An 89661-nucleotide genomic window follows, 5' to 3' on the forward strand; every position below is an offset into this window, starting at 1 on the left:
ATTTCGCCCCAGATGCCGGGGGCGCTCGGCACCTCGCCGTAAACCGGCGCGTCGAGCAGGCGCCAGAGCTGCTGCTTGTGGAAAGTGCTGAAGAAGCTCTGCGCGAGCAGCAAGACGATCGCGAGGACGAGTGCCGCCTTGACGCTCACGAGCGCGCCGACCACCACGCACAGAACAGCCAGCAGCACGACCGACACGATGGAGCGCGCCCAGATGATGTTCATGGTCTAGCGATCGAGAGGAAGGACGTATGCGCCGGGGCGGCGAGCTCAGGCGCTCTTCGCAAGCCGGTAGCCGCTGCCGCGCACCGTCTCGATCATAGCATCGCACCCGGCCGGCTTGAGCGCCGCGCGCAGGCGCTTGATGTGCACGTCCACCGTGCGTTCCTCGACGAATACATGATCGCCCCACACCTGATCGAGCAGTTGCGTGCGGCTATGCACGCGCTCCGGATGCGTCATGAAGAAGTGCAGCAGACGGAATTCGGTCGGACCGAGGTCGAGCTTGATCTCGCTGCCTTCCGCATGCGCGGCCACGCGATGCGTCGCCGGATCGAGCTTCAGGCCGTTGATCGCGACCACGTCCTCGGTAAGCTGCGGCGCGCGGCGGCGCAGCACCGCCTTGATGCGCGCCATCAGTTCCTTGGGCGAGAACGGCTTGGTGACGTAGTCGTCCGCGCCGATTTCGAGGCCGAGCACCTTGTCCTGCTCATCCCCACGCGCGGTCAGCATGATGATCGGAATGTGCCTGGTCCGCTCGTTGCTGCGTAGGTCGCGCGCGAACGCAATGCCGGACTTGCCCGGCAGCATCCAGTCGAGCAGGACGAGATCGGGCAACACGTCGCTGATCAGGTTTTGCGCCTGCTCCGCGTTGTACGCGCGAATCGGGCAGTGTCCGGCGTGTTGAAGATTCACCGAAATCAGTTCGGAAATGGCGGGCTCATCTTCAATGACGAGAATGCTGCTGGGCATCGGCACCTCTGGTCCTTATCTCTGGATTAACTGAGCGCTTCGCGTTCGAGCGCGTCGCGCGACTTGTGGCGCACGTCGGTGCCCTTCACGATGTAGATGATGAATTCGGCGATGTTCTTCGAGTGGTCGCCGATCCGTTCGATCGCCTTGGCGATGAACAGAAAATCGAGGCCCACCGAAATCGAACGCGGATCTTCGGTCATGTACGAAATCAGCTTGCGAACGAACGCGCGGAATTCCTCGTCGATCGCCTTGTCGTCGCGCACGATCTGCGCGGCGGCCACCGTGTCGAGACGCGCGAACGCGTCCAGCGCGCGGCGCAGAATCGACACCGCCATTTCGCCCGACAGTTTGATCTCGGCGATATTGATGGTGCGCGACGCGCCGTCTTCCATCAACCGCTTGGTGCGCTTGGCGATTTTTTCGGCTTCGTCGCCGGCGCGTTCGAGATTCGTGATGGTCTTGGAAATCGCGATCAACAGGCGCAGGTCGCGCGCGGCCGGCTGGCGGCGCGCGATGATGTTGCTGCACTCCTCGTCGATTTCAATTTCCATCGTGTTCAGGCGCTCTTCGGCGGCGATCACCTGTTCGGCGATGTCGAGATCGAATTCGTTGAGCGCCCGCATGGCGTTGACGATCTGCGATTCGACGAGGCCGCCCATTTCGAGCACCTTCGAGGAAACCAGATTCAGGTCGGCGTCGAACTGGCTGGACAGGTGTTTATCGGACATGTCGTACTCCGTTATTGTGCTCGGCGGCTTAGCCGAAGCGGCCAGTGATGTAATCCTCGGTTTCCTTGCGGACCGGCTTGATGAAGATCTTTTCGGTGTCGCCGAACTCGATCAGTTCGCCAAGGTACATATAGGCAGTGTAGTCCGAACAGCGGGCCGCCTGTTGCATGTTGTGCGTGACGATCACCACCGTGTAATCGCTCTTCAGTTCGGCGATCAATTCCTCGATACGGCCCGTCGAAATCGGGTCCAGCGCGGAGCACGGTTCGTCGAGCAACAGCACTTCGGGACGGATCGCGATACCGCGCGCGATGCACAAACGCTGCTGCTGACCGCCCGACAACCCATAGCCGCTCTGGCCGAGCTTGTCCTTCACTTCGTTCCACAGCGCGGCCTTGGTCAGCGCCCATTCCACGCGGTCGTCCATCTCCGAGCGCGGCAGCGTTTCGAACATCTTCACGCCGAACGCGATGTTGTCGTAGATCGACATCGGGAACGGCGTCGGCTTCTGGAACACCATGCCGATCCGCGCGCGCAGCAGCGAGATATCGCGCTTCGAGGTCAGCAGATTCTCGCCGTCCATCAGGATCTCGCCTTCGGCGCGTTGCTCCGGATAGAGCGCATACATCTTGTTGAAGGTGCGCAACAAGGTCGACTTGCCGCAACCCGACGGGCCGATGAACGCGGTCACCTTGCCTTCGGGAATCCGCAGGTTGATGTTCTTCAGCGCGTGATACTTGCCGTAGAAGAAGTTGAGGTCGTTGACCTCGATCTTCGGGCGCGACTGAGCTTGCGCCTGACCGCTCTGGGCGGGATCGAAACCGGCGGGCGCGGTCGGGCGCGAAATCGGATTGAGTTGAGTTTCTGCCATATTCATCGGATTACACTCCGCCCTTACTTGTTCGAGAAGATCGTGCGCGCGAGGATGTTCAATCCCAGCACCGCGAGCGTGATCAGGAAGACGCCGGCCCACGCGAGTGATTGCCACTGCGCGAACGGGCTCATCGCAAACTTGTAGATCGTGACCGGCAGATTCGCGACCGGCTGGCCCATGTCGAGCGAGAAGAACTGGTTCGACAGCGCCGTGAAAAGCAGCGGCGCGGTTTCGCCGGCGATGCGCGCGATCGCGAGCAGCACGCCGGTGACGATACCGGCGACCGACGCCTTCAGCGTGATCGACAGCACCATCTTCCATTTCGGCGTGCCGAGCGCGAAAGCGGCTTCACGCAGCGCGTTCGGCACCAGCTTCAGCATGTTTTCGGTCGTGCGGATCACGATCGGAATCTGCAGCAAGGCGAGCGCGAACACGCCGGCCCAGCCGCTGAAGTGGCCCATCTTCGCGACCACGAGTGCGTAGACGAACAGACCCACGACGATCGACGGCGCCGACAACAGAATGTCGTTGATGAAACGCGTGACGCTGGCGAGCCAGCCTTTCTGCCCGTATTCAGCGAGATAGACGCCCGCCAGGATGCCGATCGGCGTGCCGACGAAGGTCGCGAGGACAACCAGCATCACGCTGCCGACGATCGCATTGGCGAGCCCGCCGCCATCGGTGTTCGGCGGCGGCGTCGATTGCGTGAACAGTTCGACCGACAAACCGCCGATGCCGAGGCGCAACGTCGTATAGAGAATCCACACGAGCCACAACAAGCCGAACGCCATCGCCGCGAGCGACAGCGTCAGCGCGACCGCGTTCTTCATGCGGCGGCGGCCTTGCAGGCGCACGCGCATGGCTTCGAGCGCGACGGCGTCGTTCGAGCCGGGCATATTCAGACTGGACTGGCTCATTTCGCGCCCTCCCCTTTCTCGAGGCGAAGCAGCATCATTTTCGAAATCGCCAGCACGATGAAGGTGATCACGAACAGGATCAGGCCGAGCTCCATCAGCGCCGAGGTATGCAGGCCAGGATCGGCTTCGGCGAATTCATTGGCGAGCGCCGAGGTAATACTGTTGCCCGGCGAAAACAGCGAGACGTTGTCGAGCAGATTGGTGTTGCCGATCACGAAGGTGACCGCCATCGTCTCGCCGAGCGCGCGGCCGAGGCCGAGCATCACCCCGCCGATCACGCCGCTCTTGGTGAAAGGCAGCACGATCTTCCACATCACTTCCCACGTCGTGCAGCCGATGCCGTACGCCGATTCCTTCAGCAGCACCGGCGTGACTTCGAACACGTCGCGCATCACCGAGGCGATGTACGGAATGATCATGATCGCGAGAATCACGCCCGCGCACAGAATGCCGATGCCGATCGGCGCGCCCTGAAACAACGCGCCCACCACCGGAATACCGCCGAGCACCGCGCCGAGCGGCTTCTCGAACCACGTCGCGAAGATCGGCGCGAACACCAGCAGGCCCCACATGCCGTACACGATCGACGGAATCGCGGCGAGCAGTTCGATTGCGATGCCGAGCGGCCGGCGCAGCCACGCGGGCGCGAGTTCGGTGAGGAAAAGCGCGATGCCGAAGCTGACCGGCACCGCGATGATGAGTGCAATGAGCGAGGTCGCGACCGTGCCGTAGATGGGCACCAGTGCGCCGAATTGCTTGCTGGGTGGATCCCATTCGGCGGTCCACAGGAAGGCGAGGCCGAACTGCTTGATCGAGGGCAACGAGGCGACGATCAGCGAAACGATGATGCCGCCGAGCAGCAGCAACGTGACGATGGCCGCAAGGCGTGCGAGGCCGCCGAAAATGATATCGCCGGCGCGGCTGGGCGCTTTCTGCTGCGACGCGCTGCCGGGCGGGGTCGAACGCGACGAGCCGGACGCTAAATGGATATCGGACATGAGAGCCTGATGGATCTGTTTCCAGTTGCCGTACGACACTTGTCGCGCGGCGATGTTGCCGGTCAATGCCGTTGGCCGTCCTCGCGCGAGGACGGCCAACGTGTTACGCGATGCGACTGCCTACCGCTTTAATTACTCCGCGAGCGGCTTGCCCGCGGCGTCCTTCACCTTCGACTTCCACTGCGTGCGGATTTCCGATACCACCGACTCCGGCAGCGAGATGTAGTCCAGATCGTTGGCGGCTTGCGTGCCGTTCTTGAATGCCCAGTCGAAGAACTTCAGCGTTTCGGAGCCTTGCGGCGCCTTTTCCTGCGTCGTGTGAACCAGCACGAACGTCGCGCCGACGATCGGCCATGCGTTCTTGCCCGGCTCGTTCGTCAGGATCTGGTAGAACGACTTCGACCAGTCCGCGCCCGCTGCCGCTGCCTTGAAGGTTTCCGTCTTCGGCTCGACGACCGTGCCCGTCGAATTCTTCAGTGCGACATACGTCATGTGGTTCTGCTTGGCATACGCCCATTCCACATAGCCGATTGCGCCCGGCAGACGTTGCACGAAGGCGGCGACGCCGTCGTTGCCCTTGCCGCCCGTGCCCGTCGGCCAGTTGACCGTCGAACCTTCACCGACCTTCGACTTCCAGTCGGCGTTGACCTTCGACAGATAGTTCGTCCAGATGAAGCTGGTGCCCGAACCGTCGGCGCGGCGCACCACGGCGATGTCGGTATCCGGCAGCTTGACCTTCGGGTTCAGCGCGACGATCGCCGGGTCGTTCCACTTCTTGATCTTGCCCAGGTAGATGTCGCCGAGCACTTCGCCCGACAGCGTCAGTTCAGCCGGCTTCACGCCCGGCACGTTGACGACCGGCACCACGCCGCCCACCACCGTCGGGAACTGGAACAGGCCTTCCTTGGCGAGTTCTTCGTCCTTCAGCGGAGCGTCCGAACCGGCGAAGTCGACGGTCTTCGCGACGATCTGCTTCACGCCGCCCGACGAACCGATGCCCTGGTAGTTAACCTTACCGCCGCCGGACTTCTGGTAGGCGTCGGCCCATTTCGTGTAAATCGGTGCTGCGAAGGTGCTGCCCGCGCCGGTGATGTCTGCGGCTTGCGCTGCGATCGCGAAAAGCGCGCCAGCGACGCCAGCGAACACGGTTTGCATCAATTTCATGAGACCTCCAAGGTGTGAGCGGTGTGAGCGAGTAACACGAACACCGCGAAGCTTAGGGTCTCTTTGTGACAGTAACGTGACCGACCGTGAAACTCGCGTGACAGTCTGTTTACGGATGTGAAAGGCGTTTTGTTCGGTGAAAGCGCCGGTTTTGCGTCGCTCTACAGATTAGGCGAAAAAGATGGGGCGCGAACGTTTGCGTGTGCGCGGGAGGGGATTTTTAGGTGGCGGTGGGCGTTGGGACGATCCGAGCATCGTCCCAACGCCGTGCAGGAAACCGTGGTTCAGGCGGTCGCTTCCTTGACCGCGCCGGCGATCGATTCAGCATGCAGCAGCGCGTCGTCGACCTTTTCGGCTTCGACCATCACGCGCAGCACGGGCTCGGTGCCCGAGGCGCGGATCAGCACGCGCCCACGGCCATTCAGCGCGCCCTCGGCCGTGCTGATGGCGCGGCGGATCGCGTCGCTGCCCTTCCAGTCGGCGCCAGGCTTCATCCGCACGTTGATCAGCTTCTGCGGAAACAGCGTGACGCCGTCGAGCAGCTCGGCGAGCGTCTTGCCGCTGCGCTTCATGGCCGCCAGCACGAGGAGCGCCGAGACGATGCCGTCCCCGGTGGAATGGCGGTCGAGCGAGAGAATATGGCCGGAGCCTTCGGCTCCGAGTTGCCAGCCGTGTTCACGCAACTGCTCCAGCACGTAGCGGTCGCCCACCGCCGCGCGCACGAATTTCACGCCGGCTTTTTGCAGCGCGACTTCGACAGCCATGTTGGTCATCAAGGTGCCGACCGCGCCTTCCACGTTGCCGTCGGTGGCGATGCGGTCCTTGACCAGCACGTACAGCAGTTCGTCGCCGTTATACAGGCGGCCGGCGGCGTCCACGACCTGCAGACGGTCGGCGTCGCCGTCGAGCGCGATGCCGAGATCCGCGTGGTTGGCTCGCACCGCGCGCATCAGCGCGTCGGGCGCGGTCGCGCCGACGCCGTCGTTGATGTTGAAGCCATTCGGCGCGACGCCGATCGGGATCACGTCGGCGCCGAGTTCGTGGAAGACATGCGGCGCGACGTCATACGCGGCGCCGTGCGCGCAATCCACCACCAGCTTCAGGCCGCGCAGATCGAACGCAGCCGGAAACGTGCTCTTGCAAAACTCGATGTAGCGGCCGGCCGCGTCGTCGAGACGCCGTGCCTTGCCGAGCTGCTCGGAGGCTGCGCACGCGAGCGGCAGGTCCAGTTGCTCCTCGATTTGCGCTTCCACTTCGTCGGGCAGCTTGTTGCCGTCGGCGGAGAAGAATTTGATGCCGTTGTCGTAGTACGGATTGTGCGACGCGCTGATCACCACGCCCGCGGCGAGCCGCAGCGCACGCGTCAGATACGCAATGCCCGGAGTGGGCATTGGGCCGGCCAGCATCACATCGACACCGGCCGCGGAAAAACCCGCTTCAAGCGCGGCCTCGAGCATGTAACCCGACACGCGGGTGTCCTTGCCGATCAGCACCGTGGGCCTCGCGCCCGTTCTCGCCCAGCGGTCCGCGCCCGCCAGCACTTTGCCGGCGGCATAGCCGAGCCGCAAAACAAACTCCGGTGTAATGGGCCCTTCGCCGACCTTGCCCCGAATTCCGTCCGTGCCGAAAAAACGACGTGCCATATTTTATTTTCCTCCTTCCTTGCGTTCAGCCGCGCGTGCGGCCGTGATTCGCTGCGTCGCGCATGGCCGTCCATACTTTCAATGCATCCACTGTTTGCGCGACGTCATGCACGCGCACAATCGCGGCGCCCCGCCCGGCTGCGCATACCGCCGCGGCGACGCTGCCCGCGATGCGCTCGGGCGCCGGGCGCCCGACCACCGCACCGATCATCGACTTGCGCGACATGCCCGCGAGAATCGGATACGGCGGCTCTGCTCGGGGCGCCGTATCCGGCAGATGCGCGAGTAGCGCGTAATTATGCTCGAGCACCGCCTTGCCGAAACCGAAACCCGGATCGACGCTGATGCGCGCACGAGCGATGCCTGACTGCTTGAGAGCCGCGACCCGTTCCTCCAGAAACTGCCGGACCTCGCTGACCACATCGACATAAACAGGTTCGCCGCGTTGCATGGTCTGCGGTTCGCCGAGCATGTGCATCACGCACAAACCGCATTCGCTATCGCGCACCGCCTCGATCGCGCCGGGCATCCGGAAACCCCAGACGTCGTTGATGAGATCCGCGCCCGCGCTCAAAGCCTGGCGCATCACTTCCGGCTTATAGGTATCGACCGACAACGGCACATTCGCGCCGCGCAACTGTTCGACGAGTGGGATCACGCGCTCCAGTTCCTCGTCGAGCGATACCGGCGGCGCGCCGGGACGCGTGGACTCACCGCCGATGTCGATGATGTCCGCGCCGTCGAGCAGCATGCGCTCGGCCTGGCGCAGCGCATCGCCGCGCATCACGTATTGGCCGCCGTCGGAGAAGGAGTCGGGCGTGACGTTCAGGATGCCCATGACCAACGGGCGTTCAAAGGTCAGCTTGAAGCGGCCGCATTGAAGGGGCTCGGGAATGGGAAAAGAGAGAAAGTCGACTTTCGACACGTGGCAGCGCTTCATATAAAACGGATAAATGCAAAACGGGCCGGTGTGAAACACACCGGCCCGCACTTTCTACTGGTCGCCTATCAGGCCGGCGCGGTAGCGCTGCCCGGCTTGACCTCGGTGCCCGGGCTGCCGCCCGACGAGGCGTCGCTTGCCGGCGGCGGCGAACTCTTCGGCGAACGCGGCGGACGTCCGGCCATGATGTCGTTGATCTGATCGGCGTCGATCGTCTCCCACTCCATCAGGGCGGCGGTCATCGCTTCGACCTTGTCGCGGTTCTCTTCCAGCAGGCGCTTCGCAAGGTTGTACTGCTCGTCAAGCACGCGACGAATTTCCGCGTCGACCTTTTGTTGCGTCGCTTCTGAAATGGTACGCGTGAACCCGCGGCCAAACGGCGTTGCGTCGTTTTCGTCGTCGACGTAGACCATCGGTCCCAGCGCGTCCGTCATGCCGAAGCGAGCCACCATGGCGCGCGCGGTTTGCGTCGCCTTGTTGAAGTCGTCCGACGCGCCGGTGCTGATCAGGTTCAGGAACAATTCCTCGGCGACACGGCCACCGAACAGGATCGCGAGACGGTCGAGCAGGTAGTCCTTCGAATACGTTTCGTTGTCGTGCTCCGGCAATTGCCACGTCACACCGAGGGCGCGGCCGCGAGGGATGATCGTGACCTTGTGCACCGGATCAGCCTTCGGCAACAGCTTGGCGATCACCGCATGACCCGACTCGTGATACGCGGTGGCGCGCTTCGATTCCTCGCGGATCACGGCCGACTTGCGCTCCGGACCCATGAAGATCTTGTCCTTCGCGTCCTCGAAGTCCGTCATCTCCACGATGCGCTTGCCGCGGCGAGCCGCGAACAGCGCCGCCTCGTTCACGAGGTTCGCCAGATCGGCGCCCGAGAAGCCCGGCGTGCCGCGAGCGATGACCGCCGCGTCGACGTCGTTCGAGATCGGCACCTTGCGCAGGTGAACCTTCATGATGTGTTCGCGGCCGCGGATGTCCGGCAGACCGACATACACCTGACGATCGAAACGGCCCGGACGCAGCAGCGCCTTGTCGAGCACGTCCGAACGGTTCGTTGCGGCGATCACGATCACGCCCGAGTTCGCCTCGAAGCCGTCCATCTCGACCAGCATCTGGTTCAGCGTCTGCTCACGTTCGTCGTTACCGCCGCCCATGCCGGCGCCGCGATGACGGCCGACCGCGTCGATTTCGTCGATGAACACGATACACGGCGCGTGCTTCTTGGCCTGCTCGAACATGTCGCGCACGCGAGCCGCGCCGACGCCGACGAACATTTCAACGAAGTCCGAACCCGAGATGCTGAAAAACGGCACCTTCGCCTCGCCGGCGATGGCGCGCGCGAGCAGCGTCTTGCCGGTTCCCGGCGGGCCGACCAGCAGCACGCCGCGCGGAATGCGCCCACCCAGCTTCTGGAACTTCTGCGGGTCGCGCAGGAAGTCGACCAGTTCGGAGACTTCTTCCTTGGCTTCGTCGCAACCGGCGACGTCGGTGAAATTGATCGCGTTGTTATTTTCGTCGATCAGACGCGCACGGGATTTGCCGAACGAGAACGCACCGCCTTTCCCGCCCCCCTGCATCTGTCGCATCATGTAGAACCAGAAACCGATGATCAGAATCGTCGGCCCGAGGTAGTACAGCGCCGACACCAGCGCATTAGGTTCGTCGTCAGCCTTGCCGCTCACCTGAACGCCATACTTCATCAGATCGCCGACCATCCAGATGTCGCCCGGCGACACGATCTGGTACTTCTGGCCGTCTGCTGGAGTGACCGTGAGGTTCCGCCCCTGGACAATGACGTTCTTGACTTTGCCGTTCTTCGCGTCGTCCATGAACTGCGAATAGGAAACGCCTTCCTGGACACGGGGCTTGTCGAACTGCTTGAACACCGTAAACAGCACCAGTGCGATAACCAGCCACACTGCTGCCTTCGAAAACATATTGTTGTTCAAAGCACCACTCCTTCACTTAGACGGGCGCCTACACTTGCCTTGCGGCACCACGAAAGCATTCTAATCCAGTCCGCAGACCCCTGCCATAAGGTTTCACTACCACAGAAATAGCGTAACCGGCTGTTACAGCGCCAATTTCCGGCGCCGGCAGACTATTTATCGGCAGATGCGGATCCGTCCTGCAGCGCCCTACGCGGGCCGCTTGAGATGCTTACCCAAAATAAACGTTTCTGACGACTTGTCCCGCGACGCCTTCGGCTTGCGGGCCGCCACCACCTTGAACTGATGCTTGAACTTTTCGACAATCTGGCTGTAACCGCTGCCGTGAAAGCATTTGACTAAAAGGGCACCATCCGGCTTCAGGTGATTTTGCGAAAACTCCAGCGCGAGATCGCACAAATGCTCGATTCGCGCGGCATCCGCCACCGCCACCCCCGACAGGTTGGGCGCCATATCCGAAATTACAAGATCAACCTGGCGTTCTCCGACTAATTCTTCCAGTTGGCCGAGGACCGAGTCCTCGCGGAAGTCGCCCTGGATGAAGTGAACGTCGGCGATCGGCTCCATCGGCAGCATGTCCAGCGCGATGATCGTGCCGTCGATGCCGCCCTCGCGTTCGGCGTCGCGCTGCGCGCCCTTCGCGAGCTTGTTGCGTGCGTACTGGCTCCAGCTGCCCGGCACCGAGCCGAGGTCGACGATCACCTGCCCCGGACGGATCAGCTTGTCCTGTTCGTCGATTTCCTTGAGCTTGTAGGCGGCGCGGGCGCGATAGCCCTCCCGCTGCGCCATTTTCACGTACGGGTCGTTGATATGGTCATGCAGCCATGCCGTGTTGAACTTGTTTTTTGCCATTAAACGTTGAACTCTTGCTGCGCCATGTCGCGCTTTAGCGGATAATACGCGGTTAATTTCGCGCGGCCACCGCCAAAACTGGCGGCCATCCGCGATTCTGTTGTTCTGACGCGCCGTCCTGCTGATCGATCGAAAACCCAATCGCCGCTAATCGAACGAGTGGATCGGGAATGCAGGCGCCGCCATTTTAGTCGAGTCTCCCACTTTCCATGCCAGCCCTCAAAGTCTCTTCCGACCAACGCGCCGAATTGCGCTCCCAGGCACACGCGCTCAAACCGGTGGTGCTCGTCGGCGCCGAAGGCTTGACCGACGCTGTGCTCGCCGAGATCAAGGTCCACCTTGACGCCCATCAGCTGATCAAAATCCGCGTGTTCGGCGACGAACGCGAAGAACGCATCGCGATTTACGAACAAATCTGCGACAAGCTGAACGCTGCGCCGATCCAGCACATCGGCAAGCTGCTCGTGATCTGGAAGCCTGAAACCGCGCAACCGGCGGTGAAGACCAGGCGCGGCACCTTGCCGAGCGCCCGGGAAGCCGCCGCGGATGCCAAACCGGGCAAGGGCCGCGCACCGCGCGTGGTAACCGTGGTGAAGCCCAGCGAAATCCCGATGCGCAAGCCGAAGGCAAAAGCGGTCGTGGTGCGCGGCAATGAACGCGTCACGCAAGGCGGCAACATCAAGCGGGCCAAGAAGCGCCAGACCAGCGCGAAGCGCTCGCATCAGTCGTCGAAATAAGCGAATGAGGGTGGAGGTGCGGACCAGGTCCGCACTCTGGTTTGCTTTAACGCTGATTGCGCGAGGCGAATTCTTGAACCGCGGCTTGAACTGCGCGTTCGGGCTGATGCCTGGGCGGACCTGCCGGGCTGCTCGAACACGAAACTGCGCGGCGCGCGAACCGACAATCAGCGCGTTACGCGCCCGGCGGCACCGCCGCCATCTGCTTCAGCCATGACTGCGCCGGCGCCCGCCGGCAGCTTCCACACCAGCGCCACGCCCAACAGGCTTTCGACCAGATAGAACAGGCTCGACACGCCATGCAGGATGCCAAAGCGCGTCGCATAAGCCGAATGGCCGACATCGCTACCCGCTTCGAACGCGGCCACGCGCATTGCATTCATGAACGGCTGCAACGCGAAGTAACCCACCAGCACGCACACGAGCATGCCCGCGATCAGCCAGCGCAGACGACGATACGCGTCGCCGCCACGGCGAACCAATACGTTGGCGAGAACGAGCAGCAAAATGCCGCACACCGCACCCAGCACGCCCTCGATGCGAAACAACTGCGCGGCCACCGCGCCCGCCGTCGTGCGATCGAGCGACGTGAACAGCACCGGCGCGACAGCATAGCCGATAGTCAGCAGACTACCGACCCACACCACCGTCAGCAGACGGAAAAATCGATGCGGCATCAAGGACACCGGAGCCGCCCTCAAATGTAGCTAACCGCGATGATTTCGTATTCGCGCACGCCGCCCGGCGCCTGCACCGATGCCACGTCGCCTTCCGATTTGCCGATCAGCGCGCGGGCGATCGGCGAGCTGATCGAGATCAGGCCGTGGTCGATGTCCGCTTCGTCGTCGCCGACGATCTGATACTTGACCGGCGCACCCGAATCCAGGTCTTCCAGTTCCACCGTTGCGCCGAACACCACGCGGCCGTCCGCGTCCACCTTGGACGGGTCGATCACCTGCGCGCCGGCCAGCTTCGATTCGATTTCGGCGATACGGCCTTCGATGAAGCCCTGCTTTTCCTTCGCCGCGTCGTATTCCGCGTTTTCCGACAGATCGCCTTGGGCGCGTGCCTCCGCGATCGAGTTGATCACCGCGGGACGCTCAACCGATTTCAGGCGCTGCAATTCATCGCGCAGCATGTCTGCGCCGCGCTTCGTCAATGGAATAGTGCTCATAAACAACTCTAGAGGCTAAAAAACGGCCGTAAAAAAAATCACCGCGGTTAAGTGCATTTCGCGCGGACCAGAGCGCCGGGCGAGACCCGGGCCGAGGCACCTGCGAAACGCCGCTTAACCGCGGCACTTACGTCTTGGACAGGTATTCGAAGCCTTAGTTTAGGCGAGCGTGGAGTCCTTGTAAATCATAGACTTCCAGGTCCTTCAAATAGCGCAAGCCTTCCACCGCGGCCCGCGCGCCGGACATGGTCGTGTAGTACGTGACCTTGTTCGCCTGCGCGCTCATGCGGATCGAACGCGAATCGGCGATCGCCGCGCGGGTCTCGTCGACGGTCGTGAAGACCAGCGCGATCTCGCCGTTCTTGATCATGTCGACAATGTGCGGACGGCCGTCCTTCACCTTGTTGACGACCTTGACCGGCACGCCCGCCGCTTCGATCGCGGCAGCGGTGCCCTTGGTCGCGACGATCGGATAGCCGAGTTCGTGCAGCATGCGCGCGACTTCGACGGCCTTGGGCTTGTCGGCGTCCATCACGGTCAACAGCACCGTGCCCGACTCCGGCAGACGCGAACCCGCCGCGAGTTGCGACTTGAACAACGCTTCGCCGAACGTCTGGCCCACGCCCATCACTTCACCGGTCGAGCGCATTTCCGGTCCGAGCACCGGATCGACTGCCGGGAACTTGACGAACGGGAACACCGCTTCCTTCACGCTGAAGTACGGCGGATCGATTTCCTTCGTCACGCCTTGCTCGGCGAGCTTCTGGCCGACCATCGCGCGCGCCGCGATCTTCGCGAGCGGCAGGCTGGTTGCCTTCGACACGTACGGCACCGTGCGCGATGCACGCGGATTCACTTCGAGCACGTAGATCACGTCCTCTTTCGAACCATCCGCTTGCGGCACTTGCTGGATCGCGAACTGCACGTTCATCAGGCCGATCACGTTCAGCGCCTTGGCCATCGCGCCCGTCTGACGCTTCAGTTCGGCCACGGTTTCCTTCGACAGCGAGTACGGCGGCAGCGAACAAGCCGAGTCGCCCGAGTGCACGCCCGCCTGCTCGATGTGCTCCATCACGCCGCCGATGAACACAGCCTCGCCGTCGGAGATGCAATCGACGTCGCATTCGATCGCGTCGTTCAGGAAGCGGTCGAGCAGCACAGGCGAATCGTTCGACACCTTCACGGCCTCGCGCATGTAGCGCTCGAGATCACGCGGCTCGTGGACGATTTCCATCGCCCGGCCACCCAGCACGTACGACGGACGGACCACCAGCGGGTAGCCGATTTCGTCGGCGAGCTTGAGCGCTTCGTCTTCGGCGCGCGCCGTGCGATTCGGCGGCTGACGCAGGCCGAGATCCTGCAGCAGCTTCTGGAAACGCTCGCGGTCTTCCGCGGCATCGATCATGTCCGGCGAGGTGCCGATGATCGGCACGCCGTTCGCCTCGAGATCGAGCGCGAGCTTCAGCGGCGTTTGGCCGCCGTATTGCACGATCACGCCGACAGGCTTTTCCTTGTCGACGATTTCGAGCACGTCTTCGAGCGTCAGCGATTCGAAATAGAGACGATCGGAGGTGTCGTAGTCGGTCGAAACGGTTTCGGGGTTGCAGTTGACCATGATCGTTTCATAGCCGTCCTCGCGCATGGCGAGCGCCGCGTGCACGCAGCAGTAGTCGAACTCGATGCCCTGGCCGATCCGGTTCGGGCCGCCGCCCAGCACCATGATCTTCTTGTTGCTGGTCGGTTTCGCTTCGCACTCTTCCTCGTAGGTCGAGTACATGTAGGCGGTTTTCGTCGCGAACTCGGCGGCGCACGTGTCGACGCGCTTGTACACCGGACGCACGTTCAACTCGATCCGGCGTTGACGCACTTCGGCCGGCTTCGCGCCGAGCAGCTTCGCGAGACGTCGGTCCGAGAAGCCGCTCTGCTTCACATACTTGAGTTCTTCTTTCGACAGGCTCGCAAGCGTGCGGCCCGTCAGCGCCTTTTCCTTCAGGACGATCTGTTCGATCTGCGCGAGGAACCACGGATCGATCGAGGTCTCCTCGAAGATTTCCGCGGCGCTCATGCCGATGCGGAACGCGTCGCCGACGTACCAGATGCGATCCGGACCGGCTTCGCCGATCTCGCGGATGATCTCGTCGCGGTTGCCGGTCTTTTCGTCCAGGCCGTCGACGCCGACTTCGAGACCGCGCAGCGCCTTCTGGAACGATTCCTGGAAGGTGCGGCCGATCGCCATCACTTCGCCGACCGACTTCATCTGCGTGGTGAGGCGTGAATCGGCTTCGCGGAATTTCTCGAACGCAAAACGCGGGATCTTCGTGACGACGTAGTCGATCGTCGGTTCGAACGACGCCGGCGTCTGGCCGCCGGTGATTTCGTTCTTCAGTTCGTCGAGCGTGTAGCCGACCGCGAGCTTCGCCGCGACCTTCGCGATCGGGAAGCCGGTGGCCTTCGACGCCAACGCCGACGAACGCGACACACGCGGGTTCATTTCGATCACGATCATCCGGCCGTCTTTCGGATTGATCGAGAACTGCACGTTCGAGCCGCCGGTATCGACGCCGATTTCGCGCAGCACCGCGAGCGACGCGTTACGCAACACCTGATATTCCTTGTCGGTGAGCGTTTGCGCCGGCGCGACGGTGATCGAGTCGCCGGTGTGGATGCCCATCGGGTCCAGGTTTTCGATCGAGCAGACGATGATGCAGTTGTCCTTCTTGTCGCGGACCACCTCCATCTCGTACTCTTTCCAGCCGAGCAGCGACTCTTCGATCAGCAATTCGCGAGTGGGCGACAGATCGAGACCGCGCTTGCAGATCTCTTCGAATTCGTCGCGGTTGTAGGCGATGCCGCCGCCCGAACCGCCCAGCGTGAACGACGGGCGGATCACCACCGGATAGCCGCCGCTGCCGGTTTCCGCCGCGATTTTCGCCTGCACCTGCAGCGCTTCTTCCATCGAATGCGCGGTGCCCGATTTGGCCGAACCGAGGCCGATCTTCGTCATCGCGTCCTTGAACTTCTGACGGTCTTCCGCCTTGTCGATCGCTTCCGGCGACGCGCCGATCAACTCGACCGTGTATTTGTCCAGCACGCCGTGCGCATGCAGATCGAGCGCGCAGTTCAGCGCGGTCTGACCGCCCATGGTCGGCAGAATCGCGTCCGGGCGCTCCTTCGCGATGATGCGCTCGACCACTTCCCACGTGATCGGCTCGATGTAGGTCACGTCGGCCGTGTTCGGGTCGGTCATGATCGTCGCCGGATTGCTGTTGACGAGAATGACCTTGTAGCCTTCCTCACGCAACGCCTTGCATGCCTGCGCGCCCGAGTAGTCGAACTCGCACGCCTGGCCGATGATGATCGGACCCGCGCCGATGATGAGGATGCTCTTGATGTCTGTCCGCTTGGGCATAACGCTCTCGCTAATGTATTCCTGAATTCTTTCCGTCGGCGCGCGTCGTTGCTACGCTGCGCGCGCTCTGTTTGTGCGGCTCGCCCGACAGGCGCTGAGCACAGTGAGTGCGCCGAGTGCGTGGCGCGGCTCGGCCGCGCGCGCCGCAACGGCGCTTCACAGGCCCGCTTCTATCGCCTCTTACGCCGCCGCGGTCCTGCCTGCCTTCTTCGCGTCCATCAACCCGGTGAAGCGGTCGAACAGATAGGCGATGTCGTGCGGACCAGGCGATGCTTCCGGGTGCCCCTGGAAGCAGAACGCCGGCTTGTCGGTCAGCGCGAAGCCTTGCAGCGTGCCGTCGAACAACGAGACATGCGTGACCTTGGCGTTGGCCGGCAGCGTGTCGGCGTCGACCGCGAAGCCGTGGTTCTGCGACGTGATGACCACGCGGCCGTCGTCCAGATCCTTCACCGGATGGTTTGCGCCGTGGTGGCCGGTCTTCATCTTCAGGGTCTTCGCGCCGAGAGCGAGCCCCATGATCTGGTGACCGAGGCAGATGCCGAACGTCGGAATGCCGCGCTCGATCAGCTCCTTCGTGGCCGCGATTGCGTAGTCGCACGGTTCCGGATCGCCGGGGCCATTCGAGAGGAAAATGCCGTCCGGGTTGAGCGCGAGCGCGTCAGCCGCGCTGGCTTGCGCCGGCAGCACCGTGACGTGACAGCCACGCTCGGCCAGCATGCGCAGGATGTTGTACTTGACGCCGTAGTCGAACGCGACCACGCGGTACTTCGGCGCATTCTGCTTGCCGTAGCCCGTGCCAAGACGCCATTCGGTCTGGGTCCATTCGTAGGCTTCCTTCGTGGACACGACCTTTGCGAGGTCCATGCCCGAGAGGCCTGGGAACGAACGCGCGAGTTCGATGGCCTTGGCCTCGTCGTCCGAGCCGGCCAGAATCGCGCCGTTCTGTGCGCCCTTGTCGCGCAGAACGCGGGTCAGCTTGCGGGTGTCGAGGCCGGCGATGGCGACCACGCCTTCGTCCTGCAGATACTGCGAGAGCGTGCGCTCCATGCGGAAGTTCGACGCGAGAACCGGCAGATCGCGAATGATCAGGCCGGCGGCATGGACTTTCGTAGCTTCAATGTCTTCAGCATTCACACCGACGTTACCGATGTGCGGATACGTGAGGGTCACGATCTGGCGCGCATAGCTCGGATCAGTCAGGATTTCCTGATAGCCGGTGATAGCGGTGTTGAACACGACTTCGCCGATCGTATGCCCTGGGGCGCCGATGGAATAACCACGAAAGACCGTGCCGTCGGCGAGCGCGAGCAGAGCGGGAGAAAATGACGGCAACACGGGAGACTCCTTGGGGAACACCCTGTTGCCGACCTGTCTATCCGACTGCGAGCCGCAGCGAAAAGCATCCACGGGATGCGCGCGCAGACTCGCTCGCGTACTGCCGTCGACGTTGCAAGGGGCGCGATGAGCCCATTGTCTGGACGGATCGGCTGGGTGCGTGGCCCTTCTTGCTACGCAAACGGCGCGCGGCGGATGAACGGTATGGGAGAGGTAGGCGCTAGGGTGCGGGTTGATAAGCTCAAACCTTGTAATTATAGCCGGAAACTGCCCTTCTCTCCAAATCCGAGATGGGGAGCGAACCAGGGCGCGCGTCCGCAGAAATCGGCGAAACCCTTGCTGGGCGGAGCGCTGCCGCCGTCGGACAAGACCTGCGGCGAGCGGAATCGGGATAGCGTCGGCAAACGCGCTCGGACCGGCGCAGCGCCGCGCGACAGTCTCAGGCCTCGTGCTCCGCATGCAGCACGACCGGCCGAACAGGCGTGCGGCCAGGCAATACGTACCAGACCGCGCTCAACACCTGCAGCCCCACCAGAATGCCCCAGGCGGTCAGATGCGCGACCGCCGGATAGTGGCCGCCGCTCGCCGGCCAGCGCGACAGCACCGCACCCACGCCGATCTGAAAACCGAAGATCAGCAGAAAGATGATGAGCGTGAGCGTGGTGTTCACCCGGCCGGTCATCTGCGCAGGAAAATGCCGTGCCATCACCGCGTAGCTGAGAATGCCGGTGCCGCCGAAAATCCCATACGCCGCCCACAGCAGACCTGCGGGCAGCGGCGCGCGGAACATGATCAGCATTTGCGTCGCAACGTAAAGCGCCATGCCCACGCCGCAAAACGCATACAGCGAGACGCCGCGGCGTTCGAGGACGCGCGCCGCCGCGCCGAAACCCACGCAGCCCGCCATCATCGCAAAGCCCAGAATCGACACCAGCGCGGCCGCCTCGGGCGGCTCGAAGCCCTGAACGTCACGCAACCAGGCCCCCACCCACAGCGATTGCATCGCATAGAACACGCCTTGGGTGACGACCGAGAACGAAGCGATTTTCCAGAACGCGGCGCTGCCCAGGATATGCAAGGTGCCTTTGAATTGAGTGCCAAGACTCGCCTGTCGGCGCGTTTCGTGCGCGTCCGGCGCAAGCGTCCATTGCGCCAGCGCCACCAGCACCGTCAGCAGAACCAGTCCCACGCAGACCGTGCGCCAACTCGCGAAGCCGAGCACCCACGTGAGCGGCGAGCCCACCATCACGCCGCCTAAACCGCCGATCGCCATCACGAGTCCGTTCATCAGCGGCAGGCGCGCCAACGCGAAGTGCTGCGCCAACGCCTTGAAAGCCGCGCCGAGGCACACCGACACGCCGACGCCGATCAGGAGCCGCCCGACCATCATCACGCCGACGCTATGGGCGGCGCCGAACACCCCTATTCCGAGCGCGGCAAACAGCAGGGTCGCGGCGGTCACGCGCCGCGCGCCGAAGTGATCGAGCAACACGCCGGCCGGAATTTGCGCGCCCGCGAAGCCGAGGAAATACAGGCTGGTCAGCAAACCGAGATCGGTTGCCGACAAGCCTAGGTCATGCGTGATGAACGGAGCAAAGCCCAGGTTGACGCCGCGAAACACGTACGAAACGAAGTAACCGGCGGAAAACAGGAGAAAGACGCGCAGTTGGGTCGACGACATAAGCTTCGATCGGGGCGGCCGGTCGGCCAAAGCTCGAACGATAAAGGAAATCCGTCGAACTCGCCCGCGATGAACCGCACAACGAAAAACGCCGTCACACAGGTGACGGCGTTGGCAAGACTTCGGTGCGAGCGCATCGCTAGTACTGCGTGGCCTCACTACCGAGGCGGAGCGGCTTTTCGCGCTATTTGCTCTTCTTCGTGTCCGCCGCGGTTTTCGACACCTTGCTGGATGTGGAAGCCGACGCTTTCGTCACCTTGCCCTTGCTCGCGGATGCCGCCGGCTTGCCGGCTTTGCCCGCGGGCTCGGCCACCTTGACCACCGCTGAACGGCCACGGCCCTTCTTCGTGTCACCAACGCGCGTGCCGATTTTCTGGACGCCGCCGCCTTGCACGTTGGTGGCAATGCGTTCGGGGCCGGGTTCGCTCGGCACCGTCTTGCCCACCGGCACGTGCAGCACGATGACCTGGCCACGCGAAACCTCGTTACGATGCGTGCGATTCCACGACTTTAACTGGCCGAGCGAAACGCCGTAGCGTGCGGCAATCGCCGCCATGCTCTGATTGCGGCGCACGCGGATCAACATCTTGCGGGTATCGGGGACGTCCGGTTCCATCGCCAGAACCGCGCTTTCGGCAACATCGGCGCTGATGTCCTCGTCGTCGTCCGAACCGCGCGGCACCACGATCGTGGAGCCCGGCTTAAGACGCATGCCGGCCGGAATCTTGTTCACTTCCATCAGCGTGTCGGCGTCGACGCCGATTTTTTGCGCGATCGCCGCCGGCGCCGAACGCTCCGTGACGGTGTAGGTAGTCCACGAGGACAGCGAACCCGAATACGTCTTCAGATTGCGCTCGAAGGCGCTCGCGTTGTCGAACGGCAGCAGGATCTGCGGCTGCGTGGCGCCGAGAATCACCGGCTTCCTGAACGATGGATTCAGCGAACGGAATTCATCCAACGAAAGATTCGCCAGCTTGGCAGCCGTGTCCACATCGATATCGTGCGAGGTGGTGACCGTGACGAAATACGGGTGATTCGGAATCGACGGCAACGCGAGCCCGTACATTTGCGGGTTCGCCACGATGTTTTTCACCGCCTGCAGCTTCGGCACGTAGTTGCGCGTCTCGTTCGGCATGCGCAAGCTGAGGTAGTCGGTGGGCAAGCCCGCCGCTTCATTGCGCGCGATTGCGCGCTGCACGTTGCCCTCACCCCAGTTGTACGCGGCGAGCGCGAGCTGCCAGTCGCCGAACATGTCATGCAGACGCGACAGATAGTCGAGCGCGGCACTGGTCGAGGCCAGCACGTCGCGACGCTCGTCCTGCCACATGTTCTGCTTGAGGTTGTAGGTGCGGCCGGTGCCGGGCATGAACTGCCACATGCCGGCCGCCTTCGCCACGGACAAAGCCTGCGGGCTGTACGCCGATTCGATGAATGGCAGCAACGCGAGCTCGGTCGGCATATGGCGCGCCTCGAGTTCCTCCACGATGTGGTACAGGTACTTCTGCGAGCGCTCGGTCATGCGCTGCACGTAATCGGGACGCTGCGCGTACCAGTTGACCTGCATGTCGACGAGGTCGGTCTGCAAATCCGGCATTTGAAAACCGCGGCGAATACGGCCCCAAAGATCGGCATCCGCGCTGGTCAGTTGAGTGACTGAACCCTGATCGACGTTGATCGTCTCTTTGGCGGTGGCTGTCTTGCGAAGGGCGTCGGCTACGGCTTGCTGACTGGCGGGATTTGTTGCGGTGGTGGGGCTATTCGTTGTCGGTCCCTGGCTCGCGCAAGCGGCGAGTGTCAGGACCAGCAACGCACTTAAGATAAATCTCATGAACGTCTCGGTTTCCACAAGGGCTGGAATTTGAGCCGATAGTACGAAACGCCAACGTCCGCGTCAATCGGAAAATTACGAAAAAATCAAGTAAATCTAGGGCTTGGCGAATTTTTCGGATTATTCCCCTGAACAACACCCTCATGCGAATCCGGTTAACGGAAGCGGTTTTTCCATTCACGCATCAATGTGAACGCCGCCAACCGGTCAGAGACCTTCTCATGCAATTGCGCCTGCAAGCTCGCTTGAACGGCCGGATTGCCGGCGCGCAAAAACGGATTCACGGCGCGTTCGTGGGCGATGGTGGTGGGCAGTGTCGGCGTATTGCGCGCGCGGAGTTCGCTCGCCTTGTCGCGCCAGGCTTGCAGCTCGGCATTGTCCGGCTCGCAGGCGAGCGCGAAGCGGATGTTCGACAGCGTGTACTCGTGCGCGCAGTGGACCTCGGTCGCGCCGGGCAGCGCGGCGAGCGAATCCAGCGAGGCAAGCATCTGTTGCGGCGTGCCTTCGAACAGCCGGCCGCAACCGCAAGCGAACAGCGTGTCGCCACAGAACACGTGCGGCGTGCCGCGCGGGTCCGCCGCCTGGAAGTAGGCAATATGTCCGCTCGTGTGACCAGGCACCTCGAGCACGCTGAATTCGAGCGCGGGGGCCGCGATCGTCACGTGATCACCATTTCGGAGACGGTGTGTGAGATGCTCGATCGCTTCACCGGCGGGGCCGTACACGGGAACGGCCTGGCCATTCAGCAGATCGGCCACCCCGCCGACGTGGTCTTGATGATGGTGCGTGAGTAAAATAGCGCTCAGCCGCCAACCTCGTTTCGCCAGATAGGCGCGCACGGGTGCGGCTTCGCCCGGATCGACGACCACCGCCTGGTGTCCGTCGGAAACGACCCAGATGTAATTGTCTTCAAACGCCGGGACCGGTACGTACTCGAGCGCATTCATAGGCGACGCATTTTGATATGACTGACCGAGCGATTATAGACTGGCCCGCCTGGACCGATTCACCGCCTGGCCGCTACGTGCTCGAGTGGGAGCAGACCCAGCTCGACCGCGTGGTGTCGGACGTGTTCGGTTACCACGCGCTGCAACTTGGCCTGCCGCAGCTCGACGCCTTGCGCGAAAACCGCATGCCGTGCCGCGGGCTGGTGCTCGATGCCGCGAGCGGCGCGAGCGCGCCCTACACTTTTCCGCGTGGCCCGGCGCAGGCCGGCAACGGCTCCGCGGGTAACCGCGCCGCGCAAGCCGAGCCCACCGTCCTGACCGCGCCGTCCGGACGCAGCGCGGTATGGTGCGATCTGCTCGACTTGCCGTTCGAAGCGCAAAGCGTCGACCTGATCGTGATGCCGCACACGCTGGAATTCACCAGCGACCCGCACCGGCTGCTGCGCGAAGCCGAGCGCGTGCTGATGCCCGAAGGCCAGTTGATCATTCTCGGCTTCAACTCGCTGTCGTTATGGGGCGCGCGACAATCGGTCGGCAAAATGACCGGGCGGCCCTTTGTGCCCGCCGCGGTCGATCTGATCGCCTTCACGCGCCTGAAGGACTGGATCAAGCTACTGGGTTTCGACCTTGAACGCGGGCGCTTCGGCTGCTATCGTCCGCCCCTCGGCAGCGATCAGTGGCTGTCCCGCTACGGTTTCATGGAAGCCGCCGGCGACCGCTGGTGGCCGATTTTCGGCGCGACCTACATGATCAAGGCGATCAAGCGCGTGCGCGGCATGCGTCTCGTCGGCCCGCTGAAAGTGAAGAAACCCGTCCTCGCTCCGGGCCTCGCGCCCGCCGCCACACCGAACACACGCAACCACACTCAATGACTTCCGATCACATCGATATTTATACCGACGGCGCCTGCAAGGGCAACCCCGGCCCCGGCGGCTGGGGCGCGTTGCTGCGCTTCGGCGACCAGGAAAAAGAACTGTTCGGCGGCGAGGCGAATACCACCAACAATCGCATGGAACTGATGGGCGTGATTGCCGCGCTCGAAGCGCTGAAGCGCCCCTGCAAGGCGGTCGTGCATACCGACTCGCAGTACGTGCAGAAGGGCATCAGCGAATGGATTCACGGCTGGAAAAAGAAAGGCTGGATCACCGCCGCGAAGCAGCCGGTGAAGAACGCCGATTTGTGGAAGCGGCTCGACGCGCTCGTCGCGCAACACGAAATCGAATGGCGCTGGGTGCGCGGCCACAATGGCCACCCGGAAAACGAACGCGCCGATCAACTGGCCAATCGCGGCGTCGCGTCGCTCGCCGAACTGTGACGTCCGCCGCCGCGCCGGCACCCATGCGCGCACCGTCTTTTTTGCTGCAATTTTTTGAAGCAGGCTAATCCCCCATGCGCCAACTCATCCTCGATACCGAAACCACCGGCCTGAATGCACGCACCGGCGACCGGATTCTCGAACTCGGTTGCGTCGAACTCGTGAACCGCCGGCTAACCGGCAACAACCTGCACTTCTACATCAATCCGGAACGCGACAGCGATCCGGGCGCGCTGGCGGTGCACGGCTTGACCACCGAGTTCCTGAGCGACAAGCCGAAGTTCGGCGAGATCGCCGACCAGATCCGCGACTTCATCCAGGGTGCGGACCTGATCATTCACAACGCACCATTCGATATCGGCTTCCTCGACGCCGAGTTCGCCCTGCTGGGTCTGCCGCCCGTCAGCACCTATTGCGGGGAAATCATCGACACGCTCGCGCGCGCCAAGCAGATGTTCCCCGGCAAGCGCAATTCACTCGACGCGCTGTGCGATCGCTTCGGCATCAGCAACGCGCACCGTACGCTGCACGGCGCGCTGCTCGACTCGGAGTTGCTCGCCGAGGTCTATCTGGCGATGACGCGCGGCCAGGAAAGCCTCGTCATCGACATGCTCGGCGAGTCTCACGCGAATGGAAACGAGCATGCGCCGCGTGTGGCGATCGACTCGCTCGAACTGGTCGTGATCGCCGCCTGCGACGACGAAATCGTGGCGCATCAGGCCGTGCTGGACGGTCTCGACAAGGCGGTCAAGGGCACGAGCGTGTGGCGCCTCGAAACCGTGCCCGCAGCGGATGAGCAAGCCGCTTAAAAAATACTGGACGCGTAAAAAAAACCCTGACATAATTCGGCTCTCTTCGGGTGGTTAGCTCAGCGGTAGAGCACTGCCTTCACACGGCAGGGGTCACTGGTTCGATCCCAGTACTACCCACCAGAATTTTGGTGTGTCGATCACCGAAGACTAAAGGGCTTATGCAGAAATGCGTAGGCCCTTTTCTATTTGCCGCTCAAGCTTCAGCGTCTGATTGCATGCCGCAGTGCGCCAGCCTCGTCAGGCTTGCGCGTCAACACCGAAACTTCGTACGATTGCAGCCGCCAGGCACTTGCTGATATAGTCGGCACTCAGGCATTCGCCCCGTCCATCTTCTTCACCTCATTCGACGATAGGGAGGTGTCACATGTTTGCAGTGCACATCGCCATCCCTTACATGGTCTCGCGACCTTAATCCGTCGCTTACGCGGCTCCGCCTGAACCCGGCGTTCCGCGCAAAATCCCAGACAGTCCACAGTTTCATTGCCGGTGCTTTCCGGCACGCTTCGACTGTCTCGTCCTCTCGCTTCCGACTGGAACCTCGGTGCGCTCACGCGTCGCCGGGTCGTCGCAAATGAACAGAAAAAAACTCGACTTTCGCGGACAAGCCTTCAAGGACGTCCTCGGCTTCACCTTCCTGCATTGGGCGCGGCAGCCTTGGCGCATCGTCGCCATCACGGTGCTCGTGCTGCTCTCGGCCGTGGCGGACGTGCTCACGCCGATGTTCGCCGGGCATCTCGTCGACGCGATCGCGTCCGGCTCGGCCGGCAACGCCGTCGCCTGGCACGCCGCGCTCGCCTTCGGCCTGCTGAGCGCGCTTGGGCTCGGCGCCACCCTGCTTCGCCAGGGCGTGTTCTTTCATATCATCAAGCTCACGCTCAAGATGATGAGCGAGGTCGCCGCGAACGCGTTTCATCGCGTGCAGCGCTTTTCGACCGACTGGCACGCCAACAGCTTCGCCGGCTCGACCGTGCGGAAGATCACGCGCGGCATGTGGGCGCTCGACCTGCTCAACGATACGCTGCTGATCGCCCTGTTCCCGTCGCTGGTCATGCTGGTCGGCGCAACGGCCTTGCTCGGCTGGCGCTGGCCGATGATGGGCGCGGTCGTCGGCATCGGTTCGGTGTTGTATATCGCGGTGACCGTGGCCCTGTCGCTCGGCTTCGTGGCGCCCGCCGCGCGCCTTGCGAATGCGTGGGACACGCGCATGGGCGGCGCGCTCGCCGACTCCGTCAGTTGCAACGGCGTGGTAAAGGCGTTCGGTGCCGAGGAGCGCGAAGAAGCGCTGCTTGCGGGCGTGATCGGCAAGTGGCGTCATCGCACGCGCCGCACGTGGATGCGCGGCACCATCAATGGCGGCGTGCAGGGCGGCATGCTGGTGGCGATTCAGGCTGCGATTCTCGGCGCCGCGCTGCTGTTGTGGATGCGCGGCGAGGCGAGTGTCGGCGACATCACGTTCGCGCTCACCATGTTTTTCATGCTGCAAGGTTATCTGCGCGAGGTGGGCATGCACATCCGCAATCTGCAGCGTTCGGTCAACGACATGGAAGAACTGGTGTCGCTGGAACGTCAGCCGCTCGGCATCGAGGATCAGCCGGGCGCGGGTCCGATCGTGATCGGCAAGGGCGAGATTCGTTTCGAGCACGTCACCTTCCATTACGGTGCGAACGCCGCGCCGCTCTACGACAACTTCTCCGTGCGGATCGCGCCCGGAGAACGCGTCGGACTGGTCGGCCATTCGGGTTCGGGCAAGACGACCTTCATCAAGCTGATCCAACGCCTTTACGATCTGTCGGAAGGCCGCATCACGATCGACGGTCAGGACATCGCGCATGTGCGGCAAGCGTCGTTGCGCAGCCAGATCGCGATCGTTCAGCAGGAGCCGGTGCTGTTTCACCGCTCGCTCGCGGAGAACATTGCGTATGCGCGGCCCGGCGCGAGCCGCGCCGAGATCGAGCGCGCCGCGAGGCTCGCCAGCGCGCACGACTTCATCGCGGCGCTGCCCAACGGCTACGACACGCTGGTCGGCGAACGCGGGGTGAAGCTGTCGGGCGGCGAGCGTCAGCGCGTGGCGATCGCGCGCGCGTTCCTCGCCAACGCGCCGATCCTGATTCTGGACGAAGCCACCTCGAGCCTCGACAGTGAAAGCGAGATGCTGATCCAGCAGGCCATGGAACGGCTGATGATGGGCCGCACGACGCTAGTGGTGGCGCACCGCCTGTCCACCGTGCGGGCACTCGACCGGTTGCTGGTGCTGGACAAGGGCAAGGTCATCGAGGAAGGCAGTCACGATGCGCTGATCAAGCTCGAGAACGGGCTGTACCGGCGGTTGTTCGAACGTCAGGCGCTGGAACTCACCAAGGGCTTGAGCGAGCCGGATACCTTGCCCGAGACGGCGGCCGCCAAGGCAAACCGGACAGATGATTCCAGTCTGCTCGTGGGGAAGTAACTTGCAACGAATGTGTGGAACGTCGAGCGGAGACCGCCGGTAAGTACCGGTAGCAAACGGTTTGCGCTGGCGTTTCACACGCTTAGCGCGTTGGCCGTACAACGCGACGGCACGCCCCGCCCGGTTTTATCGTTGGGGCGCGCCAGCTACACCGCGCCCGCGGACAAGCCAATGCCGCGCGCCATTCCCGCGGCCGCGAACACCATCAAAACCAGCAGCACCGTTTGGATCACGCTGAGGTGGGCATACGAACGCGCCTTTCGAAGATCCGGCGCGGCGCCCTTCCTCACCGCGGCGCGCCAGCGCATCAGCGCCAGCATCGACGGTACTTCGAGGACGAGAATCACCACGAGCAGCGTCATCTTGACGTGAAAGAGCGGCTCATGCAGGTAGTAGTCCGCGCCTTTTTCGTAGGTGCCGAAGACGCGCATCAAGCCGGTAATGACGAGCACCAGTGCCGAGAGGCCCCAGCGGGTGTCGGCGCGGAACAGGGATCGCAAGGCCGCGGGCACAGTGGCTCGGCGTAGCGCCCAGGTACGCCGGAGAATCGACGCGAGCGCGAACCCATAAGCGAGCAGATGAATGGCGGCAAGCAACCAGCGAACCAGCATAGCGACTCCTGCAAACGACGCGATACGATCGGTGTACGTCTGACCCGCCGGCCTTGCAGCGCCGTGCGGCACTCACTTCATTATCGACCAGCGCTTACTTTACGACGCCCGCTTCGGCCACCGCGTGTGGCCGACTGCACAAAGCGTCGGATTCAGACTTGCTGCAAAGACGTGTCGAGCGCACGCGCGGCGACCCGATCGCCTTCGGTAGTCAGCGCGGTGCGGAATACGGTCTGTCGGTTATGGCCGGCAGCAGCCGGCGAGTCCCACAGCAATTCGATTTTCGGGCGGCGGCCGAAGGCGCCGCGCGCCAGCGACGGCGCAGCGGTCGAGCGAGGCGCCGCGTGCCCGTCCGGCTCGCCGGCCGTCGCGAACACCACCGTGCGAGCGGCCGCCGGCGTGCCGCGCACGCCTTGCGCGGCGGCCCAACGCACCGACAATTCGCGAGCGTCGTACTGCCCCACCTTGCGACGCTCGGCCCACACGCTCACTGTGCGCGTGACGGGATCGAGCGCAACCGCATAGCGGCCGATCGCAAAGCGGCGCGCGGCGACATTGGTTCGCCACAGCGCGCGCGGGCGGCAGATCCACAAGACCGCCGCGTATAGCGCCGGCGCGGCCAGCAGCCAGCCGTTGGTGGCCGCCACCGTTTGCACGGTGCGCCGCCAACCGGCGCTCGCCGCGAACGCGCCCACCGACCAGACCGCGAACAGGAATCCAAGGAAAGCAAACAGACGCAGCGCCTGGCGCAGCCATTGCGGCAGCGGATGAAACGGACGCTCGGCCACGGCGCGCGCGCCGGGCAGGAAGATCAGCAGGAACAGGAACACGAGGTTGATGCACGCCCACGGCGAGGACACCATCGCCGACAGCGCCGCGCCCAGGTCCATCTGCGCCATCGAAAACAGCCAGCGAGCCAGAAGCACGAGACCGATGGCGCGCAGCGCGAAAATCGTTCCGGCGCCGGGCGCCGCGTTCGCGCGCGTCTCTTTCGTTCTCGCCAAGGCATCCTCCTGTCGTCGGCGGCGCCGCAGCCAAATTTGCGGCACGGCCATTATAGGGATATTACGGAGGGTGACCCATTCTTGCAGACACGAAACCCTCCATTTCCGCCGCTCCTCGGGAAAAACGCGGCGCGCATGCAACAACGCCCCGCGGCGAGTGGCTCACGGGGCGTTATTCGCGGTTCAGTGAGCGCCCAAAAGCGCCTGGTGAACCGGCTTGACTGCTTTTACCTATGGCGCATTAGCTGGCGTTGACTTCGCGCAGCACCGTGCGATGCTTCTGACGCAGCAGTTCTTCGTAGGTGGCGACGTAGTTCTGCGCCATGACCTTCGACGAAAAGCGCGACTCGAACGCCTTGCGCACCGTTTCGCGCGGCAGCGTGTGCAGACGCTTGACCGCGGCGACCGCGCTGATTTCATCTTCGACGACAAAACCCGACACGCCGTTTTCGATCACTTCCGGCACCGAGCCGCGATTGAACGCGATCACCGGCGTGCCGCAAGCCATGGCTTCGATCATCACCAGACCGAAGGGCTCCGGCCAGTCGATCGGGAACAGCAGCGCGTGGGCGTTGCCGAGGAACTCGGTCTTTTCCGATTCGCTGATTTCGCCGATGTACTCGACGTGCGGCAGCGACATGAGCGGCTTGATCACTTCTTCGTAATAGGCGCGGTCGGCCTTGTCGAGCTTCGCGGCAACCTTGATCGGCATGCCGGCTTGCTGGGCGATGCGAATCGCGGTGTCCAGACGCTTTTCCGGCGAGATGCGGCCGAGGAACGCGAGGTAGCTCGGCTTCACGTCCTTGATCGGCGTGAGCAGGTTTTCCGGCAGGCCGTGATAGACGGTTTGCAGCCAGTTCGCCTGCGGCAGCGGAATACGCTGGTTGTCCGAAATCGACACCACCGGCACGTCGCTGAACGTGTTGAAGATCGGCTGCAATTCCGGCAGATCGAGACGGCCATGCAGCGTGGTCACGAACGGCACCGGCTGGCGGGCGAACAGCGAGAACGGGTAATAGTCGATATGGAAATGCAGCACGTCGAATTCGTCCGCGCGGCGGCGCACTTCCTCGAGCAACAGCATGTGCGGCGCCATCACGTCGCGAATGGTCGGATCGAGGCGCAGCGCCTGCGGCCAGAATGCTTCGAGTTTTGCCGAGGTTTGCGAATCGCCGCTCGCGAACAGCGTCACATCATGGCCCTGTTCGACCAGCGCTTCGGTCAGGTAGGACACGACGCGTTCCGTACCACCGTACAGCTTGGGAGGAACCGCCTCGTGCAACGGAGCGATTTGAGCGATTCGCATAATGAAGAACTCCTCGTAAAAAATCAGGCAAAGGTACTGCGTTTGATAAAAGCGACTCGCTTGCTCGCCCGGGCCGCCTGCCGGATATGCCGGCGCGGCCTGATTCTTCGAGAAATCTTGCGATGGGTCGCCTGGATAGTGGCCCAGACCAGTCGATCACCGTCTGCGCATGTGCCGGTAAACGCACTCGCGCGGCCTACGTTGACAAACTGTCAGAAATTTCAGGAGCCTACGGAGCACGCATTATCGATGCCCGAATCCTTGCCGCGCCACGACATTTCAAAGTCTTTACGTTGTTACACGAGGGAAACACTTTACAAACCCTTGTTTTATAAGGCGGTTCTACAGTGGCGGTTGGCCTTGGACAGGTCCGGTCGACCCGACATGTGCAAGCTCTTGCAAGCTTGCGCGTCAACTTTACCGGCAGCGTTGAAGCAATGACGCGCCTCGGTTGAAGGCAATTTGTAATTGTATCTCGAAACTTTTCGCAGCCGGCGTGAACCCCACGCCGTGCTGGGCGGTCGAGCAACTACAGGTTGTGCAGTTCTATCGCGAAATCACTCGCGTCATGGCCCGGATACCCAGGGCGTAATCGCTTTTGCATGTTTACAATGCGAAGCATCGGGTTCGCGGCGAACCCTTTTTTCCGTATGGCCCGCGCTTTGCATGCGCAAGCCGAAACCCATCGAACCCACGATCAATTTGGAACACTTAACCATCGCCCAGCGCAACGCCCAGAACGCAAAGCTCGCGAGCTATGCGCATCGGCCGCTTGCGTTTCTTTTCCGCTTTATTCGCCGCCACCCGCTCGCGCATGCGATCGTCGTGTGCAGCGTATTCGCGGCCGTGGGCTGTGCGCTCGCATCGCAATACGCGATCAAACACCTGATCGACGTGCTCGGCCAGGGCCGGCATCATCCCGGTCCGCTGTGGGGGGCGTTCGCCATCCTGGTCGGCCTGATCGCCGCCGACAACCTGCTGTGGCGGGTCGGCGGCTGGGTCGCCGCGCACACGTTCGTCGCCGTGACCGGCGACTTGCGGCGCGATCTGTTCCAGTATTTGAGCGGACACTCGCCGACCTATTACTCGGAGAAGCAGCCGGGCATGCTCGCGAGCCGGATCACGGCCACCTCGAACGCGGTGTACACCGCCGAGAACACCACCGCCTGGAACGTGCTGCCGCCGTGCATCGCGGTGCTGGGCGCGATCGTGATGATCACCGCGGTGAATCCGCTGATGGCCGGCGGCCTGATGCTGTGCTCGGCGATCCTGTCGGTCGTGCTGTACAAGCTCGCCGGCCGCGGCTCGGCGCGTCATCATCATTTCGCCACCCGGGCGGCCTCCGTGGACGGCGAACTGGTCGACGTGATCAGCAACATGGGCCTCGTGCGCGCGTTCGGCATGACGTTTCGCGAGCAGCAGCGTTTCGGCGCGACCGTCAAGGCGGAAATGGAGGCGCGCCAGCAGAGCCTGCTGTATCTGGAGAAGCTGCGCCTGCTGCACGCGGTGATCACCGCGTTGCTCTCGGCCGGTTTGCTCGGCTGGGCGCTGTGGCTGTGGGACCAGGGCCGGGCGACTTCCGGCGACATCGTGCTCGTCAGTTCGCTCGGCTTCACGATTCTGCACGGCACGCGCGATCTGGCCGTGGCGCTCGTCGACGTCACGCAGCACGTGGCGCGGCTCGCGGAGGCTGTGCGCACGCTGCTCGAACCGCACGGCATGCCGGATCGCGACGGCGCGACGGAACTCGTGCCGCAAGGCGGCCGGGTCGACTTCGAAGGCGTGACGTTCGCCTACCCGCGCCGCCGTCCGATTCTCGATCACTTCGATTTGCATATCGAGGCGGGCCAGCGGGTCGGCCTGATCGGCAAGTCGGGCGCGGGCAAGTCCACCGTGCTGGCGCTGCTGCAGCGTTTCTATGAGACCCAGGGCGGCGCGATCAGGATCGACGGCCAGGACATCGCCACCATCACTCAGGACAGCCTGCGCCATGCGATCGCGCTGGTGCCGCAGGATATCTCGCTGTTCCATCGCACCGTGTACGAGAACATCGCCTATGGCCGTCCCGAAGCGAGCCGCGAAGAAGTGCTCGCCGCCGCCCGCGAGGCGCGTTGCACGGACTTCATCGAGGCGATGCCGGAAGGCTTCGACACGATTGTCGGCGACCGCGGGGTGAAGCTTTCCGGCGGCCAGCGTCAACGCATCGCGATCGCTCGGGCGATCCTGAAGAACGCGCCGATCCTGCTGCTGGACGAAGCCACCTCGGCGCTCGACAGCGCGTCGGAAGAAGCGATCCAGAAAGCGCTCGACCGCCTGATGGTGGGCCGCACGGTGATCGCGATCGCGCACCGCCTGTCGACGCTGAACAACTTCGACCGGATCATCGTGATGAGCGCCGGCAAGGTGATCGACGACGGCAGCCCGGAAGAGCTGCGCCTGCGCCCCGGTCTGTACCGCGATCTGCTGTCGAAGCAGTACGGCAAGGGCGCGACGCTGCATGTCGGCGGCAAGAAAGTCGACGAACAGCACGTGGTCTGAGCCACGCGCGACGCGCTGTAACCCCGCGCTGCGACCCGTCAGCAAGCTACAAACAGAAAAGCCGCTCGAAAGCGGCTTTTCTGTTTTTCCGAACCTCGGGAGGCAGCCTTTTTAAAGCGCTATCCGGCCAGCGTTTCGCGCGCCGCCTTTTTCCCCGCCACGGCGCGCACCTTCCCGCTTCTGGTGCTCCGTGCACCATTCCCCGCGCCGTCGACACCTTGCAGATCGCGCATGAAGTTATCGCGCCACACCGACACATTGTTCTCCCGCAACTGCACCATCATGTCGCGATGACGCGCCTGGCGCTCCGCAAGCGGCATGTCCAATGCGCGAGCAAGCGCTTCGGCCATGCCGTCGATATCGACCGGATTCACGATCAGCGCGCCATCCAGTTCCTGCGCCGCGCCGGCAAAGCGTGACAGCACGAGCACACCCGGATTCTCCGGGTCTTGCGCCGACACATATTCCTTGGCGACGAGGTTCATGCCGTCGCGCAACGGCGTGACATAACCGACGTGCGCGGTGCGAAACAGCGCGGCCAGCACCGAGCGCTCGTATTGCTTGTGAATGTAGAGAATCGGCGTCCAGTCCAGTTCGGCGAAGCGGCCATTGATGCGTCCCGACTCCCCTTCGAGTTGCAGACGAATGTCCTGGTACGCGTGCAGGTCAGCGCGCGTGGGCGGCGCGATTTGCAGGAACGACACCTTGTTGCGTTGCGCCGTCGCATGTTCGAGCAGACGCTCGAAGGCACGGAAACGCTCGACCAGCCCCTTCGAATAATCGAGGCGGTCCACGCTCATGATCAGCTTGCGCGAATGCAGCGTCGCCTTCATCGTGCGCACCGGTTTGCCGCGCTCGCCGGCTTTCGCCAGTTCGGCGATCTCGTCCGGATAGACGCCGATCGGGTACGCCGACGCGCGCAACGTGCGGCCGAACGCGTGAACGGTGAGCGGACCGCTCGCCGATGCGTCGACCGTGCCGTTCGCCTCGTTGACGATGTAATCGCAGAACGCGCGCAAGTCCGGCCTGGTCTGGAAGCCCAGCAGATCGAACGAACACAGCGCCTCGACCAGTTCCCGATGCGGCGGCACCGCGAGCAGCACCTGCGAAGCCGGAAACGGAATATGCAGAAAGAAGCCGATGCGATTTTTCACACCGGCCGCGCGCAACGCCTGCGCGAACGGAATCAGGTGATAGTCGTGGACCCAGATCACGTCGTCGTCGCGCAGAAGCGGCACGAGTTGCTGCGCGAGCCATGCATTGACCCGCCCGTAGCCCTCGAAGTCGTGCCGGTCGTAGTGCAACAGATCGGCGCGGTAGTGGAACGCGGGCCAGAGCGTCGCATTCGAGAAGCCGCGATAGTACTGATCGTAGTCGCGGCGCATCAGCGCGATGGTCGCGAAGGTCACCGGCCCGCGCTCCTCGACCTTGATCCGCGGCTGACCCGAGCTCAGCACGTCGCCGCTCCAGCCGAACCACATGCCGCCGGTTTCCTTCAGCGCGTCGTACACGCCGACCGCCAGACCACCCGCCGCCGGGCCGCCCTCCGAGATCGGCGCAACCCGGTTCGATACGATGATCAGTCGGCTCATGAAGCGCGATTCCCGATACGGTGCGTTAGGTGCGTTGAGCGGCGCGGCGTGGCGATCATGCCCTGTGCGCCGCCGCGATAATCGATTCGACCCAGTCGAGCAGCGCGGAGACCGATTCGATGCGCGTATGCGCCATCGTCTCGCCCACGCCGACCTTGATCGACAGGCCGCCGCGCTCGTTGACGACGGCAAAGCCTTTCTCATCGGTCAGATCGTCGCCGGCGAACACCGCGAAGCGGCCGACGAACGGCGGCTCGTCCAGGAACGCGCGCATCGCGCGGCCCTTGTCGACGTCCTTCGGCTTGATTTCGTAGACCATCTTGCCGGGCTGCAGCACGTATGCGCCGGGGTAATCGGCCACCAGACGCTCGGTCGCCTCGCGCGCCACCGGCTCGCGGTCCGGCGCGTTGCGGTAGTGCAGCGCGAGCGCCGCGCCCTTGATTTCGAGCAGCATGCCGGGATGTTCGTTGACCACCTGCGCGAGCACCTGCTCCATTCGCAACAGCCGCTGATCGTGAAAGCCGATGCGCTGCGTGTCGCCGTTCGCGTCGCGCCGCTCGGCGCCATGCAGGCCGGCAATCGGCAGGTCGGGCATGCCGAGGAACGCGTCGATACTGTCGATGCCGCGGCCCGACACCACCGCGACCGCGCCGTTCGTCAAACGCCGCAGTTCGCTCAGCAGTTCGACCACGCGAGGTTCGACCTGCACGCCATCCGGCGTGGGTGCGAGCTCGACGAGCGTACCGTCGAAATCGAAGAAAAATGCCGTCTCGCTCGGAGACAGGACAGCCGGAAGTACTTGCATCGGTTGGTTTTGCCTTTCAGCCTTGTGCGGCCGGAAAAGTGTGCGCATCTTACCGCGCATCAGTCAATTTTTCGAGAAAGTAAGCGAGGACACAGGCTCGGCCTGACGGCGCGCGGCAAGACCGCTTCGGATTGCATTCAAAAAGAGAACGATCAGGCTGCAGCCGGCTTTCATCGGCGTGCGTCAAATTGCCTCGCAAACCGCGCGCCAGCGGGCGCTCGACGACGCCACCGGAGATTTTGCGATACAGTCGCTGCCACGCCGGACCGTTGCGGTCACGTTCATATTTGCACGATCTCGCGGCTTGGCGGCGATGGCGGCTGCCCTTCAAGCGCCGCTTTTTAATCGAGTCATTGATACCTGCTTTGTTCCCGACCATCTCATCACGACGCCGGCAAGCCGATCGCGCACCGTCAGACCGGCCGCGCCTGGTGCAACGGTTCGCGCTGCGCGCGGTCGTCGCGATCGCCGCGCTGGCAGCGCTCGCCGGCTGCACGCAACGCGCCGAGCCCTGGCACCTGACCAATGTGACCGGGCACTTGCCGGACCTCGACTTCACGCTGACCGCCGACGACGGCCGCGCCGTCGACGGCGATTCGTTCAAGGGCCGCACCGCGCTGGTCTACTTCGGCTACACGCATTGCCCGGATGTCTGCCCGGAAACGATGGGCCGGCTAATGCAAGTGCTCGGCAAGCTCGGCCCCGACGCGCGAAAAGTGCGCATCCTGTTCATCACCGTCGATCCCGCGCGCGATACGCCGCAGGCCCTGCACGATTACGTCGGCGCCTTCGACTCGCAACACGCCGAAGGGTTGACCGGCACCGACCGGCAAATCGAGTCGCTCGCCAAGCGCTACCGCGTCGCCTATCAGATGGAAAAGCGCGACCCGAATGGCAGCTACGAAGTGACCCATAGCTCCGCCGTCTACGTGTTCGATCCGCAAGGCCGCGCGCGTCTGCTGGCCACCGACCACGACACCCCCGATGCGATCGCGCAGGACCTGCGCCGTATCATCGATGACCGCTCCTGACCTTTCCGATTCCACTATGTCGATCAAGAAAAAACCGTTCGCCGCCCTCGCCTGCACCCTCGCCCTTTCGTTCGGTTTCGCTCCGCCCGCGCAAGCCGCCGGCGCGCAGGCGATCAGCGTCAAGGACGCCTGGGTCCGCTGGCTGCCCAACAACTTGCCCGCCGCCGGCTACGCGACGCTCGTGAATGCCAGCGATAAGCCGGTCGATCTCGTCGATATTTCGAGCAGCGATTATGGCGACGCGATGCTGCATCAGACCGTGTCGAACGGTTCGTCGCAGAAGATGGTGATGGTCGACAGGCTCACGGTGCCCGCGCACGGCCAGGTGGCGATTGCGCCGGGCGGCTATCACGTCATGCTCGAAGATGCGAAGCGCAAGATCGCACCGGGCGACACGGTGCGTCTCAAGCTGAAGTTCTCCGACGGCGAAACGCTCGACGCGCCGTTCGCCGTCAAATCGCCGGCCCAGATCAAGTAACCCGCCGCGATGAACCTGCTCTACTGGCTCGATCCCTGGGAGTTTTCGCCGACCGTCGTGATCGCCCTGCTGGTGCCGGCGATCCTCTTCGTGCGCGGCGCGCGCAAAGCGAGGCTGTCGGCCGCCCGGCGCGTTTCCTTCTGGTTCGGGCTGGTGGCGTTATACGTCGCCCTGCATACGCGGCTCGATTATTTCTTCGAGCATGAGTTCTTCATGCATCGCGCGCAGCATCTGGTGCTGCATCACCTCGGGCCGTTCTTCATTGCGCTGTCGTATCCGGGCACCGCATTGCGCGCGGGGATTCCGTTCGACTGGCGGCAGCGCTTCGTGCGGCCCGCGCTCGAAACCCCGGCGGTGCGCAAACTGCTCGATATCGTGATGCATCCGGTGGTCGCGGTCACGTTGTTCGTCGGCCTGATTTACTTCTGGCTGATGTCGCCGGTGCATTTCGTCGCGATGCTCGACTGGCGGCTTTATCGCGTGATGAACTGGAGCATGGTGATCGACGGCCTGCTGTTCTGGTGGCTCGTGCTCGATCCGCGGCCGGCGCCGCCGGCGCGTTTGTCGCCCGGCAAGCGCGTGCTGGTGGTGATCGCCGCGATACCGCCGCAAATCATCCTCGGCGCGTTCATCTTCTTCACGCCGCGCGAGTTGTATCCGATCTATTCGATCTGCGGCCGTGCCTTCACGTGGCTGAGTCCGATGCGCGATCAGCAGATCGGCGGGCTATTGCTGTGGATTCCGGGCTCGATGATGAGCGTGATCGGCGCGCTGGTGGCGCTGCGTCACTGGATGCGGCTCTCCGCTCGCGGACGCCTGCGCGGCGAACGGCGCGCGCTGGCGGCGCAAGCGTTGGCGCGCGGCCAACGCTGAGCCAGGCGTCCGGCACAGGAGCCGGCCGTTCGGCGCACACGCGCCGGGCTTCGTGACGACGCTCAGGCCGAGCGCATCCAGACGTGCGGAATGCCGTCCTCTTCGTGGATTTCCGATACCGGCGCGAAGCCGAACGCCCCATAGAAGCCTTGAAGATGCGCCTGCGCATGCAAACGAACCGGCGTCCGCGGCCACTGCGCGCGGATGTGTTCGAGCGCACGTTCGAGCATCGCGTTGCCGAGACCGATGCCGCGAAAATCCGCGGTGGTCAGCACGCGACCGATACGGATATCGGCATCATCGGCGTCGGGCAACAGCACGCGCAGATAGCCGGCCAGCGGCGGACGCGTTGCGCCGGGCCCGTAGGCCAACAGATGCCAGGCGTCGGTATCGAGCCCGTCGATATCGCCATACAGGCAATTCTGTTCGATGACGAATACCGCGCTGCGCGCGGCCAGCATGGCATAGACTTCGGCGCTCGTGAGTTCGTCGAAGGCTTTCCAGCGCCATTCGATTTCAGCGAGCCGCGCGGCGGCGGTGTGCTTCGGTTCGTTCATGGAAAGGTTCAAAAGAAGTGGGCCGGACCTGGTGGCGGCGATCCGCAATTATGCCGGGCGCGCTGCGCTTAAGCCATGTGGCAGCGCGCGCATCGTTACCCGCACGCATCGTGACGATGCATGCGCAAAAAGCAGCGTGAGACGCTCGCGGCGCACGAAGCACGTCCGGTCCCGCTGACGCCCCGAGCCGCGTTCAGCGGCTATGAACGGTGCGCGCTTTCGACGCCTGCTTGTGGCTGTACATCGCGGCATCGGCCGCCGCCAGCAGTTCGCCGATCGCGCCATGCCGCACCGGATCGTATTGCTTCTGGCCAACGCTATAGCGGATCTGATAACCGCGCTGAGCCTGGGCGTTGCGCGCGTCGAGCAGGTGCGGGCGAATACAGGCGTTCACGCTCAACTCGTGATGCCGCGAGGCATGCGAGACGCGAATCCGCTACGTGCTCGCAAAAACCGGCTCGACGGGATGCGCGAGACAGTCGATCAGGTTGCCGGGACCGCACAGATGCAGCGCGCCCACCACGACCAACGTCCGTTCGGGACGCGTTGGCCAGTCCTTCAAACGCGCCGCCCAGGCGCGATTGCGTGCATCGAGAATCGCCTCGCGGATGCCCGGCAAATTGAACATCGGCGATTCGGCGGCGATGCGCTGCACCTCGGCCAGATCGCCGTCCAGCCAGGCTGCGTGCATCCGCTCGAGCGTGCGCTGCGGTTCCGCCAGATCGGACATCAGCAAGCCGAGCGCGGCGCCGATCGCATCGAGCGGAATCGATTCGAGCGACGCGGCCACTTCCTGCGCGGTCTCCAGATACCGATACGGTTTGCCTTGCGTGATCGCCGAGCGCAGCATGCGCGGCTCGACACCTTCGACCACCTGCTGGAACAACGTCGGCGCGACGATCAACGCCGCCCACGGACGCAGATCGGCGAGCGGCGCCAACGCTCCCTCGAGGGGCCACGCCGCCTCGAGACGGTGCCAGGCATCGGCGGATAGCAGCGACCGCAGCCGGTTTGCGCCGTCGTGCGGATGCGCCTTCAGAAACGGCAGGATCGTCGGCGGATCGGACTCGAAGACCAGCGCTTCGGCCCAGTCGTACGCTTCGGCGATCCACGGCGGCATCTTGCGGCTCGCTGCGGGGAACAGATGCATCGAGCCCAGCAGACGGACCTGGGTGCCGGTGAGTTGTAGATACATGCAGCCTCGGTGCGGACGGGAAAATGATGCGAAGAAGCGAGCGATTCACGTAGTGACGCCGAGCGCAATCCCAACAGCGGAAAAACGCAGCGGTGTTCGAGATGCCGGCTTTGGCCGTGCGTGATTACCCGCACGCGAAGCCGCCATTATCCGCATCTGCGGCACAGCGCACACAGTTGGCGGAATGGTCGTATGCCAACCGACGTTTCCCACGCATGCCCCCCTGTAAAACGACAACACAGATTGGCGACGCGCAAATCGGGTACCGGCCCGGTATGCGTCCCGATAAGAAAAACGTCGAAACGAAAACGTAGAAACAAAAGGGGGAGTAAAACATGTCAACGAAATGGCGACACGGCATCTGGCTTGCCACGATGCTAACCGTAAGCGCTGCGGCGCATGCGGACATAGACTGCAACGGGGGACGCGGTGGGTATCGCATGCAAACATCGGATAGCTGGTTTCACAGCGACAAGCTGAAGCACTTTGCAGTCTCGGCGCCTTTCGGCGCACTGGGCGCCTACCTGACGCGCGACACCGAGCATCCCGTGATTTACGGCACGCTGATCGGTACGATACCTGGCTTGATCAAGGAAGGCATCGACGGCACGTGCCGTGGCGGCGGGTTTTCGTACAAGGATCTGGTCGCCGACGTAGCGGGCGCGCTGACCGGAGCATTGCTGACCAACTGGGCCATCAGCTATAGCCGGGATGGCCGCAGCCGCACCGTCGCGATTTCCTATAGCCGACGCTTCTGAATACCGTATCGACCTGGCGCCGATAGTTGGAAAGCGCCTCGCATCACACTGCGCGCACCGCATTGACATGCATGAGAAGACGCTGAAAAAGAAAAGCCCCGACGAGTCGGGGCTTTTCCTTACATCAACTACTGGAGGCGCGAGCCGGAGTCGAACCGGCCTAAACGGCTTTGCAGGCCGCTGCATAACCGCTTTGCTATCGCGCCGCAAGCGGACTGGAATCTAGCTGCAGATTCGCAGGTTTATCTGGCTGCCAACCTCTGGGACCGGCCTACCAAACAAAAAGGGAAGCGTTGCTTCCCCTTGGTATGGAGCGGGAGACGAGGCTCGAACTCGCGACCTCAACCTTGGCAAGGTTGCGCTCTACCAACTGAGCTACTCCCGCATTGCACTGCTTCACAACGCCTTGCACTTTTACTTCGCCAAACAACTCGTTGCTTTGAAAACTGGAGCGGGAGACGAGGCTCGAACTCGCGACCTCAACCTTGGCAAGGTTGCGCTCTACCAACTGAGCTACTCCCGCGTATTACTGCTTTTGTGCTGCTTACTGCTGCGTTCTTGCTGCTACTGCCTGCCTACTGCTTCCGACGTTTCGAACTGCTCACATCGGAGAAACGAGATTATGGAGAAACGGCTGAAACGTGTCAACCCCTTTTGCGAATGTCTTTAACCGAAAAGATTTCACTCACCGTCTCGTCGCAACGCGCGGTCTTCACGCCCGTCCTTCTTGCCATTACCGGAACGAAATGCACGACGCAGCACACGCGAGAGCCCGCGACAAACCGCGCCGTGAACGAGCCCTCAAACAGCACCGCCGCGCTCGCGGATCTGCGGCCACGCGAGCTTCATGTAGTAGAGCATCGACCAGATGGTCAGGAACGCGGCCAGATAGATGAGCCACAGGCCCCACACGCGCGTATCGACCACGATGCCGCCGCCGAACGGCAACGGCCCGTAGTACAACAGCATTGGAATCGCGACCATCTGGCAAGCGGTTTTGAACTTGCCGAGCGAATTCACCGCCACGCTCTTCGACGCGCCGATCTGCGCCATCCACTCGCGCAGCGCCGAAATCGCGATCTCCCGCCCGACGATCACGAGCGCGATCGCCGAATCGATCCGCGCGAGCTGCACCAGCACGAGCAACGCCGCGGTCACCATCAGCTTGTCGGCGACGGGGTCGAGAAAGGCGCCGAACGCCGAGGTCTGATTCCACTTGCGGGCGAGGAAGCCGTCGAACCAGTCGGTGAGCGCCGCCAGGACGAAGATGGTCGCGGCGGCCACATTGCGGTGCGCCGGGCTCATCATCATGTCAGGCAAATAGAACACGCCGACGACGAGCGGAATCAGGATGATCCGCAACCAAGTCAGGAAAATCGGGAAATTAAACGGCATGGGCAGGCGCAGCGTCTGACAAGGGAGATGCAATTGTGCCGCGTCACAAGGCCTGCCACAAGCAAAGCGGCGCGCGGACAGGGCCCGCGCGCCGCTTATTTGTCGCCTGTTCGTCGCCTGTTCGTCCGCCTATTACCCGCTTTTCACCCACGCATGCACCAACCACCGCGCATCTGGCCGCAAAGGATCAGTGCAATTGCCGATAAATCTGCTCCGCGAGCGCCTGTGAAATCCCTTCGACGCTGGCCAGATCCTCGACGCTGGCCGCCACCACGCCGCGCAGTCCGCCAAAGCGGGCGAGCAGCCGTTGGCGCCGCTTCGCGCCCACGCCCTCGAGTTCCTCGAGCCGCGAGGTCTGGCGCGTTTTGCCGCGCTTCGCGCGCATGCCGGTGATCGCGAAGCGGTGCGCTTCGTCGCGAATCTGCGCGACCAGCATCAACGCCGCGCTTTCCTTGCCGAGTTCGAGCGGCGCGCGGCCGTCGGCGAAAATCAGGGTCTCGAGGCCGACCTTGCGCCCTTCGCCCTTCGCGACGCCGACCAGCATGCCGGTATCGAGACCCAGTTCCGTGAACACCTGGCGCGCGATTTCGACCTGGCCCTTGCCGCCGTCGATCAGCACGATGGTCGGCAAGATGCCGCCCGCCGCCGACGGCTCGGCGGCATCCGACGCGAGCGACGGATCGGCGGCCGCGTCGCTTTGCAACTCGGCGGCTTCGTCGGCGGCATTCGCGGCGGCTTGCGCGACCATCTTCTCGTAGCGGCGCGTGAGCACCTGGCGCATCGCCGCGTAGTCGTCGCCGGGCGTGATGCCGGTGATGTTGTAGCGGCGATATTCGGACGACTGCATCTTGTGATGGTGATACACCACGCACGACGCCTGGGTCGCCTCGCCCATCGTGTGGCTGATGTCGAAACATTCGATTCGCAGATGCGCGAGGTCGTCGCATTCCATGCCGAGCGTATCGGTGAGCGCGCGCGTGCGGGCCTGCTGCGAGCCTTGCTCCGACAGCAGGCGTGCGAGCGCGAGCCGCGCGTTCTGTTCGGCCATCGCGAGCCAGGCGCGCCGTTGGCCTTGCGGCTGACGCAGCACCGTCACCTTGTGGCCGGCCTGCTCGATCAGCACGTCGACGAGTTCGCGGGTGGACGGTGCGTGGCTCACCACCAGCACCGGCGGCACGCGATTGCCCAGGTAATGCTGCGCGATGAACGCTTCGAGCACTTCGGACTCGATGCCGCCGGCCGCGCGGCGTTTGCGCGGCTTCGACGGTTCGGATTCCGACCCGGCTTCGGCATCCGCTTCGCCGAGATCATCTGCCTCGGCTTCGAGCGCGGCGTCTTCGTCTTCCTCTTCTTCCGATGGCATGTCTTGCGCGATCGCGAGCGCGTCGGCGGCGTCCGGCGAGCCGGTTTCGCCGCCCGTGCCTGGTTGCGCGACCAAACCTGCATTGGCCGCGACGTCCACCAGCGCCTCGCCGCGGCCTTCCTCGAGGCCGCCCTCGTCCACCGTCAACGCGCTTTCCACATGCGCCGGGAAATATGCCTTGTCGCCGAGATGCCGGCCGCCGCGCACCATCGCCAGATTCACGCAGACGCGGCCGCCGAGCGCCACCACCGCGAGAATGTCGACGTCGCTATCGCTGCCGACTTCGATTGCCTGCTGATGCAGCACCGTCGACAACGAACTCATCTGATTGCGCACCGCCGCGGCCTGCTCGAACTTCAACTCGCTCGCGAACGCGTGCATCTTCTGCTCGAGCTCCTTCATCACCTCGCCTTGGCGGCCGAGCAGAAAGCGCGACGCGTTGGCGACATCGCGCGCGTAGTCCTCCTCGCTGATGGCCGCGACGCATGGCGCTGTGCAGCGGCCGATCTGGTGCAGCAGACAGGGCCGCGTGCGATTGTTGAACACGGAGTCTTCGCAGGTGCGCAACTGGAACACGCGCTGCAGGATCTGGATGCTTTCGCGCACCGCCCACGCGCTCGGAAACGGACCGAAGTACTGATTCTTGCGATCCACGGCGCCGCGGTAGTACGCCATGCGCGGAAACTTGTGACCGGTGAGCTTGAGGTAGGGGTACGACTTGTCGTCGCGAAACAGGATGTTGTAACGCGGCGCCAGCGCCTTGATCAGGTTGTTTTCGAGCAGCAGCGCCTCGGCCTCGGAACGCGTGACGGTCGTCTCGACGCGCGCGATGCGCGTCACCATCATCGCGATGCGCGGCGACAGCAGCGTCTTCGTGAAGTAGCTCGAGACACGCTTTTTGAGGTCGCGCGCCTTGCCCACGTAAAGCACCGCGCCGTGCGTGTCGTAATAGCGATAGACGCCCGGCAGATGCGGCAATTGGGCGAGCACTTGTTTCGGCTCGAAAACGTCGGTTGCTTCGGGTTCGGTCATGCAGAATCGGTAGGATGGGACGGTCTCGCGAAGCCTTGTTCCGTGTGCCGCGCGCTCCGATGAACCGGCGCGCGCACCGCGAACGAGTGCTTTAGAATCGCCAGTTTAGAACATTCCGCGTGGCTTCGAATCCGTTCGACTCCGCGACCCACGCCATCATGTCCGCCGCCACGCCCCATTGCGAAGCACCGCCCGCCGCGTCCACGGCCATCGCCTGCGATATCTTCTGCGCGGTGATCGACAACTTCGGCGACATCGGCGTGTGCTGGCGCCTCGCGCGCCAGCTCGCGAGCGAACACGGCTGGCAGGTGCGCGTGTTCGTCGACGACCTGCACGCATTCCAGAAGCTGTGCCCATCGCTGGCGCTCGAACGCGCCCGCCAGACGTTGAGCGGCATCGTCATCGAACATTGGCACGAGCCCGCGCATGCGGGCGCTACGCTCGAAGTGGCCGACGTCGTGATCGAAGCGTTCGCCTGCGAACTGCCGCCGATCTACGTCGCCGCGATGGCGCGGCGCGAGCGCGCGCCGGTGTGGGTCAACCTCGAATATCTGAGCGCCGAGGACTGGGTCGCGGATTTTCACCTGCGGCCGTCGCCGCACCCGCGCTACCCGCTCACCAAGACGTTCTTCTTTCCGGGGCTCGGTCCCGGCACGGGCGGCGTGCTGAAAGAACGGCATCTCGACGCCGCGCGCACGGCGTTCGAGACGTCGCCATCCGCGCGCGAGGCATGGTGGCTGGAAACCACCGGCCGCGCGCCGCCGCCCGCCGCGGCCATCGTGGTTTCGCTGTTCGCCTATGAGAACCCCGCTGTCGACAGTCTGCTCGCACAGTGGCGCGACAGCGCCGAGCCGGTCGTGCTGCTGGTGCCGGAAGGCCGCATCTCGGGTGCGATCGCGCGCTTTTTCGGCTTGCCTTCATTCGCCGCGGGCGCGCGGGCCGAACTCGGCAGTCTGACCGCCCACGCCCTCGCCTTTACCCGGCAACCCGCCTACGACGCGCTGCTTTGGGCAAGCGACGTCAACTTCGTGCGCGGCGAAGACTCGTTCGTGCGCGCCCAATGGGCCGCGAAGCCCTTCGTCTGGCACATCTACCCGCAAGCCGACGACTCCCATTTGCCCAAGCTCGACGCCGCCCTCGCCCACTACGCCCGCACGCTGCCCGCCGACGCTCGACACGCCCTCGCGCGCTTCTGGCATGCGTGGAACGGCGCCGGCCGGCCGGACTGGGCGGAATTCCAGCGCCACCGGGCGGTGCTCATGCAGCGCGCGGCCGATTGGGCGGGCGAACTGGCGCAAGTGGGCGACCTCGCGGGAAATCTGGCCTTATTCGCAAAAACTCAGCTAAAATAAGCGGTTATCCAACGGCCGACGACGCAAGCGCGGCCCGATCGCAACAGCGAACCTACCCAGATCGACCTGCCTGATCAACGTGCCTCGAAAGAGGCACGACCCGCTCTCATCATTCCCGGTAAGCAGCGGCGAACGGCAAGAAAATCGGCAAGGACGTGTTCAGCGCATCGGCGCCACTCGTGTACACGCCCGCACAGGGTAAAAAGCAGGTAACGGATTGCAGGGTTTGCATGAGCCGCGCATAGGCGGCGCCATCGTGGATTCCGACAGCGAGCCGGCCTTGTTTCCCGCATCGCTGCCGGCGCGCCCGCTTCAAGCGGCGCGCCGCGCGCAATGCGAGAAGCGCCGAAGCCGCTTGCGCCGTATGCCGTTGAGCAATAGTTGAAGCTACTTATTTCGTACAGGACAGTTTTATGAAGACCGCACAGGAACTCCGCACCGGCAACGTCGTCATGATCGGCGCAGACGCCATGGTCGTGCAAAAGGCCGAATACAACAAATCGGGCCGCAACTCCGCCGTCGTGAAGATGAAGTTCAAGAACCTGCTGACCGGCGCAGGCATGGAAAGCGTCTACAAGGCGGACGACAAGTTCGACGTCGTCGTGCTCGAGCGCAAGGAAGTCACGTACTCGTACTTCGCCGACCCGATGTACGTGTTCATGGACGCCGACTACAACCAGTTCGAAGTCGAAGGCGAGATGATGGGCGACGCGCTTCATTACCTCGAAGACGGCATGGCTTGCGAAGTCGTGTTCTACAACGAGAAGGCGATCTCGGTCGAACTGCCGACTACGCTGGTCCGCGAGATCATCTATACGGAACCGGCTGTGAAGGGCGATACGTCGTCGGGCAAGGTGCTGAAGAACGCCAAGCTCAACACCGGTTTCGAACTGCAAGTGCCGCTTTTCTGCAATATCGGCGACAAGATCGAAATCGACACGCGTACGCACGAATACCGCAGCCGCGCTTAAGCGCGCTGCAAGCCTGACTCTGGCGCCGGGGCAACACCGGCGCCGGAAAAAAATGGCAAAAAAAAGCGCCCGTCCTGGGCGCTTTTTCTTTTTGGCGCCGCCGTGTATCGTTGAGGAAAACTTTACCGGGAACCTTCCCAAAATTGCCCGTCCGCCGTCCAGCTCCCTGCCCCAAGCCGCTGATTCGTTTGGATAAACGCGTCTGGCACAGTCACTGCTTACCATCGAAGAACGCCAGCATGGCTTTATTTTTTTCTCAACTCGGGAGGTGCGAGATGAATAACGACATCGCTGAAGGCAAGTGGAAGCAGTTGATCGGCAAGGCCAAGACGGCATGGGGCGAATTGACGGACGACGAACTGATCCGGGCCGAAGGCCGCGCCGACAAACTCACCGGCCTGATCCAGGAGCGTTACGGTAAAACGCGGGACGAGGCCGAACTCGAAGTACGCCGCTTCTTCGATAGCAACCGGGATTTCTGACCGACCCTGTGAAGAAAGTGCCCGTGTCTGGCCACGTCATAAAGGTCAGGCCGGGCACCGCATCCGCTGAGAAGCAAAAAGGACCAGAACTACATGAGTCGAATCGCCGCCGCCTCGCCTGCATGGAGAGGGACACGCCGTGCGCCGCATTCATGCCGGCCGAGTCGCCGCGCCCGCGCCGCATTGGCAAACGCTGCCCGGGTGGCCTCGCATTCGACCGGCAGTAACGGCCAGCCATCGCGCCCGCGGGTCGCGCCAGAGACTGTCTGGTGCGACCCACACGGTATTCCGCCCATTAAAAAATTGCGCTCGCCATGCCACACGCCCTGATTGTTGAAGACGATCCCAATAGCCTGTCGGGTCTGTCCGCCATCCTCGCCGCCGACGGCTTTTCCGTCGATACCGCGACCACGATCGCCGAGGCACGGGCCGCGCTGACACGCTTCATTCCCGACGTCGTGCTGGTCGACCTGAATCTGCCGGATGGCAGCGGCCTCGATTTGCTGCAGCATCTGCCGGCGCATCCGCCGGGCGGCGCCTTGCCCGTGATCGTGATGACCGGCAACGCGACGGTCGAGAGCGCGATCGAAGGCTTGCGGCACGGCATCTGGGACTATCTGCTCAAGCCGGTCAACATACCGCGTTTGCGCAGTCTGCTCGCGCGTATTCCGCGCCCGTATGAACTCACCGAGGAAGTCCAGACGCTGCGCGCGTCACTGCGCCAGCTCGGCCGTTTCGGCGCGATGCTGGGCCGCGACGGGGCGATCCAGCACGTCTACGACACGATCGAGCATATCGCCCCGACTGAAGCCGCCGTGCTGATCTCCGGCGAGGCCGGCACCGGCAAGCACGTTGCGGCGCGCACGCTGCACGACATGAGCCGGCGCCGCAAGGGTCCGTTCGTCACGTTCGATTGCCGCAGCGCGGGCAGCCTCGCCGCGCAGCGCTCGCTCGACAGCCTGCTGTTCGGCCACGAACGCGGTGCGTTCAGCGGCGCGGAGCAGCGCGAACCGGGTCTGTTCGAACAGGCAAGCGGCGGCACGCTCTTCATCGACGAAATCGCCGAATTGCCACGGGTCCAACAGGAAGCGCTGCTGCGCGCGCTCGATTCGCAGACCTTCATGCGGGTCGGCGGCAGCAATCAGGTGGTGACGGACTTCCGGCTGATCGCTTCCACGCGCAAAATGCCGCGCGCGGCGGTCGCCGACGGCAGCCTGCACGAAGATCTCGCGCTGCGGCTGGAAGCCGCCGCCGTGACGCTGCCGCCGCTGCGCGAACGTGGCGAGGATGCGGCGCTGATCGCTCAGGCGACCGTCGACGAATTGAATCTCGAAGCGGCCGCGCGGGGCACCTCGGAAGCCGCCAAGCAGATCGGCCCGAACTTCCTGCGCGAATGTCTCGCCTACGAGTGGCCGGGCAACGTGCGGGAACTCCAGGATCGCGTGCGGCGTGCGTATCACGCGTCGGGCGATGTGCTGGAATCGTTGCGCGCCGACGAGACGGCTTCCGCGAACGGCCGCGATCTGAACGGCAGCCGCGTGCAGGTCACTGTCGGCACGCCGCTCGCGGACGTCGAGGAAATGCTGATTCGCGCGACGCTCGATGCGGTGGGTGGCACGCGTCATCGCGCGGCGTCGCTGCTGGGGATCAGCCCGAAGACGCTGTACAACAAGTTGCAGCGGATGCGTTTGAACTGAGTCGTGCGATCTTGCGGGCCGGCCAACCGGCCTGAATGAAAACGGCGCCTCGATTGATTCGATGCGCCGTTTTTTTGTCCGCTTAAATGCCACTGCATAATTGCTGCGTGGCTACCGCGTGGCTTATGCGAACGCGCTGCGCAGCAACGCCTGTGCTTGCAGATACTGCGGGTCGGCAACCAGCTTGCTCCACTTCAGCGCCTTGCCGCGCGGCCGCATACGTTTGAGGCGCTGCCGCGATTCCTTCGACGGCGTGAAGCGCAGCGCGTCCAGCACCTTCTCCGCTTCATCCGGCTGATTGCAGACCAAGACCATGTCGCAACCGGCTTCCAGCGCGGCTCTCGCGCCTTCGGTCAGCGTGCCGCCCTGGCGCGCGGCTTCCATCGAAAGATCGTCGCTGAAAATCGCGCCTTCGAAACGCAGCTTGTTGCGCAGAATGTCCTGCAACCAGATGCGCGAGAAACCCGCCGGCTTCGAATCGACCTTCGGATAGACCACATGGGCGGGAAGCACCGATCCCAGCGACAAACCGAGCCAGTCATACGGCGCCACGTCGTCGCGCAGGATTTCGTCGAGCGAGCGGTCGTCGACCGGCATGGCGACGTGCGAGTCCGCGTGCGCGAAACCGTGCCCCGGAAAGTGCTTGCCGCAATTGCTCATGCCGGCCAGCGCGAGGCCGTGGTTGAGGCTCTTCGCCAGCAGCGCCACCACGCGCGGATCGCGGTGAAACGAGCGATCGCCGATCACTTGCGACTGCCCGTAGTTCAGATCGAGCACGGGCGTAAAGCTCATGTCGACGCCGCACGCGCGCAACTCCGAGGCGAGGATGTAGCCGATCGCGGTCGTCACCTTGGTCGCGTGCAGAACGTCGCTGTCCCACAGTGCGCCGAGCTTGCCCATGGACGGCAAGACCGTGAAGCCGTCGGTGCGAAAACGCTGTACGCGCCCGCCCTCGTGGTCGACCGCGATCAGCAGATCCTCGCGGACCGCGCGGATCGAATCGGTCAGCGCGATCAATTGCGCGCGGCTCTCATAGTGGCGCGCGAACAGGATCACGCCGCCGGTCATCGGATGGGCAAGGCGGCGCTTGTCGTCGTGGTTCAGCGTTTTGCCGACCACGTCGAGCATGACCGGTCCGGGAGTTGTTTTCATCGAATTCCGCTAGAAGGAAGCTCAGGGCAAAAAAAGACGCGGCCAGGGCGGCCGCCTTCGAGTTTTATTCGTCGCTGGCGGGCGCGTGCGGAGCGACGGGCTCTCGCGCCACCGCCCCCGTTTCCGCTATGACGAACGACACCGCGTAATCGTGCTCGTCGCTGATCGTCACGCGCGCCGTGATGCCGCGGGCGTCGAGCCACGCGGCCAGTTCGCCCGAGGCGACCACCATCGGCTCGCCGCTCGGCTTGTTGAGCGTTTGCAGCGCGCGCCAGGTCATCGGCCAGTGCATGCCGAGGCCGATCGCTTTCGAGAAGGCTTCTTTCGCCGAAAACCGCGTGGCGAGAAACGCGAGACCGCGCGCCGCCGAACGCGCCTGGCGCGCGTGATAGACGCGCAGCTCGTCAGGCCCGAGCACCTTTTCCGCGAAACGGCCCTTGGTGCGCGTCATGACCGCGGCCACGCGGCTGACCTGAACGATGTCCGTGCCGATGCCGTAGATCGCCATGTGCGACGCCGCCTCGGATCGCATCAGGCGCGAGCGCCGAGACGCGCGGCGACCATGATCGCCTTCATCTCGCGCACCGCGTTGTCCCAGCCGGCGAAGATCGCGTGCGCGACGATCGCATGGCCGATATTCAACTCGACGATGCCCTCGATCGCGGCGATCTGCTGGACGTTCGTGTAATGCAGACCGTGGCCCGCATTCACCTTGATGCCGAGCGTCGCGCCGAACTCGACCGCGCGAACCACGCGCTCGTATTCGCGCTGCTGCTCGGCGGGGTCGTGCGCTTCCGCGTAACGGCCGGTGTGCAACTCGATCACCGGCGCGCCGGCTTCATGCGCGGCGCGAATCTGGGTCTCGTCCGGGTCGATGAAGAGCGACACGCGGGAGTTCGCGTCGGCGAGTTGCCTGCATGCGGCGCGCACGGCTTCGAACTGGCCGGTGACATCGAGGCCGCCTTCGGTCGTCAGCTCCTGACGTTTTTCGGGCACGAGGCAAACGTCGTGCGGCTGTACTTCACAGGCGATGTCGAGCATCTCCTGCGTGACCGCGCATTCCAGGTTCATGCGCGTTTTCAGGAGCGGCCGCAGCTTGTGGACGTCGGCGTCGACGATATGGCGGCGATCTTCGCGCAAGTGCAGCGTGATCGCGTCGGCGCCTGCCTCTTCGGCGAGCAACGCGGCGCGGATCGGGTCGGGGTAAGTCGTGCCGCGCGCGTTGCGCAGCGTGGCGACGTGATCGATGTTCACGCCCAGGTCGATCACGGTCGGCGACGTAAGAAAGAAGCTCATAGATTCTGCAAGTCGATCAGGATCTGGCGCGTCGCGAGCGGCGTGCCGCCAAGATAAGTGTTGAGCAGAAAGCGCATCAGCGTTTTGCTTTGCGCCACGGTCTGCGCTCGATGGTAATCGTCCTGTTCCATATCGAGCAAGGTTTGTCCCGCGACCACCGGCCATTGCGCGGGCAGATCGTCGGACGCCTCGCGCACGCCGCGCTCGGGGTCGAACACGTAGCGGCCCTCGGCCTGCACCGCCTTGCGCGCGACGGTGCGATCCAGCGCCATTGCATAGCCTGTTTCGCGCAGCAGCACGCGCTCGAACGAACGCAGCACCTGCACGGGCGGTTCGTCGTGCGCGAGACGCGTCATCGTGACGACGTAATGATGGAACAGTTGCGGATGCGGATCTTCGCGCGCGCAGAATTTAACCAGCAGTTCGTTCACGTAGAAGCCGCAGAGCAACGCGCCGCCGGTCAATGGCAGCATTCCGCCGACCCATTCGGCGCCGGTCAACGTGCGCACTTCGGATTTGCCCGACCACGACAACGCGAGCGGCTGGAACGTTTGCAACACGCCGCGCAGTGCGGAGTGCGGACGCTTCGCGCCCTTCGCGACGAGCGCGAGACGGCCATGATCGCGCGAGAGCACGTCGATGATCAGACTGGTCTCGCGATACGGGTAACTATGCAGGACAAAGGCGGGCTGTTCCGCGATCCGGTATTCGGATGCGGACGCAGCGCTTCTGGGCGCGCGGCGCGCCGGCGCTTTGCGCGGCTCGCCCTCGGCGCCCTGCGCGCTTCCGGCGCTCGGGGAGGATTTTTTGGCGGTTCGTCTGGACGGCTCGCGCGCCGGCGCGGCCGGCTGGGAGTCGTCCGGGTCAGCGTCGGAATTCAGCGTCATCGACGCGTCATTCGTACCCATACGCGCGGAGTCCTGCCTCGTTGTCGGCCCAACCGCTCTTTACCTTGATGAAGGTTTCCAGATACACCGGACCGTCGAAGAGCTTCTCCATATCGAGACGTGCTTCGGTGCTGATCTGCTTCAGCTTGGCGCCCTTCTGGCCGATGATCATCGCCTTGTGCGTATCGCGCTCGACCATGATGGTCGCGAAAATGCGGCGCAGGCGCCCTTCGGTTTCGAACTTGTCGATCAGCACGGTGCTCGTGTACGGCAATTCGTCGCCGGTCCAGCGGAACACTTTTTCGCGCAGGATTTCAGCGGCGAGGAAACGCTCGCTGCGATCGGTCAGGTCGTCTTCGCCATAGATCGGCGCGCCTTCCGGCAGGAACGGCTTGACGGTCGCCATCAAACGCTTGATGTCGTCGGGATTTTTCGCCGACAGCGGCACGATTTCGTTGAACTCGCGCAGCGCGCTTACCTGCTGCATGAACGGGAACAGCGAATCCTTATCGGACACGCGGTCGAGCTTGTTCGCGATCAGCAGCGTGGGCACCGACGGCGGAATCAGGTCGAGCACCTTCTGGTCGTCCGGGCCGAAACGGCCGGCTTCGATCACGAACAGAATGGCATCGACCGAAGTCAGCGTGGACGTGACCGCGCGATTGAGCGAACGGTTCAGCGCGCCGCTGTGCTTGGTCTGGAAACCCGGCGTGTCGACGAAGATGTACTGCGCGTCTTCGAGCGTATGAATGCCGGTGATGCGGTGGCGCGTGGTCTGCGCCTTGCGCGACGTGATACTGACTTTCTGGCCGACCAGCGCGTTCATCAGCGTGGATTTGCCGACGTTCGGGCGGCCGACGATCGCGACCATGCCGCAGCGGAAACCAGTGGGAGTGGGAGCGTTCATATTCGGGCTACGGCAAAGTTCAACTCGGCGCGCGGAATGGACACGCCGATGGCAATCAATGGCCCGCATCGGCGACACGGGTTTGCACCGCGTCGGCTACGCCGGGTTCGTGTTCGGTGGACGCCGGCATGCCGGGCGCGGGCACGGCTGCGCCGGCTGCGGGGTCGCGGCTGCGGTGTTTGTCGGCGTGTTTTTCGGTTTGTTTTTCGGCGCTGCGGACGCTGGCGGCTTCGACGGGTTTCGCGTCGGCTGACTTCGCCTCCGTCGGTTTCGTATCGGACTTCTCGGCTGGCTTGTCCGCTGCCGCCTGGTCAGTCGCCGTCTCAGACGACTTGTCGGCTCCGTGAGCCGACGCTTTATCCGCCTTCTCGGCGCGCTCGGACTTCTCTTGCCCGCTATATTCGACGTGCGCGGCGCGAATCACGGCCAGCGGCGCGGCAGCGGCTGTCGGCAACGGCCGTTCGGCGGACGGCTCCATTGCTGCCGCGGCTACCGCTCGGGCCTCGGTCCGCCCAGTGCCGCGTTCGCCCTTGCGATCCGGACTGCGCAGATCGAGCGCGGCCTGCACGCCGGTCACGCCGGGCACGATCTCAGGCTCGGCGTGCTTCGCCGCGCGGGCGCCCTTCGAGCGCTTCGGCTTGGCGACCACGGCGGGCGCCGCCGCCATCACCTCGTCGAGCGCCTTCTTGGCCGCGGCCTGCTCCGCCGCCCGGCGGCTCGCACCGGAACCCGACACTTTCACGTCCAGCTTCGGCACCGTGCATTCGACTTCGAATTGCTGATTGTGCGCTGCGCCATGAGTCGCAACCACCGTGTAAGTAGGCAGCGCGATCTTGTGGCCCTGCAGATACTCCTGCAGCAGCGTCTTGGAGTCCTTGCCCAGCGTGCGGGGGTCGATGTGATCGAGGATCGGCACGTAAAGGCGCTTGATGACCGTTTGGGCGGCGTCGAAACCGCCATCGAGAAATACCGCGCCCAGCACCGCCTCCAGCGTGTCGGCGAGGATCGAGGGCCGGCGAAAGCCGCCGCTGCGCAATTCGCCTTCACCGAGCCTTAAACCTTCCGAGATATTGAGGGCCTGAGCGATCTCGTAAAGCGACTGCTGTTTGACCAGATTGGCGCGGACGCGCGACAGATCGCCTTCGTCCAGTTTGCCGAAGCGTTGGAACAAAAGCGCAGCCACCGCGCAGTTCAGAACGGAATCGCCGAGAAACTCGAGCCGTTCGTTGTGCGTGGAACTATGACTGCGGTGCGTTAAAGCCTGGCGCAACAATTCCGCATTGCGAAATTCGTAGCGCAAACGGCTTTCCAACGGAGATAGGGGCATGGGCAGAGTATAACGCGGGCGCCTTACCCCGCGAAAAGGCGGGACGGCCAGCGGAAAAAGCGTGCTGAAGCGACGTTACCGCAGCTTCTTAAAGTGGTGTAACAACACGCCGCGACTTAATTGACCATGCGTTGGCCATCGCGCGACGTGTCGTGCAATCGGTGCACGCGAACTCAGTTGAACGAGCCGATGCGTTTCAGATTGCTGAAGTTCATCCAGATGAAAAACGCGCGGCCGACGATATTCTTATCCGGCGCAAAACCCCAGTACCGGCTATCCGCGCTGTTGTCGCGGTTGTCGCCCATCATGAAGTAATTGCCCGGCGGCACTTTGCAGATCACGCCGCGTGCGTTGTACGTGCAGTTGTCGCGATATGGATAATCCTCGGCGCCGATGATGAACGGCGGCACGGCGGGATTGTTCAGGATCGCGTTCTTGCGTCCTTCGATATTTTCCTCGAACTGCTTCGCGTAACCGAGGCGCTCTTCGTCGAGATAGTCCGGCAGCGGCGTTTCAGGAACCGGCTTACCGTTGATCGTCAGTTTCTTGTCCTGATAGGCGACGGTATCGCCCGGCACACCGATCACGCGCTTGATGTAGTCGACGGATTCGTCTTTCGGGTAGCGGAACACGACGACGTCGCCGCGTTGCAGCGGACGGCCTTCGGTGATCTTCGTATTGATGATCGGCAAGCGCAGGCCGTAATCGAATTTATTGACGAGGATAAAGTCGCCCACCAGCAGTGTCGGCACCATCGAACCCGACGGAATCTTGAATGGCTCGACCACGAAGGAGCGCACCACGAACACCACGAGAATCACCGGGAAGAAGCTCGCCGAATACTCGAGCCACCACGGTTGACGCAGCTTGTCGTCACGCAGACGGGCGCGCGTTTGCGCGGCATTTTCGTCGGCGAAACGCTCGCCGATGCGTGCCTGCTGACGGTCGAATTCGGCGACCGCGGCTTCCGCCGCGCGGCGCCGTTGCGGCATGAAAACCAGTTTGTCCGCCACCCATGCGATACCCGTCAAAACGACGAGCACAAAAAGAATCAGCGCAAAATTCATAGAGTTCCGTTGTTCGTCTTATTTGTCTTCGACACGCAGAATCGCGAGGAAAGCCTCTTGCGGAATCTCGACGGACCCGACCTGCTTCATTCGCTTCTTGCCTGCCTTTTGCTTTTCCAGCAATTTCTTCTTGCGTGAAATGTCGCCGCCGTAGCATTTTGCCAGCACGTTCTTACGCAACGCTTTAATGTTTTCGCGCGCAATAATGTTCGAACCGATGGTGGCTTGAATCGCGACGTCGTACATCTGGCGCGGAATCAGTTCGCGCATTTTTGCCGCGACTTCGCGGCCGCGATACTGGCTTTGCGAACGGTGCACGATGACCGAGAGCGCATCCACCTTGTCGCCGTTGATGAGCATGTCGACCTTCACGACGTCGGAGGCGCGATATTCCTTGAACTCGTAATCCATCGACGCATAACCGCGCGAAATCGACTTCAGACGATCGAAGAAGTCGAGCACGACTTCGCCCATCGGAATTTCATACGTGAGCTGCACCTGACGGCCGTGATACTGCATGTTGATCTGGTTGCCGCGCTTCTGCGTGCACAGCGTGATCACCGCGCCGACGTAGTCTTGCGGCATGTACAGATTCACGGTGACGATCGGCTCGCGCACCTCCTCGATCTTCGACGGCTCGGGCATCTTGGCCGGATTTTCGACCATGATGGTCGTGCCGTCGCGTTGCAGGACTTCGTACACCACGGTCGGAGCCGTGGTGATGAGGTCCATGTCGAACTCGCGCTCGAGACGTTCCTGCACGATCTCCATATGCAGCAGACCGAGGAACCCGCAACGGAAACCGAAACCGAGCGCCTGGGACACTTCCGGCTCGTACTGCAGCGACGCGTCGTTCAGCTTCAGCTTCTCGAGGGAGTCGCGCAGCGCGTCGTACTGGTTCGCCTCGACCGGATAGAGCCCCGCGAACACCTGCGGCTTCACTTCCTTGAAGCCCGGCAGCGGCTCGGCGGCCGGACGGTTCAGCAGCGTGACAGTGTCGCCCACCTTCGCCGCGGCCAGCTCCTTGATGCCGGCGATGATGAAGCCCACCTGCCCCGCCGATAACGATTCGAGATTCTTCGACTTCGGCGTGAACACGCCGATATGCTCGACCGGATACTGCGCGCCGGTCGCCATCATGCGAATCTTGTCTTTCGGACGCAGCGTGCCGTTGACGATACGCACCAGCATGACGACGCCGACGTAATTGTCGAACCAGGAGTCGATGATCAGCGCTTGCAGCGGCGCTTCAGGATTGCCCTTGGGCGGCGGCACTTTTGCGATCAGCGCTTCGAGCACGTCTTCGACGCCTTGGCCGGTTTTCGCGCTGCAATGCGTGGCATCCGTTGCGTCGATGCCGATCACGTCCTCGATTTCGGAGATCGCGTTTTCGGGGTTTGCCGCCGGCAAGTCGATCTTGTTGAGCACCGGAATCACGTCGACGCCGAGTTCGATCGCCGTGTAGCAGTTGGCGACGGTTTGCGCCTCCACGCCCTGGCTCGCGTCGACGACCAGCAGCGCGCCTTCGCAGGCGGACAGCGAGCGGCTGACTTCATACGAGAAGTCGACGTGGCCCGGCGTGTCGATCATGTTCAGGTTGTAAACCTGCCCGTCACGGGCGCGATACGTCAGTGCGGCGGTTTGTGCCTTGATGGTGATGCCGCGCTCGCGCTCGAGATCCATCGAGTCGAGCACCTGGGCTTCCATCTCGCGGTCGGACAAGCCGCCGCAGATCTGGATGATGCGATCCGCGAGCGTCGACTTGCCATGGTCGATGTGCGCAATGATCGAGAAGTTACGAATATGATCCATTCAGTACCGATCAAGCGAAAAAGGCGCGCTCGGACAATAGCGGAGCACGCCTTGTAAGTAGGTGAAAAACCTATCTATTTTAGCCGAAAAGGCTATCGCCCGGCGCATCTTGCGAGGCCGCGGCGGAAAGACGGCTCAGGAGAGACGGGGAACTTGGCGCGAACATTTTCATAAAGCGCGCGCTTGATCCTGTTGCGCGTTGCTGCAACCTCGTTTGAACTCAGCGCACCTCAACGCGTTGCAAGCGCGGCGCGAACTCGTGCGATGTCGAGGTGATAGCGGCACAACTCGATGCCGTCGCAGACCAGGACGGGCACCAACTCGTTGTAACGCGCTTCCAGCGAGGGATCGGCGTCGACGTCGACGACTTCTAGCTGTGCGCCGAACTCGGCCAACAACGGCTCGAGCGCGGCGCGCATGTCTTCGCACAGGTGGCACCACGCGCGCCCGTAGAGCGTGAGCGGTGCCGCCATGCTTACTTGGTGCCGCTGCGCGGGCGAATCGGCACGAACTGCGTGGTCTCGCCGCGGCGAACCAGCAGCGCGACCATCTTCTGCGAATCGAGATGCGAGCTGATTTCGTCGAACTGCTTCGCGCTCGTGATGTCGGTATCGCCCACACGCAAGATGATGTCGCCCTTTTGCAGCCCGACGCGCGCGGCCGGTCCGTCCACCGCGTCGATCTGCACGCCGTTGCGCAGCTTGAGCGCCTTCAACTGATCCGCGGGGATGTCGCTGACGGCGACACCCAGCACGTTCGTGGCGCGTTGCTTCGGCGGCTGCGGCTTCTTCTGGTCCGCCTTCGCGCTCTTGTCAGGCTGCATCTCGGCGATCGTGACCGGCAGATCGCGCGTCTGGCCCTTGCGCCAGATCGTGATCGTCGACTTGGTACCCGGCTTGGTGTCGCCCACCATGCGCGGCAGATCCGTTGCGGTATCGACCGAATGACCGTTGAACTTCAGGATGATATCGCCCGGCTGCACGCCCGCCTTGTCCGCCGGACCGCCCGGTTCGACGCTGCTGACCAGCGCGCCCTGCGCCTTTGGCAGGCCGAGCGAATCGGCCACGTCCTTGGTGACCTCGCCGATCGCGACCGCGATCCGGCCGCGTACGACCTTGCCCGATGCCTTGAGTTGATCGGCCACGCGCATAGCCTCGTCGATCGGAATCGCGAACGAAATGCCCATGAAACCGCCGGTGCGGCTGTAGATCTGCGAGTTGATGCCGATCACCTCGCCCTGCATGTTGATCAGCGGCCCGCCCGAGTTCCCCGGATTGACAGCCACGTCGGTCTGGATGAATGGCAGGTAATCGCCCGTGTCGCGCCCCTTCGCACTGACGATGCCAGCCGTCACCGTGTTCTCAAGACCGAACGGCGAGCCGATCGCGACCACCCATTCGCCCACGCGAACCTTGTTCGAGTCGCCGATCGTAATGGTGGGCAAGTTGCCGGCGCTGATCTTCACGACGGCGACGTCGGTTCGATCGTCCACGCCCACCAGCTTGGCCTTGAATTCGCGCTTATCGGTAAGCGTGACGTAAATCGTGTCCGCGTCATCGACGACGTGCGCGTTCGTCATCACGTAACCGTCCGCCGACAGAATGAAGCCCGAGCCCACGCCGCTGTTCTGTTCCGGATCGCTGCCGTCGGGCGAGTCCGGCGTGCCGCCGCTGCCGCCGCCGCGCGGCGATCCGGGCGTTTGAGGTGAGCCGGGGGATTGCGGTGATTGCGGCATCGGAATGCCGAAAAAGCGGCGGAAGAACTCCGACATATCGCCGTCGTCCATGCCGGGCGGTAGACCGCCACGCAGACCGCTGCTCGATACGCGCGTGGTCGTGCGAATGTTGACGACCGCCGGGCCGACTTTGTCGACGAGGTCGGTGAAATCGGGCAGATTGGCTGCGGGAGCCGCAGACGCCGTATGCGGTACGAGCGGCAAACACGCCGCTACCACCGCGGCCGCGAGGAAATTGCGCACCGAGAAAGTCGTCATATCGTAGAAAGCCGAGGGATTCAGGATTCGGGGATTACTTCGGAGCCTTGTATTCTATGGCAGACGCAAATTGCTGCAATGTGCTCTGGGGCACTTCACCGAGCAGGGTAATCCAGAAGTCACCGCGCCGCTTGACGAGCACGTGCGTCGCGCCGCTACTGCCCGCGCCCTCTTTGCGCGTGTTGTTCTCGACCGGTTCAACGAACACGGAAATCGCGGCGAGGCCGTCGGAGAACACGGCCTGGTCCACGGGAATGGTCGGCTGGCCGGCTTCCCGCGCGGCCATCGGACGACGCAACTCGCGAATCTTGCGGAATCCGGGAACCGTCGGCGAGATCTGCCAGCCTTGCGCGGCCATATCAACCGGCTCAACTGGAGGACGCACCACCGTCCAGCCTGCTGTATTACGAATTCCGTTGACGATTGCGGCCTTGTCGACCGGCACGCCGATGCGAATCTGGGAAAACGACAACTGCTCGAGTACCTGGCCGTTTGGGTCGAGTGTCTGCGCCCGCAGCAGCAAGCCAGTCTTTTTATCGGCCCACAGTTTGTAGGCAAAGCGATACGCATCTTTCGGATCGAGTTCGATCACCTGGCTGTCGATGCCGGCGACGCGGTCGTCGCCGAGCAGTTTCGGCTCGTAGACCGACAGCACCTGCTCGCCGCTTACCGCGAGCAGCGCCGGGAATGAGTCCTTGTTTTGGCGCTTTTCGACTACGCACAGACGCCGCTCCGGCACAAACGTGTAGAGATCCTCGTTATGACGAAGCATCCTGCGCGGCTTGCCGTCGAGGCTTTCGAGTTGCTCGTATTCGCCGTCGGCGCGGGTCGCATAATGCGATATCCGCGATGTCTGAACGAAATTGCCGCGTTGATAAACGAACGCGCCCTCGTAGTTCTGCTGTTGCGCGGCCTGATGGATGCGATCGAGCATATCCGCGGCCGTGCGACGAACGGTGAGCGGATCGTCGGTTTGTGCAAAAACCCGCGGTGTAGCGGACAACAACACGGCTGCGCAGAATAAAAATGCCGGCAGCCGCCCCCAAATAGTCGTTTTATTCAACCGCGGAGTCTGCATCAAACTATTGGCCTTGCGTAGTGACCGCCGCGGCACGAATCAGCGGCATCGAGCCCGGCATGGCCGGTTGTTGCGCGAATTGCTGGTGCGCTTCCAGATACTGATCGAGACTGGCGTCGCGAATGATGTTGGCGTCTTGTGCGACGGTCTGAACGGTAGCCGCCGGCGCGGACGCCATCGCCACCCGTTGCAGCGCACCTTGCGACTGAACCGACGCGACCTGCGCCGCGCCCGGCCCGCCCGGTACACCTTGTAGTTGCGGCACGACGATCCATGTGAGCGTCGCGGCGGCGGCAGCCACGGCAAAGGCCGGCACCACACGGCGACGCAGCGCCAATAAGCGGCGCGCGATCGGCATCGCCTCAGGCGCGAGCACATGCGGTTCGTTTTCGAAGCGCGCGGCGAAACCGCTCAGAAACGAGCGGCTCACCGCCGGGCTAACCGCCAGATCGTCGGAACGCAACGCGTCGCCGATCAGGTGATAGCTCGACCAGCCGGCACGATCCTCGCCGTCGAGCTCGGAAAGAAACTTGTTGAGATTCAGATGCTCTTCGCCGAATTCACCGTCGACAAAAGCGGACAGACGCTCGCCGCGCGAACTGGCTTGCGATTGCATCGAGATCGACCCCATGATGCTCCCCATCTTACAAATACCCCGTAGTGACACCACTAATCCAGAGATTGCACCCGCGCCCGTTCGGCGAGCCGGTAACTTACCAGCGCTTGCCTTCAGGTGTGTCAAGCAACGGACGCAATTTTGCCGCAATGGCTTCGCGAGCGCGGAAAATTCGTGATCTGACGGTGCCAATCGGGCAACCCATCATCTCGGCAATTTCCTCGTAGCTCAAACCTTCAATTTCACGAAGAGTAATGGCGGTGCGCAGCTCTTCCGGTAAAACCGCCATCGCAGCATTGACCGTCTCTGCGATCTGCTTGCTCATCAACATCGACTCAGGCGTGTTGATATCCCTTAGTTGGTCGGCATCCGAGAAAGTTTCAGCTTCTTCAGCATCCGCTTCGGTCGAGGTCGGAGCGCGCCGGCCTTGGGTCGCAAGGTAGTTCTTTGCCGTGTTGACCGCAATCCGGTACAACCACGTGTAAAAGGCCGAGTCCCCGCGAAACTGCGGCAAGGCCCGGTATGCCTTGATGAAGGCGTCCTGGGCAACGTCTTCCACTTCGGCGGGGTCGCGCACGAGGCGCGAGATGAGCCGGAGAATCTTGCGGTGGTATTTGGAGACCAGAAGCTCGAACGCGGCCTTGTCGCCCTTCTGGACGCGCTCGACCAGCACCTGATCAATTTCTTTTTCGCTCACCTGATAAATCCGTTAACTATAGGGCGCATGGAGGGGCACCATTGTAGCGCCCCAGACATTGCGGCAAGTTACGCCGGTAACACGGTTACAGTCGTTACAGTCACGCGCCGGCGCCACGCCGGCCCAGCACCGCCAGTTCCCGGAAGGCAGACGCGGGAATCGCATCGACGGCGACCATCAGCGTGCATGGCCGCCCATGATCCGGCGCGAGGGCCAGAACCAGCAAACGACCGGTCCACTGCGAACAACCGGCAATGCGCCCTTGGGCGAGCAGATTTCCAGCGCCATCCCATGCGGACAAGCCGTCCGGCCCGAGTTTGAACGCGACGGGCCGCGCAAGCTCATGTCTGGCCGCGCCCAGCACGAGCAGCGCGCATGCGGCGAGCGTCAACGGAACCGCCCACCACGCGCCCAGGCGCGCGGCGAGACATGTGTAGACGGCCAGTGTCGCGATCAGCACGAAAACCGCCGCCGCAGTGCGTAGCGTAACGGAGCGCCGCAACGCGATCCGTTGCGACGCTCCGTCGGGCGTTGCCGATTCAAGGGAAGCCGCCGGCGGAGCCGGCGTCGCGGACTGGCGTGTCGTCACCAACGATCGGGCGATCAGGCGCGCTTGAAGACCAGCGTGCCGTTCGTGCCGCCGAACCCGAACGAGTTCTTCAGCGCGACGTCGATCTTCATCTCGCGCGCGGTGTTGGCGCAGTAGTCGAGATCGCAGGCCGGGTCCTGGTTGAAGATGTTGATCGTCGGCGGAGACACCTGGTGATGCACGGCCAGCACGGTGAACACGGACTCAAGACCGCCGGCGCCGCCCAACAGGTGACCCGTCATCGACTTGGTCGAGTTCACGACCATGTCCTTGGCGTGATCGCCGAATGCGCGCTTGATGCCGGTAGTTTCGGCCAGGTCGCCGAGCGGCGTGGACGTGCCGTGCGCGTTCAGATAATTCACCTGATCCGAGTTGATGCCCGCGTTCTTCAGCGCGGCCAACATGCAGCGGCGTGCGCCGTCGCCGTCTTCGAGCGGCGCGGTCATGTGGTAGGCGTCGCCGCTCATGCCATAACCGCTGATTTCGGCGTAGATCTTCGCGCCGCGCGCCTTGGCGTGCTCGTACTCCTCCAGCACCATGACGCCCGCGCCCTCGCCCAGCACGAAGCCGTCGCGGTCCTTGTCCCACGGACGGCTCGCCGTGGCCGGATCGTCATTGCGTTGCGACAGCGCGCGCGCCGCGGCAAAGCCGCCGATGCCGAGCGGCGACACGGTGGATTCCGCACCGCCGGCGATCATCACGTCGGCGTCGCCGTATTCGATCAGGCGCGAAGCCTCGCCGATACAGTGCAGGCCAGTGGTACACGCGGTGACGATCGCGAGATTCGGACCCTTGATGCCGAACTTGATCGACAGATGGCCCGAAATCATGTTGATGATCGACGCCGGCACGAAGAACGGCGAAATGCGGCGCGGGCCGCGATTGAGCAGTTCAGTTTGCGTCACTTCGATCATCGGCAGGCCGCCGATACCCGAACCCACCACCACGCCGATGCGCTCCGAATTCTCGTCGGTGACTTCGAGCCCGCTGTCCTGCATCGCCTGGATGCCTGCAGCCACGCCGTAGTGGATGAACGTATCCATGTGGCGCGCCTCTTTACCGGGGATGTAGTCCTCGATATTGAAGCCCTTCACCTCGCCGGCGAAACGAGTGGAAAAGTTCGACGCGTCGAACTTCGTGATATTGGCAATACCCGACTTGCCGGCGACCAGATTGGCCCAGCCGTCGGCAACATTATTGCCAACAGGCGAAATCAGCCCCAGGCCTGTAACAACAACACGACGGCGGCTCACGGTAACCCCTTTTTCATAGATGACAAAAGCAAAAGCCACAGCGACCACAGGAACCTGCCCTGTATGCCCTGTGGCTGTTAAGTCGGCAATCGCGCGAAAGTTGCGCTGTCAACATCGCTGGCTCCTGCACGGCAAAAAGCCCTAACCCCGCTGACGTCGGCAACCGACGCGGCAGGGCGTCACACGCCGCCAACGCAGAAACACAGGCGCGAATGACCTTAGGCCTTGACGTTCGCGCGAGCGTAGTCGATCGCTTGCTGAACGGTGGTGATCTTCTCGGCTTCTTCATCCGGAATTTCCATGCCGAATTCGTCTTCGAGGGCCATCACGAGTTCAACGGTGTCGAGCGAGTCGGCGCCGAGGTCGTTCACGAACGAAGCTTCGTTCTTGATTTCAGCTTCTGCAACGCCCAGTTGTTCTGCGACGATCTTCTTGACGCGCTGTTCGATATTGTCCATTACCCCTCCAAGGGAAAAGAAGTTCAAAAATACAGGTGCGCGCATTTTATCAGGTTTGACCCGGCAAAAAAGCGGCGCATCGGGTTCCTGTCAAGGCATGCGCCTTACGCTTTTGCAAACGCATCAAGGCGCGGATAGTAACCGAATTTGGCTACGACATGTACATTCCGCCGTTCACATGCAATGTCGTGCCGGTGATGTAGCCGGCTTGCGGCGACGCGAGGAATGCGACCGCGTGCGCGATGTCTTCGGGACTACCGAGGCGGCCGAGCGGAATCTGCGTCTTCAGCACGGTTTGCTGCTCTTCCGGCAGACTCTTGGTCATGTCGGTGTCGATGAAGCCCGGCGCCACGCAATTCACGGTGATGCCGCGGCTGCCGATCTCGCGCGCGAGCGCGCGTGTCATTCCCGCGACGCCCGCTTTCGCGGCAGCGTAGTTGACCTGCCCCGGGTTGCCGGCCGACCCGACCACGGACGTGATGTTGATGATGCGGCCGCCCTTCGCCTTCATCATCGGACGCAGCACCGCCCGCGACAGGCGGAACACCGACTTGAGATTGGTGTCGATCACCGCGTCCCAATCGTCGTCCTTCATGCGCATTGCGAGTTGGTCCTGCGTGATGCCGGCGTTGTTCACCAGCACGTGCAGCGCGCCGAATTCCTTCACCGTGCCGTCGATCAACGCCTCGGCTGCGGCCGCGTCGTTCACGTTGAGCACCGCGCCGCGGCCGTTCACGCCGGCTGCCTTGAAGGCTTCGGTGATGGCGGTCGCGCCGCTTTCGCTGGTCGCCGTGCCGATCACGGTCGCGCCCTGGCGCGCCAGTTCCAGCGCGATCGCACGGCCGATGCCGCGCGAGGCGCCCGTCACGATTGCGATCTGCTTGTCGAGAGTCTTGTCCATCTGTCGGTCCGGATACCCTTTCGAAGGGCTGATTGGTTCTTGATGTGGAGTTCTGGCGGTGATGACGCGGCGATCAGCCCGCCGTCACCAGCTTGAGCGTCTCGTCGAGCGAGGCCGGATCGAACACCGACGCGCCGACCAGGTTGCCGTCGATTCGCTTGGTCAATCCCGCAAGGACCTTGCCCGGCCCGCATTCGATCACATGCGTGACGCCCTGCGCCGCCATCGCCTGAACGCTTTCGACCCAACGCACCGCGCCGGCCGCCTGACGCACCAGCGCATCCTTGATTTTGGCCGGTTCGTTGACCACCGCGACGTCGACGTTGTTGATTACGGGAATCGACGGCACTTGCACATTGACGCTTGCCAGATATTCCCGCAATTGATCCGACGCCGGCTTGAGCAGCGACGAGTGGAACGGCGCCGACACCGCCAGCGGCAATGCGCGCTTTGCGCCCTTCGCCTTCGCGATCTCACAAGCTTTTTCGATCGCGGCCTTGTGACCGGCGATCACGACTTGCGCCGGCGCATTGAAATTGACCGCCTCGACGACGCCCGCCACCGACGCTTCCGCGCACACCGCGCGCACCGCGTCGTCGTCGAGGCCGAGAATCGCGGCCATGCCGCCCTCACCGACGGGCACCGCCGTTTGCATGGCTTGCGCGCGAAAACGCACGAGCGGCACGGCATCGCGAAACGCGAGCGCGCCGGCCGCGACCAGCGCCGTGTATTCGCCGAGGCTGTGACCAGCGACGATCGCGGGTTTGGGACCGCCCGCCGCCTGCCATGCGCGATAAATCGCGTATGCCGCGATGAGCATGACGGGTTGCGTGTTGGTGGTGAGATTGAGATCTTCGGCGGGACCCTCGGCGATCAATTTGCCGATGTCCTGATTGAGCGCGTCGGATGCTTCCTGAACCGTTTCACGCACGACCGCGTGATCGGCGAATGCATTGAGCATGCCGACCGACTGCGAACCTTGCCCAGGAAAAACGAACGCAAATTTCATATCGTCCCCAAAATCGGTTTGATCAGATGTGGGTAGCCGCGACGGCGCCGCAAACGGCGCCCGTGGTTCGTCGTCGCTATCAGTAGCGGATAACCGACGCGGCCCAGGTGAAGCCGCCGCCGACGCCTTCGATCAGCACGTTCTGGCCGCGCTTGATGCGGCCGTCGCGCACCGCGACGTCGAATGCAAGCGGAATGGACGCAGCCGACGTGTTGCCGTGCTCGCCCACCGTGACGACCATGCGTTCCTGCGGCAAGTGGAGCTTGCGGCAGGTGCTTTGCATGATGCGGATATTGGCCTGATGCGGAATCAGCCAATCGATCTGCTCGGCCGACAGATTGGCTTTCTCGAGCGCCTCGACCGCGACCTTTTCGAGCACGTTGACGGCGAGCTTGAATACCGCCTGACCGTCCATATGAAGAAACGCGCTGCCGGCCACTATGCCGCCGTTCACGTTACCCGGCGTGCAAAGAATGTTCGAATAGCTGCCGTCCGCATGCAATGCGCTAGCGAGTACGCCCGGTTCTTCGGACGCTTGCAGAATCACCGCGCCCGCGCCGTCGCCGAACAGCACGCAGGTGGTGCGGTCGTTGAAATCGAGAATGCGCGAGAAGGTTTCCGCGCCGACCACCAGTGCCGTGCGATGCTGGCCGCCGCGAATCAGGCTGTCCGCCATCGCGACCGCATAGGCGAAGCCGGAACAGACCGCCTGTACGTCGAACGCGGCGCCGTGGTTCTTGATGCCGAGCTTGTTTTGCAACAGACACGCGGTACTCGGAAACACGAAGTCGGGCGTGGACGTTGCAACAATGATCAGATCGATTGACTGCGGATCGATGTCGGCCGCCTCGATCGCGCGCTGTGAGGCGAACAACGCCAGATCGCTGGTGGCGACGTCAGGCTCCGCGAAGTGGCGCGCGTGGATGCCCGTGCGGGCAACGATCCATTCGTCGCTCGTCTCGACGCCCTGCCTGGCGAGACGGTCCGCCAGATCCTGATTGGTGACGCGCGCGGGTGGCAGGTAGCTGCCGGTGCCCAGCACGCGGGAATAAATTGTCGATTGAGCCATTATGCCTTCGAGGATTGCGCAGCGTAGGGCTCGGCCGGCTGGCCTGCGATCGGGCTTGCGTGACCCGCACCGCTTGCTTCGCGCGCGGCCTGTTCCAGAGAACCCGCGTTCTCCTCCATTGCTCGCGCAAGGCGTTCCAGCACGCCGTTTTTGACGGCATCATACCCGCGTTTGATAGCCCACTCAAACGCATAGGCGTCCGCCGAACCGTGGCTTTTGATGACCAGCCCGCGCAAGCCGAGCAGCGCGGCCCCATTGTATTGCCGATGATCGACGCGCTTCTTGAAGCGCATCAACACCGGCAATGCGAGCACCGCCATCACCTTCGTGAGCCACGAACGGCCGAACTCTTCCTTGATGATGTTGGAGAGCATCTGCGCGAGGCCTTCCGACGTCTTGAGCGCGACGTTGCCGACAAAACCGTCGCAGACGATCACGTCGACCGTGCCCTTGAAGATGTCGTTGCCTTCAACGTTGCCGTGAAAGTTAAGTGTACTCGCGCGCAGCAATTCGCCGGCACGTTTGATGGTGTCGTTGCCCTTGATGACTTCTTCACCGATGTTGAGCAGGCCGATGGTGGGCCGGTCGCGGCCCTCGAGCGCCGACACGAGCGCGTGCCCCATCTCCGCGAACTGCAGCAGATGCTGCGGCTCGCAGTCGACGTTGGCGCCCAGGTCGAGCATCATCGTGTAGCCATTGGGATTGGGCAATGCCGACGCGATCGCCGGGCGTTCGATGCCCGAGAGCGTTTTCAGCACGTAACGCGAGACCGCCATCAGCGCGCCGGTGTTGCCAGCGGAAATACAGGCTTGCGCCTCGCCTTCCTTGACGCGATTGAGCGCCACGCGCATGGACGAGTCTTTTTTCTTGCGCAGCGCGACTTCGACCGGATCGTCCATGGCGACGATCTCGGAAGCGGGCACGACGGTCAGCGCCGGCAGGTCCTGAGCCTTCAGCTTCTTGAGCTGCGCACGAATCGCAGTTTCAATGCCGACGAGCAGCAGTTGCGCGTCGGGATGCGAACGAACGAAGCTGACGGCAGCGGGAACGGTCACGGACGGGCCGTGGTCGCCTCCCATGCAATCTATCGTGAGCTTTACTGTCATGGAGTGCGACGAATTTCAGGCACCCTGCTTGGGATCGCGGCAGGTGCCAAAGCGCCAACTGCGATCGACACAAAAAAGCGGCAGTTGAATGCCGCCTTTTTGCCGAGCCGGGAAAATGTCAAGCGAGCCGATCGCCACGCGAAACGCCAAGGGGCGCAACGCAGTGAAACGATTAGTCGTTCTTCGTCTTGACGACTTTCTTGCCGCGATAGTAGCCGTTCGGGCTAACGTGGTGACGCAGATGCACTTCGCCCGTGCTCGGCTCCACTGCCAACGGCGCTGCCGTCAGGAAATCGTGCGAACGGTGCATGCCGCGCTTCGACGGCGACTTCTTATTTTGTTGAACTGCCATGACTAACTCCTAAAAATTTTCCGAATTCTAACACAGCCCGATCCGGTCTCCGCCACTGGCCAAATGGCCAAGGCGCCCGCATCGCGCTCCCATGCAACTGATCAGTGCTTCTTGTCGTCCGGCTCGCCGCGCTTGAGATCCTTGAGCGCCGCGAACGGATTGGGCCGTTCGGGTTCGCCGCCCGCATCAGCCTCGTCCTGCGCGCTCTCGTCGCCCTCGCCTTCCGCACCGGCCACACCAGAGACGAGGCTCTCGTGCACTTCGGGGCAGACCTCGTGCTTGGGCACGAGCGGCAAGGAAAGCAGCAACTCTTCTTCGATCAAGTCGATGAGATCGAACTGGCGCGAGCCGACGATCACCTCGACTTCATCCTCGTCGAGCGGAAACTCTTCGGCTTCCGCCTCGGTGCTGACGATCCGGTAAGTTGCATCGACATTGAACGCCTGCGAATACGGTGTCATGCACCGCTGACATTCGAGCCATGCCGCGCCGTGAACCGCCATCCTCAAATAAGGCTGGGGACCCTCGGTGCCGTCATCCTGCAATTCCGGCTGCGTCGCCCCTTCGGCTTGCCAGGTGAACGCGGTATCGCGATCTGGCGCTTCTGCCGGGACTTCGTTTAACATGCGCGGCAGTTGCGAGACGCGCACGACACCTGCGGCCTGCCGCCCACTCCGCGCAAATTCGAACAGATCGAGCTCATGCGGGTCGGACAGACCAGCAGGGTTGCCAGGATGTTGAGTCATGTGCGCTCCTGCGTCGGCAAGGATTTCGCCGGGATAACCGGGTTTATATTGCAGCCCGCGAACTCTGTAAAAAAGCCCGCCCGCGCAATAGCATACCGATGAAAAGCCCAAAATCATATCCGTTTTGTCTTTTTGAGTCAAACACTTAAGCCCGTACACGCGCGAGTTCCGCGCAAGCCCGTACGTCCCGCCTCTCTAGCCGTTGGTTGACCATGCCAGATTCCCCCAATCGCCCGCCGCGCCTGATTCTGGCGTCCAGTTCGCCGTATCGCCGCGAACTGCTGGAACGCCTGCGCGTGCCGTTCGACGTCGCCGTGCCCGCAATCGACGAAACAGCCTTCGCTGGCGAAACACCCGACATCACTGCGCTGCGGCTCGCCGAGGCGAAGGCTCGCGCGGTGGCGGCGGGACTCCCCGCCGGCGAGGCCGCGCTCGTGATCGGCTCGGACCAGGTCGCCACCTACGACGGCTTGCAGATCGGCAAACCCGGCACGCACGAAAACGCGCTCGCGCAGTTGCGGGCGATGCGCGGCCGCGAAGTGCTGTTCCACAGCGCGCTGTGCCTATTCGATAGCCGCTCGGCAGCAGCGCAGACGGCCGACGTGATGACCCGCGTGCGGTTCCGCGATCTGCCGGACGCCGCGCTGGACGCCTATCTGCGGGCGGAAACGCCTTACGACGTCGCGGGCAGCGCAAAATCCGAGGGACTCGGCATCGCGTTGCTCGAGGCCATTCATTCCGACGACCCGACGGCACTCGTCGGCCTGCCGTTGATCGCACTGTCGCGCATGCTGCTCGCGGTGGACTTTCCACTCCTGGGGGCGCAATGACCGGCACCCTTTATCTGATCCCGAACACGCTCGGCGAAGGCGACGCCGACGCGCTCGACGCCGTCCTGCCGGCGCCGGTGCGCGCCCGCGCGGCGTCGCTGCACTACTACATTGGCGAAAACGCGAAAACCACCCGCGCTTTCCTGAAGAAAGTCGGCACCGAACGGCCGATTCAGGAAATCGAAATTCGCGAACTGAACGTCAACACGCCGGCTGGCGAGATCGACAAGCTGCTCGCGCCGCTCCTGGCGGGCACCGACGCGGGCCTCGTCTCCGAAGCCGGCTGTCCGGCGGTCGCGGACCCTGGCGCGCTGCTGGTGCGCCGCGCGCATGAGCGCGGCGTGAAAGTCGTGCCGTTTGTCGGACCCAGTTCGATTCTGCTGGCCTTGATGGCTTCCGGCCTGAACGGCCAGAGTTTTGCGTTTCACGGCTACTTGCCGGTCGAGCCCACCGAGCGCGCCAAGCGCCTGAGGGAACTCGAACTGCAATCGCGCAAGGGTAAGCAAACGCAGATTTTTATCGAAACGCCATATCGGAATCGTGCGCTGCTAGACACCGTGCTGGCGACGTGCGCGCCGTCGACGCTCGTTTGCGTCGCAGTCGATCTGACGTTGGAGACGGAAACCATCGCCAGCCACAGCGTGGCCGACTGGAAGAAGAAGTCAGCGCTCGATCTGCACAAGCGGCCGGCAATCTTCCTCATTCTGGCCGTCTAAGCTCACACGCAAAAGCCCTGCGCAATCGCATTGCGCAGGGCTTTTTTCACAACGGATCACCGCAGGTTGAACTTCCCGCCCAACGCCATCGCATGCACGGCGCCGCTGCCGACCGCCGCGCCGAACTTCCGCGCGACGCGGTCCGTGATGCTTTCCTTCACCGTGTAGTCGACGATATCCGGCGCCTTGATGATGTCGCGTGCGACGAAATTGGCATCGCCAAAACCGTCGGCAAGACCCAGTTCGACGCTTTTCTGACCCGTCCAGAACAGGCCAGAGAACATGTCCGGCGTTTCATGAAGGCGCTTGCCGCGGCCCTCGCGCACCGCCTCGATGAACTGCGCGTGAATCTGGTCGAGCAACTCCTGCGCATGCTGATCCATCTTCGGCGTTTCCGGCGAGAACGGATCGAAAAAGCCCTTGTTCTCACCGGACGTGCGCAGTCGCCGCTGGACCCCCAGCTTGTCCATCAGGCCGGTGAAGCCAAAGCTATCCATCAGCACGCCGATCGAGCCGACGATGCTCGCCTTGTCCACGTAGATCTTGTCGGCCGCCGCGGCCGCGTAGTAACCGCCGGACGCGCACATATCTCCCACCACGACGTACAGCGGAGTGGACGGATGCTTGGCGCGCAACCGGCGAATCTCGCTATAAATGATGCCCGCCTGCACCGGACTTCCGCCCGGACTGTTGCAGCGCAGGATCACGCCGGCCGTGCCGGAGTCGTTGAACGCGCTTCGCAAGGCGGTTGCAACGTCTTCGGCGTTCGCGGTGGTATCGGCGGAGATTTCGCCGTCGAGTGCGATCATCGCCGTGTGGCGTCCCGCGACGGCAACCTTGTCGCCGGAAAAATCGAACAGACCCCAGACGGCAAGCAGCACGACGGCCAGAAAGATGAAACGGAAGAAGATCTTCCAGCGGCGCGCCGCGCGCTGTTCGTGGATCGCCGCGAGCGCAATGCGTTCGAGCGCGGCGCGCTCCCAGCCCGGCTCATCGGCGGAGGTACGGGGGCGGCCAGTCAGGGAGGGTTCCTTCGGCTCGGGAGTCAAATTGTCGGACATGCGGTGCAATGGAAAGAGAAGGGAATCAGGGCATGAGGGGGCGCAGTTCGCCGTCCGGCAGCCAGAATACGGCACGGCCTTCGGGCGTATCGCGTTCTTCCACTTGGACGGGGCGTAATCTGCCGCCGCGGCAGGGGCCACCGACGCATTTGCCCGTATCGGGCGCGTAAATCGCGCCATGTGTAGCGCACATCAAGTATAAACCTGACGATTCGAAGAACTGTCCCTCGGCCCAGTCGAGCTCCATCGGCACGTGGGCGCAGCGGTTCAGATAACCGTAGGCGCGGCCGTCGTAGCGAACAAAAAACACCACGACCTCGTCGTTCGCGAGCCGCGCGGCGCGGCGCACGCCAGCGCCGCCGTCCAACAGTTCGTCAGCGGCGCACACGCGGACAGCTTGCGCCGCCTCAGCCACGCCCGCACTCATGCGTTCTCTCGCAGCCAACCGGACAGCACACTGACGCTGGAGGCGACGAATTTCGGCGACAAAGCGCTCAAGGAGCCCGCCGGATGCGCGCCGTAAGTCACGCCGATGCCGGCGACGCCCGCATTGATCGCCATTTGCAGATCGTGCGTGGTATCGCCGACCATCACTGTGCGCAGCGGGTCCTGCCCCAGTTCGCGCGTGAGTTCGTGCAGCATGGCCGGATGCGGCTTCGAAAAGGTTTCGTCCGCGCAGCGCGTACCGTCGAACAGGCTGGTCAGGCGCGACTGGTCGAGCGCGCGGTTCAGCCCGACGCGGCTCTTGCCCGTCGCCACGGCCAGCAGATAACCTTGGTCGCGCAATTCCTGCAGCATCTCGCGCACGCCGACGAACAGCTCGGTGGTCTGATCCTTGACCAGATAATGGAAGCGGTAGCGCTCGGCGAGACGCGGATACTCCACCGGATCGAGCGTGGGCGCGGCGATTTGCAGCGCGTCGCGCAGTCCGAGACCGATGACGTAGCTCGCGGCCTCGTCGGCCGGCACGGGCAAGCCCAGGTCGCGGCACGCCGCCTGGATGCTGCGCGTAATGTGAGCGGTCGAATCCATCAGCGTCCCGTCCCAGTCGAAGACGATCAGGTCAAATTGCTCTCTAGCCATGCGTGGACGTCTCCGGGTGTGACCCATTTCGTAATTCGTTGAGCTGCGCGATGAAGCTGCGACACTCGGCTGGCAACGGCGCCTCCAGTTGCAGCGGCGCGCCGGTTGCCGGGTGCGTGAGCTTGAGCCGGTAGGCATGCAGGAACATGCGCTTCAAGCCCGGCCTGGCGTTGGCGCGCGCCAGCGCCTTGTTCAGCGCGAAGTCGCCGTATTTGGCGTCGCCGACGATCGGCAGCTCCAGATGCTGCAAATGCACGCGAATCTGGTGCGTGCGGCCGGTTTTCAGTTCCGCCTCGAGCAGCGCGTACTCCGGCCAGCGGTCGATCAGATTGAAGACCGTGTGCGACGCGAGGCCATCCGCCTGCACCCGCACGCGCCGCTCCCCGTCTGCTGTCAGGTACTTGTGCAGCGGTTCCTTGACCGCGCGGCGGCGGCCCCAATCGCTCGCCCAATCGCCGTGAACGCACGCATAGTAGCGCTTATCCATCCGGTTCTCGCGAATCTGCTCGTGCAGATCGACGAGCGCGGCGCGCTTCTTCGCGAGCATGAGGATGCCGGAGGTCTCGCGATCCAGCCGATGCACCAGTTCGAGAAATCTCGCCTGCGGCCGCGCCTCGCGCATCTGTTCGATCACGCCGAAGGCGACACCGCTGCCGCCATGCACCGCCACGCCGGCCGGTTTGTCGATGACCAGCAGATGCTCGTCCTCGAAAATGATCCTGAACTGCGCCGACGGCACCGCCGCTTGCGTGATCTGCTCATTGTGCTGGGCGACCCGAATGGGCGGCACGCGCACCAGGTCGCCAAGCTCGAGACGGTACTGCGCGTCGATCCGGCCCTTGTTGACCCGCACTTCCCCGCTGCGCAGGATGCGGTAAATATGGCTTTTCGGCACGCCTTTACAGACGCGCAACAGAAAATTGTCGATGCGCTGTCCGGCCGCACTGTCGTCGATCTCGATCATCGAGACCTGGTCGCTTGCGACCGATTTCTGGGATATTTTGCCTAACTCTTTCATTCTGAATATAATTTGCCCAGCAGTCTGCGGCGGCCGGCGCAGTGTCCGGAATTCGGGCGGATTGCGCGGGTGCAAGCGATAAACCGTTATTTTACTTGCGCCGGGGTCTGGTTGCTCACCCTCAAAATGAGATGCAACAAGTTGCACGCACGAAGTCAGTGCCCGGCAGGGACGGCGCCCACAGGCGCGTTCGGTCAAGGTCGGCTTCGACGGTAACGGAATTTTGGTAAAAAAGAATTTAACTTTCAGCTTCGGTATCGGGCGGTCTGACGCCCTGCTGTACGAAGCTGCCGGTTGCGAAAATACGGCGTGCGCCCAAGGCGTCTTGTAGAAAGTACAAGACATGGCGACGTCAAAATGAGGCGAGACACCCCCAGCAGGAAAAGACGCGCCGCTTGCGCGAACTTCCCGTTGCGGCATGACCGCAGCCTTCGACCCTCCGGTCACGCGCCCAGTCGGCGCACCGGCGCGAGTGGACGAATGGCTTATGAAGGTCTGCTGGCAGAACCCGCGGCGTGTCGGGTCGTTATTTGAAGCCGTGTTCGCATGTGCCCTGCGGCACCGCGCCCATGTTCAATGGGCCGGGCCCTCTCAGGCAATTCTCCCGCCAATTTTCCCGCTCCAGCGTGCTTGTGAAAACACAATAAGGCGCGGCATGCCGTTGCCCCCTGCGCTCTCGCGACTGACAACCGCGCGGCCAGGGGCCAGGCTAAGCCGCTCTGGAGCCGTTCAATGAAACGCATGTTGTTCAATGCGACGCAGCAGGAAGAACTGCGCGTCGCCATCGTCGATGGGCAAAAACTCATCGATATCGACATCGAAACCGCCGGCCGCGAACAGCGCAAAGGCAATATCTACAAGGGCATCATTACCCGCATCGAGCCGTCGCTCGAAGCCTGTTTCGTCAACTACGGCGAAGACCGCCACGGTTTTCTGCCGTTCAAGGAAGTCGCCCGCCAGTACTTCCGCGACGGCGTCGACATGCGCTCCGCGCGCATCCAGGACGCCCTGAAAGAAGGTCAGGAACTGATCGTTCAGGTCGAAAAGGAAGAGCGCGGCAACAAGGGCGCGGCCCTCACCACGTTCATCTCGCTCGCCGGGCGGTATCTCGTTTTGATGCCGAACAACCCGCGCGGCGGCGGCGTATCGCGCCGTATCGAAGGCGACGACCGTCAGGAACTGCGCGAAACCATGGCGCAGTTGCAATTGCCGGAAGGCATGAGCATCATCGCGCGCACGGCCGGCATCGGCCGTTCCGCCGAAGAACTGCAGTGGGACCTGAACTACCTGATGCAATTGTGGCGCGCGATCGAAGCCGCGTCGCAAAGCGGTTCGGCCGGTCAGCCGATGCTGATTTATCTCGAATCGAGCCTCGTGATCCGCGCGATTCGCGACTACTTCCAGCCCGATATCGGCGAAATCCTGATCGACACCACCGAAATCCATGACCAGGCCCGCGCCTTCATGGACATCGTGATGCCCGACAATGTCAGCAAGGTGAAGCGGTATCACGACGACGTGCCGCTCTTCTCGCGCTTCCAGATCGAACACCAGATCGAAACGGCGTACTCGCGCACGGTGCCGCTGCCCTCGGGCGGCGCGATCGTGATCGACCACACGGAAGCACTGGTCGCGATCGACGTGAACTCGGCGCGCGCCACCAAGGGCGCCGACATCGAGGAAACCGCCGCGCGCACCAACCTCGAAGCCGCCGACGAAGTGGCCCGCCAGTTGCGCCTGCGCGACCTGGGCGGCCTGATCGTGATCGACTTCATCGACATGGAATCGGCCAAGAGCCAGCGCGAAGTCGAGCAGCGCCTGAAAGACGCCTTGAAGCACGACCGCGCGCGCGTCCAGATGGGCAAGATCTCGCGCTTCGGCCTGATGGAACTGTCGCGCCAGCGTCTGCGCCCGGCCTTGTCGGAAGGCAGCCACGTGACCTGCCCGCGCTGTAACGGCACGGGCCACATCCGCGATACCGAATCGTCCGCGCTGCAAGTGCTGCGGATCATTCAGGAAGAAGCGATGAAGGAGAACACCGCGGCGATCCACTGCCAGGTGCCGGTCGAGGTCACCGCCTTCCTGTTGAACGAAAAGCGCTCGGAAATCAACAAGATCGAGTCGCGCTTCAAGGTCAACGTCGTGCTGGTGCCGAACAAGCACCTCGACACGCCGCACTACAAGCTGGAGCGCCTGCGTCACGACGATGCACGCCTCGACGAACCGCGCGCTTCGTGGAAGATGGCCGAGGAAGCGGCCCGCGAACTGGAATCGGAAACCGGTTACAGCAAGCGCACCGAGGAAGTGAAGCCGAAGCAGGAAGCGGCGGTCAAGGGCATCACGCCGGAGAAGCCCGCGCCGAGCGCGCCGGTTCGCCCGGTGGCGACAGCCCCGGCTCCGGTCGCGGTGACGCCCGCTGGCGGCGGCTTCATCGGCTGGCTGAAAAATCTGTTCGGCATGCAGCCGGCAGCCCCGGCGCCCGCGGCGCCGGCCACCGCCGAGAAGCAAGCGCGTCCGCAACGCGGCGAGCGCACGGAGCGCGGTGAGCGCACCGGCGAACGCGGTGGCGATCGCAACCGGAATCGCCGTGGCGGCGCAGCCGGCCGCGATGCGGCGGGCCGTGGCGAAGGCACGGGCGGCGGCCGTCAGGCTCAAGGGCAGCAGCCGTCGGCGCGTCGCGAGGAACGCGAACCGCGTGAAGGCCGTGAGCCGCGTGAAGGCCGTGAGCCGCGTGAAGCACGTGAGCCGCGTGAACCGCGTGCCGGCCGCGAAGGCCGTGAGCCGCGCGAAGGTCGCGAGGGCCGTGAAAACCGTGACCGCGACAATCGCGGCGCCGAGCGCACGGAAACCGTCGAAGGCGCACCGCGGGGCGAGCGTCCGGAACGCGGCGAACGCCGTGAACGGGGCGAGCGTGTCGAACGCGGCGAGCGCCGCAAGCAGCAAGCGGAAACCACGGATGCGCTAACGACGCAGCCGGACGCGCAAGCGGCGGAAGAACTGGCGCAAAAGCAGGTCGCACTGGGCGAAAGCGGTGCGCCGGCCGATCAGGAAGCGGTGGCGCGTGAAGGTGAAGAGCGTCGCCGCCGCCGTCGCGGCCGTCGCGGTGGCCGTCGTGAGCGTGAAGAAGACGTGAACGGCAATCTGGCCGCCGATGTCGCGGAAGCTGAAGGCCAGAACGTCAGCGTGACCGACGAAGCGCCGGTGCGCACGATGCATCAGCCAGTCGAGCATAGGGCCGAAGTCAGCGCCGAAGCCGACGAAGCGAAGCAGGTGACGCCGGTGGAAGTCGTGGTCGCAGCTGTCGCCACTGAGTCCGCTGTGGTGAGCGAACTGCACGCGGCAACCGAGACGCCGGCTCTGGCCGCCGAGAAGGCCGCCAGGACAGAAACGGTCGTTCCGGTCGCAGAGGCGCCGGCGGCACCGGCGGCAGTCGAACCGGCAACGGAAACGCCGGTTGCGCAAGCCGCCGCGGCACCCGTTGAAGCCGCGCAAGCGACGCCGGCCGCAAGTGAAACCGTTTCGCTGGTCGAACCGGTCGCACGTGCCGAAGCTCCGGTTCAGGCGCAGGCTGAAGCGCCCGCACCGGCTCCGGCTGTCGAGGCGCAAGCCGCACCGGCTCCGGTGGAAACCGTGGCTCCGGCCGCAGTGGTCGAGACGCCGGCCACCGAGCCGGCGCCGCAAGCCGAGATCGTCGAACCGCAGCCGATCGTGGCAGCGGTTACGCCGGCGGCGGAACCGGCGGAACCTGCGAAACCCGCGGCGGCCGAGGCGCCTGTCGCCGCCGCACCGCTGGCGACACAGGCTCCGCACGCGGTACGCAATGGCGCCGTGTCGGCGGAAGCCCTGAAACCGGTGCTGGAACAAGCCGGTCTCGTCTGGGTGAACACCGACGCCGAGAAGCTGCGCGCAGCCCAGGAAGCCGCTGCGCAGGCGGCCAAGCCGGCCCGCGTGGTGCGCGAGCGCAAGCCGTTGCCGCCGCTCGATAGCGCGCCGATGCAACAAGTGGAAACGGGCAAGCACACGCAGTAAGCCGCCCTGTCGTCCTCGAAAAGCCCGCCTTCATCGGCGGGCTTTTTTTATGCGCGAGGAAAGCAGGTTGGACACCGCGCCGAACGCGGCTCCCCGTATACCCGCAGAGGCGCCAGGGCTCCATCAGTCGCGCAATGCATTTCCGATAGAATGAACAGGCCGCTTTTCATTCCAGCACCGAGCCAGGCCATTCATGTCCCGACGCATCATCCCTGTTGCCGATCTTAGCGCGGTGCCGGTCATCTCCGGCCCGGCGCAGGCGCCCAGCGGCACGTTGCACGATACGCTCGCCCGGCCGCTGCGCGACCTGCGCATTTCGGTGACGGACCGCTGCAATTTCCGCTGCGTCTACTGCATGCCTCGCGCCGTGTTCGATAAGGACTACGCGTTCCTGCCGCACAGCGCGTTGCTGAGCTTCGAGGAAATCGAGCGCCTCGCGCGGCTCTTCGTCGCGCATGGCGTCGAGAAAATCCGGCTCACGGGCGGCGAGCCGCTACTGCGTAAAAACCTCGAATTCCTGATCGAACGGCTCGCGCGGCTCTCCACGCCGGCAGGCCGCCCGCTCGATCTGACGCTGACCACCAACGGCTCGCTGCTCGCGCGCAAGGCGCAAAGCCTGAAAGACGCCGGCCTGAGCCGCGTGACCGTGAGTCTCGACGCGCTCGACGACACGCTGTTTCGCCGCATGAACGACGCCGACTTCGCCGCGGCGGACGTACTGGAGGGCATCGCCGCGGCGCAAGCGGTCGGCCTCGCGCCGGTCAAGGTCAACATGGTGGTCAAGCGCGGCACCAACGACAGCGAGATCCTGCCGATGGCGCGCCATTTCAAAGGCTCCGGCGCGGTGCTGCGCTTCATCGAATACATGGACGTCGGCAGTTCGAACGGCTGGAACATGACCGAGGTGCTGCCGTCCGCCGACGTGGTCGCGCGCATTGCCGAGCATTTCCCGCTCGTGCCGCTCGAAGCGCACAGCGCTGCCGAGACCGCCCAGCGCTGGGGTTATGCCGACGGCAGCGGCGAGATCGGCGTGATTTCGAGTGTGACGCGCGCCTTTTGCGGCAGTTGCACGCGAGCGCGTCTATCGACCGAGGGCAAGCTGTATCTGTGTCTGTTTGCATCGTCCGGTCACGATCTGCGTGCGTTGCTGCGCGCCGGGGCGAGCGACGCCGAGATCGCCACCGCCGTCGCCGAAATCTGGCAAAGCCGCGGCGATCGTTATTCGCAACTGCGCGGCAGCAGCGCAGCCGAACCCCACGCGCAGGAAGGCCGCCGCGTGGAAATGTCGTACATCGGCGGTTGAGCCGCGGCGCATGAAGCCAGGCCGCGAACACATCACGGGGCTGGTGCTCGCCGGCGGCCGCGGCATGCGCATGGGCGGTGCCGACAAGGGTCTGCAGGCGCTGCATGGCGAACCGCTCGCCGCGCATGTGCTGAAGCGCCTCGCGCCGCAAGCCGGCGCGCTGCTGATCAGCGCCAATCGTCATCCCGAGGCGTACGCCGCGCTTGGCGCGCCGTTCGGCGCCACGGTAGTGGCCGATACCCTGCCCGGCTTTCCCGGCCCGCTGGCCGGGCTGCTCGCGGGGCTGCGCGCGGCCGGCAGCGCTTACGTGCTCAGCGCGCCGTGCGACACGCCGGGCCTGCCCGACGACCTCGGCACCCGCCTCGCGCATGCGCTCGATTCGAGCGAGGCCGACATCGCCACGGTCACGACCTGCGACGCGCAAGGTCAAGTCTCCCTTCATCCGGTGTTCGCGTTGCTGCGCACCGATCTCGCGGACGACCTGTCCGCCTTTCTGGACGCCGGTGAGCGCAAGGTGCGCGCGTGGTACGCGCGCCACAAGACGGTGGAAGTCGCCTTTACCGACGAGCGCGCGTTTTACAATATCAATTCGTTACAAGAACTCGCCGACCTCGAGCGTCATTGAGGCCCCGGTTGAAATCCCGCTCCGGCCGCACGGCAACAGCCGCTCCCGCCTTCGGCCGCGACGTCCAGCTCTTCATGACCACGCTTAACGAATTTTCCCGCTGCGTCGCGCAGTACGATCCCCACGCGCTACCGGTTTCGGCCGCCCAGGCGATCGTCCGGCAGTGGGCGACGCCGGTCACGGCAATCGAACGCGTGCCGTTGCGCGACGCGCTCGACCGCGTGCTGGCCGCCGATATCGTGTCGCCGATCGACGTCCCCTCGCACGACAACTCCGCGATGGACGGCTACGCGTTCAACCGCGCGGCGCTGGCAAGCAATGCGTCCGCCGTCGAGTTGGCGATCGTCGGCAAGGCGCTGGCCGGGCATCCGTTCGCGGGCCGCGTGGAGGCGGCGACGCAATGCGTGCGCGTCATGACGGGCGCCTCGATGCCGGCGGACTGCGACACGGTGGTGCCGCAGGAGCTCGTCGAACGGGCCGCCGACGCCGCCTCGATCCACTTCGCGGCGAATGCCGTCGCCGCCGGCGCCAACCGGCGCCGCGCCGGTGAAGACCTCGCGCGCGGTCATGCGGCACTGCGCGCCGGGCGCATCATGCGGGCGTCGGACCTCGGCCTGCTGGCGTCGCTTGGTATCGGGGAAGTCAACGTGCGGCGGCGCTTGCGCGTCGCCTTCTTCTCGACCGGCGACGAATTGCGCTCGCTCGGCGAACCGCTCGACCCGGGTTCCGTCTACGACAGCAACCGCTACACGCTGTTCGCGATGCTCCGGCGCCTGAACATGGACACGCTCGATCTCGGCGTGGTGCGCGACGAGCCCGCCGCGCTAAAGGCCGCGCTGCGCAGCGCCGCGGCCAGCGCCGACGTGGTGTTGACCTCGGGCGGCGTCTCGGTCGGCGAGGCGGATTTCACCAAACAACTGCTGCAGACATTCGGCGACGTCGCCTTCTGGAACCTGGCAATGCGACCCGGCCGGCCGCTCGCTTTCGGCCGCGTCTGGTCCGGCGAGCGACCGGGGCTCGGGCTTCCCGCGCTATTCTTCGGTTTGCCGGGCAACCCGGTCGCGGTGATGGTGACGTTCTATCAGATCGTGCGCGAGGCGCTGTTGCTGATGTCGGGCGCGACGCCGCAGCCGCTGCCGGTCATTCACGCCGCCAGCCGCCAGGCGATCCGCAAGCGCGCCGGGCGCACCGAATTCCAGCGCGGCGTCGCCGCACGAGACGCGCAGGGGCAATGGCACGTCACGCCAACCGGTTCGCAAAGCTCCGGCGTGCTGAGTTCGATGAGCGAGGCGAATTGTTTCATCGTGCTCGGGCACGATGAAGGCGACATTGCCGAGGGAGAGCGCGTCGCTATCATGTTGTTCGACGGCCTCATCTGACGCCTCGCCCGCCGAAGGCGTCCATTACCGGTCATTTGCAGCTGTACCCATTACCACTACGACATATACGGGTTTGACTTATATGAAAAAACAGATCTCGTTCATCGCACCGGGACAAACGGCCAAAGCGCTCATCCTTGTTTACCTGACCTTCTCGGTGCCGATCGTGCTGCTGGGCGTCCTCGTCGCGTTCATCCGGTACGGCTCGGTGGAACTGAGCACGGTGTTCAGCGCGCTGCTGCTCAATGCGATCCTCGGTTTCATCTTGTTGTGGATCGCATGCCACGCGTATAACTGGGTGGCTTCGCGCTTCGGCGGCATCGAAATCCAATTGACCGACGTGCCGGAAGAAGCCTGATGTCCGCGACGATCCGCCCCGCCACGCCGGCGGACACCGGCGCGATCTTCGCGCTGGCGTACGAACTGGCGGAATTCGAAAAGCTCACGCACATCTTTGCCGCGACGGAAGACGGTTTGCGTGACGCGCTGTTCGGCGCGCGGCCCTCGATCGAGGCGCTGGTGGCCGAAAACGAAGGCCGCATCGTCGGCTATGCGCTGTTCTTCCACAATTACTCGAGTTTCGTCGGCAAGCGCGGGCTGTATCTCGAAGACGTTTACGTGCAACCGAGCCAACGCGGCAGCGGTCTGGGCACGGCGCTGTTGCGGCGTCTCGCGGCATTGGCCGTGGAACGGCGGTGCGGGCGATTCGAATGGACCGTGCTGGACTGGAACCAGCCGGCCATCAGCTTCTACGAAAAAATGGGCGCGACGGTCATGCCGGATTGGCGTGTCGTGCGGCTGACGGGGGATGCGCTCGAACGGCTGGCCCAAGGAGTGGCGGCCTGACTCAGCGCCACGTCCCAAGCCGAAGGAGCACCCCAACCACCTCAGTGCTCCTCGGACTCCACGCCCGATAACGCATCACCGAGCAAACCGCTCGCCTCTTCGCCCGGCAGCGCCTCGACATCGCGCAGCTTGCGGGTCATGACGCGAGTGCGCGTTTCCGCGGCTTCGATCGAACGCGTGACGGTTTCCAACTGCGCCTTGGTCCTCGCCAGCACGTCGCCGAATTTGCCGAACTCCGTTTTTACCGCGCCGAGCACCTGCCACACCTCGCTCGAACGCCGCTCGATTGCGAGCGTGCGAAAACCCATCTGTAAACTATTGAGCAATGCGGTGAGCGTGGTCGGACCGGCGATCGTCACGCGATAGTCGCGCTGCAGCAGATCGGTGAGACCCGGCCGACGCAACACCTCCGCGTACAGGCCTTCGGTCGGCAGGAACAGCAGCGCGAAATCGGTGGTGTACGGCGGCGACACGTATTTCTCCGCGATGCTGCGCGCCTCGGCGCGAATGCGCGCTTCGAGCGCGCGCGACGCCTCTTCCACCGCGATCGGATCGGCGCGCTCCTGCGCTTCGATCAGGCGCTCGTAGTCTTCGCGCGGAAACTTGGCGTCGACCGGCAACCAGACCGGCGTAGCCGAATCCCCCTGCTCGGCCCGCCCCGGCAGCTTGATCGCAAATTCGACGCGCTCGGCGCTCTTCGGCACGGTCGCGACATTTTTCGCGTACTGGTCCACGGTGAGCATCTGTTCGAGCAGGGCCTCGAGCTGCACCTCGCCCCATGTGCCGCGCGTCTTGACGTTGGTGAGCACCTTCTTCAGATCGCCGACGCCGGCAGCCAGCGTTTGCATTTCACCCAGCCCGCGATGCACCTGTTCGAGCCGGTCGGACACCAGCTTGAACGACTCCCCGAGGCGCTGTTCCAGCGTGGCGTGCAATTTTTCGTCGACGGTGCGGCGCATTTCCTCGAGCTTGGTCGAGTTGTTCGCTTCGATATCCTTCAGCCGCTGTTCGATGGTCGCGCGCACCTCGGCGAAGCGGCGATCGTTCGCCTCGGTGACTTGCCCGAGTTGCAAGCTCAGCGTCTCGCCGAACTGCCTGAGCGTTCGAGCCTGTTCGTCGCGCGCCTGTTGCGCCTGCTGCTGCAGGCTGTGACGCACCGCGTCGAGTTGCTGCGCGAAACCGTCGATCTTGCCGCCCTGCACCGTCGTCATACTGCTGAACTGCGAGGCCAGCGTTTGTTGAAAGTGCGCGAAGCCGCCGCTCTGCTCGGCACGCGACACGCGCGCCGTCTCGGTGATGTCGTTGCGCAGTTGCCGTTCGAGCCGCTCGTAAGCGTGCGCCTGCGCATCGGCGGCGGCGTCGATACGTTCGCCAAGCAACTCGAATTGCTCGCGCTCGTCGACGCGGCCTTGCCCGCGCATCAACAACGCCAATGCGATCACCAAGGCGATCGCCAGCACCGCGACGGCCGCCACCAGAAGCATTGTCATGAGCGCGCCCGGCCGATGACCTCGGGATTGATCGGGTTCGGCGGCCGGCCGGCGCGCGGGCCTTCGCCCAGCGCCGCGATCAAATTGTCCGCGGCGAGATTCGCCATCGCGCGGCGCGTGGCTTCTGTCGCGCTGGCGATGTGCGGCGTCAGCACGACATTCGGCACCGTCAGCAGGTCGGGATTCAGCTTCGGCTCGCCTTCGAATACATCGAGACCGGCCGCCGCGATCTGTTTCGAGCGCAGCGCCTCGACCAGCGCCGCGTCGTCGACGATCCCGCCGCGCGCGATGTTGGTGAGCGTCGCGCTCGGCTTCATGAGCGCGAGTTCGGCCGCGCCGATCGTGTGATGATTTTCCTGCGTGTACGGCAACACGAGTACGACGTGATCGGCACGCCGCAGCAAGTCCTGCTTCGACACGTATTCGGCATTCAACTCGGCTTCGATCTCCGGCGCGACGCGCGAACGGTTGTGATAGATCACCTGCATGTTGAAGCCTTTCGCGCGCCGCGCCAGCGCCTGGCCGATCCGGCCCATGCCGATCACGCCGAGCGTGGAACCGTACAGATCGCCGCCGAGAAACGCGTCATACGCCCACTTCTCCCATTTGCCCGCGCGCAGCCAATGCTCCGATTCGGCGATGCGGCGTGCCGCCGCCATCATCAGCGCCCAGCCGAAATCGGCGGTGGATTCGTTCAGCACGTCCGGCGTATTGGTGCCGAGCACGTTCGCCGCGTTGAACGCCGCCATATCGAAGTTGTTGTAGCCCACCGCCATGTTCGACACCACGCGCAAACGCGGCGCCGCCGCGAGCACGGCCGCGCCGACCGGATCGCCCGCGGTCAGCGCGCCGTCCCTATCAGCGAGACGGCGCGTGAATTCATCGGCGGGCAATACGTCGCCCTGATTCCAGTCGACGTCGAAATACTGCTTGAGCCGTTCGATCACATCGGGAAAGATCGGACGGGCGACGAGGATCTTCTGCATTGCAATTCTCCGAATAGCGCGTCGAGTCCACTGTCTCGGCGTCAAAGCCTGCGTCAAAAAAAGAGCCATCCGGTCACGACGAAGAGCGGCAACAACACCGCGCCGGACCAGCCCAGATACGCAAAGAAACCCGGCATGCGAACGCCGCGCGACTCCGCGATCGCTTTCACCATGAAGTTCGGCGCATTGCCGATATACGTGTTCGCACCCATGAACACCGCGCCGGCCGAAATCGCGGCGAGCGTGGTGGCGCCGGTGGTCATGAGCGTTTGCGCATCGCCGCCGGCCAGGTTGAAGAACACCAGGTAGGTCGGCGCATTGTCGAGAAACGAAGACAACAGACCCGTCGCCCAGAAATACATCGCGTCGTGCGGCTGACCGGCCGAGTCGTTGACCAGATGGACGATGCCCGCGAAGGCGCCCGCCTCACCCGCGCGCAGGATCGTGATGACCGGCGCGATGGTCAGGAAGATACCGGCGAACAGCTTGGCGACCTCTTCGATCGGCGCCCAGTTGAAATCATTGCCCGCGCGAGCCGCACGCGGCGTGAATGCCAGCGAGAGCAGCGTGACGCCGATTAGCGCGATGTCGCGCACCGCATTTTGCAAGGCGACGTGCGTGCCGAACACGTCGAACGTCACGCCCGGTTTCCACAGCCCGCTCATCAGCACCAGCGCGATCACCGCGGCCAGAAACAGAAAGTTGATCTTGCCGTCCATGCCGAGCGACGGCGAGTCCGGTGTGGGATCGAGAAAGCGCGAACGCTCTTCCTCGCGCCGATGAAAATAGTACGAGTCCAGTGCATAAAATCCGGCGAGCAACACGCTGCAAACGAACAGCATGGGCAGCGCGAGATGCGTGGTGGTCCAGAAGAAACTCACGCCTTGCAGGAAACCGAGAAAGAGCGGCGGGTCGCCCAACGGCGAGAGCGAACCGCCCGCGTTCGCCACCAGGAAGATGAAGAACACCACCACGTGAACGACGTGCTTGCGGTTGTCGTTGGCGCGCAGCAATGGACGGATCAGCAGCATCGCGGCGCCGGTGGTGCCCATGATGCTGGCGAGGACGGTGCCGAGCGCAAGAATCGCCGTGTTCAGGCGCGGCGTGCCATGCAGATTGCCGCGCACGCAGATGCCGCCCGCCACCGTGTAGAGCGCGCTCAGCAACACGATGAACGGAATGTATTCCTCGAGCAACTGATGCACCAGCGTGCCGAGCGCGACGCCCGCGCCGAACGTGAGCGCGAACGGCACGAGAAACACAAGCGCCCACGCTGCCGTGATCTTGCCGAAATGGTGATGCCAGAACCTTGGGGCGAGCAGTGGAAACGCCGCGATCGACAGCAACACGCCGGCGAACGGCAGACCCCATAGCGCCGACAAGGTCGCGCCCTCGAGCGTCGCGGCGCTGGCGAGTCGAGGCCAACCCGCGAGCGTCAGTACGGCGGCGAACATCATGCTCGCCGACACGGCATGCCGTTTCATATTCTTGAAGTCCTTGTCATGACCGACGGCGACTGGTGCCGTGAAAGCCAGCCGCTCGCCCACTCAGGCGCCCTGCACGACGATCACATGAACCCGGTAAGGTCCATGCGCGCCCAGCACGATGGTCTGTTCGATATCGCCGGTGCGCGAAGGCCCGGAGATGAAATTGACGGCGCGCGGAAGTTCGCCGCGCTCGCTGCGGATCAAGGCGAATGCCTCTTCGTGTCCCGCGACGATGCGCGAAGCCGGCACGATCGCAATGTGCGTTTCCGGCAGCAGGCCCGCCGATGCATAGGTCTGCGGCCCAGACAGCAAGACCAGCGTGCCGGTCTCGGCGGTCGCGCAGAAGCAGCCGGTGAGACCGACCACGTCGCCGTCTCGCGGCTTGCGGAACTCGACGGCAAGACCGGCTTCGTCCCACGGCAGGTCTTGCAGCGTTTGCCATGCGATCGCCTGCAGCGGCAACGCATGTTGCGTGAGGTAGCGATGCGCCGCGGCCGGCGCTTCGCTCAATGCCCGAACCGTGTCGACCGTGGTCGCCATTTTCTGCGCTTCCTCGATGAAGCGCGCGCTCAGATCGGCCGGCATCTCCGGGCGCGGGCCTGACGGATGACGCGCGAGATAGTCCGCCGCTGCCTCGCGCTCGGAAGCGGACGGCTCGGGCTCGCGCCCTTGCGCCGCGCGGATGCGCGCCAGGATGTTGCGGCGGGCAATCGATGTGTCCATATGCGAGATCCTCGTGTCGACAGCCGTGCGATGTGACGAGAATTATACCGGCCACCCCGCGCGCGAACACCTTGGCCGAACGGCCAGGCTGCGCGTGGGAGCCGCGTATGAACCGCGTTAATTCACGTCTTCTTCCACCGGCTGCGCGATGCCGAACACCTGCCGCAGATAGGCGAGATAGGCTTTGTCGTCGCACATGTTCTTGCCCGGCGAATCGGACAGCTTCGCCACCGGCTGACCGTTGCAGCGAACCATCTTGATGACGATCTGCAGCGGGTTATAACCCAGGTCGTTGGTCAGATTGGTGCCTACACCGAACGCCAGCTTGCAGCGCCCGCGGAAACGCTCGTACAGTTGCAGCACCTTCGGAATGTCGAGCGCGTCGGAGAACACGAGGATCTTGGTGCGCGGGTCGCAGCGGTTTGCCTCGTAGTGCTTGAGCAGACGCTCGCCCCAGTCGAACGGGTCGCCGGAATCATGACGCGCGCCGTCGAACAGCTTGCAGAAGTACATGTCGAAGTCGCGCAGAAACGCCTGCATGCCGTACACGTCGGACAGCGCGATACCCAGGTCGCCGCGATATTCCTTCGCCCACATTTCAAAGCCGAAGGTTTGCGAGTCGCGCAGCCGCGGCCCGAGCGCCTGGCATGCCTGCAAATACTCATGCGCCATCGTGCCGAGCGGCGTGAGGCCGTGTTTCATTGCGTAGAAGACGTTGCTGGTGCCGGCGAACTGTTCGCCCAGACCGTCTTTCAGCGTGAGGATCACCTCTTCGTGCCACTGCTTCGAGAAACGGCGGCGGGTGCCGTAGTCGGCGATCTTGCAGTCGGCGAATTCCGGGCGCGCGCCTAGCAGTTTCATCTTGTCGACGAGACGCCCGCGCCCTTCGCCGTAAGCCGGCTCCTGCTGCGTATTGCGGAAGTACACCTCATTGACGATCGCCAGCATCGGGATCTCGAACAGGATCGTGTGCAGCCACGGCCCCTTGATCTCGATGTCGATTTCGCCATTGCCCTTGGGCGACGGTTCAATCGATATGTATTTCTCGTTCAGATGGAACAGCGCGAGAAACTCGATGAAATCGCCCTTGATGAAGCGCATGCGCCGCAGGTAGTCGAGTTCGTCGTCGGTGAAACGCAGTTGGCACAGCTTGCGCATCTCGGCGTGAATCTCGCCGATGTACGGCACGAGATCGACATTCGGCGTACGGCAGCGGAAGCGATACTCCACGTTCGCCGCGGGAAAGTGATGCAACACCACTTGCATCATCGTGAACTTGTACAGATCGGTGTCGAGCAGCGAAGTAATAATCATGATGGTGCGAACTGGACCGCGATAGAAACGGAAGGCCTGACATGGAAGGCCCGACTTGCCCATGCGCATGCGACGCGCCCCGAGCGCGCCGACTGATGCATGTTACCCGAATGCGCCCCCATTCAGCGCGCCGCCGGGCGGCTCTTGCCGGAGCCCATAAACTAATCACGAAAACGTATAAAAGGCGCTATCCGATGCTGCATGCGGCTCTTGACGTTACGTTACAATAACCCTTTTGGCGCTTGGCGCCGTTCTCTGATCCGCATGCAGGAGCTGCCTGAATGACTCACGTTGTGACCGAAAGCTGCATCAAGTGCCGCTATACCGACTGCGTCGATGTGTGCCCGGTGGACTGCTTTCGCGAAGGTCCCAACTTCCTCGCGATCGACCCCGACGAATGTATCGACTGCGCCGTGTGCGTGGCCGAATGCCCGGTGAACGCCATTTACGCCGAAGAAGACGTGCCGGGCGACCAGCAGAACTTCATCGAACTGAATGCCGATCTGGCGAAGAACTGGCCGAGCATCACCAAGACAAAAGCGCCGCTGCCGGAAGCCGACGAGTTCAAGGACGTGAAGGAAAAGCTCGCGCTGCTCGTCCGCTGAGCGTTGCGGCGCGTAAGCACAAGGTATTGACAGGCGCGTAAGCTGCTCCTACAATTTCGTTTCTCTGCTGTTGTTGTTCTGTTCCTCGATAGCTCAGTCGGTAGAGCGCCGGACTGTTAATCCGTAGGTCCCTGGTTCGAGCCCAGGTCGAGGAGCCAAGAATTGCAAAGGCCCGTTAACCAAGACGGGCTTTTTTATGTAGATCAGGTTGTACTGCTGTTCCTCGATAGCTCAGTCGGTAGAGCGCCGGACTGTTAATCCGTAGGTCCCTGGTTCGAGCCCAGGTCGAGGAGCCAAAATTCTGGAAGGCCCGCATCCGTGCGGGCCTTTTTGTTTTGGCGTGGCGCTCGCCTGCGTCGATCGCACTCGCCCCCGTGACCGGCACGCCGTTATACGATGGCGGTTTCCCGGCGTGCATGTCACGCTCGGTCCCGGCATCCCGTCCATGCGTCCAATCCCGACGCTCATTCACGACCCTCTCATGAAACCGATCTCGTCGCTCCTCGCGCTCGCAGTTGCCGCCGCACTAGTCCTCATACCGACGGCACACAGCGAGGAAGTCGCCAGCGTCAATACCAACTTCCGCATCACCGGTTCGGACCGCGTGGTCGTCGAGGCTTACGACGATCCCGCGGTTCAAGGCGTGACCTGCTACGTGTCGCGAGCGCGCACCGGCGGCGTCAAAGGCACGCTCGGCATCGCGGAAGATCCGACGGAGGCGTCCATCGCCTGCCGGCAAGTCGGCGCCATCCATTTCACCGGCCCGCTCAAGCAGCAAGCCGACGTGTTCTCCGTGAGCATGTCGCTGATCTTCAAGTCGCTGCACGTGGTGCGGGTGGTCGACGCGAAGCGCAACGCGCTGGTGTATCTGACCTACAGCGACCGGGTCGTCAGCGGCAGCGCGAAGAACAGCGTGAGCGCGGTGCCGATGCCGGCCGGCACGACGATCCCGGTCAGGTAAGCGCCGCACCTACGGCAAACCGCACGCAAGATACGCGTATCGGCCCACGCGCCGGCAGGTCACGGCGCGCTACACTGGGCAGTCTTGCCGGACCTTCACCATGACCGCCGCCCATCGCTTTCAGGACTCCGCCCGTTACTGGCGCACGCCGCTTCTGCCCGGCGCGGACCTGCTCACGGCCGAATACCACGACCACGAGTTCACGCCGCATTGGCACGACGCATACACGATTCCCGTGATCGTGGCGGGCGCCGAGGGCTATCGCTATCGCGGAACGGATTATGTTGCCGAGGCCGGCAGCGTCCCGATCATCAATCCGGGCGAATTGCACACGGGCTCGAGAGCCGTCGAGGCCGGCTGGCGCTATCGGGTGATGTATGCGCCGGTGCATTTCATTCACGCGCTCGCCGATGAAGTCGCCGGCAAGCGAGAGGCGCTGCCGTGGTTCGCACCCGGCGTGATCCGCGACGCCGATCTCGCACGACGGTTGGCGCGAGCGCATCGTCTGCTGGAGGCGGGCGACGACGCGCTCGCCGCCGAGGCCGCCATGTTCGACGCGTTGTCCACGCTATTGGTCCGCTACGCGCAAACGCAGCCGGAGCCTGCGCGCCTCGCTACCGACGACGTCCGCGTGGCGATCATGAAAGAGCGTCTCGCGGGCGACCTCGTCGCGCCCGTCACGCTGACGGATGTCGCGCGTGCGGCGGGCCTCTCGCCGTTTCACGCGGCGCGCCTTTTCACGCGGGCCACCGGCCTGCCGCCCCACGCGTGGCGCAATCAGGTGCGTCTGCAACGCGCGCTTGCGCCGCTGCGCGCCGGCGTTTCGGTGACGGAGGTCGCCGCCGTCAGCGGCTTCACCGATCAAAGCCATTTCACGCGGCATTTCCGGCGCATGTTCGGGGTGCCGCCTGGGCGCTGGCAAGGGCGCTGAAGCGGCGCGGGCGAGCGGCGTGGGCGTTGACCCCCTTCGGGGCAACAACGCAGCCGCTCTTCGCCCACTGCTTGCTGCCCCCGCCTTCTGCCCGTTGCCCGTTGCGCTCTGCCGTCCTCTTCGCCCTCCGCCCTCCGCCCTCCGCCCTCCGCCCTCCGCCCTCCGCCCTCCGCCCTCCGCCCTCCGC

The 89661-nt window shown here is 63.7% G+C and carries 84 protein-coding genes and 6 tRNA genes (1 of these 90 cut by a window edge); 28 read left to right on the forward strand and 62 right to left on the reverse strand.

Annotation, left to right across the window (positions count from 1 at the left end; translation table 11 throughout):
* From phoR to ACTJLC_RS19740, 11 genes are all read right to left on the reverse strand, one after another.
* Window positions 1-224: the 5' end (the start) of a phosphate regulon sensor histidine kinase PhoR gene (gene phoR / locus ACTJLC_RS19690; RefSeq protein ID WP_073431198.1), read on the reverse strand. Its footprint begins 1090 nt before the window's first position; 224 of the gene's 1314 nt are visible here — the first part of the coding sequence; its start codon is at window positions 222-224; the stop codon falls past the left edge of the window.
* 45 nt (window positions 225-269) lie between these two features.
* Entirely contained in the window at window positions 270-971 is a 702-nt protein-coding gene (gene phoB / locus ACTJLC_RS19695) for a phosphate regulon transcriptional regulator PhoB (protein WP_073431197.1), read from the reverse strand.
* Window positions 972-997: 26 nt separating this feature from the next.
* Window positions 998-1702 carry a phosphate signaling complex protein PhoU gene (gene phoU, locus ACTJLC_RS19700; RefSeq protein WP_073431196.1) on the reverse strand — a complete coding sequence of 235 codons (705 nt, stop codon included), beginning with the start codon at window positions 1700-1702 and terminating at the stop codon, window positions 998-1000.
* 28 nt (window positions 1703-1730) lie between these two features.
* The gene (gene pstB / locus ACTJLC_RS19705) at window positions 1731-2579 is read right to left on the reverse strand and encodes a phosphate ABC transporter ATP-binding protein PstB (protein ID WP_073431195.1); all 849 of its coding nucleotides are present in this window, start codon (window positions 2577-2579) and stop codon (window positions 1731-1733) included.
* Window positions 2580-2596: 17 nt separating this feature from the next.
* Window positions 2597-3493, reverse strand: a complete 897-nt coding sequence (gene pstA, locus ACTJLC_RS19710) for a phosphate ABC transporter permease PstA (RefSeq protein ID WP_073431194.1) — start codon at window positions 3491-3493, stop codon at window positions 2597-2599.
* Window positions 3490-4491, reverse strand: a complete 1002-nt coding sequence (gene pstC, locus ACTJLC_RS19715) for a phosphate ABC transporter permease PstC (RefSeq protein ID WP_073431228.1) — start codon at window positions 4489-4491, stop codon at window positions 3490-3492. The genes pstA and pstC overlap by 4 nt, the downstream gene beginning before the upstream one ends.
* A 132-nt stretch (window positions 4492-4623) precedes the next feature.
* The gene (gene pstS, locus ACTJLC_RS19720) at window positions 4624-5655 is read right to left on the reverse strand and encodes a phosphate ABC transporter substrate-binding protein PstS (protein ID WP_073431193.1); all 1032 of its coding nucleotides are present in this window, start codon (window positions 5653-5655) and stop codon (window positions 4624-4626) included.
* Window positions 5656-5939: 284 nt separating this feature from the next.
* Complete coding sequence (glmM, locus tag ACTJLC_RS19725) at window positions 5940-7298, reverse strand: phosphoglucosamine mutase (RefSeq protein ID WP_073431192.1); 1359 nt, start codon at window positions 7296-7298, stop codon at window positions 5940-5942.
* 25 nt (window positions 7299-7323) lie between these two features.
* On the reverse strand, window positions 7324-8223 hold the full coding sequence (gene folP, locus ACTJLC_RS19730) for a dihydropteroate synthase (RefSeq protein WP_073431226.1): 900 nt from the start codon (window positions 8221-8223) through the stop codon (window positions 7324-7326).
* Window positions 8224-8306: 83 nt separating this feature from the next.
* Window positions 8307-10196, reverse strand: coding sequence for an ATP-dependent zinc metalloprotease FtsH (gene ftsH / locus ACTJLC_RS19735; RefSeq protein ID WP_073431191.1), 1890 nt, complete (start codon window positions 10194-10196; stop codon window positions 8307-8309).
* Between the two features lie 189 nt (window positions 10197-10385).
* The gene (locus ACTJLC_RS19740) at window positions 10386-11048 is read right to left on the reverse strand and encodes an RlmE family RNA methyltransferase (protein ID WP_073431190.1); all 663 of its coding nucleotides are present in this window, start codon (window positions 11046-11048) and stop codon (window positions 10386-10388) included.
* A gap of 209 nt (window positions 11049-11257) precedes the next feature.
* On the opposite strand from ACTJLC_RS19740, the gene ACTJLC_RS19745 reads away from it, so the two are divergent.
* Window positions 11258-11785 carry a YhbY family RNA-binding protein gene (locus tag ACTJLC_RS19745; RefSeq protein WP_073431189.1) on the forward strand — a complete coding sequence of 176 codons (528 nt, stop codon included), beginning with the start codon at window positions 11258-11260 and terminating at the stop codon, window positions 11783-11785.
* Window positions 11786-11952: 167 nt separating this feature from the next.
* On the opposite strand, the gene ACTJLC_RS19750 is transcribed toward ACTJLC_RS19745, so the two are convergent.
* The 7 genes from ACTJLC_RS19750 to gloB all read right to left on the reverse strand — a co-directional run bounded on the left by ACTJLC_RS19750 (window position 11953) and on the right by gloB (window position 22159).
* Window positions 11953-12462 (reverse strand): DUF4149 domain-containing protein, encoded by a 510-nt coding sequence (locus ACTJLC_RS19750; protein WP_073431188.1) that lies wholly within the window; start codon window positions 12460-12462, stop codon window positions 11953-11955.
* Window positions 12463-12482: 20 nt separating this feature from the next.
* Window positions 12483-12959, reverse strand: coding sequence for a transcription elongation factor GreA (gene greA / locus ACTJLC_RS19755; protein ID WP_073431187.1), 477 nt, complete (start codon window positions 12957-12959; stop codon window positions 12483-12485).
* Between the two features lie 154 nt (window positions 12960-13113).
* Window positions 13114-16368 (reverse strand): carbamoyl-phosphate synthase large subunit, encoded by a 3255-nt coding sequence (carB, locus tag ACTJLC_RS19760; RefSeq protein ID WP_310133797.1) that lies wholly within the window; start codon window positions 16366-16368, stop codon window positions 13114-13116.
* 180 nt (window positions 16369-16548) lie between these two features.
* Complete coding sequence (gene carA, locus ACTJLC_RS19765; RefSeq protein WP_083086613.1) at window positions 16549-17703, reverse strand: glutamine-hydrolyzing carbamoyl-phosphate synthase small subunit; 1155 nt, start codon at window positions 17701-17703, stop codon at window positions 16549-16551.
* Window positions 17704-18142: 439 nt separating this feature from the next.
* The gene (locus ACTJLC_RS19770) at window positions 18143-19384 is read right to left on the reverse strand and encodes an MFS transporter (RefSeq protein WP_073431184.1); all 1242 of its coding nucleotides are present in this window, start codon (window positions 19382-19384) and stop codon (window positions 18143-18145) included.
* A gap of 184 nt (window positions 19385-19568) precedes the next feature.
* Window positions 19569-21212 carry a transglycosylase SLT domain-containing protein gene (locus ACTJLC_RS19775; RefSeq protein WP_073431225.1) on the reverse strand — a complete coding sequence of 548 codons (1644 nt, stop codon included), beginning with the start codon at window positions 21210-21212 and terminating at the stop codon, window positions 19569-19571.
* Window positions 21213-21367: 155 nt separating this feature from the next.
* Window positions 21368-22159, reverse strand: coding sequence for a hydroxyacylglutathione hydrolase (gloB, locus tag ACTJLC_RS19780; RefSeq protein ID WP_154874495.1), 792 nt, complete (start codon window positions 22157-22159; stop codon window positions 21368-21370).
* Window positions 22160-22176: 17 nt separating this feature from the next.
* Here gloB and ACTJLC_RS19785 point away from each other — a divergent pair, with 17 nt between their 5' ends.
* From ACTJLC_RS19785 to ACTJLC_RS19805, 5 genes are all read left to right on the forward strand, one after another.
* Window positions 22177-23031, forward strand: a complete 855-nt coding sequence (locus ACTJLC_RS19785) for a class I SAM-dependent methyltransferase (protein WP_310133792.1) — start codon at window positions 22177-22179, stop codon at window positions 23029-23031.
* Window positions 23028-23474 carry a ribonuclease HI gene (rnhA, locus tag ACTJLC_RS19790; protein WP_073431181.1) on the forward strand — a complete coding sequence of 149 codons (447 nt, stop codon included), beginning with the start codon at window positions 23028-23030 and terminating at the stop codon, window positions 23472-23474. The genes ACTJLC_RS19785 and rnhA overlap by 4 nt, the downstream gene beginning before the upstream one ends.
* A gap of 74 nt (window positions 23475-23548) precedes the next feature.
* Complete coding sequence (dnaQ, locus tag ACTJLC_RS19795; protein WP_310133790.1) at window positions 23549-24283, forward strand: DNA polymerase III subunit epsilon; 735 nt, start codon at window positions 23549-23551, stop codon at window positions 24281-24283.
* A gap of 48 nt (window positions 24284-24331) precedes the next feature.
* Window positions 24332-24406 (forward strand) — tRNA-Val (locus ACTJLC_RS19800).
* A 451-nt stretch (window positions 24407-24857) separates the two neighbouring features.
* Window positions 24858-26732 (forward strand): ABC transporter ATP-binding protein, encoded by a 1875-nt coding sequence (locus ACTJLC_RS19805; protein WP_440844919.1) that lies wholly within the window; start codon window positions 24858-24860, stop codon window positions 26730-26732.
* 146 nt (window positions 26733-26878) lie between these two features.
* On the opposite strand, the gene ACTJLC_RS19810 is transcribed toward ACTJLC_RS19805, so the two are convergent.
* The 3 genes from ACTJLC_RS19810 to ACTJLC_RS19820 form a co-directional block, all read right to left on the reverse strand.
* Window positions 26879-27343, reverse strand: coding sequence for a DUF2214 family protein (locus ACTJLC_RS19810; RefSeq protein WP_073431178.1), 465 nt, complete (start codon window positions 27341-27343; stop codon window positions 26879-26881).
* Between the two features lie 152 nt (window positions 27344-27495).
* The gene (locus ACTJLC_RS19815) at window positions 27496-28347 is read right to left on the reverse strand and encodes a hypothetical protein (RefSeq protein ID WP_073431177.1); all 852 of its coding nucleotides are present in this window, start codon (window positions 28345-28347) and stop codon (window positions 27496-27498) included.
* A gap of 241 nt (window positions 28348-28588) precedes the next feature.
* Window positions 28589-29653, reverse strand: coding sequence for a glycosyltransferase family 4 protein (locus ACTJLC_RS19820; protein WP_073431176.1), 1065 nt, complete (start codon window positions 29651-29653; stop codon window positions 28589-28591).
* A gap of 666 nt (window positions 29654-30319) precedes the next feature.
* Here ACTJLC_RS19820 and ACTJLC_RS19825 point away from each other — a divergent pair.
* The gene (locus tag ACTJLC_RS19825; RefSeq protein ID WP_310133783.1) at window positions 30320-32191 is read left to right on the forward strand and encodes an ABC transporter ATP-binding protein; all 1872 of its coding nucleotides are present in this window, start codon (window positions 30320-30322) and stop codon (window positions 32189-32191) included.
* 119 nt (window positions 32192-32310) lie between these two features.
* Here the strand turns inward: ACTJLC_RS19825 and otsA are convergent, their stop codons facing one another.
* Entirely contained in the window at window positions 32311-33783 is a 1473-nt protein-coding gene (otsA, locus tag ACTJLC_RS19830) for an alpha,alpha-trehalose-phosphate synthase (UDP-forming) (protein WP_310133781.1), read from the reverse strand.
* 55 nt (window positions 33784-33838) lie between these two features.
* The gene (gene otsB, locus ACTJLC_RS19835; RefSeq protein ID WP_073431223.1) at window positions 33839-34588 is read right to left on the reverse strand and encodes a trehalose-phosphatase; all 750 of its coding nucleotides are present in this window, start codon (window positions 34586-34588) and stop codon (window positions 33839-33841) included.
* Window positions 34589-34965: 377 nt separating this feature from the next.
* Between otsB and ACTJLC_RS19840 the strand changes: the two genes are divergently transcribed.
* From ACTJLC_RS19840 to ACTJLC_RS19850, 3 genes are read left to right on the forward strand one after another with little or no spacing between them, the layout of a single operon-like run.
* On the forward strand, window positions 34966-35619 hold the full coding sequence (locus ACTJLC_RS19840; protein ID WP_374709824.1) for an SCO family protein: 654 nt from the start codon (window positions 34966-34968) through the stop codon (window positions 35617-35619).
* A gap of 16 nt (window positions 35620-35635) precedes the next feature.
* On the forward strand, window positions 35636-36097 hold the full coding sequence (locus ACTJLC_RS19845; protein WP_310133777.1) for a copper chaperone PCu(A)C: 462 nt from the start codon (window positions 35636-35638) through the stop codon (window positions 36095-36097).
* 9 nt (window positions 36098-36106) lie between these two features.
* Window positions 36107-36970 carry a cytochrome c oxidase assembly protein gene (locus tag ACTJLC_RS19850; protein ID WP_310133774.1) on the forward strand — a complete coding sequence of 288 codons (864 nt, stop codon included), beginning with the start codon at window positions 36107-36109 and terminating at the stop codon, window positions 36968-36970.
* Between the two features lie 62 nt (window positions 36971-37032).
* On the opposite strand, the gene ACTJLC_RS19855 is transcribed toward ACTJLC_RS19850, so the two are convergent.
* The 3 genes from ACTJLC_RS19855 to ACTJLC_RS19865 all read right to left on the reverse strand — a co-directional run bounded on the left by ACTJLC_RS19855 (window position 37033) and on the right by ACTJLC_RS19865 (window position 38722).
* Window positions 37033-37527, reverse strand: coding sequence for a GNAT family N-acetyltransferase (locus ACTJLC_RS19855; protein WP_083086602.1), 495 nt, complete (start codon window positions 37525-37527; stop codon window positions 37033-37035).
* 193 nt (window positions 37528-37720) lie between these two features.
* Window positions 37721-37921 carry a hypothetical protein gene (locus ACTJLC_RS19860; protein WP_310133771.1) on the reverse strand — a complete coding sequence of 67 codons (201 nt, stop codon included), beginning with the start codon at window positions 37919-37921 and terminating at the stop codon, window positions 37721-37723.
* 42 nt (window positions 37922-37963) lie between these two features.
* Window positions 37964-38722, reverse strand: coding sequence for a TraB/GumN family protein (locus tag ACTJLC_RS19865; RefSeq protein ID WP_310133768.1), 759 nt, complete (start codon window positions 38720-38722; stop codon window positions 37964-37966).
* Window positions 38723-39057: 335 nt separating this feature from the next.
* Between ACTJLC_RS19865 and ACTJLC_RS19870 the strand changes: the two genes are divergently transcribed.
* A complete protein-coding gene (locus ACTJLC_RS19870) occupies window positions 39058-39480 on the forward strand; it encodes a hypothetical protein (protein WP_310133766.1) in 423 nt (140 codons plus the stop codon).
* 132 nt (window positions 39481-39612) lie between these two features.
* Here the strand turns inward: ACTJLC_RS19870 and ACTJLC_RS19875 are convergent.
* The 5 genes from ACTJLC_RS19875 to uvrC form a co-directional block, all read right to left on the reverse strand.
* Window positions 39613-39686, reverse strand: a tRNA-Cys gene (locus tag ACTJLC_RS19875).
* 103 nt (window positions 39687-39789) lie between these two features.
* A tRNA-Gly gene (locus tag ACTJLC_RS19880) sits at window positions 39790-39865 on the reverse strand.
* Between the two features lie 62 nt (window positions 39866-39927).
* A tRNA-Gly gene (locus ACTJLC_RS19885) sits at window positions 39928-40003 on the reverse strand.
* A 278-nt stretch (window positions 40004-40281) separates the two neighbouring features.
* On the reverse strand, window positions 40282-40875 hold the full coding sequence (pgsA, locus tag ACTJLC_RS19890; RefSeq protein ID WP_073431808.1) for a CDP-diacylglycerol--glycerol-3-phosphate 3-phosphatidyltransferase: 594 nt from the start codon (window positions 40873-40875) through the stop codon (window positions 40282-40284).
* A gap of 187 nt (window positions 40876-41062) precedes the next feature.
* Window positions 41063-43270: an excinuclease ABC subunit UvrC gene (uvrC, locus tag ACTJLC_RS19895; RefSeq protein ID WP_310133763.1), complete on the reverse strand. Its 2208-nt coding sequence runs from the start codon at window positions 43268-43270 to the stop codon at window positions 41063-41065.
* A 158-nt stretch (window positions 43271-43428) separates the two neighbouring features.
* Here uvrC and earP point away from each other — a divergent pair, with 158 nt between their 5' ends.
* The 4 genes from earP to ACTJLC_RS19915 all read left to right on the forward strand — a co-directional run bounded on the left by earP (window position 43429) and on the right by ACTJLC_RS19915 (window position 47772).
* The gene (gene earP / locus ACTJLC_RS19900) at window positions 43429-44622 is read left to right on the forward strand and encodes an elongation factor P maturation arginine rhamnosyltransferase EarP (RefSeq protein WP_310133843.1); all 1194 of its coding nucleotides are present in this window, start codon (window positions 43429-43431) and stop codon (window positions 44620-44622) included.
* A gap of 413 nt (window positions 44623-45035) precedes the next feature.
* Window positions 45036-45593, forward strand: coding sequence for an elongation factor P (gene efp / locus ACTJLC_RS19905; protein ID WP_012433870.1), 558 nt, complete (start codon window positions 45036-45038; stop codon window positions 45591-45593).
* Between the two features lie 275 nt (window positions 45594-45868).
* Window positions 45869-46075: a CsbD family protein gene (locus ACTJLC_RS19910; protein WP_083086595.1), complete on the forward strand. Its 207-nt coding sequence runs from the start codon at window positions 45869-45871 to the stop codon at window positions 46073-46075.
* A 314-nt stretch (window positions 46076-46389) separates the two neighbouring features.
* Window positions 46390-47772: a sigma-54-dependent transcriptional regulator gene (locus ACTJLC_RS19915; RefSeq protein WP_073431805.1), complete on the forward strand. Its 1383-nt coding sequence runs from the start codon at window positions 46390-46392 to the stop codon at window positions 47770-47772.
* A 123-nt stretch (window positions 47773-47895) separates the two neighbouring features.
* Here ACTJLC_RS19915 and nagZ read toward each other — a convergent pair whose 3' ends face one another.
* The 22 genes from nagZ to ACTJLC_RS20025 all read right to left on the reverse strand — a co-directional run bounded on the left by nagZ (window position 47896) and on the right by ACTJLC_RS20025 (window position 68087).
* Entirely contained in the window at window positions 47896-48924 is a 1029-nt protein-coding gene (gene nagZ / locus ACTJLC_RS19920) for a beta-N-acetylhexosaminidase (RefSeq protein WP_440844927.1), read from the reverse strand.
* A gap of 64 nt (window positions 48925-48988) precedes the next feature.
* Window positions 48989-49432: a holo-ACP synthase gene (gene acpS, locus ACTJLC_RS19925; RefSeq protein ID WP_073431818.1), complete on the reverse strand. Its 444-nt coding sequence runs from the start codon at window positions 49430-49432 to the stop codon at window positions 48989-48991.
* A gap of 23 nt (window positions 49433-49455) precedes the next feature.
* The gene (gene pdxJ / locus ACTJLC_RS19930) at window positions 49456-50220 is read right to left on the reverse strand and encodes a pyridoxine 5'-phosphate synthase (RefSeq protein ID WP_310133756.1); all 765 of its coding nucleotides are present in this window, start codon (window positions 50218-50220) and stop codon (window positions 49456-49458) included.
* Window positions 50217-51128, reverse strand: coding sequence for a DNA repair protein RecO (gene recO, locus ACTJLC_RS19935; protein ID WP_073431802.1), 912 nt, complete (start codon window positions 51126-51128; stop codon window positions 50217-50219). The genes pdxJ and recO overlap by 4 nt, the downstream gene beginning before the upstream one ends.
* Window positions 51115-52014 (reverse strand): GTPase Era, encoded by a 900-nt coding sequence (era, locus tag ACTJLC_RS19940; RefSeq protein WP_073431801.1) that lies wholly within the window; start codon window positions 52012-52014, stop codon window positions 51115-51117. The genes recO and era overlap by 14 nt, the downstream gene beginning before the upstream one ends.
* 55 nt (window positions 52015-52069) lie before the next feature.
* Window positions 52070-53341, reverse strand: a complete 1272-nt coding sequence (gene rnc, locus ACTJLC_RS19945; protein WP_310133752.1) for a ribonuclease III — start codon at window positions 53339-53341, stop codon at window positions 52070-52072.
* A gap of 173 nt (window positions 53342-53514) precedes the next feature.
* Window positions 53515-54408 (reverse strand): signal peptidase I, encoded by an 894-nt coding sequence (lepB, locus tag ACTJLC_RS19950; protein WP_073431799.1) that lies wholly within the window; start codon window positions 54406-54408, stop codon window positions 53515-53517.
* An 18-nt stretch (window positions 54409-54426) separates the two neighbouring features.
* Window positions 54427-56220, reverse strand: coding sequence for a translation elongation factor 4 (lepA, locus tag ACTJLC_RS19955; RefSeq protein WP_073431798.1), 1794 nt, complete (start codon window positions 56218-56220; stop codon window positions 54427-54429).
* Window positions 56221-56450: 230 nt separating this feature from the next.
* Window positions 56451-56693, reverse strand: coding sequence for a glutaredoxin family protein (locus ACTJLC_RS19960; protein WP_310133750.1), 243 nt, complete (start codon window positions 56691-56693; stop codon window positions 56451-56453).
* 2 nt (window positions 56694-56695) lie between these two features.
* Window positions 56696-58213 (reverse strand): DegQ family serine endoprotease, encoded by a 1518-nt coding sequence (locus ACTJLC_RS19965; protein ID WP_440844932.1) that lies wholly within the window; start codon window positions 58211-58213, stop codon window positions 56696-56698.
* Window positions 58214-58247: 34 nt separating this feature from the next.
* Window positions 58248-59291: a MucB/RseB C-terminal domain-containing protein gene (locus ACTJLC_RS19970; protein WP_310133746.1), complete on the reverse strand. Its 1044-nt coding sequence runs from the start codon at window positions 59289-59291 to the stop codon at window positions 58248-58250.
* Window positions 59292-59295: 4 nt separating this feature from the next.
* Complete coding sequence (locus ACTJLC_RS19975; RefSeq protein WP_310133744.1) at window positions 59296-59922, reverse strand: sigma-E factor negative regulatory protein; 627 nt, start codon at window positions 59920-59922, stop codon at window positions 59296-59298.
* 82 nt (window positions 59923-60004) lie between these two features.
* Window positions 60005-60604 carry an RNA polymerase sigma factor RpoE gene (rpoE, locus tag ACTJLC_RS19980; protein WP_073431795.1) on the reverse strand — a complete coding sequence of 200 codons (600 nt, stop codon included), beginning with the start codon at window positions 60602-60604 and terminating at the stop codon, window positions 60005-60007.
* Window positions 60605-60704: 100 nt separating this feature from the next.
* A complete protein-coding gene (locus ACTJLC_RS19985; protein ID WP_310133741.1) occupies window positions 60705-61064 on the reverse strand; it encodes a protein YgfX in 360 nt (119 codons plus the stop codon).
* 143 nt (window positions 61065-61207) lie between these two features.
* Window positions 61208-62446: a beta-ketoacyl-ACP synthase II gene (gene fabF / locus ACTJLC_RS19990; RefSeq protein ID WP_073431793.1), complete on the reverse strand. Its 1239-nt coding sequence runs from the start codon at window positions 62444-62446 to the stop codon at window positions 61208-61210.
* Between the two features lie 218 nt (window positions 62447-62664).
* On the reverse strand, window positions 62665-62904 hold the full coding sequence (acpP, locus tag ACTJLC_RS19995) for an acyl carrier protein (RefSeq protein WP_004197638.1): 240 nt from the start codon (window positions 62902-62904) through the stop codon (window positions 62665-62667).
* Window positions 62905-63055: 151 nt separating this feature from the next.
* Window positions 63056-63805, reverse strand: a complete 750-nt coding sequence (gene fabG, locus ACTJLC_RS20000; RefSeq protein WP_083086585.1) for a 3-oxoacyl-ACP reductase FabG — start codon at window positions 63803-63805, stop codon at window positions 63056-63058.
* A 73-nt stretch (window positions 63806-63878) separates the two neighbouring features.
* On the reverse strand, window positions 63879-64814 hold the full coding sequence (fabD, locus tag ACTJLC_RS20005) for an ACP S-malonyltransferase (protein WP_073431791.1): 936 nt from the start codon (window positions 64812-64814) through the stop codon (window positions 63879-63881).
* A 79-nt stretch (window positions 64815-64893) separates the two neighbouring features.
* Window positions 64894-65883 carry a beta-ketoacyl-ACP synthase III gene (locus ACTJLC_RS20010; RefSeq protein ID WP_083086583.1) on the reverse strand — a complete coding sequence of 330 codons (990 nt, stop codon included), beginning with the start codon at window positions 65881-65883 and terminating at the stop codon, window positions 64894-64896.
* Window positions 65883-66989 carry a phosphate acyltransferase PlsX gene (gene plsX, locus ACTJLC_RS20015; RefSeq protein ID WP_073431789.1) on the reverse strand — a complete coding sequence of 369 codons (1107 nt, stop codon included), beginning with the start codon at window positions 66987-66989 and terminating at the stop codon, window positions 65883-65885. The genes ACTJLC_RS20010 and plsX overlap by 1 nt, the downstream gene beginning before the upstream one ends.
* A gap of 172 nt (window positions 66990-67161) precedes the next feature.
* On the reverse strand, window positions 67162-67341 hold the full coding sequence (gene rpmF, locus ACTJLC_RS20020) for a 50S ribosomal protein L32 (protein WP_006051932.1): 180 nt from the start codon (window positions 67339-67341) through the stop codon (window positions 67162-67164).
* A gap of 101 nt (window positions 67342-67442) precedes the next feature.
* Window positions 67443-68087 carry a DUF177 domain-containing protein gene (locus tag ACTJLC_RS20025; protein ID WP_073431788.1) on the reverse strand — a complete coding sequence of 215 codons (645 nt, stop codon included), beginning with the start codon at window positions 68085-68087 and terminating at the stop codon, window positions 67443-67445.
* A 212-nt stretch (window positions 68088-68299) separates the two neighbouring features.
* On the opposite strand from ACTJLC_RS20025, the gene ACTJLC_RS20030 reads away from it, so the two are divergent.
* Window positions 68300-68917, forward strand: coding sequence for a Maf-like protein (locus ACTJLC_RS20030; protein WP_073431787.1), 618 nt, complete (start codon window positions 68300-68302; stop codon window positions 68915-68917).
* Entirely contained in the window at window positions 68914-69633 is a 720-nt protein-coding gene (locus ACTJLC_RS20035) for an SAM-dependent methyltransferase (RefSeq protein WP_073431786.1), read from the forward strand. The genes ACTJLC_RS20030 and ACTJLC_RS20035 overlap by 4 nt, the downstream gene beginning before the upstream one ends.
* A 56-nt stretch (window positions 69634-69689) precedes the next feature.
* On the opposite strand, the gene ACTJLC_RS20040 is transcribed toward ACTJLC_RS20035, so the two are convergent.
* The 4 genes from ACTJLC_RS20040 to ACTJLC_RS20055 are packed head-to-tail and all read right to left on the reverse strand — an operon-like array spanning window position 69690 to window position 72795.
* Window positions 69690-70694, reverse strand: coding sequence for a S49 family peptidase (locus ACTJLC_RS20040; RefSeq protein ID WP_073431785.1), 1005 nt, complete (start codon window positions 70692-70694; stop codon window positions 69690-69692).
* Window positions 70695-70719: 25 nt separating this feature from the next.
* Window positions 70720-71121, reverse strand: coding sequence for a Rieske (2Fe-2S) protein (locus tag ACTJLC_RS20045; RefSeq protein ID WP_073431784.1), 402 nt, complete (start codon window positions 71119-71121; stop codon window positions 70720-70722).
* Complete coding sequence (locus ACTJLC_RS20050) at window positions 71118-71777, reverse strand: HAD-IA family hydrolase (protein ID WP_073431783.1); 660 nt, start codon at window positions 71775-71777, stop codon at window positions 71118-71120. Before ACTJLC_RS20050 ends, ACTJLC_RS20045 begins: the two co-directional genes overlap by 4 nt.
* Complete coding sequence (locus tag ACTJLC_RS20055; RefSeq protein WP_073431782.1) at window positions 71770-72795, reverse strand: RluA family pseudouridine synthase; 1026 nt, start codon at window positions 72793-72795, stop codon at window positions 71770-71772. Before ACTJLC_RS20055 ends, ACTJLC_RS20050 begins: the two co-directional genes overlap by 8 nt.
* 732 nt (window positions 72796-73527) lie before the next feature.
* On the opposite strand from ACTJLC_RS20055, the gene ACTJLC_RS20060 reads away from it, so the two are divergent.
* From ACTJLC_RS20060 to ACTJLC_RS20085, 6 genes are all read left to right on the forward strand, one after another.
* Window positions 73528-76824: an Rne/Rng family ribonuclease gene (locus ACTJLC_RS20060; protein WP_310133731.1), complete on the forward strand. Its 3297-nt coding sequence runs from the start codon at window positions 73528-73530 to the stop codon at window positions 76822-76824.
* 193 nt (window positions 76825-77017) lie between these two features.
* Window positions 77018-78127, forward strand: coding sequence for a GTP 3',8-cyclase MoaA (gene moaA, locus ACTJLC_RS20065; protein ID WP_310133727.1), 1110 nt, complete (start codon window positions 77018-77020; stop codon window positions 78125-78127).
* Window positions 78128-78137: 10 nt separating this feature from the next.
* Entirely contained in the window at window positions 78138-78752 is a 615-nt protein-coding gene (mobA, locus tag ACTJLC_RS20070) for a molybdenum cofactor guanylyltransferase MobA (protein ID WP_073431779.1), read from the forward strand.
* A gap of 74 nt (window positions 78753-78826) precedes the next feature.
* The gene (gene moeA / locus ACTJLC_RS20075; RefSeq protein WP_073431814.1) at window positions 78827-80131 is read left to right on the forward strand and encodes a molybdopterin molybdotransferase MoeA; all 1305 of its coding nucleotides are present in this window, start codon (window positions 78827-78829) and stop codon (window positions 80129-80131) included.
* Window positions 80132-80213: 82 nt separating this feature from the next.
* The gene (locus ACTJLC_RS20080; RefSeq protein WP_073431778.1) at window positions 80214-80489 is read left to right on the forward strand and encodes a hypothetical protein; all 276 of its coding nucleotides are present in this window, start codon (window positions 80214-80216) and stop codon (window positions 80487-80489) included.
* Window positions 80489-80977 carry a GNAT family N-acetyltransferase gene (locus ACTJLC_RS20085; RefSeq protein ID WP_073431777.1) on the forward strand — a complete coding sequence of 163 codons (489 nt, stop codon included), beginning with the start codon at window positions 80489-80491 and terminating at the stop codon, window positions 80975-80977. The genes ACTJLC_RS20080 and ACTJLC_RS20085 overlap by 1 nt, the downstream gene beginning before the upstream one ends.
* A 41-nt stretch (window positions 80978-81018) precedes the next feature.
* Here the strand turns inward: ACTJLC_RS20085 and ACTJLC_RS20090 are convergent, their stop codons facing one another.
* The 5 genes from ACTJLC_RS20090 to pncB all read right to left on the reverse strand — a co-directional run bounded on the left by ACTJLC_RS20090 (window position 81019) and on the right by pncB (window position 86977).
* On the reverse strand, window positions 81019-82467 hold the full coding sequence (locus ACTJLC_RS20090; RefSeq protein WP_073431776.1) for a DNA recombination protein RmuC: 1449 nt from the start codon (window positions 82465-82467) through the stop codon (window positions 81019-81021).
* Window positions 82464-83453 carry a 2-hydroxyacid dehydrogenase gene (locus tag ACTJLC_RS20095; RefSeq protein WP_073431775.1) on the reverse strand — a complete coding sequence of 330 codons (990 nt, stop codon included), beginning with the start codon at window positions 83451-83453 and terminating at the stop codon, window positions 82464-82466. The genes ACTJLC_RS20090 and ACTJLC_RS20095 overlap by 4 nt, the downstream gene beginning before the upstream one ends.
* A 53-nt stretch (window positions 83454-83506) precedes the next feature.
* Window positions 83507-84937 (reverse strand): sodium:proton antiporter, encoded by a 1431-nt coding sequence (locus tag ACTJLC_RS20100; RefSeq protein ID WP_154874444.1) that lies wholly within the window; start codon window positions 84935-84937, stop codon window positions 83507-83509.
* A 63-nt stretch (window positions 84938-85000) separates the two neighbouring features.
* Window positions 85001-85663 (reverse strand): LutC/YkgG family protein, encoded by a 663-nt coding sequence (locus ACTJLC_RS20105; protein ID WP_440844942.1) that lies wholly within the window; start codon window positions 85661-85663, stop codon window positions 85001-85003.
* Between the two features lie 117 nt (window positions 85664-85780).
* On the reverse strand, window positions 85781-86977 hold the full coding sequence (gene pncB / locus ACTJLC_RS20110; RefSeq protein ID WP_073431812.1) for a nicotinate phosphoribosyltransferase: 1197 nt from the start codon (window positions 86975-86977) through the stop codon (window positions 85781-85783).
* Window positions 86978-87258: 281 nt separating this feature from the next.
* On the opposite strand from pncB, the gene fdxA reads away from it, so the two are divergent.
* The 5 genes from fdxA (at window position 87259) to ACTJLC_RS20135 (ending at window position 89474) form a co-directional block, all read left to right on the forward strand.
* Complete coding sequence (fdxA, locus tag ACTJLC_RS20115; protein ID WP_006052862.1) at window positions 87259-87582, forward strand: ferredoxin FdxA; 324 nt, start codon at window positions 87259-87261, stop codon at window positions 87580-87582.
* 82 nt (window positions 87583-87664) lie between these two features.
* Window positions 87665-87740: transfer RNA gene (locus ACTJLC_RS20120), tRNA-Asn, on the forward strand.
* Window positions 87741-87802: 62 nt separating this feature from the next.
* Window positions 87803-87878, forward strand: a tRNA-Asn gene (locus ACTJLC_RS20125).
* Between the two features lie 185 nt (window positions 87879-88063).
* A complete protein-coding gene (locus ACTJLC_RS20130; RefSeq protein ID WP_073431773.1) occupies window positions 88064-88543 on the forward strand; it encodes a CreA family protein in 480 nt (159 codons plus the stop codon).
* A gap of 100 nt (window positions 88544-88643) precedes the next feature.
* A complete protein-coding gene (locus ACTJLC_RS20135) occupies window positions 88644-89474 on the forward strand; it encodes a helix-turn-helix transcriptional regulator (RefSeq protein ID WP_073431772.1) in 831 nt (276 codons plus the stop codon).
* Window positions 89475-89661 lie beyond the last annotated feature (187 nt).

The organism is Paraburkholderia sp. 22099 (assembly GCF_052045835.1).
GTDB lineage: Bacteria > Pseudomonadota > Gammaproteobacteria > Burkholderiales > Burkholderiaceae > Paraburkholderia > Paraburkholderia terricola.

Excerpts from the sequence above, each read along its gene's own strand:
- ACTJLC_RS19770 (WP_073431184.1), bottom strand. The coding sequence starts at position 19,384 with ATGTCGTCGACCCAACTGCGCGTCTTTCTCCTGTTTTCCGCCGGTTAC.
- rnc (WP_310133752.1), bottom strand. The coding sequence starts at position 53,341 with ATGCCCCTATCTCCGTTGGAAAGCCGTTTGCGCTACGAATTTCGCAAT.
- acpP (WP_004197638.1), bottom strand. The coding sequence starts at position 62,904 with ATGGACAATATCGAACAGCGCGTCAAGAAGATCGTCGCAGAACAACTG.
- ACTJLC_RS20090 (WP_073431776.1), bottom strand. The coding sequence starts at position 82,467 with ATGACAATGCTTCTGGTGGCGGCCGTCGCGGTGCTGGCGATCGCCTTG.
- acpS (WP_073431818.1), bottom strand. The coding sequence starts at position 49,432 with ATGGCGATCTACGGCATCGGCACGGACATCGTTCAGGTCAGCCGCGTG.
- ACTJLC_RS20085 (WP_073431777.1), top strand. The coding sequence starts at position 80,489 with ATGTCCGCGACGATCCGCCCCGCCACGCCGGCGGACACCGGCGCGATC.
- dnaQ (WP_310133790.1), top strand. The coding sequence starts at position 23,549 with ATGCGCCAACTCATCCTCGATACCGAAACCACCGGCCTGAATGCACGC.
- ACTJLC_RS19865 (WP_310133768.1), bottom strand. The coding sequence starts at position 38,722 with ATGTATCTACAACTCACCGGCACCCAGGTCCGTCTGCTGGGCTCGATG.
- greA (WP_073431187.1), bottom strand. The coding sequence starts at position 12,959 with ATGAGCACTATTCCATTGACGAAGCGCGGCGCAGACATGCTGCGCGAT.
- ACTJLC_RS19850 (WP_310133774.1), top strand. The coding sequence starts at position 36,107 with ATGAACCTGCTCTACTGGCTCGATCCCTGGGAGTTTTCGCCGACCGTC.
- phoB (WP_073431197.1), bottom strand. The coding sequence starts at position 971 with ATGCCCAGCAGCATTCTCGTCATTGAAGATGAGCCCGCCATTTCCGAA.
- pdxJ (WP_310133756.1), bottom strand. The coding sequence starts at position 50,220 with ATGAGCTTCTTTCTTACGTCGCCGACCGTGATCGACCTGGGCGTGAAC.
- ACTJLC_RS19845 (WP_310133777.1), top strand. The coding sequence starts at position 35,636 with ATGTCGATCAAGAAAAAACCGTTCGCCGCCCTCGCCTGCACCCTCGCC.
- ACTJLC_RS19965 (WP_440844932.1), bottom strand. The coding sequence starts at position 58,213 with ATGACGACTTTCTCGGTGCGCAATTTCCTCGCGGCCGCGGTGGTAGCG.
- ACTJLC_RS19910 (WP_083086595.1), top strand. The coding sequence starts at position 45,869 with ATGAATAACGACATCGCTGAAGGCAAGTGGAAGCAGTTGATCGGCAAG.
- pncB (WP_073431812.1), bottom strand. The coding sequence starts at position 86,977 with ATGATTATTACTTCGCTGCTCGACACCGATCTGTACAAGTTCACGATG.
- ACTJLC_RS20105 (WP_440844942.1), bottom strand. The coding sequence starts at position 85,663 with ATGGACACATCGATTGCCCGCCGCAACATCCTGGCGCGCATCCGCGCG.
- pgsA (WP_073431808.1), bottom strand. The coding sequence starts at position 40,875 with ATGCCGTTTAATTTCCCGATTTTCCTGACTTGGTTGCGGATCATCCTG.
- otsB (WP_073431223.1), bottom strand. The coding sequence starts at position 34,588 with ATGCAAGTACTTCCGGCTGTCCTGTCTCCGAGCGAGACGGCATTTTTC.
- plsX (WP_073431789.1), bottom strand. The coding sequence starts at position 66,989 with ATGACAGTAAAGCTCACGATAGATTGCATGGGAGGCGACCACGGCCCG.
- fabG (WP_083086585.1), bottom strand. The coding sequence starts at position 63,805 with ATGGACAAGACTCTCGACAAGCAGATCGCAATCGTGACGGGCGCCTCG.
- gloB (WP_154874495.1), bottom strand. The coding sequence starts at position 22,159 with ATGAATGCGCTCGAGTACGTACCGGTCCCGGCGTTTGAAGACAATTAC.
- ACTJLC_RS19740 (WP_073431190.1), bottom strand. The coding sequence starts at position 11,048 with ATGGCAAAAAACAAGTTCAACACGGCATGGCTGCATGACCATATCAAC.
- ACTJLC_RS20010 (WP_083086583.1), bottom strand. The coding sequence starts at position 65,883 with ATGGCTCAATCGACAATTTATTCCCGCGTGCTGGGCACCGGCAGCTAC.
- fdxA (WP_006052862.1), top strand. The coding sequence starts at position 87,259 with ATGACTCACGTTGTGACCGAAAGCTGCATCAAGTGCCGCTATACCGAC.
- otsA (WP_310133781.1), bottom strand. The coding sequence starts at position 33,783 with ATGAGCCGACTGATCATCGTATCGAACCGGGTTGCGCCGATCTCGGAG.
- ACTJLC_RS19970 (WP_310133746.1), bottom strand. The coding sequence starts at position 59,291 with ATGCAGACTCCGCGGTTGAATAAAACGACTATTTGGGGGCGGCTGCCG.
- ACTJLC_RS19750 (WP_073431188.1), bottom strand. The coding sequence starts at position 12,462 with ATGCCGCATCGATTTTTCCGTCTGCTGACGGTGGTGTGGGTCGGTAGT.
- pstB (WP_073431195.1), bottom strand. The coding sequence starts at position 2,579 with ATGAATATGGCAGAAACTCAACTCAATCCGATTTCGCGCCCGACCGCG.
- pstC (WP_073431228.1), bottom strand. The coding sequence starts at position 4,491 with ATGTCCGATATCCATTTAGCGTCCGGCTCGTCGCGTTCGACCCCGCCC.
- phoU (WP_073431196.1), bottom strand. The coding sequence starts at position 1,702 with ATGTCCGATAAACACCTGTCCAGCCAGTTCGACGCCGACCTGAATCTG.
- ACTJLC_RS19975 (WP_310133744.1), bottom strand. The coding sequence starts at position 59,922 with ATGGGGTCGATCTCGATGCAATCGCAAGCCAGTTCGCGCGGCGAGCGT.
- moaA (WP_310133727.1), top strand. The coding sequence starts at position 77,018 with ATGTCCCGACGCATCATCCCTGTTGCCGATCTTAGCGCGGTGCCGGTC.
- ACTJLC_RS20100 (WP_154874444.1), bottom strand. The coding sequence starts at position 84,937 with ATGAAACGGCATGCCGTGTCGGCGAGCATGATGTTCGCCGCCGTACTG.
- ACTJLC_RS20080 (WP_073431778.1), top strand. The coding sequence starts at position 80,214 with ATGAAAAAACAGATCTCGTTCATCGCACCGGGACAAACGGCCAAAGCG.
- ACTJLC_RS19960 (WP_310133750.1), bottom strand. The coding sequence starts at position 56,693 with ATGGCGGCACCGCTCACGCTCTACGGGCGCGCGTGGTGCCACCTGTGC.
- ACTJLC_RS20025 (WP_073431788.1), bottom strand. The coding sequence starts at position 68,087 with ATGACTCAACATCCTGGCAACCCTGCTGGTCTGTCCGACCCGCATGAG.
- mobA (WP_073431779.1), top strand. The coding sequence starts at position 78,138 with ATGAAGCCAGGCCGCGAACACATCACGGGGCTGGTGCTCGCCGGCGGC.
- ACTJLC_RS19820 (WP_073431176.1), bottom strand. The coding sequence starts at position 29,653 with ATGCGAATCGCTCAAATCGCTCCGTTGCACGAGGCGGTTCCTCCCAAG.
- lepA (WP_073431798.1), bottom strand. The coding sequence starts at position 56,220 with ATGGATCATATTCGTAACTTCTCGATCATTGCGCACATCGACCATGGC.
- ACTJLC_RS20060 (WP_310133731.1), top strand. The coding sequence starts at position 73,528 with ATGAAACGCATGTTGTTCAATGCGACGCAGCAGGAAGAACTGCGCGTC.
- ACTJLC_RS19870 (WP_310133766.1), top strand. The coding sequence starts at position 39,058 with ATGTCAACGAAATGGCGACACGGCATCTGGCTTGCCACGATGCTAACC.
- ACTJLC_RS19785 (WP_310133792.1), top strand. The coding sequence starts at position 22,177 with ATGACTGACCGAGCGATTATAGACTGGCCCGCCTGGACCGATTCACCG.
- ACTJLC_RS20135 (WP_073431772.1), top strand. The coding sequence starts at position 88,644 with ATGACCGCCGCCCATCGCTTTCAGGACTCCGCCCGTTACTGGCGCACG.
- rnhA (WP_073431181.1), top strand. The coding sequence starts at position 23,028 with ATGACTTCCGATCACATCGATATTTATACCGACGGCGCCTGCAAGGGC.
- ACTJLC_RS19745 (WP_073431189.1), top strand. The coding sequence starts at position 11,258 with ATGCCAGCCCTCAAAGTCTCTTCCGACCAACGCGCCGAATTGCGCTCC.
- recO (WP_073431802.1), bottom strand. The coding sequence starts at position 51,128 with ATGGGTACGAATGACGCGTCGATGACGCTGAATTCCGACGCTGACCCG.
- ACTJLC_RS19805 (WP_440844919.1), top strand. The coding sequence starts at position 24,858 with ATGAACAGAAAAAAACTCGACTTTCGCGGACAAGCCTTCAAGGACGTC.
- lepB (WP_073431799.1), bottom strand. The coding sequence starts at position 54,408 with ATGAATTTTGCGCTGATTCTTTTTGTGCTCGTCGTTTTGACGGGTATC.
- ACTJLC_RS19915 (WP_073431805.1), top strand. The coding sequence starts at position 46,390 with ATGCCACACGCCCTGATTGTTGAAGACGATCCCAATAGCCTGTCGGGT.
- ACTJLC_RS20050 (WP_073431783.1), bottom strand. The coding sequence starts at position 71,777 with ATGGCTAGAGAGCAATTTGACCTGATCGTCTTCGACTGGGACGGGACG.
- ACTJLC_RS20040 (WP_073431785.1), bottom strand. The coding sequence starts at position 70,694 with ATGTCCGACAATTTGACTCCCGAGCCGAAGGAACCCTCCCTGACTGGC.
- ACTJLC_RS20035 (WP_073431786.1), top strand. The coding sequence starts at position 68,914 with ATGACCGGCACCCTTTATCTGATCCCGAACACGCTCGGCGAAGGCGAC.
- efp (WP_012433870.1), top strand. The coding sequence starts at position 45,036 with ATGAAGACCGCACAGGAACTCCGCACCGGCAACGTCGTCATGATCGGC.
- ACTJLC_RS19825 (WP_310133783.1), top strand. The coding sequence starts at position 30,320 with ATGCGCAAGCCGAAACCCATCGAACCCACGATCAATTTGGAACACTTA.
- rpmF (WP_006051932.1), bottom strand. The coding sequence starts at position 67,341 with ATGGCAGTTCAACAAAATAAGAAGTCGCCGTCGAAGCGCGGCATGCAC.
- ACTJLC_RS20130 (WP_073431773.1), top strand. The coding sequence starts at position 88,064 with ATGAAACCGATCTCGTCGCTCCTCGCGCTCGCAGTTGCCGCCGCACTA.
- ACTJLC_RS20095 (WP_073431775.1), bottom strand. The coding sequence starts at position 83,453 with ATGCAGAAGATCCTCGTCGCCCGTCCGATCTTTCCCGATGTGATCGAA.
- glmM (WP_073431192.1), bottom strand. The coding sequence starts at position 7,298 with ATGGCACGTCGTTTTTTCGGCACGGACGGAATTCGGGGCAAGGTCGGC.
- ACTJLC_RS20055 (WP_073431782.1), bottom strand. The coding sequence starts at position 72,795 with ATGAAAGAGTTAGGCAAAATATCCCAGAAATCGGTCGCAAGCGACCAG.
- uvrC (WP_310133763.1), bottom strand. The coding sequence starts at position 43,270 with ATGACCGAACCCGAAGCAACCGACGTTTTCGAGCCGAAACAAGTGCTC.
- carB (WP_310133797.1), bottom strand. The coding sequence starts at position 16,368 with ATGCCCAAGCGGACAGACATCAAGAGCATCCTCATCATCGGCGCGGGT.
- earP (WP_310133843.1), top strand. The coding sequence starts at position 43,429 with ATGTCCGCCGCCACGCCCCATTGCGAAGCACCGCCCGCCGCGTCCACG.
- ACTJLC_RS19810 (WP_073431178.1), bottom strand. The coding sequence starts at position 27,343 with ATGCTGGTTCGCTGGTTGCTTGCCGCCATTCATCTGCTCGCTTATGGG.
- ACTJLC_RS20030 (WP_073431787.1), top strand. The coding sequence starts at position 68,300 with ATGCCAGATTCCCCCAATCGCCCGCCGCGCCTGATTCTGGCGTCCAGT.
- era (WP_073431801.1), bottom strand. The coding sequence starts at position 52,014 with ATGAACGCTCCCACTCCCACTGGTTTCCGCTGCGGCATGGTCGCGATC.
- moeA (WP_073431814.1), top strand. The coding sequence starts at position 78,827 with ATGACCACGCTTAACGAATTTTCCCGCTGCGTCGCGCAGTACGATCCC.
- ACTJLC_RS19855 (WP_083086602.1), bottom strand. The coding sequence starts at position 37,527 with ATGAACGAACCGAAGCACACCGCCGCCGCGCGGCTCGCTGAAATCGAA.
- nagZ (WP_440844927.1), bottom strand. The coding sequence starts at position 48,924 with ATGAAAACAACTCCCGGACCGGTCATGCTCGACGTGGTCGGCAAAACG.
- fabD (WP_073431791.1), bottom strand. The coding sequence starts at position 64,814 with ATGAAATTTGCGTTCGTTTTTCCTGGGCAAGGTTCGCAGTCGGTCGGC.
- ACTJLC_RS20045 (WP_073431784.1), bottom strand. The coding sequence starts at position 71,121 with ATGAGTGCGGGCGTGGCTGAGGCGGCGCAAGCTGTCCGCGTGTGCGCC.
- pstA (WP_073431194.1), bottom strand. The coding sequence starts at position 3,493 with ATGAGCCAGTCCAGTCTGAATATGCCCGGCTCGAACGACGCCGTCGCG.
- ACTJLC_RS19775 (WP_073431225.1), bottom strand. The coding sequence starts at position 21,212 with ATGAGATTTATCTTAAGTGCGTTGCTGGTCCTGACACTCGCCGCTTGC.
- pstS (WP_073431193.1), bottom strand. The coding sequence starts at position 5,655 with ATGAAATTGATGCAAACCGTGTTCGCTGGCGTCGCTGGCGCGCTTTTC.